General features: G+C 67.6%; 91 protein-coding genes, 1 tRNA gene and 2 other RNA genes. 64 read left to right on the top strand and 30 right to left on the bottom strand.

Annotated elements, in window-relative coordinates; all coding sequences use genetic code 11:
* Nucleotides 1-126: 126 nt before the first annotated feature.
* The 3 genes from pstA to F787_RS0105670 form a co-directional block, all read right to left on the bottom strand.
* Nucleotides 127-1,794: a phosphate ABC transporter permease PstA gene (gene pstA / locus F787_RS0105660; RefSeq protein WP_028491578.1), complete on the bottom strand. Its 1,668-nt coding sequence runs from the start codon at nucleotides 1,792-1,794 to the stop codon at nucleotides 127-129.
* A 9-nt stretch (nucleotides 1,795-1,803) separates the two neighbouring features.
* Nucleotides 1,804-4,074: an ABC transporter permease subunit gene (locus F787_RS0105665; RefSeq protein ID WP_028491579.1), complete on the bottom strand. Its 2,271-nt coding sequence runs from the start codon at nucleotides 4,072-4,074 to the stop codon at nucleotides 1,804-1,806.
* 191 nt (nucleotides 4,075-4,265) lie between these two features.
* On the bottom strand, nucleotides 4,266-5,234 hold the full coding sequence (locus F787_RS0105670; RefSeq protein WP_028491580.1) for a PstS family phosphate ABC transporter substrate-binding protein: 969 nt from the start codon (nucleotides 5,232-5,234) through the stop codon (nucleotides 4,266-4,268).
* A gap of 158 nt (nucleotides 5,235-5,392) precedes the next feature.
* On the opposite strand from F787_RS0105670, the gene F787_RS0105675 reads away from it, so the two are divergent.
* Nucleotides 5,393-6,019, top strand: coding sequence for a YIP1 family protein (locus tag F787_RS0105675; protein ID WP_018869554.1), 627 nt, complete (start codon nucleotides 5,393-5,395; stop codon nucleotides 6,017-6,019).
* A gap of 2 nt (nucleotides 6,020-6,021) precedes the next feature.
* On the opposite strand, the gene phoR is transcribed toward F787_RS0105675, so the two are convergent.
* The 7 genes from phoR to F787_RS0105710 form a co-directional block, all read right to left on the bottom strand.
* Nucleotides 6,022-7,335: a phosphate regulon sensor histidine kinase PhoR gene (gene phoR, locus F787_RS0105680; RefSeq protein ID WP_019590043.1), complete on the bottom strand. Its 1,314-nt coding sequence runs from the start codon at nucleotides 7,333-7,335 to the stop codon at nucleotides 6,022-6,024.
* Between the two features lie 13 nt (nucleotides 7,336-7,348).
* Nucleotides 7,349-8,038, bottom strand: a complete 690-nt coding sequence (gene phoB, locus F787_RS0105685) for a phosphate regulon transcriptional regulator PhoB (RefSeq protein WP_028491581.1) — start codon at nucleotides 8,036-8,038, stop codon at nucleotides 7,349-7,351.
* Between the two features lie 92 nt (nucleotides 8,039-8,130).
* Entirely contained in the window at nucleotides 8,131-9,462 is a 1,332-nt protein-coding gene (locus tag F787_RS0105690) for a DUF3422 family protein (protein WP_018869551.1), read from the bottom strand.
* Nucleotides 9,463-9,512: 50 nt separating this feature from the next.
* Complete coding sequence (gene hpnC / locus F787_RS0105695; RefSeq protein WP_028491582.1) at nucleotides 9,513-10,385, bottom strand: squalene synthase HpnC; 873 nt, start codon at nucleotides 10,383-10,385, stop codon at nucleotides 9,513-9,515.
* Between the two features lie 131 nt (nucleotides 10,386-10,516).
* Nucleotides 10,517-11,194 (bottom strand): phosphoglycolate phosphatase, encoded by a 678-nt coding sequence (gene gph, locus F787_RS0105700; RefSeq protein WP_028491583.1) that lies wholly within the window; start codon nucleotides 11,192-11,194, stop codon nucleotides 10,517-10,519.
* On the bottom strand, nucleotides 11,191-11,895 hold the full coding sequence (gene ubiG, locus F787_RS0105705) for a bifunctional 2-polyprenyl-6-hydroxyphenol methylase/3-demethylubiquinol 3-O-methyltransferase UbiG (RefSeq protein WP_019591446.1): 705 nt from the start codon (nucleotides 11,893-11,895) through the stop codon (nucleotides 11,191-11,193). Before ubiG ends, gph begins: the two co-directional genes overlap by 4 nt.
* 7 nt (nucleotides 11,896-11,902) lie before the next feature.
* Nucleotides 11,903-13,240 (bottom strand): TRZ/ATZ family hydrolase, encoded by a 1,338-nt coding sequence (locus F787_RS0105710; RefSeq protein WP_028491584.1) that lies wholly within the window; start codon nucleotides 13,238-13,240, stop codon nucleotides 11,903-11,905.
* A gap of 202 nt (nucleotides 13,241-13,442) precedes the next feature.
* Between F787_RS0105710 and F787_RS0105715 the strand changes: the two genes are divergently transcribed.
* From F787_RS0105715 to F787_RS0105725, 3 genes are read left to right on the top strand one after another with little or no spacing between them, the layout of a single operon-like run.
* A complete protein-coding gene (locus tag F787_RS0105715; RefSeq protein ID WP_024328925.1) occupies nucleotides 13,443-14,573 on the top strand; it encodes a polysaccharide export protein in 1,131 nt (376 codons plus the stop codon).
* A gap of 18 nt (nucleotides 14,574-14,591) precedes the next feature.
* Nucleotides 14,592-15,032: a low molecular weight protein-tyrosine-phosphatase gene (locus tag F787_RS0105720; protein WP_028491585.1), complete on the top strand. Its 441-nt coding sequence runs from the start codon at nucleotides 14,592-14,594 to the stop codon at nucleotides 15,030-15,032.
* 35 nt (nucleotides 15,033-15,067) lie between these two features.
* Nucleotides 15,068-17,296 carry a polysaccharide biosynthesis tyrosine autokinase gene (locus F787_RS0105725; protein WP_028491586.1) on the top strand — a complete coding sequence of 743 codons (2,229 nt, stop codon included), beginning with the start codon at nucleotides 15,068-15,070 and terminating at the stop codon, nucleotides 17,294-17,296.
* Between the two features lie 28 nt (nucleotides 17,297-17,324).
* Here F787_RS0105725 and F787_RS0105730 read toward each other — a convergent pair whose 3' ends face one another.
* From F787_RS0105730 to F787_RS0105735, 3 genes are all read right to left on the bottom strand, one after another.
* Nucleotides 17,325-19,232, bottom strand: coding sequence for a nucleoside-diphosphate sugar epimerase/dehydratase (locus F787_RS0105730; protein ID WP_028491587.1), 1,908 nt, complete (start codon nucleotides 19,230-19,232; stop codon nucleotides 17,325-17,327).
* A 126-nt stretch (nucleotides 19,233-19,358) separates the two neighbouring features.
* Nucleotides 19,359-19,505, bottom strand: a non-coding RNA gene (locus F787_RS16355) — RtT sRNA.
* 40 nt (nucleotides 19,506-19,545) lie between these two features.
* A tRNA-Ser gene (locus tag F787_RS0105735) sits at nucleotides 19,546-19,636 on the bottom strand.
* A gap of 436 nt (nucleotides 19,637-20,072) precedes the next feature.
* On the opposite strand from F787_RS0105735, the gene soxB reads away from it, so the two are divergent.
* Together soxB and rlmM are read left to right on the top strand one after the other, a co-directional pair.
* The gene (gene soxB / locus F787_RS0105740) at nucleotides 20,073-21,806 is read left to right on the top strand and encodes a thiosulfohydrolase SoxB (RefSeq protein WP_018869542.1); all 1,734 of its coding nucleotides are present in this window, start codon (nucleotides 20,073-20,075) and stop codon (nucleotides 21,804-21,806) included.
* A gap of 261 nt (nucleotides 21,807-22,067) precedes the next feature.
* Entirely contained in the window at nucleotides 22,068-23,138 is a 1,071-nt protein-coding gene (rlmM, locus tag F787_RS0105745; RefSeq protein ID WP_028491588.1) for a 23S rRNA (cytidine(2498)-2'-O)-methyltransferase RlmM, read from the top strand.
* An 11-nt stretch (nucleotides 23,139-23,149) separates the two neighbouring features.
* Here the strand turns inward: rlmM and F787_RS0105750 are convergent, their stop codons facing one another.
* Nucleotides 23,150-23,569 carry a secondary thiamine-phosphate synthase enzyme YjbQ gene (locus tag F787_RS0105750; RefSeq protein ID WP_019591440.1) on the bottom strand — a complete coding sequence of 140 codons (420 nt, stop codon included), beginning with the start codon at nucleotides 23,567-23,569 and terminating at the stop codon, nucleotides 23,150-23,152.
* 47 nt (nucleotides 23,570-23,616) lie between these two features.
* Nucleotides 23,617-23,978: a transfer-messenger RNA gene (ssrA, locus tag F787_RS16360) on the bottom strand.
* A gap of 131 nt (nucleotides 23,979-24,109) precedes the next feature.
* Between ssrA and purL the strand changes: the two genes are divergently transcribed.
* The 34 genes from purL to F787_RS0105920 all read left to right on the top strand — a co-directional run bounded on the left by purL (nucleotide 24,110) and on the right by F787_RS0105920 (nucleotide 58,573).
* Entirely contained in the window at nucleotides 24,110-27,982 is a 3,873-nt protein-coding gene (gene purL, locus F787_RS0105755; protein WP_028491589.1) for a phosphoribosylformylglycinamidine synthase, read from the top strand.
* Nucleotides 27,983-28,006: 24 nt separating this feature from the next.
* The gene (locus tag F787_RS0105760; protein WP_018869495.1) at nucleotides 28,007-28,546 is read left to right on the top strand and encodes a PilZ domain-containing protein; all 540 of its coding nucleotides are present in this window, start codon (nucleotides 28,007-28,009) and stop codon (nucleotides 28,544-28,546) included.
* A gap of 66 nt (nucleotides 28,547-28,612) precedes the next feature.
* Nucleotides 28,613-30,013, top strand: coding sequence for a sigma-54-dependent Fis family transcriptional regulator (locus F787_RS0105765; protein ID WP_019591429.1), 1,401 nt, complete (start codon nucleotides 28,613-28,615; stop codon nucleotides 30,011-30,013).
* A gap of 144 nt (nucleotides 30,014-30,157) precedes the next feature.
* On the top strand, nucleotides 30,158-31,531 hold the full coding sequence (locus F787_RS0105770; RefSeq protein ID WP_028491590.1) for a sigma-54-dependent Fis family transcriptional regulator: 1,374 nt from the start codon (nucleotides 30,158-30,160) through the stop codon (nucleotides 31,529-31,531).
* An 81-nt stretch (nucleotides 31,532-31,612) separates the two neighbouring features.
* Nucleotides 31,613-31,942: a flagellar hook-basal body complex protein FliE gene (fliE, locus tag F787_RS0105775; protein WP_018869492.1), complete on the top strand. Its 330-nt coding sequence runs from the start codon at nucleotides 31,613-31,615 to the stop codon at nucleotides 31,940-31,942.
* A gap of 29 nt (nucleotides 31,943-31,971) precedes the next feature.
* Nucleotides 31,972-33,666, top strand: coding sequence for a flagellar basal-body MS-ring/collar protein FliF (fliF, locus tag F787_RS0105780; protein WP_028491591.1), 1,695 nt, complete (start codon nucleotides 31,972-31,974; stop codon nucleotides 33,664-33,666).
* Nucleotides 33,656-34,669 carry a flagellar motor switch protein FliG gene (gene fliG / locus F787_RS0105785; RefSeq protein WP_019022113.1) on the top strand — a complete coding sequence of 338 codons (1,014 nt, stop codon included), beginning with the start codon at nucleotides 33,656-33,658 and terminating at the stop codon, nucleotides 34,667-34,669. Before fliF ends, fliG begins: the two co-directional genes overlap by 11 nt.
* A complete protein-coding gene (locus tag F787_RS0105790; RefSeq protein WP_028491592.1) occupies nucleotides 34,666-35,430 on the top strand; it encodes a FliH/SctL family protein in 765 nt (254 codons plus the stop codon). Before fliG ends, F787_RS0105790 begins: the two co-directional genes overlap by 4 nt.
* Nucleotides 35,427-36,806 (top strand): FliI/YscN family ATPase, encoded by a 1,380-nt coding sequence (locus F787_RS0105795; protein WP_028491593.1) that lies wholly within the window; start codon nucleotides 35,427-35,429, stop codon nucleotides 36,804-36,806. Before F787_RS0105790 ends, F787_RS0105795 begins: the two co-directional genes overlap by 4 nt.
* Nucleotides 36,803-37,264 (top strand): flagellar export protein FliJ, encoded by a 462-nt coding sequence (gene fliJ / locus F787_RS0105800; protein ID WP_018869487.1) that lies wholly within the window; start codon nucleotides 36,803-36,805, stop codon nucleotides 37,262-37,264. The genes F787_RS0105795 and fliJ overlap by 4 nt, the downstream gene beginning before the upstream one ends.
* A 67-nt stretch (nucleotides 37,265-37,331) precedes the next feature.
* Nucleotides 37,332-38,417, top strand: coding sequence for a flagellar hook-length control protein FliK (locus tag F787_RS0105805; RefSeq protein WP_028491594.1), 1,086 nt, complete (start codon nucleotides 37,332-37,334; stop codon nucleotides 38,415-38,417).
* Nucleotides 38,418-38,626: 209 nt separating this feature from the next.
* Complete coding sequence (gene fliL / locus F787_RS0105810; RefSeq protein WP_019590022.1) at nucleotides 38,627-39,106, top strand: flagellar basal body-associated protein FliL; 480 nt, start codon at nucleotides 38,627-38,629, stop codon at nucleotides 39,104-39,106.
* A 9-nt stretch (nucleotides 39,107-39,115) separates the two neighbouring features.
* On the top strand, nucleotides 39,116-40,093 hold the full coding sequence (gene fliM, locus F787_RS0105815) for a flagellar motor switch protein FliM (protein ID WP_028491595.1): 978 nt from the start codon (nucleotides 39,116-39,118) through the stop codon (nucleotides 40,091-40,093).
* Nucleotides 40,094-40,109: 16 nt separating this feature from the next.
* Nucleotides 40,110-40,703 carry a flagellar motor switch protein FliN gene (fliN, locus tag F787_RS0105820; protein ID WP_019570011.1) on the top strand — a complete coding sequence of 198 codons (594 nt, stop codon included), beginning with the start codon at nucleotides 40,110-40,112 and terminating at the stop codon, nucleotides 40,701-40,703.
* Nucleotides 40,704-40,705: 2 nt separating this feature from the next.
* Nucleotides 40,706-41,140 (top strand): flagellar biosynthetic protein FliO, encoded by a 435-nt coding sequence (gene fliO, locus F787_RS0105825; RefSeq protein ID WP_028491596.1) that lies wholly within the window; start codon nucleotides 40,706-40,708, stop codon nucleotides 41,138-41,140.
* Nucleotides 41,137-41,892, top strand: a complete 756-nt coding sequence (fliP, locus tag F787_RS0105830; protein WP_028491597.1) for a flagellar type III secretion system pore protein FliP — start codon at nucleotides 41,137-41,139, stop codon at nucleotides 41,890-41,892. The genes fliO and fliP overlap by 4 nt, the downstream gene beginning before the upstream one ends.
* Nucleotides 41,893-41,901: 9 nt before the next feature.
* Nucleotides 41,902-42,171 (top strand): flagellar biosynthesis protein FliQ, encoded by a 270-nt coding sequence (fliQ, locus tag F787_RS0105835; RefSeq protein ID WP_018869480.1) that lies wholly within the window; start codon nucleotides 41,902-41,904, stop codon nucleotides 42,169-42,171.
* A 29-nt stretch (nucleotides 42,172-42,200) separates the two neighbouring features.
* Nucleotides 42,201-42,953 carry a flagellar biosynthetic protein FliR gene (fliR, locus tag F787_RS0105840; RefSeq protein WP_038081646.1) on the top strand — a complete coding sequence of 251 codons (753 nt, stop codon included), beginning with the start codon at nucleotides 42,201-42,203 and terminating at the stop codon, nucleotides 42,951-42,953.
* 1 nt (nucleotide 42,954) lies between these two features.
* Nucleotides 42,955-44,115, top strand: coding sequence for a flagellar biosynthesis protein FlhB (flhB, locus tag F787_RS0105845; protein WP_018945944.1), 1,161 nt, complete (start codon nucleotides 42,955-42,957; stop codon nucleotides 44,113-44,115).
* Nucleotides 44,112-46,211: a flagellar biosynthesis protein FlhA gene (flhA, locus tag F787_RS0105850; protein WP_018869477.1), complete on the top strand. Its 2,100-nt coding sequence runs from the start codon at nucleotides 44,112-44,114 to the stop codon at nucleotides 46,209-46,211. The genes flhB and flhA overlap by 4 nt, the downstream gene beginning before the upstream one ends.
* Before the next feature lie 55 nt (nucleotides 46,212-46,266).
* Nucleotides 46,267-47,673, top strand: coding sequence for a flagellar biosynthesis protein FlhF (gene flhF, locus F787_RS0105855; protein ID WP_081617408.1), 1,407 nt, complete (start codon nucleotides 46,267-46,269; stop codon nucleotides 47,671-47,673).
* The gene (locus F787_RS0105860) at nucleotides 47,657-48,481 is read left to right on the top strand and encodes a MinD/ParA family protein (protein ID WP_019570004.1); all 825 of its coding nucleotides are present in this window, start codon (nucleotides 47,657-47,659) and stop codon (nucleotides 48,479-48,481) included. The genes flhF and F787_RS0105860 overlap by 17 nt, the downstream gene beginning before the upstream one ends.
* Entirely contained in the window at nucleotides 48,478-49,239 is a 762-nt protein-coding gene (locus F787_RS0105865) for an RNA polymerase sigma factor FliA (RefSeq protein WP_028491598.1), read from the top strand. Before F787_RS0105860 ends, F787_RS0105865 begins: the two co-directional genes overlap by 4 nt.
* A 39-nt stretch (nucleotides 49,240-49,278) precedes the next feature.
* Entirely contained in the window at nucleotides 49,279-49,659 is a 381-nt protein-coding gene (locus F787_RS0105870; RefSeq protein ID WP_028491599.1) for a chemotaxis response regulator CheY, read from the top strand.
* A 35-nt stretch (nucleotides 49,660-49,694) separates the two neighbouring features.
* Nucleotides 49,695-50,477, top strand: a complete 783-nt coding sequence (locus F787_RS0105875; protein WP_019570003.1) for a protein phosphatase CheZ — start codon at nucleotides 49,695-49,697, stop codon at nucleotides 50,475-50,477.
* A gap of 72 nt (nucleotides 50,478-50,549) precedes the next feature.
* Complete coding sequence (locus F787_RS0105880) at nucleotides 50,550-52,862, top strand: chemotaxis protein CheA (RefSeq protein ID WP_028491600.1); 2,313 nt, start codon at nucleotides 50,550-50,552, stop codon at nucleotides 52,860-52,862.
* 2 nt (nucleotides 52,863-52,864) lie between these two features.
* Nucleotides 52,865-53,977, top strand: coding sequence for a chemotaxis response regulator protein-glutamate methylesterase (locus F787_RS0105885; RefSeq protein ID WP_018869470.1), 1,113 nt, complete (start codon nucleotides 52,865-52,867; stop codon nucleotides 53,975-53,977).
* Between the two features lies 1 nt (nucleotide 53,978).
* On the top strand, nucleotides 53,979-54,722 hold the full coding sequence (locus F787_RS0105890) for a flagellar motor protein (protein ID WP_018869469.1): 744 nt from the start codon (nucleotides 53,979-53,981) through the stop codon (nucleotides 54,720-54,722).
* Nucleotides 54,723-54,729: 7 nt separating this feature from the next.
* Nucleotides 54,730-55,602 (top strand): flagellar motor protein MotD, encoded by an 873-nt coding sequence (gene motD / locus F787_RS0105895; RefSeq protein WP_028491601.1) that lies wholly within the window; start codon nucleotides 54,730-54,732, stop codon nucleotides 55,600-55,602.
* Between the two features lie 17 nt (nucleotides 55,603-55,619).
* Entirely contained in the window at nucleotides 55,620-56,423 is an 804-nt protein-coding gene (locus F787_RS0105900) for a ParA family protein (protein ID WP_028491602.1), read from the top strand.
* Nucleotides 56,420-57,169: a chemotaxis protein CheW gene (locus F787_RS0105905; protein WP_028491603.1), complete on the top strand. Its 750-nt coding sequence runs from the start codon at nucleotides 56,420-56,422 to the stop codon at nucleotides 57,167-57,169. Before F787_RS0105900 ends, F787_RS0105905 begins: the two co-directional genes overlap by 4 nt.
* A gap of 138 nt (nucleotides 57,170-57,307) precedes the next feature.
* On the top strand, nucleotides 57,308-57,766 hold the full coding sequence (locus F787_RS0105910) for a chemotaxis protein CheW (protein WP_018869465.1): 459 nt from the start codon (nucleotides 57,308-57,310) through the stop codon (nucleotides 57,764-57,766).
* Nucleotides 57,767-57,839: 73 nt separating this feature from the next.
* Nucleotides 57,840-58,067, top strand: a complete 228-nt coding sequence (locus tag F787_RS0105915) for a hypothetical protein (protein WP_018869464.1) — start codon at nucleotides 57,840-57,842, stop codon at nucleotides 58,065-58,067.
* Between the two features lie 83 nt (nucleotides 58,068-58,150).
* Nucleotides 58,151-58,573 (top strand): DUF2802 domain-containing protein, encoded by a 423-nt coding sequence (locus F787_RS0105920; RefSeq protein ID WP_018869463.1) that lies wholly within the window; start codon nucleotides 58,151-58,153, stop codon nucleotides 58,571-58,573.
* A gap of 23 nt (nucleotides 58,574-58,596) precedes the next feature.
* Here F787_RS0105920 and F787_RS0105925 read toward each other — a convergent pair whose 3' ends face one another.
* On the bottom strand, nucleotides 58,597-58,914 hold the full coding sequence (locus F787_RS0105925; RefSeq protein ID WP_028491604.1) for an EscU/YscU/HrcU family type III secretion system export apparatus switch protein: 318 nt from the start codon (nucleotides 58,912-58,914) through the stop codon (nucleotides 58,597-58,599).
* Complete coding sequence (locus F787_RS0105930; RefSeq protein WP_028491605.1) at nucleotides 58,911-60,104, bottom strand: flagellar hook-length control protein FliK; 1,194 nt, start codon at nucleotides 60,102-60,104, stop codon at nucleotides 58,911-58,913. Before F787_RS0105930 ends, F787_RS0105925 begins: the two co-directional genes overlap by 4 nt.
* A 154-nt stretch (nucleotides 60,105-60,258) precedes the next feature.
* On the opposite strand from F787_RS0105930, the gene F787_RS0105935 reads away from it, so the two are divergent.
* Nucleotides 60,259-60,765 carry a low molecular weight protein-tyrosine-phosphatase gene (locus F787_RS0105935; protein ID WP_028491606.1) on the top strand — a complete coding sequence of 169 codons (507 nt, stop codon included), beginning with the start codon at nucleotides 60,259-60,261 and terminating at the stop codon, nucleotides 60,763-60,765.
* 59 nt (nucleotides 60,766-60,824) lie between these two features.
* On the opposite strand, the gene F787_RS0105940 is transcribed toward F787_RS0105935, so the two are convergent.
* Nucleotides 60,825-63,866, bottom strand: coding sequence for an Rne/Rng family ribonuclease (locus F787_RS0105940; protein WP_028491607.1), 3,042 nt, complete (start codon nucleotides 63,864-63,866; stop codon nucleotides 60,825-60,827).
* Between the two features lie 478 nt (nucleotides 63,867-64,344).
* On the opposite strand from F787_RS0105940, the gene F787_RS0105945 reads away from it, so the two are divergent.
* From F787_RS0105945 to F787_RS0105955, 3 genes are read left to right on the top strand one after another with little or no spacing between them, the layout of a single operon-like run.
* Entirely contained in the window at nucleotides 64,345-65,328 is a 984-nt protein-coding gene (locus F787_RS0105945; RefSeq protein ID WP_028491608.1) for an RluA family pseudouridine synthase, read from the top strand.
* Entirely contained in the window at nucleotides 65,325-66,029 is a 705-nt protein-coding gene (locus F787_RS0105950) for an HAD family hydrolase (RefSeq protein ID WP_019022094.1), read from the top strand. Before F787_RS0105945 ends, F787_RS0105950 begins: the two co-directional genes overlap by 4 nt.
* A 41-nt stretch (nucleotides 66,030-66,070) precedes the next feature.
* Nucleotides 66,071-67,030 carry a S49 family peptidase gene (locus F787_RS0105955; RefSeq protein WP_028491609.1) on the top strand — a complete coding sequence of 320 codons (960 nt, stop codon included), beginning with the start codon at nucleotides 66,071-66,073 and terminating at the stop codon, nucleotides 67,028-67,030.
* 66 nt (nucleotides 67,031-67,096) lie between these two features.
* Here the strand turns inward: F787_RS0105955 and F787_RS0105960 are convergent, their stop codons facing one another.
* The 5 genes from F787_RS0105960 to F787_RS0105980 are packed head-to-tail and all read right to left on the bottom strand — an operon-like array spanning nucleotide 67,097 to nucleotide 73,600.
* On the bottom strand, nucleotides 67,097-67,792 hold the full coding sequence (locus tag F787_RS0105960; protein WP_028491610.1) for a CsiV family protein: 696 nt from the start codon (nucleotides 67,790-67,792) through the stop codon (nucleotides 67,097-67,099).
* Nucleotides 67,793-71,263: a transcription-repair coupling factor gene (gene mfd / locus F787_RS0105965; protein ID WP_028491611.1), complete on the bottom strand. Its 3,471-nt coding sequence runs from the start codon at nucleotides 71,261-71,263 to the stop codon at nucleotides 67,793-67,795.
* Nucleotides 71,264-71,314: 51 nt separating this feature from the next.
* On the bottom strand, nucleotides 71,315-72,235 hold the full coding sequence (locus F787_RS0105970; protein WP_028491612.1) for a carbon-nitrogen hydrolase: 921 nt from the start codon (nucleotides 72,233-72,235) through the stop codon (nucleotides 71,315-71,317).
* Nucleotides 72,232-73,311 carry an agmatine/peptidylarginine deiminase gene (locus F787_RS0105975; RefSeq protein ID WP_028491613.1) on the bottom strand — a complete coding sequence of 360 codons (1,080 nt, stop codon included), beginning with the start codon at nucleotides 73,309-73,311 and terminating at the stop codon, nucleotides 72,232-72,234. The genes F787_RS0105970 and F787_RS0105975 overlap by 4 nt, the downstream gene beginning before the upstream one ends.
* 7 nt (nucleotides 73,312-73,318) lie before the next feature.
* The gene (locus F787_RS0105980; RefSeq protein WP_028491614.1) at nucleotides 73,319-73,600 is read right to left on the bottom strand and encodes a hypothetical protein; all 282 of its coding nucleotides are present in this window, start codon (nucleotides 73,598-73,600) and stop codon (nucleotides 73,319-73,321) included.
* Between the two features lie 242 nt (nucleotides 73,601-73,842).
* Here F787_RS0105980 and F787_RS0105985 point away from each other — a divergent pair, with 242 nt between their 5' ends.
* Entirely contained in the window at nucleotides 73,843-75,093 is a 1,251-nt protein-coding gene (locus F787_RS0105985) for a lipoprotein-releasing ABC transporter permease subunit (RefSeq protein WP_024328888.1), read from the top strand.
* On the top strand, nucleotides 75,086-75,787 hold the full coding sequence (locus F787_RS0105990; RefSeq protein WP_028491615.1) for an ABC transporter ATP-binding protein: 702 nt from the start codon (nucleotides 75,086-75,088) through the stop codon (nucleotides 75,785-75,787). Before F787_RS0105985 ends, F787_RS0105990 begins: the two co-directional genes overlap by 8 nt.
* A gap of 12 nt (nucleotides 75,788-75,799) precedes the next feature.
* Here F787_RS0105990 and F787_RS0105995 read toward each other — a convergent pair whose 3' ends face one another.
* Nucleotides 75,800-76,477, bottom strand: a complete 678-nt coding sequence (locus F787_RS0105995) for a DUF2062 domain-containing protein (protein ID WP_028491616.1) — start codon at nucleotides 76,475-76,477, stop codon at nucleotides 75,800-75,802.
* 95 nt (nucleotides 76,478-76,572) lie between these two features.
* Here F787_RS0105995 and F787_RS0106000 point away from each other — a divergent pair, with 95 nt between their 5' ends.
* From F787_RS0106000 to galU, 17 genes are all read left to right on the top strand, one after another.
* Nucleotides 76,573-78,831: a ComEC/Rec2 family competence protein gene (locus F787_RS0106000; protein WP_028491617.1), complete on the top strand. Its 2,259-nt coding sequence runs from the start codon at nucleotides 76,573-76,575 to the stop codon at nucleotides 78,829-78,831.
* Between the two features lie 312 nt (nucleotides 78,832-79,143).
* A complete protein-coding gene (gene mtnA / locus F787_RS0106005) occupies nucleotides 79,144-80,232 on the top strand; it encodes an S-methyl-5-thioribose-1-phosphate isomerase (RefSeq protein ID WP_019569988.1) in 1,089 nt (362 codons plus the stop codon).
* A gap of 77 nt (nucleotides 80,233-80,309) precedes the next feature.
* Nucleotides 80,310-82,958 carry a DNA gyrase subunit A gene (gene gyrA / locus F787_RS0106010; RefSeq protein WP_028491618.1) on the top strand — a complete coding sequence of 883 codons (2,649 nt, stop codon included), beginning with the start codon at nucleotides 80,310-80,312 and terminating at the stop codon, nucleotides 82,956-82,958.
* On the top strand, nucleotides 82,955-84,037 hold the full coding sequence (serC, locus tag F787_RS0106015; protein ID WP_028491619.1) for a 3-phosphoserine/phosphohydroxythreonine transaminase: 1,083 nt from the start codon (nucleotides 82,955-82,957) through the stop codon (nucleotides 84,035-84,037). The genes gyrA and serC overlap by 4 nt, the downstream gene beginning before the upstream one ends.
* Nucleotides 84,038-84,050: 13 nt before the next feature.
* Nucleotides 84,051-85,214 carry a phosphoglycerate dehydrogenase gene (locus F787_RS0106020; protein ID WP_028491620.1) on the top strand — a complete coding sequence of 388 codons (1,164 nt, stop codon included), beginning with the start codon at nucleotides 84,051-84,053 and terminating at the stop codon, nucleotides 85,212-85,214.
* Between the two features lie 3 nt (nucleotides 85,215-85,217).
* A complete protein-coding gene (pheA, locus tag F787_RS0106025; RefSeq protein WP_028491621.1) occupies nucleotides 85,218-86,303 on the top strand; it encodes a prephenate dehydratase in 1,086 nt (361 codons plus the stop codon).
* A gap of 9 nt (nucleotides 86,304-86,312) precedes the next feature.
* Nucleotides 86,313-87,464 carry a histidinol-phosphate transaminase gene (gene hisC / locus F787_RS0106030; protein WP_028491622.1) on the top strand — a complete coding sequence of 384 codons (1,152 nt, stop codon included), beginning with the start codon at nucleotides 86,313-86,315 and terminating at the stop codon, nucleotides 87,462-87,464.
* Nucleotides 87,461-88,342 carry a prephenate dehydrogenase/arogenate dehydrogenase family protein gene (locus F787_RS0106035; protein ID WP_019589994.1) on the top strand — a complete coding sequence of 294 codons (882 nt, stop codon included), beginning with the start codon at nucleotides 87,461-87,463 and terminating at the stop codon, nucleotides 88,340-88,342. Before hisC ends, F787_RS0106035 begins: the two co-directional genes overlap by 4 nt.
* A 4-nt stretch (nucleotides 88,343-88,346) precedes the next feature.
* Nucleotides 88,347-89,651 carry a 3-phosphoshikimate 1-carboxyvinyltransferase gene (aroA, locus tag F787_RS0106040; protein WP_028491623.1) on the top strand — a complete coding sequence of 435 codons (1,305 nt, stop codon included), beginning with the start codon at nucleotides 88,347-88,349 and terminating at the stop codon, nucleotides 89,649-89,651.
* Nucleotides 89,648-90,373, top strand: a complete 726-nt coding sequence (cmk, locus tag F787_RS0106045; protein ID WP_018869438.1) for a (d)CMP kinase — start codon at nucleotides 89,648-89,650, stop codon at nucleotides 90,371-90,373. The genes aroA and cmk overlap by 4 nt, the downstream gene beginning before the upstream one ends.
* A 55-nt stretch (nucleotides 90,374-90,428) precedes the next feature.
* Nucleotides 90,429-92,099, top strand: coding sequence for a 30S ribosomal protein S1 (rpsA, locus tag F787_RS0106050; protein ID WP_018869437.1), 1,671 nt, complete (start codon nucleotides 90,429-90,431; stop codon nucleotides 92,097-92,099).
* 85 nt (nucleotides 92,100-92,184) lie between these two features.
* Nucleotides 92,185-92,481 (top strand): integration host factor subunit beta, encoded by a 297-nt coding sequence (locus F787_RS0106055; RefSeq protein ID WP_019022077.1) that lies wholly within the window; start codon nucleotides 92,185-92,187, stop codon nucleotides 92,479-92,481.
* 13 nt (nucleotides 92,482-92,494) lie between these two features.
* On the top strand, nucleotides 92,495-92,812 hold the full coding sequence (locus F787_RS0106060) for a lipopolysaccharide assembly LapA domain-containing protein (protein WP_028491624.1): 318 nt from the start codon (nucleotides 92,495-92,497) through the stop codon (nucleotides 92,810-92,812).
* Nucleotides 92,813-92,818: 6 nt separating this feature from the next.
* Entirely contained in the window at nucleotides 92,819-94,045 is a 1,227-nt protein-coding gene (locus F787_RS0106065) for a tetratricopeptide repeat protein (protein WP_018869434.1), read from the top strand.
* Entirely contained in the window at nucleotides 94,046-94,786 is a 741-nt protein-coding gene (gene pyrF / locus F787_RS0106070) for an orotidine-5'-phosphate decarboxylase (RefSeq protein WP_018869433.1), read from the top strand.
* Nucleotides 94,787-94,908: 122 nt separating this feature from the next.
* The gene (locus F787_RS0106075; RefSeq protein WP_051246034.1) at nucleotides 94,909-95,151 is read left to right on the top strand and encodes a helix-hairpin-helix domain-containing protein; all 243 of its coding nucleotides are present in this window, start codon (nucleotides 94,909-94,911) and stop codon (nucleotides 95,149-95,151) included.
* A gap of 59 nt (nucleotides 95,152-95,210) precedes the next feature.
* Nucleotides 95,211-96,098, top strand: coding sequence for a UTP--glucose-1-phosphate uridylyltransferase GalU (gene galU, locus F787_RS0106080; protein ID WP_028491626.1), 888 nt, complete (start codon nucleotides 95,211-95,213; stop codon nucleotides 96,096-96,098).
* A gap of 18 nt (nucleotides 96,099-96,116) precedes the next feature.
* Here galU and F787_RS0106085 read toward each other — a convergent pair whose 3' ends face one another.
* From F787_RS0106085 to F787_RS0106110, 6 genes are all read right to left on the bottom strand, one after another.
* On the bottom strand, nucleotides 96,117-96,803 hold the full coding sequence (locus tag F787_RS0106085; protein WP_028491627.1) for a rhomboid family intramembrane serine protease: 687 nt from the start codon (nucleotides 96,801-96,803) through the stop codon (nucleotides 96,117-96,119).
* A 22-nt stretch (nucleotides 96,804-96,825) separates the two neighbouring features.
* A complete protein-coding gene (ilvD, locus tag F787_RS0106090) occupies nucleotides 96,826-98,511 on the bottom strand; it encodes a dihydroxy-acid dehydratase (RefSeq protein ID WP_018869429.1) in 1,686 nt (561 codons plus the stop codon).
* Between the two features lie 7 nt (nucleotides 98,512-98,518).
* A complete protein-coding gene (gene hspQ, locus F787_RS0106095) occupies nucleotides 98,519-98,839 on the bottom strand; it encodes a heat shock protein HspQ (RefSeq protein WP_018869428.1) in 321 nt (106 codons plus the stop codon).
* Between the two features lie 73 nt (nucleotides 98,840-98,912).
* Nucleotides 98,913-99,593: a class II aldolase/adducin family protein gene (locus F787_RS0106100; RefSeq protein ID WP_028491628.1), complete on the bottom strand. Its 681-nt coding sequence runs from the start codon at nucleotides 99,591-99,593 to the stop codon at nucleotides 98,913-98,915.
* Nucleotides 99,590-101,476, bottom strand: coding sequence for a complex I subunit 5 family protein (locus tag F787_RS0106105; RefSeq protein ID WP_028491629.1), 1,887 nt, complete (start codon nucleotides 101,474-101,476; stop codon nucleotides 99,590-99,592). The genes F787_RS0106100 and F787_RS0106105 overlap by 4 nt, the downstream gene beginning before the upstream one ends.
* Complete coding sequence (locus tag F787_RS0106110; RefSeq protein WP_231373404.1) at nucleotides 101,473-102,858, bottom strand: complex I subunit 5 family protein; 1,386 nt, start codon at nucleotides 102,856-102,858, stop codon at nucleotides 101,473-101,475. Before F787_RS0106110 ends, F787_RS0106105 begins: the two co-directional genes overlap by 4 nt.
* Nucleotides 102,859-102,942: 84 nt before the next feature.
* On the opposite strand from F787_RS0106110, the gene F787_RS0106115 reads away from it, so the two are divergent.
* The coding region (locus F787_RS0106115; RefSeq protein ID WP_028491631.1) for a transposase at nucleotides 102,943-103,232 on the top strand (290 nt) is incomplete at its 3' end.

Here is a 103,232-nt window from a genome sequence, read left to right on the forward strand (position 1 = left end):
GGCGATCTCCGGGGCGGACGCCGCAGGCGACTGGAGCGAACGTCGGGGTTGCGTCACGAGGTTGCCGCGGCCCCTGCGGGGCCTCGCAATGACGGTGCCTGAGAGAGACGTTGAACATGGCCCGTCTCAGTCGCTTTCCGCGCGGTATTTCTCGCGCAGATGGTTGCGGATGGAGATGGCGGTCAGGTTAAGGACGACGATCAGCAGCACCAGGATCAGGGCCGTGGCGTACACCAGCGGCCGGCCGGCCTCGACGTTCGGGCTTTTGAAGCCCACGTCGTAGATGTGGTAGCCGAGGTGCATGAAGGCACGGTCCAGGTGCAGATAGGGGAAGGTGCCGTCCACCGGCAGGTTGGGCGCGAGCTTGACCACGCCCACCAGCATCAGCGGTGCGACCTCGCCGGCGGCCCGCGCCACCGCGAGGATCAGGCCGGTCATCATGGCCGGCGCGGACAGCGGCACGATCAGCCGCCACAGGGTCTCGGCCTTGGTGGCGCCCAACGACAGGGAACCGTGGCGTACGCTGCTGCCGATCCGCGTCAGGCCCTCCTCGGTGGAGACGATCACTACCGGCAGGGTCAGCAGGGCGAGGGTCAGCGATGCCCAGATGATCGCCGGGGAGCCGAAGGTGGGCGAGGGCAGGGCATCCTGGAAGAAGAGCTGGTCGATGTTGCCGCCGACCAGATACACGAAGAAGCCCAGGCCGAACACTCCGAACACGATCGACGGTACCCCGGCCAGGTTGTTCACCGAGATGCGGATGATGCGTACCAGCGGGCCCTGTTTCGCGTATTCGCGCAGGTAGATCGCGGCGAGCACGCCGAACGGGGTCACCACGATCGACATCAGGATCACCATCAGCACGGTGCCGAAGATCGCCGGCAGGATGCCGCCCTCGGTATTCGCCTCGCGCGGGTAGCCGGTCATGAAGTCCCAGAAGCTGCCGACGTAGTGGCTCAGCTTCGCGGCCGTGCTCATGTCGTTCGGCCACCAGGCATTCACGATTTGCGACAGCGCGATGGTGGTACGCTGGCCATCGGCAGTCTCCAGCACGATGGCGTAACGGGCTACTTCTTCGCGCAGGGCGTTGCGTTCGGATTCCAGCTCGGCGTATTGGGCGTCCAGGGCTGCCTGTTCCTCGTCGAGTTCCTGGTGGCGCTGCGCGCGCTGTTCCTCCGTCAGCGAGGTGTCCCGTTCGAGGCCGCGACGGTCGAGCCGCACCCGTTCCATCTGATGATTGACCTGACCGATCTCGACCCGCTCGATGCGTTCGAGCTGCTGCACCAGATCGCGGGTCTCCCGGATGCGTTGTTCGAAGGCGGTGCGTGCCGCTTCGCCTTCGGCCACGGTCTCGCCGTCCTCGCGGTATTCCCGGATGAAGCCGAAGAAGTCACCCCATTGCAGGCGTTCCAGCACCACGGCGTCGCGCGGGGTGCGGCGTTCGGACATCGCGTCTTCGAGATACCAGCGGAAGTCGCGTGAATCCAGGTCGCGGTTGCCGCGCTTGATCAGGTGGCGCACGACGATTTCCTGACCCTCCGGCACCTGAAAGCCGGCTTCCCGCGCGGCCTGGGCGGTCATGGTCTCCGAGCGTGCGAGCTCGCCCATCACCCCCCGGGGCTCGCTGTCATCCGCGGGCTGGTATTCGAACTCGATGACCTCGGACGGCCAGAAGAACGACAGGCCATTCACCGCGATCATGGTGATCAGCCCGAAGACCATCACCAGGGAGGCGGCGATTGCCCCGGCATTCAGCCAGATCCACGGGGTGCCGGACTGGAACCAGTGTTTCATCGTTGTTCCTTACAGGGTGCTGTATTTGTTCCGCAGGCGCTGGCGCACGATCTCGGCGATGGTGTTCACCGTGAAGGTGAGGGCGAACAGGACCAGCGCGGCCAGGAACAGGATGCGGTAATGGGTGCCGCCCACCGCGGTCTCGGGCATCTCCACCGCGATGTTCGCGGAGAGCGTGCGCATGCCCTCGAAGATGTTGAAGTTGACCACCGGCGAGTTGCCGGTCGCCATCAGCACGATCATGGTCTCGCCGACGGCGCGGCCGAAGCCGATCATCACCGCCGAGAAGATCCCCGGGCTGGCGGTCAGCAGCACCACGCGCACCACCGTCTGCCAGGGGGTGGCGCCCAGTGCGAGCGAGCCCTGGGTCAGGTGCCTGGGCACGTTGAATACCGCATCCTCGGAGATCGAGTAGATGGTCGGGATTACCGCGAAACCCATCGCGATGCCGATCACCAGGGCGTTACGCTGGTCGTAGGTGTAGCCGGCGTCGGTCAGCCACTGGCGGGCATCCCCGTTGAACATCCAGATTTCCAGATGCGGGCTGATGAACACCGCGAACCAGCCCACCAGCAGGATCACCGGGATCAGGATCGCGGCTTCCCAGCCTGCGGGGATCGCACGGCGTACGCCCTCCGGCAGGACCCGCGTCCAGATATAGGCCATCACCAGCATGGCCAGCGGGAGCAGGATCAGGATGCTGGCTACCGCGGGCAGGTTGGCCTCGATGAACGGGGCCAGCCACAGGCCCGCCAGAAAGCCCAGGATGACGGTCGGCAGGGCCTCCATCAGTTCGATGCTGGGCTTGGTCAGGCTGCGCATGCGGCTCGACATGAAATATGCGCTGTAGATCGCCCCCATGATGGCCAGCGGGGTGGCGAACAGCATGGCGTAGAAGGCGGCCTTGACCGTGCCGAGGGTCAGCGGCACCAGCGAGAACTTGGGCTCGAATTCGTCGGTGGCGGACGACGACTGCCACACGTAGTCGCCGCCGGAACGGCCCTCGTACCAGACCTTTTGCCACAGCACGTGGAAGGAGACTTCCGGGTGCGGGTTGGACAGGTCGTTCACGAACCAGGTCTCGGCATCGTCGATCGCGATCAGCATCCGATTGCGCGGGTCGATGTACGCGCGGTAGAGGGGACGGTCGCTGATCGTCTGCTGGAGCAGGGTGCGCTGCGAGGTCGGGTAATGGACCGCCAGGGCGCCGGAGGCGTCGGTGGTGGCGAACCCCTTGCGGATGTATTCCGGCTGGGTGTTGGTGACCGCATCGGCATGTTGCGGGAAGTCGCGGACGCGGGTGATGCGGTTCACGTTGTCTTCGTCGCGCACCAGCATGTACTGGGCGACCGAGCCATCCGAGCCCCCGACCACGACGGATACCGTCCCCAGGATGTATTCCAGCGAGGTCACCTCGGCGTCGTCGCCGCGCACCACGCGCTGGCTGTCGACGAGCCGGGCGTTGCGCGGGGTGCTGATGTCGAAGAAATGCAGCCGGCCCCGGTCGTCGCCCACCATCAGGTTGCGCCCGGTGATGTCGACCAGGATGCGGGTTGGCGTCGCGCCCTCGGGCAGGGAGGGCAGGTCGTGGGCCGAACGGGTGACCTCGGTCTCGCCGGTCATCATCGAGGTGCGTTCCTCGAAGTTGACCAGCCGCAGCTCGCCGTCCTCGGTGGCTGCGGCCACCCGCACGCCGCTGGAACCTCGCTGGATGCCGACCACGTCGATGGCCCGGCCCTCGGAATCCACGTCCAGCAGCGCCGAATCCTCGTCTCCCAGGGGGTACACCAGGCCCGGATCGTATTCGCGACCCTGCGGCGTGAAGCGTTCGTTGTATTCGTATTCGATGGCCAGCACCTGGCCGTTGTCCAGGCCGGCCGCAACCAGGCGCGTGCGCGGTTCGGCCATGCTGAAACTGGTGACTTGTACGTCATCCGGTATCGGCAGCGGCTGTTCGCTTACCACCTCGCCGCTGTACGGGCGGAAGAAGACCGCCCGACGGTCTTCGGTCAGACGCACGGCCATTTCGCGATGCCGATTGACCGCCAGGTGGATGGTCCCGGTGTCGGCCCCGCCGGGCGCATCGTAGGCCGCGCGTTCCTCCAGCGAGGCGCCCTGGAACATCGGGAGGGTTTCGCTCAGGAGGTAGACGAACATCAGGGTCAGGGCGCCGATCACGGCCAGACCGAAGAATCCGATCAGGTAGCGGGCCGAGGTGTCCTTGGCGCGGCGCCAGCGCTGGAAGCGGTCGAGAGTGGTGTTCGCGATGGTGCCGGGCATTCGGTTCCCCTGAAATATCGACGGGCGCGTGACGGTCATTGGCAGGGATCCTAAGGGCGGGTTGTGACAGTCCGATGACACTGCGGTGACAGGCATTTGAACGCGCAGCGGCTCGTGCTCAGGGGCATAAACGAAAAAGGCCCGGACATTGTCCGGGCCCTGATACCTCCCCATTGCGGGAGGTGCACCGGTTATTCGAGGCCGAGGGCCTCGCGCTGGCGCTTGGCGACCGTCTCGGGCAGCGGGACGAAGCCGTCACGCACGACCACCTCCTGGCCTTCCTGCGACAGCACCATCTTCAGGAACTCGGCCTGGCGCGGGGCGAGGCCGTCTTCCGGGTGGTTGTTGACCGCGACGTAGAGGAAGCGCGACAGGGGGTAGTCGCCGGAAGCGGCGTTCTCGGCAGTCGGCTCGTACAGGGCATCCTCGCTCTCGCCGAGGGCGATGGCGCGGACACCGGAGGTGTTGTAGCCGATGCCGGAATAGCCGATGCCGTTGAGGGACTCGGCGACACCCTGGACGACCGAGGCGGAACCCGGCTGTTCGTTCACGGCATTCTTGAAGTCACCGTCGCACAGGGCGTGCTGGCGGAAGTACCCGTAGGTGCCGGAGACCGCGTTACGCCCGTAGATGGTGATGTCACGGTTGGCCCAGGAGCCTTCCAGGCCGAGCTGGCCCCAGCGGTTGATGTCCTCGGCACCGCCGCAGCGGCGGGTGGACGAGAACGCCGCGTCCACCTGTTCGATCGACATCCCCTCGATCGGATTGTCGCGGTTCACGAACACGGCGATGGAGTCGATGGCCACCGGCACCAGGGTCATCTCGTAGCCGTGGCGCTCTTCAAACGAGGCCTGCTCGCTGTCACGCGGCTGGCGGGACATCGGGCCGAAGTCGGCGGTGCCCTCGGTCAGGGCGGGCGGGGCGGTGGAGGTGCCGGCACCCTGGATCTGGATGTTCACGTTGGGGTAGAAGTCCTGGAACTCCTCGGCCCACAGCGCCATCAGGTTGTTCAGGGTGTCCGAGCCTTCGCTGGACAGATTGCCGGAGATGCCGCTGACGGTCTGGTAGGCCGGCAGGTCGGGGTCAACATCGGCCATCGCCGGTGTGACGGCAAAGGCGGCGGCCGCGGCGGCGGCCAGAACGGTACGCTTGAACAGCATGGGTCACTCCCTCGTGCTTGCTTGACGGTGCGTCGGACCGGTGGGTCCTTGATGCCGGATTATCGGGAGCCATGCTTGCAGTTTGGTGACGGCGACGTGACAGAAGCATGACAGGGCGCTGTAACGGGATTGTCATCGACGCTTCATACAGTGCATCCATGAAAGCTGATCGTCCCCTTCGCGTCTGGCCCCTGGCCGCCCGTGTCCTGGTGCGTCCGGGACCGGTGCTGCGCTCGCTCGCCGCTCACGGTCCGCTGCCTTCGTGGCAGGCCGTGTTCCTGCGTTTCTCTCTGCCCCTGGTGCTGACCAGCGTCATCCTCAGTCAATGGCTTTACGGGCTGATGCCACCCGCGCTGCCCCCGGAGTCCGTTCCGGATCCGGTGGGGTTCGGCGTCTACAGCGTGCTGGCCATGACGGTGGGGGTCGCGGGGCTGACCCTGTCGGCTCACTATCTGGTGGAGCTGTTCCAGGGGCCGGCGGGTCCCGAGCGGGCCGCCATGGCCGTGACCCTGGGGCTGGTCCCGGCATGGCTGGGCAACGTGGTCGCGGCGTTCCCCTGGCCCTGGGGCAACGGCCTCGCGCTGGCCCTGATCCTGTACAGCCTTGCGCTGCTGTATGTGGCTCTGCGTGAACTGCTGGGACTGAAACGCGGCAACCGGATCGGCCTGTGGGCGGCCACGCTGTTCTCCGGTGCGTTCATCACGCTGGTCTTTGGCTGGGCGTTGATGGACCTGATCCCCGGGGCCGCCCCGGAACTGCGTCTCGGCACGACCTGGTTGATCTGAATTCAATTTTCGCAGCGCCGCACCGTATGCGGCGGGAAATGGCAACTGAAGCGGCTGCCGACGCCGAGTTCGCTGTCGATCTGCAGCTGTCCCTGGTGGCGCAGCAGCACATGCTTGACGATGGCCAGACCCAGGCCGGTGCCGCCGCGATCCTGGCTGCGGGCATCGTCCACGCGGTAAAAACGCTCGGTCAGCCTCTCCAGATGGTGGCTGGCGATGCCGGGACCGTTGTCGTCCACGGCGAGGGTGGCGCCGCCGTCGTCGGTTGCGGACCAGCTCAGGGTGACCCGGGTGCCTGCCGGGGTGTACTTGATCGCATTGAACAGCAGGTTGGCGAAGGCCGATCGCAACTCGGTCTCGGTGCCGAGGATCTCCAGATCGGGCTCGGCATCCAGTGCCAGGTGGTGGCCGCGGTCGCCGGACAGCAGTTCGGCCTCGTCGATCAGGCTGCGCAGCATCTTGGTCGGGTTGAACCAGGTCTGCTCGCCCTGTTCCGAGCCGGTCTCCAGGCGCGAGAGCATCAGCAGGTCGTCCACCAGCAGTTTCATGCGCTCCGACTGTTCGCGCAGCAGGCGTACCGAGTCCATCAGTTCCGGCTGGTCGACCAGTTCGTCCTCGAGGGTTTCGGCCACGCCGTAGAGCACGGTCAGCGGGGTGCGCAGTTCATGGGACACGTTGGCGATGAAATCCCGGCGCATCACCTCCAGACGGTGCAGGTGCGTGGTGTCGCGCGCCAGCAGCAGGTACTGGTGCTCGCCGTAGGGCACCAGACGAATCTCCAGCCGCCGGTTCGCATCCAGCGGCGACGGCATGTTGAGGCTCTCCTGCGGCGGACTGGCGGGGTCCATGAAACGCAGGAAATCCGGATGGCGCACCAGGTGGGTAATGCGGCGGCCCTCGTCGGCCGGCCATTCCAGATCCAGCAGGCGCGCGGCGGTGGGGTTCGCCCATTCGATCCGGTGCTCGGGGTTGAGGACCACCACCGCGTCGGGAAGGGCGCTGGCCGAGTCGCGGTAGCGTTCCAGCGTGCGCCGCAGGCCGGCCACCCGGCGCAGTCGCCGCTGGCGGCGCTGGTGCAGGTTGGTGAAGATCTCGCCCCATATGCCGCGGGCATCCGGGGGCTCGCTGCGGCCGCCGCGACGGGCCCAGTTTTCCAGCCGGTAGAGCTGCAGGAGGTTCCAGCCCAGCGCGGCGGTCAGCAGGCCCGTCGCGGTGATCCACGGGTAGCCGAGGGCCCACCCGGTGCCGAGAATGATCAGGCCGGCGAGCAGGTTGCGGGCAATAACCCGTGGCCAGGGGTTGAAGGGGGGCTGCAAGGGGCGGGTCCGGTCAGGGCTGGTCGGAGAAACGGTAACCGGAGCCCCGCACTGTCTGCACCAGGTCGTCGTGTCCGGTTTCGGCCAGGGCCTTGCGCAGGCGACGGATATGCACATCCACGGTGCGTTCCTCCACGTAGACGTTGGTGCCCCAGACCTTGTCCAGCAGCTGCTCGCGGGTGAAGACCCGGTCGGGGTGGGTCATGAAGAAATGCAGCAGATTGTATTCGGTGGGGCCCAGACTGACCGGTTGCCCGTTGCCGCTGACCCGGTGCGAGACCGGATCGAGCGCCAGACCGCGGACCTCCACCGGCTCCTCCGAGCTGGTGGGCGTGGTGCGCCGGAGCACGGCCTTGATCCGCGCCGCCAGCTCGCGCGGCGAAAACGGTTTGACGATGTAGTCATCGGCGCCGACGTCCAGCCCGCGGACGCGGTCTTCCTCCTCGCCGCGCGCGGTCAGCATGATCACCGGAATGTCCTTGGTGACGGGGCTGGCCTTGAGTTCCCGGGCCCAGTCGAGCCCGCTGATGTCCGGCAGCATCCAGTCCAGCAGGACCAGATCGGGCGGGTCCTGGAGCAGGTCGGTGCGCGCGCTGCGGACGTCGCCTGCCTCGCGCAGATCGTAGCCGGCCCGGTTGAGGGGCAGGCGGAGCATCTCGCGAATGGCGAGGTCATCCTCCACAAGCAGGATCGAAACAGCCATGTCGGCCTCCGGTTGCGTGATGACCGCATTGCATAACAGGCGTGTTACAGACGTGTGAACACGGCATCATGCGACGGGAATCCTGCTCGCCGTCATTGGCGCCCGTCCTCGCCGTGAGTGGCGGTGATGCGCGCGCGCATGCGGCGCAGGGCATACCACACCCCGCCGACCACCACCGGGACGGTGGCACCGATGGCGATGTTGACCGGGATCGGGAGCGTGCCGGCTTCGTCCATCCCGCGCAGGAAATAGGCCAGCAGGCTGGTCAGATAATAGGAGATCACCACCACCGACAGTCCTTCGACGGTCTCCTGCAGGCGCAGCTGCAGATGGGCGCGCCGGTTCATGGAGCGCAGCAGGTCGCGGTTCTGGTTTTCCACGGCGACGTCCACCCGGGTGCGCAGCATGGAGGTGGTCCGGTGAATCCGGGTCGCGAGGTTGTTGAGCCGTTCGTCCTGCGAGCGGCAGGTGCGCATGGCCGGGTCCAGACGGCGGCCGAGGTATTCGCACAGGGTCTGCAGACCCGGGATACGCACCGGGCGCAGTTCCTCGGCGCGCTTGTCCACCATGGAGGCATAGGCGCGTGCGGCGTGGAAGCGGGTCGCCGTGTGGCTGCCCATGCGCTCGACATCGGCGGCCAGATCGGACAGCGCGGCCAGCAGCCGCTGTTCGCGGTCGGTGCCGCCGAAGCGATCGGAGATGCCGGCCATCTCGTCGTTGATGTCGTTGAGGCGGCCCTCCAGTTCGTTGAGCTCGGGCATCAGCTCGCGGGCCAGCGGCAGGGCGAGCAGGGCCATGAGGCGATAGGTCTCCAGCTCGAGTACGCGCTGCACCAGGCGCCCGGCCTGACGGGGTGACAGATCCACGTCGCGGACCAGGAAACGCTCGAAGCCGTCCTCGCGTACCCGGAAATCGGTGAACACCCGGCCATCGCCTCCGGAGACCCCGTTGCCGGCGAACGAATAGGGCGCGAACAGCTCCCCCAGATCCCGCATGCTGCGCACCGGGGCCTCGCGCGGTTCCAGCTCCAGGTGGATGGCGGCAATGGTCTCCCCCGGCAGGCCGGTCAGCCAGTCGATGGGCACCCGATGAATGGCGGGATGGGTAAACGGTTCCTGCCGGGGTTCGTTCACAACGAAGAACGCCCAGGTGGAGAATTCGTTGTGGCGTTCCCAGCGCAGGCGGAACTCGCCCAGGTCCACGGCCACGAAGTTCTCGCCGTTCAGCGGGGGCTCGATTCCGTACCGCCGGCACAGGTCGGCCACACATTCGCGTTCCCGGTCGATGGCTTCGCGCGGGCTCAGCAGGGTCAGCCAGGAGACTCGTGCCGGCGGATCCAGGGGCTCGTAGAAACGGGTATGGACCTCTTCCTGGATGGACTCGCGCAGGGGGTGGTTGCCGGGCAGCAGCGGGTTGGTTTGCATGTCAGTAGCCGGGTGATGGTTCGGAGTCGGGATCGGGTCGGGGGGGACGTTCAGCTACCGCGTCCCCGTCGGCGCGGCCGCAGGCTGTGCCACAGGATCACCGCCATGTCGCGGGTGCGCAGGCGGGGGCGCGCGAACACGTCGTCCTGCTGGCGCAGGCGCCACAACACGCGCGCACCCCCGTTGACGATGGCACGGATCTCGAGACCGAGCCGCCCGCGCAGGGTTCCGCCCAGGGGAGCGCCGGCGCGCAGCAGGCGGTCGGCGCGGGCGTACTGGAACTGCATCAGGTTCTGCAGGGGCAGGGTGTTGAGCCGCTCGCGAAGCATGACCTCGGTCACCCCGTAGCGGGCCATCTCGTCCTGCGGCAGATAGATGCGGTCGTTCTCGCGGATGTCCTGGTGCAGGTCCTGGTAGAAGTTGATGAGTTGCAGGGCGGTGCAGATGGCATCCGACTGGCCCAGCATTGCGTCGTCGGGGTCGCCCTGCAGGTGCAGGATCAGCCGGCCGACGGGGTTGGCCGAACGCCGGCAGTATTCCATCACCTCGCCGATGTCCGCATAGCGGGTCTTTTCCAGGTCCTGGATGAACGCGTCCGCGAGGTCGACAAAGGGTTCAACGGGCAGGTCGAAGCGCCTCTTCGCGTCGGCCAGCGCGATCCATTCGGCGGCGGTCTCCGCGGCCGGGTCGTCCAGCGCGCGGACGTGTTCCTGCATCGCCTGCAGCTCGGTCCGGCGGGCCTCGACCGGACGCGCATCCTCGTCGGCGAGGTCGTCGGCGGCGCGCGCATAGCAGTAGATCGCGGCCACCGGGTCGCGCATCTTGCGTGGCAACAGGCGCGAGGCGACGGGGAAGTTCTCGTAGTGCGACCGGGCACGCTGGCGGCAATGCCGATAGGCAGCGGCGATGTCGGGGCGGGCCATGTCAGCTCCAGTCGGGGGTCTTGGTGCACCCATTATGCCGGTTTTGTCCTTGTGGGAGGCCGGCCCTCCGGCCGATCCCACGGGCGGCGGGCGCTCGCCGGGGCTCGGCCCCTGCAAGGGGGGCTGTTTGCTCAGCCGGCAGCGCGGGTGAACGTCTCGCGCCAGCCCCAGAAGTCGCCGGGATGGTCCAGGACACCGTCGGCGCCCCAGCCGTCGGGATCCTGACCGGCATCAATGTAGCCCCAGGCGGCGATCAGCGTGCTCATGCCGGCGGCACGGCCAGCGGCGATGTCGCGCTCGGCATCGCCCCAGTAGCAGTGGCGCGCGGGTTCGAGCCCGGTCTGGCGGGCGGCCAGCCACATGGGGTCGGGGTCCGGCTTGCGCCGTGCGAGGCTGTCGCCGGAGACGATCGCGCTCATGCGCGGGGCGAGGCCCAGGGCCTCCAGCAGCGGTTCGGTCAGCCACGCCGGCTTGTTGGTGACCACGCCCCAGTGCCAGCCGCGCGCCTCGATCTCGTTCAGCAGGACATCCATGCCGGGGAACAGCCCGGTCGCGATGCACAGGTCGCGCGCATAGATCTCCAGATAGCGCTTCTTCAGAGCCTCGGTCCGGGCCTCCGGCGCGTCGGGGAAGGCCAGGGTGACCAGGGCATGCGAGCCGTGCGATACATGGTTGCGCACGGCATCGAAGGGCAGGGGCGCGCGGTCGTTCTCGGCCAACAGCCGGTTGAGTGCGGCGTGCATGTCGGGTGCGGTGTCGAGGAGGGTCCCGTCCAGATCGAACAGGACCGCGCCCGGTTCGTGGCTCATGCGCGTGCGGCCATCAGGTAGTTGACGTCGGTGTTCGGGGTCAGGCGGTAGCGTCCGGACAGCGGCGACCACGTGAGCCCGGTCAGGTGGGCCACCTCCACGTGATGCCGGCGCAGTTGCGCGGCCAGTTCCGACGGACGAATGAAACGGCCGTACTCGTGGGTACCGGCCGGCAGCAGGCGCATCACGTATTCGGCGCCCACGATGGCCTCGGCAAACGCGCGCGGCGTGCGGTTGATGGTGGAGAGGAAGATCCAGCCGCCGGGACGGACCAGCCGGCACAGGGCGTCGATCACGTTCTCCGGGTCCGGCACGTGTTCCAGCATTTCCATGCAGGTCACCACGTCGTATTCGCCCGGGTGTTTTTCCGCGTGCTCCTCGGCCGTTACGTGCAGATAACGCACGGAAACACCGCTGTCGTGGGCGTGCTCGCGAGCGACTTCCAGGTGTTCGGCACCGGCGTCCAGCCCGGTGACCTCGGCCCCGCGCACGGCCATTGCCTCGGACAGGATCCCGGCGCCGCAGCCGACATCCAGCACCTTCTTGCCGGCCAGGTCGGCGTGTCCGTCGATCCATTCCAGGCGCAGCGGGTTGATCGCGTGCAGGGTGGCGAAGGCCCCGTTGGGGTCCCACCATTCGTGCGCGCGATCCGTGAATTTGTGGATCTCGGCCGGATCGACGTTGGAGTGCGTCTGGGTCATGGGCGGTTCAGCTCTCGCAGGCTTGCAGGGTCTCGGCCACGCGGCCCTGCCACCGAACGGCGCTGGCGTGGATGGCCTCAAGGTCCAGCGTAAGCAGTTCGCGGTCGGCGAGCAACGCCCGGCCGTCCACCCATACGTCGCGCACGGCCTCGCGGGTGGCGGCATAGACGATGCGTGCGTGCGGATCGTGTTCGGGCTGCAGCTCCGGGGAGGTCAGGTCGAGGCTGATCAGGTCGGCGCGCTTGCCCGTTTCCAGCGAGCCGATCTCGTGGTCCAGCCCCAGGGCGCGCGCGCTGCCCAGGGTCGCCATCTCCAGCACGCGCTCGGCCGGCAGCGCGGCCGCATCGCCGCTCACGCCCTTGGCCAGCAGGGCCGCGGTGCGCATCTCGCCGATCATGTCGAGGTCGTTGTTGGAGGCGGTCCCGTCGGTGCCCAGCGCGAGGTTGATCCCGGCCCGGTCCAGGCGTGCCACCGGGCAGAAGCCGGACGCCAGCTTGAGATTGGATTCCGGACAGTGCGTGATCGACACCGGCCGGTTCTCCAGCAGGGCCAGGTCTTCGTCGCTGACCTGGGTCATGTGCACCGCCATGAACGGCTGGTCCAGCAGGCCCAGGCGAGCGAGGCGGGCCAGCGGGCGTTCACCGCCGTTGCTCACCGCCTCCTCCACCTCGCCGGCGGTTTCGTGCACGTGGGTGTGCACCGGCACGCCCAGCTCCCGCGCGCGCTCGCCCACCCGCTGCATGCTCTCGTCACCGACGGTGTAGGGCGCGTGAGGAGCGACGGTGAAACGAATGCGGGGGTGATCGCCCCAGGTCTCCACCACCTCGCGGCCACGCTGGAAGTATTCGTCCGGGGTCTGCGCCCAGGGGGTGGGGAAGTCGAACACCGTCAGGCCCATCACCCCGCGGATGCCGCTGGCATCGACCGCGGCGGCGGCGTCCCCCACGAACAGATACATGTCGGAGAAGCAGGTGGTGCCGCCACGCAGCATCTCCGCGGCAGCCAGCCGGGTGCCGTCGTTGACGAATTCCGGCGAAAGCAGCCGGCCCTCCACCGGCCATACGTAGCGCTTCAGCCACTCCATCAGCGGCTGGTCGCTGCCGATGCCGCGCAACAGAGTCATCCCGGCGTGGGTGTGGGCGTTCACCAGCCCCGGCATCAGGGCGTGCCCCTCGCGATGTTCGTGGCGGGCCTCGGGATGCTCGGCGAGGGCCTGCTCGCGGGGCCTTACGGCCAGGATCGCACCGTCGCGAACGACTACCGCATGGTCTTCCAGGACGGCCCCCCGTGGAACCACGGGCAGCACCCAGGAGGCGCTCAGGATCAGCGTGGCTGCTTCGGACATCGGTACTCCGAGATGACGGTTTGAAGATCGGGTTTCGGAATCCGCGCATGGTAAGGAAACGTGGATCAATGTACACGTTCGCGGTCCGGCTGAGGGACCGCTCCGATACTCGGAAAGGATGGGGCCGGAACTGTGGAACATGCCCGCGCCGAGCTGTATCCTTGCGGCCTTCAGAGATCGCCAAACCCGGGTGCAGTTGCCAATGATCGCAGCAGGAAGCTGGAAAACCGCGGTGCCTCTCGTGGTCGCCGTCGCCCTGTCGGGCTGCGGGTTTGCGCCGGGTGGTTTCATTCAGGAGCGCGCCGAGAGCGAACCGCTCCACGACATGGTGGAAGTGAAGCCGATCACCCGCGGTCTGGTTCGTCAGGAGGCCGAGGATCCCGTCCAGCCGGATCTGGAACAGGCACGCGAGGAGCTCGAGGCGGATGACACGCGGTACGACTACCGGATCGGTCGCGGCGACGTGCTCAGCATCATCGTTTATGACCATCCCGAACTGACGATCCCGGCCGGTTCGGAACGCTCGGCGGCCGAATCCGGCAATACGGTGCATTCCGACGGGACCATCTTCTATCCGTTCGTCGGCCGTGTGGAGGTCGAGGGTCGAACGGTAGCCGAAGTGCGGGACATCCTCGCGGAAGAACTCGCCGCGGTCATCAATGATCCGCAGGTCGAAGTGCTGGTGGCGGATTACCGCTCGCAGCAGGTACACGTGACCGGCGAGGTGCGCGAACCGGGGCGCCAGCCGGTGACCAACGTTCCGCTGACGGTGCTGGACGCGATCAATGATGCCGGTGGACTGACCGAGGAGGCGAACTGGCACAACGTACGTCTGACACGCGATGGTGAAGAAGTGCCGCTGTCGATGTACGCGATGCTGAGCGAGGGCGATCTGTCCGAGAACCGCGTGCTCCGGGATGGCGACGTGCTGCACGTGCCGGACACCACAGACCAGAAGGCGTATGTGCTGGGCGAGGTGGGCGAACCGCGCAGTATCCCGATGGGACGCGGACGGATCTCGCTGACCGACGCACTTACCGATTCCGGTGGCTTCAACGAGGCGACGGCGGATGCCAGCGGCATCTTTGTGGTCCGTCAGGCGCCGCCGGACAGTGACCTGCTGGCGACGGTTTACCAGCTGGACGCCCGGGATGCCACGGCCCTGGTGCTGGGGACGGAGTTCGAGCTCGAACCCATGGATATCGTCTATGTGACGACGACACCCCTGGGGCGCTGGAACCGTGTGATCAATCAGTTGCTGCCGACTGTTAACGCTGTTTATCGTGCCTCCCAGGCGACGCGCGACGTGCGCGAGCTGCGCGACGACTTCTGACCGGGCAGGGTGGAACGGATGTTTGAACGGATCCTGGTGGTATGTACGGGCAACATCTGTCGCAGTCCGGTGGCCGAGGCGATGCTGCGTCGGCATGCCCCGGAGCGCAGCATTGGCTCGGCCGGTCTGGGCGCGCTGGTCGGCGAGGGTGTCGCGCCGCAGGCCCGGGCACTGGCGGAGGCCGATGGCCTGGACGTGTCCGGTCACCAGGCCCGGCAACTGACCACCGGCATGCTCGAGCAATCCGATCTGGTGCTGGTGATGAGCGACGGGCAGCGCCAGGCGATCGGCCGCAACCACCCCCGTGCCCTGGGCAAGACGATGCGTTTCGGCCACTGGCTGGATGACGGCCACGGTCGCGATATCCCCGATCCGTATGGCAAGAGCGACGAGGCATTTCGGGAAGTGCACGCGCTGCTGACCGAGGCCGCACAGAGCTGGGCGGAGCGACTGGGCTGATCTCCCGGCCGCGCCACGACAGGAACAGGTAACCCATGACGCAGACCCCCGCTTCCCCGCCGCCGGCGGATGACGAGATCGACCTTGGCCGGCTGCTCGGACTGCTGCTCGATCACAAGTGGTGGATCGTCGGCATTACGTTCCTGTTCATGCTGGGCGGTGGGGCGTATGCGACCCTGTCGACGCCGGTCTATCAGGCGGATGCGCTGGTCCAGGTGGAGGATACCGGCGGTGTCAGTGCGCCACTGAACGACATGCGCGAGATGCTCGGACGCGAGCCGCGTGCGTCGGCGGAGCTGGAGATCCTGCGTTCGCGCATGGTGCTGGGTCAGGCGGTGGATCGTGAGCGCCTGGACCTGATCGTGCGTCCGGTGCGCCTGCCGGTGATCGGAGATTTTCTGGTCCGCCAGGACTGGGACCGGAGCCGGGCCGCCATGTTGGGCGGCGTCGCCGAGCGCTATGCGTGGTCCGGAGAATCGCTGACGGTGGGCGATCTGCGGGTCACGCCCGCGATGGAAGGGGAAACCCTGACACTGCAGGTCACCGGCGAGGATCAGTTCCGCCTGTCCCACGACGATCGGGTCCTGGGAGAAGGCCGAACCGGGGAGGAGGCGAGCTTCCTCGACGGGCAGATCATCCTGTTTGTGGAGGACATCTCGGCCGGGGCCGGGGCCCGCTTCGAACTCCAGCGCCGCGCTCGGCTGGCCGCGATACGCGATCTGCGCAACCGTTTCCAGGCCACGGAACAGGGCAATGAGAGTGGCGTCTTCAGCCTGACGTTCACCCACACCGATTCGGAACAGGCTCGCGGCGCCCTGAACGCGATCAGTGACATCTATCGCCGACAGAACGTCGAACGTCAGGCCGCGGAGGCGGAACAGAGCCTGGAGTTCCTGGAAGAGCAGGTGCCCCAGGTACGGGCACGGCTGCGGGAAGCGGAAGACGCCCTGAACGAGTATCAGGTGGAGCAGGAAAGCGTCGACATGTCGATGGAGACGCAGGCGGTCCTCGACCGGCTGGTGGACCTGGAGCGCCAGATCACCGAGCTGGAATTCGAGGAGGCGGAGATCTCCCGTCGGTACACGCAGAACCATCCGACCTACGTCACCCTGCTGGAAAAGCGCGAGCAACTGGAGAACGAGCGCCGGGAACTGCAGCAGGAGATCGGTGGGCTGCCGGAAACCCAGCAGCAGGTGCTCCGCCTGCAGCGCGATGTCGAAGTGAACCAGGAAGTCTATGTCCAGCTGCTCAACCGCATGCAGGAGATGGACATCACGCGAGCCAGCACGGTGGGGAATGTCCGCATCCTGGACGATGCCGCAGTTCTGCCGTCACCGGTGGAGCCACAGCGCGGGCTGATCGTGGCGCTGGCCACGGTCCTCGGCGGCATGCTTTCGGTGGCGCTGGTGCTGCTGCGCGGGATGCTCAACCGGGGCGTTGAATCACAGGAGCAGATCGAGGAACTGGATCTACCGGTCTATGCGACCGTACCGCTGTCGGACGTGCAGCAGAAACTCGTCAAGCGGCTGCGGCGGCGGCGTGATCTGAAAAGCGGGCGTCGACGCGGGGCCACCGGGGAAGAAGGGGTCGTAACGGGGGTGCTGGCCTCGTATTCCCCGACGGACGGGGCCATTGAGGCGCTGCGTGGTCTGCGCAGCAGCCTGCATTTCGCGATGCTCGAGGCGGCGGACAATCGGCTGGTGATCACCGGTCCCAGCCCGGGTGTTGGCAAGAGTTTCATCTCGGTGAACCTGGCGGCGGTGTGTGCCCAGGCGGGCCAGAAGGTCCTGGTGGTCGACGCCGACATGCGCAAGGGCCACGTCCACCATGCATTCGGCGAGGGCAGCGCGGGCGGGCTGTCCGATCTGTTGTCGGAGAAGCTGACGCCGGGAGAAGCCATCCGTCAGACCGATATCGAGGGCCTGGACTACATGGCCCGGGGGTCGGCGCCCCCGAATCCCGCCGAGCTGCTGATGAACGAGCGTTTTACCCGGTTCCTCGACCAGGCGAGCGGGCAGTACGACCTGGTGCTGATCGATACGCCGCCGATCCTCGCGGTGACGGATGCCTCCGTGGTGGCGCGCCACTGCTCGACCACCCTGATGGTGGTGCGCTTCCAGCTCAATCCGCCGCGCGAGATCGAGGCGGCGCGGCGTCGTCTGGAGAGTGCGGGGGTGGATACGCGGGGCGCGATCCTGAACTCCATGGAAGCCACCGCCAGTGCCAGTTACGGCTACGGCTACTACCACTACTCGTACAAGTAGTACTCGTACAAGTAGCGGAACTCCCGGTTCACCCGGCGGGACGGTATTCGGGAACGATCTCCCGCAGACGTGCGCGGGTCGCCGCGGCATCCATCGCCTGGTCGGCGCGTTCCAGAGCCTCCAGTGCCTCGCTCAGGGCATCCGCCGATGCCCGGCCTTCGCGGGCCTGCATGATGCGGGGGTGTCGCGTGCTCTCCACGTTGTCGCCAATGAGCAGTTCTTCGTAGAGCTTTTCGCCCGGGCGCAGCCCGGTGAACTGGATGGCAATGCCGTCGGGCGGGTTGCCGTTGTCATCCCGGACCTGGCGGCCGTGCAGGCGGATCATGCGTCGGGCGAGATCCTGGATTCGTACGGGCTCGCCCATGTCCAGAACAAAGACCTCACCGCCGCCGGCCATGGTGCCGGCCTGGATCACCAGCTCGGCGGCCTCCGGGATGGACATGAAGTAGCGCGTGATCTCGGGGTGGGTCACCGTGACGGGGCCGCCCTCCCGGATCTGGCGATGGAACAGGGGCACGACGGAACCGGACGATCCGAGGACGTTGCCAAAGCGCACCATGGAGAACAGGGTAGCCGGGGCGCCGGCTGCCCGGTCCTGCAGGATCATTTCCGCCAGCCGCTTGCTCGCGCCCATGACATTGGTGGGGCGTACGGCCTTGTCGGTACTGATGAGGATGAATCGTTCCACGCCGGCCGCGATCGCGGCGTCGGCCAGCACCCGCGTGCCGAGGACATTGTTGCGCACTCCCTCGACGGCATTCTCCTCGACGATGGGTACGTGCTTGTAGGCGGCCGCATGGTAAAGGGTCTGGATTCGGTGCCGGTCGAGGACGGATTCCACCCGCCGGGGCAGGGTGACCGACCCCAGAACGGCATGGATCGGGCAGTCCACGCGGAGCTCGTCGCGCAGGGCCTGCATCTCCTGTTCGATACGGTAGAGCGCGAATTCGTTGCGTTCGAACAGGACGAGTTCGGCCGGTCCCTGGCGGAGGATGCGCCGGCACAGCTCCGAGCCGATGGAGCCGCCGGCACCGGTGACCATTACGCGGCGATCCACAATGCTGCATTGCAGCAGGTCCGGCTGAGGCGGGACCGGGTCGCGTCCCAGGAGATCCGCCACGTCGATATCCTCGAGCTGGTCCAGGCGTGCCTGGCCGGAGACGACGGCCTCCATGGAGGGTACCGACTGCACGTGCAGTGGATAGGGCTCCAGGCGCTCCAGGATGGCCTTGCGCGCCGAGCGCGAGGCCGAAGGAACGGCCAGCAGGATGCGCCGGATGCCGTACTGGTGCATCAGCGTGCCGATCATCCGCGGGGGGTGGACCCGAATGCCGTTGATCGCCTGCCCCTGCAGGGCCGGGTTGTCGTCGATGAAGGCGACGATGCGGAACTGCCCGGTGGTGCCGAGGCCGGCCGCGAGCTGCATCCCGGCGGCACCGGCGCCATAGACCAGTACGGGTTCCGCGTGGCGGCGCAGTTCGTTCACGTTCTGGTACCAGCTGCGCACGAGAAAACGGCTGCCGCCCACGTAGATGAAGGCCAGGAGGGCGAAGGCCACCGGGACCAGGCGAGGGAAGTCGTCCAGCCGCCCAATCGCCGCGGCCGCCCAGAGGAATCCGGCGAGCAGGACGACCCCGGTGGCCACGGACCATACCGCGCGGGTGCCCATGAAACGAACCACGGCACGGTAGAGGCCCAGCCGGGCGAAGATGAACACACCGACCACCGGCAGCAGTGGAAACAGCCACCAGGCATTGATCAGGGCTTCGGGCAGGGGTTCGGCCAGCCGGAGGGCGAAGGCCGTCCACAGGGCGAGCGGGAGCATGACCACATCGGCCGCGACCATCAGCCAGCGCTTGGTTCGGCGCGGCAGGTTGATGAGGGAGCCCAGCCAGCGGGTGCGGTGGTCGCCCGGTTGATCCTTGGGGTTGCCCATTCTTCCCTGGTCCCGGCGCGGGGTGCGCGCCATACGCGGAGCCGATGTAAAAAAAGGGCCGCGAGGGCCCTTTCTTGCCGAGTTCCGGCGTTGCCCGCTGCGGGCGCCGGAATACCCCCTGAAATCTGGCGGAGAGAGAGGGATTACTCGCCACGCTGTGGCTCGCCCTCCGGGCCATCGCCTGCGGCGATGTTCGGGTGCCGCGGTGCGGCACCCGTCGAACCCGGCTTGTCCGATTCCTCGGGTTCGAATCCCTCATCCGACCGGGATTTACATGGAATCAGGGGCCCGGTTGCCCCCTGATTCTGGAATCTGGCGGAGAGGGAGGGATTCGAACCCTCGATACGGGGTTACCGTATACACACTTTCCAGGCGTGCGCCTTCGACCGCTCGGCCACCTCTCCGTAAGCAGCGAAAGGTTAAACGACATCGGCGCCGTGTGCAATGGACGAGATCGCGCGTTCCCGAGTGGCGGGCCTCGGGGGGTGCCGGCATTACTCGTTGATCTGCATCACGAACTCGCTTTCTCCTGACGCTACACTTGAACTGTCCGCTTTCTGCGGTGGTGGTCGCCGGCAGGGTCTCTGCCCCGGGCCGGGCACCGTTGAGTGGTGTATGTCGCGTGTTGGCCCCTTCAGGACGAAGGGGCCTTTTTTGTGTCCCCTTCCTGTGTGGGCGTTTTGCGACGCAGGCGGCGTTACGCGTCACGCTGTAGCTATGGTCGGTGTCCGGACGGAATAACGGATGTCGGGCCGACGTCTTTTGGTTCACCAGGGCGTCTGTCGGCGCGATCCGGCAGACGGCTTTCTTCATTCAGGTCCTAACACTCAGGAGTGGTATATGAACCTCACGCGGAGGGAATTCCTCGAAGTCATGGTGGCCGCCAGCGCGGCCGGCCTCGCCACCAATGCCTGGGCGGGCGAGAGCATCGACTGGCAGCGCGCGCCGTCGGATTTCTACGACATTTCTCCGTTCGGGAACGTGTCTCTGCTGCACTACACCGACTGCCACGCGCAGCTGCGCCCGGTCTATTTCCGTGAGCCGGACGTGAACATTGGCGTGGGGGACATGCAGGGCAAGCCGCCGGTGCTGGCCGGCGAGGCGCTGCTTGACCACTTCGGGGTCGAAAAGGGCACACCCGAGGCCCATGCGCTGACCTTCCTCGATTTCGCCGAGGCGGCCGAGAAATACGGTCGGGTCGGCGGCTTCTCGCATCTGTCGACGCTGGTGAAGCGCCTGCGTGCGGACCGGCCGAACTCCCTCCTGCTGGACGGTGGCGACACCTGGCAGGGTTCGGCGACCTCGCTGTGGACCGGCGGGCAGGACATGGTCGACGCGCAGAAGCTGCTGGGTGTGGACGTGATGACCGGTCACTGGGAATTCACTTTCGGTGACGAGCGCGTCAAGGAAGTCATCGAGAACGACTTCAAGCCCAACGGCATCGACTTCGTCGCGCAGAACGTCGAGGATCGCGACTGGGGTGACCGGATCTTCGAGCCCTACACCATCCGCGAGATGAACGGCGTCCCGGTGGCCGTGATCGGACAGGCCTTCCCGTACACCTCGGTGGCCAATCCGGATTACATGTTCCCGGAATGGTCGTTCGGCATCCGTGACGACAAGATGCAGCAGATGATCGACGAGGTGCGTCAGAAGGGCGCGAAGGTCGTGGCGATCCTGTCGCACAACGGCATGGTGACGGACATCGAAATGGCCCGCCGGCTGCGTGACGTCGACGTGATCATGGGCGGCCACACTCACGACGCGATCCCGGGTGCGCTGGAGATCGAGAACGCCGCGGGCGAGCGCACGCTGGTGACCAACGCCGGTTCCAACGGCAAGTTCCTGGGTGTGCTGGACCTGGATGTGAACGACAGCGGCATCAAGGACTACCGCTTCAAGATGCTGCCGGTGTTCGCCAACATGCTGGACGCGGATCCGGAGATGGAGGCGCACATCGAAGAGGTGCGCAAGCCGTTCGAGGACCAGCTGCGGGAAGAACTGGCGGTGACCGACGACGTCCTCTACCGCCGCGGCAACTTCAACGGTACCTTCGACGAGGTCATCGTCCAGGCGATGATGGAAGAGATGGACGCCGAAGTCGCGCTGTCGCCGGGTTTCCGCTGGGGCGTGAGCGTGCTGCCGGGCCAGCCGATTACTTTCGAAGAGCTGATGACCCAGACCGCAACGACGTACTCCGAGACCACGCGCAACGAGATGACCGGCGCGGATCTCAAGCACGCGATGGAAGACGTGGCCAACTCGATCTTCAACGAAGATCCGTATCGTCATCGCGGTGGCGACATGGTGCGCACCGGCGGTATCCGCTACACCATTGACCCGCACAAGCCGATGGGCGAGCGCATCACCGACATGGAGATCAATGGCGAACCCATGGATCCGGAACGGCGCTATGTAGTGGCGGGCTGGGCCGACGTGCATCAGCCGCATGACACGCCCCCGGTCTGGGAAGTGGTGGGTAACTGGCTGCGCAACCAGGATACGGTCAACGTGGGCGAGCCCTACCTGCCGAAGCTGAAGAACGTGGAGGGTGATCCCGGCCTGGCTCGCTAAGGCCGCCAGTTGCTCCGGATCCTTGTGATCCGGAGCCGGATTGTGAAGGGCCGTCCCGTGAGGGGCGGCCCTTTTTGTTGCCCCCGAGAGGCCGCGAGTGAAGGAGGGATCCCGGAAAGGCTCCCGGGGTGGTTTCTCGGGGTACCCTTGATGGGAGCGTGCTTGCACGCGAACAACGCGGGGTGTTGATTGGCGCCGCGATTCGCGGCCGGGGCCGCTCCACAGGGCGCCGAAGGGGCGCGTAATTACTTGGGGAGGATCATGGAAGAACTGCTTTTTTATTGCCGGGCAGGATTCGAAAAGGACCTGGCCGGCGAGCTGGCCGCGGAAGCCGCGCGCGAAGGCCTGGCCGTCTATCCACGGTTCGCTGAAGGGGCGGCCTTCGTCCGCTTGTTGCCGGCCGATGGCGATCCGGCACCGCTGCGCGACGCGTTTTCCCTGGATGAGCGGATCTTCGCGCGCCAGCGCCTCCCGGCGCTGCATCCGATGGAGGGCCTGTCACGCGAAGATCGGGTGAGCCCGGTCGTGGAACGGGTCCGGGCGAGCGGCTGGGCGTTTGAGGCCGTCTGGCACGAGACGCCGGATACCAACGAGGGCAAGGAGCTGGGCCGCCTGGGAAAGGCCCTGGAACGCCCGCTGGCCTCGGCCTTGCGCAAGGCCGGCGCGCTGCGCGGGCAGGGCGAGGCGCAGGGTCGTCGGCTGCATTGTTTCTGGACGGCCGGGGACCGTGTGCAACTGGGTCTGGCCGCGCCGGAGAGCAGCAGCGACCGCCCGGGCGGAATCCTGCGCCTGAAGGCCCCGCGCGCAGCGCCCAGCCGTTCCGCACTGAAACTCGAGGAAGCCTGGTTCCACTTCCTGACTCCCGAGGAGCGCGAACAGCGACTGGCGGAGGGCATGACGGCGGTGGACCTGGGGGCGGCGCCGGGGGGCTGGACCTGGCAGCTGGTGCGCCATGGCCTGCATGTCCAGGCCGTGGATAACGGTCCGATGGATGCCGACCTGATGGCCGGGGGCCAGGTGGAGCATATCCGCGAGGATGCGTTCACCTGGATGCCCCCGCGTCCGGTGCACTGGCTGGTGTGCGACATCGTGGACCGGCCCGGACGCGTCGCGGACCGCATAGGCGACTGGCTGGAGGCGGGATGGGCTGAAGAGGCGATCTTTAATCTCAAGCTCCCGATGAAGAAGCGCTACGAGACCGTGCGGGAATGTCTTGATCGGCTGGAGGGCCGGCTGGCCGGGCACGGATTTCGCGTGCACGCCCGCCAGCTGTATCACGATCGCGAGGAAATCACCGTGCATGCCCGTCCGGCCCGTGGTGCGGCCGGCTGAAGAAAACCGGGTTATTCGCCCTGCACGGTCACGGTGATACGCCGGTCGTGTCCGGCGTAACGGTGTTCCCAGAGGAAGACCCCCTGCCAGGTGCCCAGAGCGGGGCGGCCGCGGGTCACCGGTAGAGTCAGGTCATTGTGGGTCAGCATGGCCCGGGCATGGGCGGCCATGTCGTCGTCGCCTTCCATGTCGTGGCGGTAGGCGGGGTCGCCGTCGGGCGCCAGCCGGGCCAGTATCGTCTCCAGATCGCGCCGGACGTCCGGGTCGGCGTTCTCGGTGATCAGCAGCGACGCACTGGTGTGGTGCTGGAAGACGTGGCAGGTGCCGGTGGTGATGCCCGAGCGATGGATGATGTCGCGCACGGCATCGGTGACGGCGATGCTGCCGCGGCCCCGCGTGGTGATCGTCAGATCTTCCTGGTAAACGCTCATAAGCAACAAAAAAAGGCGCCCTCAGGCGCCTGATTTTCTTCAGAATGTGGTGGAGGCGGCGGGAATCGAACCCGCGTCCGCAGGCCCTCCGCCCTCGGCTCTACATGCTTATCCTGTCTTTGCGTTTAACCAGCCGCTACCCGACAGGCAGGGAAGACGTCTGGCGATCCCGGTTGAGTTTTAACGGATCCGCGCCGGGCACGCTTCACCGCGAGCTTGTGAGAGTCGACGCCCGATACTGGACGCACAAGCACGGCTCCAGTCGGACGGCACCCTACCGGGTTTTAAGCGGCGAGTGCGTAGTTGTCGTCGTTGGCAACTATTTTTTTGCAGTGATTTTTACGAGGCTCACTACATCCTCGGCATGCACCTCAGGTTTCGCGACCCGCGTCGAATCCAGGTCGCCCCCTTTGCAACTACTGGGACAGGGTACCGCAGTCGGAGTTCCCGTGCACCTCCGACATTCTCCCGGAGGTGGCGGTGCTCCGGTACAATGCGCGGCTCGAAACAGGTCCAACCACGGCACACCGGGTGAAGATGATGCGGGTTTTTGAAGGCGGCACGGCGGTTTCCTCCTTTCGACTGCGGACGCTGGAAACGGCGCTGGAGGAGCGTACCGGGGTGCCGGTCCGTCTGGCGGCGCGTCATCTGTATTTCGTGCAGTTGCACCGCCGGCTCCATGCGGGCGAGGAGAAGCGTCTGGCCGCCCTGCTGGACGAAGGCGAGGCCTGGTCCGCTCCGGCATTCGAGGCGGTGCGCGAACCCGTGGTGATCCCGCGTCCGGGCACGATCAGCGCCTGGTCATCCAAGGCCACCGAGATTGCCCATCATGCGGGACTGGAATCCGCCGTCGAGCGGATCGAACGGGGTACCCACTGGTATGTGGGTGGTGAGCTGCCGCAGGGGCTGGATCTTGTGGACATGGCTGCGCCGCTGTTCGACCGCATGACCGAGGCGGTCATCGAGGATCCCGCGGACGCGGGCGCCCTGTTCCGCGCGGAGACGCCGCGTTCGCTGCAACGGGTGGGCCTGGAGCCGGATGCCCGGAGCGCGCTGGCGCGCGCCAACGGGGAGCTGGGGCTGGCGCTGTCGGAAGAGGAGATCGATTACCTGGCCGAAGGCTATCGAGCGCTGGGACGGGCCCCGACCGACGCCGAGCTGATGATGTTCGCACAGGCGAACTCCGAACACTGCCGGCACAAGATCTTCAACGCCCGCTGGGTGGTGGATGGCGAGGAGCAGGACCGTACGCTGTTCGGGATGATCCGCGAGACCCATCGGCTCCATCCGGACGGGGTGCTGTCCGCCTACAGCGACAATGCCTCGGTGATCGAAGGCCACCGGGGGGTCCGGCTGATGCCCGGGCCCGATGGCGAGTATCGTCGCGAGGACCTGGATCTTCCGGTGCTGATGAAGGTGGAAACCCACAACCATCCGACCGCGATCTCGCCGTGGCCGGGGGCGGCCACCGGCTCCGGTGGCGAGATCCGGGACGAGGGCGCCACCGGGCGCGGGTCGAAACCCAAGGCCGGGCTGACCGGTTTTACCGTGTCCAACCTGCGCATCCCGGCGCATCCACAGCCCTGGGAGCGGGATTTCGGACGGCCCGATCGGATCGAGAGCGCGCTGAACATCATGCTGGAGGGGCCGATCGGTGCCGCGGCCTTCAACAACGAATTCGGACGACCGGCGCTGTGCGGGTATTTCCGCACGCTGGAGTCCGCGTTGCCGCAGCCGGACGGTGGAGAGGTCCTGTACGGTTACCACAAGCCCGTGATGCTGGCAGGCGGCGTGGGGTCGATACGCGCCGAGCACGTGCACAAGGGCGAGGTGCCCGCACAGACGCCGATCGTGGTGCTGGGCGGTCCCGCCATGCTGATCGGACTGGGCGGTGGGGCCGCGTCGTCGATGGCCAGCGGCTCGAGCAGCGAGGCCCTGGATTATGCCTCGGTGCAGCGTGGCAACCCCGAGATCCAGCGGCGCTGCCAGGAGGTGATCGATCGCTGCACCGCGCTGGGCGAGGACAATCCCATCCGTTCCATCCACGACGTCGGGGCCGGCGGACTGTCCAATGCGATCCCGGAGATCCTGGATGATGCCGGGCGCGGCGGGCACATGGAACTGCGCGAAGTGCCCACCGCCGAGCCGGGCCTGTCGCCGATGGAACTGTGGTGCAACGAGGCGCAGGAGCGCTACGTGCTGGCGGTGGACGCCGCGGCCCTCGAGACCTTCCGCGCGATCTGCGAGCGCGAGCGCGCGCCGTTCGCGGTCGTCGGGCAGGCGACCGATGACGGCCACTTGCGGGTGGATGACCGACTGTTCAACGAGCCGGCGGTGGACATGCCGATGGGCATGCTGCTGGGCGCCACGCCGAAGATGACGCGCGAGGACGCGCGCCGGGCCGCGCCGGTCACGACGCTGGAAACGGCCGGTACGGATCTGGCGGAGGCGCTGGAGCGAGTCCTCAATCTGCCGGCGGTGGCCGCCAAGCACTTCCTGATCAGCATCGGTGACCGTTCGGTGGGCGGCCTGGTGGCGCGGGATCCCATGGTCGGCCCCTGGCAGGTGCCGGTGGCCGACTGCGCCGTGACGCTGACGGACTTCGACGGGTATACCGGCGAGGCCATGGCCATGGGTGAACGTTCGCCGGTGGCGATCCTCTCGGGGCCGGCCTCCGGACGCATGGCGATCGGCGAGGTGGTGACCAACCTGGCCGCCGCGGACATCGAAGGCACCCGGACGATCCGCCTGTCGGCGAACTGGATGGCCGCTGCGGGGGTGTCGGGCGAGGAGGCCGCACTGTTCGATACCGTTCGGGCGGTTGCCGAAGATCTGTGCCCGCAGCTCGGCATCAGCATCCCGGTAGGCAAGGACTCGCTGTCGATGCGCACGGTCTGGCAGGACGCCGACGGTCACGAGCGCCACATGCATGCGCCGGTAACCCTGGTGGTATCGGGCTTCGCGCCGGTGACGGACGCGCGCCGGACCCTGACCCCGGAGCCGGATGCCCGCGAGGGGGGCAGCCTGTGGTTCGTGGATCTGGCGGCCGGCCGGATGCGGCTGGGCGGCTCGGCCCTGGCGCAGACGGCGGGTGGCATCGGTGAAGTGCCCCCGGATGTGGAAGATCCGGCGGCGCTGCGCGCATTCGTGGACGCGGTCGGCCACCTGCGCCGCGAGGGGCTGCTGTGTGCCTACCACGACCGCTCGGACGGAGGCCTGATCACGACCCTGCTGGAGATGGGCTTTGCCGGGCGTCTCGGCCTGGACATCGACGTGCCGGCGGGGATGGACCCGGCTGCCTGGCTGTTCAACGAGGAACTGGGGGCGGTCCTGCAGGTGCGGGCCGGGGCGGAGGAGGCCCTGCGCGAGACGATGCAACAGGCCGGTCTCGGCGCGCATCTGCACGAGGTGGCCCGTCTGCGCAGAGACGAGACGGTCACGGTCGCGCAGGCCGGGCGGAACCTGCTGGAGTCGACGCGCGCAGGGCTCCAGCGCCAGTGGCAGGCGACCACCCGACACATGCAGCGGTTGCGCGACAATCCCGAATGCGCCGACGAGGAATACGCACGCATCGACGCCGATGACGGACTTACCGAACGCCTGCATTTCGATCCGTCGGAAGATATCGCGGCGCCGTTCATCGCCAGCGGGGCGCGGCCACGCGTGGCGATCCTGCGCGAGCAGGGGGTCAACGGTCAGCTCGAGATGGCGGCGGCCTTCGAGCGCGCCGGTTTCCAGCCGGTGGACGTGCACATGACGGACCTGCTCGAGGGCCGGCGGGATCTGGCCGACATGCAGGGCCTGGCGGCCTGCGGCGGGTTTTCCTACGGTGACGTGCTGGGCGCCGGCGGGGGCTGGGCCCGCACGATTCTCAATCACGAAGGGCTGCGCACGCAGTTTGCGTCCTTTTTCGAGCGCAACGATACCTTCAGTCTCGGCGTGTGCAATGGCTGCCAGATGCTGTCGCGGCTGGCGCCGCTGATCCCGGGGGCCGGGCACTGGCCCCGCTTCGTGCGCAATCGTTCGGAACAGTTCGAGGCGCGCCTGTCGCTGGTACGGGTGGAGCCGGGGCCGTCGGTGCTGCTGGACGGGATGGGGGGCTCGGTGCTGCCGGTGGTGGTGTCGCACGGAGAAGGGCGCGTGGAATATCCCGGCGAGGCCCCGGTGTACGATCAGGCGGCGCTGCGCTACGTGGAGGCCGACGACTCCCCGGCCGAGGCCTACCCGGCCAACCCCAACGGTTCGCCGCGCGGGGCGACCGCCTTTACCAGCGAGGATGGCCGCGCGACCATCATGATGCCGCATCCCGAACGGGTGTTCCGCACCGTGCAGCACAGCTGGCACCCCGCGGAGTGGGGCGAGGACGGTCCGTGGATGCGTCTGTTCCGCAACGCCCGGGCATTCGTTGGCTGACCGACGGCCGCACAGGGGGAAATAATGAGCGAACAGGACTGGAGCGACTGGCTGGGGGAGACCCTGACAGTGAACACATCGCTGGCGGTGGGCCCGACCAGCCGTCCGCTCACCCACGGCGAACTGGCCGAGCGTCTGGTGGACGGTATCGAACTGTTCGAGGCCGGCGGTGGACGCAACCACGCCGCCCACGGGGTGGCGGACGAGACCGCCCAGGAACTGCAGCGGCTGGAACGCAAGCTGGACCTGCTGGTGCATCTGCTGGCCGAATCGCTGGAGCCCGAACGCCCGTCGGTCCGGCCGGTCGTCATCAGCCGTGGCGGGATCGTGCTGCCGGAGGGCACGCTGCCCGAAGATGCCGATCGTCTGGCGTTGTATTTGAGCGACTTTCTGCCCCAGCCCCTGGTGCTGGGTGTCGAACCCCCGACACGTCGTAACGAGGCCCAGTTGATCCGCTGGACCCCGCATGATGACCGCATGCACGACGCCCTGGGGCGGTGGATTTTCCGTCTGCATCGACGCGACGTCGCGGAGAAACGACAGAAAGTTGACGGGGGCGGGTGATCGCTATAATACTGTGATCGGCTTCACGTATGAGGCCACTCATACCCCGACCGGAGCCCTCACGGCATGGCGACACCCGAGGAAGACGACACCGGCCTTCACATCGCCCTGGGCGGCGAGCCGGATGCCGCCCGCGACACGCGGGCCGTCCTGGCCTCCATGGGGTGCGAGGCCGAGACACGCATCGACGCGAACGGACTCACCGACGGCCCTCGCGAGCCTGCCGCCATCTGGTTGTGCGGCCCGGCATCCACGGTCGCGGCCCAGGCGGATGCCGCACCCGACAGCCTGCCAGTGGTGGCCCAGCCGACCGACGGTGGCAAGGTGGAGCACCAGGCCGTGGACTGGGTGGTGGAACACCCGGTGTCGGTTTCCCGGGTGACCCAGATCCTGCAGTGGTTGCGGTTCGGCGGTCAGCGCGTGCATGACGACGTGCCCGGACTGGTCGGCCACCATCCGACCATGGTCGGGGTCAAGCGGCTGGTGGCGCAGGTTGCGCGAACCGATGCCACCGCGCTGATCCTGGGCGAGACCGGTTCCGGCAAGGAGGTGGTCGCCCGGGCGATCCATGATGCCTCGGATCGCGCCGACAAGCCGTTCGTCGCGGTCAACTGCGGCGCGATTCCCCCGGATTTGCTGGAAAGCGAGCTTTTCGGTCACGAGAAGGGTGCGTTCACCGGGGCCTTCACCGCGCGCACCGGACGTTTCGAACTGGCGCAGGACGGCACGCTGTTCCTGGACGAAATCGGCGATATGCCCCTGCCCATGCAGGTCAAGCTGCTGCGGGTGTTGCAGGAACGCGTTTTCGAACGGGTCGGGTCGAACAAGTCCATCACCACGCACGCGCGCATCATCGCCGCGACCCATCGCAATCTCGACGAGGCCGTGGCGGAGGGGAATTTCCGTCAGGACCTGTTCTTCCGCCTCAACGTCTTCCCTATTGAACTGCCGCCGTTGCGCGAACGCGCCAGTGACATTCCGCAGCTGATCACGGCGCTGGAGGAGCGGCTGCGCGAACAAGGGGGCAGCCCCGCGCACCTGACGCCGGCGGTGGTGGCTCACCTGGAACGTCTGGACTGGACCGGCAACATCCGCGAACTGGGCAATCTGCTGGAACAGCTGTCCATCATGTACCCCGATCTGCCGGTGGACCTGGGGCAGCTGCCGCCGCGCGTGCGTCCGGAAGGGGTGGAGGATCGCAGCGGTGCGGCGGCCGAACCGGGCGGGGCATCGGCCGGGTCGTCGGCATCGGCCACCGGCCCGAACATGCCGGGACCGGATGGCCTGCCACCGGAAGGCGTCGATCTGCGCGATTATCTCAACGACCTGGAACGCTCGATGATCGAAGCGGCGCTGGCCGATACCGGTCATGTGGTGGCGCGGGCCGCGCGGCGGCTCGGCATGCGGCGGACGACGCTGGTTGAGCGCATGCGCAAGTTCGGGCTGGGACGGGATTCTGACGGCTGAGCCTCCGTGGCAAGGCCTTGCCGCTGTCGAGATCCCGACGAAAACCGGCAACCTTGTTTGCAGGTCCCTGAATAACCGGGGTTTATTCATAGTGGCACACTAACTGCTTGAGGCAGTCCGAATCCCATCGACAGGACTGCACCGATGCCTCGAGCGACCCTTCTTCTGGTCAATGCCGACGCCGCCCTGCGTGAACGCGTGGTGCAGGTGCTGGCCACCATCCCGCGGGTTCGCCTCCAGGACTGCAACGAAGGGGAGCTCGAACGTTCCCTGGAAGCGCAGCGCCCCGAGGTCGTCCTGATCGCGCATCCCGCGACCGCCGCGCTGCGTGAACGGATCCCGGCACGGTTGCCGGTCGCGGTGATCAGTCCGGATGCGACCCATGACAACGAGATCGCCGCCATGCGCGCCGGCGTGGATGCCCATTTCGGCCTCCCGGACATGGCCGCGCCGCTGGCGCAGTGGCTGCGCGATCAGCTCCCCGGCCCCGGCACCCGGGCCCGGATCCCGGAAATGGTGGCGCACAGCGAGCGCATGCGTTCGCTGGATGCCTTTGCCGAACGGATCGCGCAAACCGCTGCGACGGTCTTTATTACTGGCGAGTCGGGGGTCGGCAAGGAGGTGCTGGCGCGGCAGATCCATGCGCGCTCGGCCCGGGCTCAGGGGCCGTTCGAGGCGATCAACTGCGCCGCTCTGCCCGAGGCCATGCTGGAGGCCCTGCTGTTCGGGCACGCGAAGGGGGCCTTTACCGGCGCGATCGAGGCGCGGCCCGGCAAGTTCGTACAGGCGGACGGGGGCACGCTGCTGCTGGATGAGGTGACGGAAATCCCCGTGCATCTGCAGCCCAAGCTGCTGCGTGTGCTGCAGGAACGGGAAGTGGAACCGCTGGGCGGGCGGCGCACCCGTCCGGTCGACGTGCGGGTGATCGCAACCTCCAATCGTGATTTGCGCAAGGCGGTGGCGGAGGGGGTGCTCCGCGAGGACCTGTATTACCGCCTGAGCGTGTTCCCGGTGCGGATCCCGCCGCTGCGCGAGCGGCCGGAGGACATTCCGTCGCTGGCGCGGGCGCTGCTGACCCGCGCAAGCCAGGGCCGGCTGGTGGAACTGGCACCGGAGGCCGAATCGCGGTTGATGGGGCATGACTGGCCCGGGAATGCCCGCGAGCTGGCCAACGTGATGGAACGGGCGGCCACCCTGGCCGGCGAGCGCAGCGACGGGCGGGTCACCGCCGAGTCCATCTGGCTGGATGCCGACATGCTGGAGCATGGCGAAGGTGTCAGTGCGGCTGGCGCTCCTTCCGTTCCGGCGGCTTCGGATGACGACATCCCGTCGGCCCCTCTGCTGGAACAGACCCTGCAGACCCAGGAAAGCCGGGTGATCCTCAACGTGTTGCGAGAAGCGGGAGGGCGACGCAAGGAGGCCGCGGAACGGCTGGGAATCAGCCCGCGCACCCTGCGCTACAAGCTCGCCCGACTGCGCGAATCGGGCATCCATGTCCCCCGCACCGGAGTGGTCTGAGAACCTGGCCCGGCATTTGCTTGGGATTGGGTTGAGCGGGGGCGAGGCACCGTCGTCCCGTGTGGAAGCCGGAGGTAACGCATGAGTGAAATGCAGATCCAGAACGTGTTGCAGCAGATGCGGCAGCTCTCGGAAAGCGGGAGCGTCGAGGCTCCTGCGTCCGGAGGCGGAACCGGTCAGGCCGGCGGCGCCGACTTCCAGAACGTCCTGCGTGACTCGCTGCGCAACGTGAACGAGGTGCAGCAGGAGGCGACCGATCTGCAGACCCGTTTTGAACTGGGTGATGAAAACGTGTCCCTGCCGCAGGTGATGGTGGCGATGAACAAATCCAGCCTGGCGTTCGAGGCCACCAATCAGGTGCGCAACCGCCTGCTGGATGCCTATCAGGAAATCATGCGGATGCAGGTGTAGGCCTGTAATCCCTCCGGAGAGACGTGATCATGGCCGCAGCACAGCAAACTCTGCCCGCCGTCGTCAGCGGCGGCATCAAGGATTTCGGCACCATGCCGGCCGGCCGGCAGCTGGCCCTGATCGGCATGCTGGCCGGTGCGCTGGCCGTGATCGCGGGGATCGTGTTCTGGGCGACGAGTCCCACCTTCGTCCCGCTGTATTCGTCGCTCGAGCAGGACGAGGCCGCGGAGGTGGTGACCGCGCTGGACGGGGCCGGCATCCGCTACCGCATTGATACGGATACCGGTCAGATCAAGGTACCGCGCGGCGATGTGGGTGAAGCCCGCCTGCATCTGGCCGGTGAAGGGCTGCCGCGCTCCGGGGATGTGGGCTTCGAACTCCTGCAGGAGGACACCGGGATCGGCACCAGCCGGATGATGGAAAGCGCGCGCCATCGCCGGGCGATGGAAGGCGAGCTGGGCCGTACCGTCTCCTCGCTGGATGCGGTCGAGCGTGCCCGAGTGCACATTGCCGAAGGACAGGATTCGGTCTTCGTGCGTGAACGCACGCCGGCGACCGCCTCGGTCACCGTGCACCTGCACGGGGGCCGCTCCCTGAGCGAATCGCAGGTCCGGGCCATCGTCCACATGGTGGCCTCCAGTACCTCGGACCTGTCGCCCGAAAACGTGACCGTGGTCGACCAGCAGGGCCGGTTGCTGACCGAGGACGGGATGGAAGAGGGCGGCATGCGCAGCAGTGGCGACCGTCTGTCGTTCCAGGGTCAGGTGGAGCGCCGTTATGCCGAGGCGATCCGGGACCTGCTGTCGCCGCTCGTGGGCGGCGACCGCGTGCGGGTCCAGGTATCGGCGGACATCGATTTTTCGGAAATCGAACGTACCGAAGAACTCTACGACCCCGACACCATCGCGCTGCGCTCGGAGCAGATCTCCGAGGATGTCCGCGGGGACGCGGGCGAAGGACCGATGGGCGTGCCGGGCGCGCTGACCAATCAGCCGCCTGCCGGGGGTGCCGTGGGCGAAGAAGAAGGCGAAGGTGCCGAGAACGCGGAGAACGGGGCGACCGGTGAACGTTCGGGCTCGGCGACGCGCAATTACGAAGTCGACCGCCGCATCGCTCACATCCGCGAAATGCCCGGCGGCGTCGAGCGGTTGTCGACCGCCGTGGTGGTCGATTTCCGCGAGGAAGTGGGCGAGGATGGCGAGGTCCAGCGCGTCGCACGCGACGCCGAGGAGATCGAGCGTCTGGAGAACCTGGTCCGCCAGGCAGTGGGCTTCAGCGAGCAGCGCGGGGATTCGATCAACGTGGTCAGTGCTCCGTTCGAGGCGCCGGTGGAAGAAGAAATCGTCGAGGAAGAACGCCCGTTCTGGACGCAGGCCTGGTTCATGGAGCTGGCCAGGCTCATCGGGGCGCTGCTGCTGGCCCTGATCATCCTGCTGACCGTGATCCGTCCGGCCCTGAAACATCTGATGAGCGGTGCAACCGCGCGCCCGGCACAGCAGCCGCAGGCGGAATCGGACGAGAATCTGGCTCTGACCGACCAGAGCGGGGAATCCGCGGCCGGTGGTGGCGGTCCCAGCGGTGAGGGCTCCGCGGTGGCTTCGCTGACCGGGCCCGAAGAGGATCAGCAGGAGATGGACCTCGAGGCCGTGCGGGGGATGGTGAAGGAAGATCCCAAACGCGTGGCGCAGGTAATGAAGACCTGGTTGAACGAAGATGGCCGATAGCAAGAAGTCCAAACTGGATGGCGCGGAACGGGCGGCCGTGTTCATGATGAGCCTCGGTGAGGATTCCGCCGCCGAGGTCATGCGCCACATGGGGCCCAAGGAGGTCCAGAAGATCGGCGCGGCCATGGCCAACATGGAGCGCATCTCGCGCACCGACGTGAACGCGGTGCTGGAGGACTTCTCCGGGCACGTGCGCGAGCAGACCGCGCTGGGTATTGGCGCCGATGATTATGTACGCAGCGTGCTGCAGAACGCGCTGGGCGAGGACAAGGCCGAGGGCCTGATCGATCGCATCCTGCTGGGGCGCAATTCCAAGGGCATCGACGCGCTGAAGTGGCTGGACCCGCGCGCGATCGCCGACATGCTGCGCAACGAGCACCCGCAGATCGTGGCGATCGTGATGTCGCATCTGGACGCCGACCAGGCCGCCGAGACCCTCAGCTACCTGCCCAAGCGGGTGCAGTCCGACGTGGTGATGCGCATCGCGACCCTGGACGGGGTGCAGCCCTCCGCGCTGCAGGAGCTGGATGACATCCTCGACCGTCAGCTTTCCGGCAACAACACCGCCAAGACCTCGATGGTCGGCGGGGTGAAGACGGCCGCGGACATCATGAACCTGATGGACGGGTCGCGCGAGGCGGAGATCATGGATACGGTCAGCGAGATGGACCAGGACCTGGCCGGGCGTATCGAAGAGCTGATGTTCGTCTTCGACAATCTGATCGACGTCGACGACCGCGGGATCCAGACCCTGCTGCGGGAGGTGTCCACCGAGTCCCTGGTGCTGGCGATGAAGGGTGCCGACGACGACCTGAAAGACAAGATCTTCAGCAACATGTCCAAACGCGCCGCCGAAATGCTGCGCGAGGACCTGGAAGCCAAGGGGCCGGTGCGCGTGTCCGAGGTCGAGGGGGCGCAGAAGGAGATCCTGCAGGTCGCTCGCCGCCTGGCGGAGAACGGTGAGATCGTGCTTGGCGGCAAGGGCGGGGAGCAGATGCTGTGAGCGTGCACGACGCCGGGTCCGCCAGCGCGGCCTCCCTGTGGGAGCCGCCGGAGTTCGACGAGAACGGCAACGAGCCGGAACAGCGGCGCCTGCCCACCGCCGCCGAGATCGAGGCGATCGAGGAAGAGGCGCGCCAGAACGGTTTCGAGCGGGGCTACGCCGAGGGCCATGAACTGGGCAAACAGGAGGCCGAAAAGGCGGCGCGGGCGCGCGAGGAAAAGAAGCTGCGCGAGGCCGTGGCGGCCCTGGAGTCGGTGGGTCAGGGCCTCAGTGATCCGCTCGCCGAAGCTGCTGATGCCCTGGAACCGGAACTGCTGTCGCTGGTGACCGCGCTGGCGCGCCAGGTGATCCGGGTGGAGCTGCAGACCCGACCGGAGATCATCCGCGAGGTGCTGGACGAGGCGATGCGGCAGTTGCCGGGGCGCAACCGCAGCGTGCGGGTGCACCTGCATCCCGAGGATCAGGCCCTGGTGGAGCAATGGGGGTCCGCGCAGGCGGGCGAGATCACCTGGATCCCGGACCCGGAACTGGCGCGGGGTGGCTGTCGGGTCGAGGCGGGTGCGTCCGAAGTGGATGCCAGTCTGGAGCGCCGCCTGCGGCAGGCCGTGGAGGCCATCTGGGACGGCCACGCGAGCGTGCCGGACACGGATCCGGAGCCGCGCGAGCCGGTCACGACGTCGGCGCATGACGGGGCGGGTACGGAGAAGCGAAAGGAACCCGGGGACGATGCGTCGGCCCGTGATGAGGAGGATCCGGCATGACCGCCAGTATTCGCGATGCCCATACACGCCAGCGCGAAGGGCTCACCGCGGGGCTGCGCGAACGGCTGGAGCAGTCGCGCGGGCGGGTCGAACGGGTGGCGGCCCCGCAGTCGCAGGGGATCCTGTCGCGCGTGACCGGTCTGACCCTCGAGGCCGAGGGCCTGCGCCTGCCGCTGGGCGGCCGCGCCCTGATTCATGGCGAACGCGGCGAAACCGTGCCCGCCGAGGTCGTCGGATTCCAGAACGACCGGACGTTCCTGATGCCGGAGGAGGCGGCCGCCGGGCTGGTACCCGGGGCCCGCATCGAGCCGGTGGACACCCAGCGTTCGATCCCGGTGGGCAATGGCCTGCTGGGGCGGGTGATCGACGCCCGTGGCGAGCCACTGGACGGCCTCGGGCCGATCCGAACGCATGATCGTGCCACCCTCAACGGACAGCCGATCAACCCGCTGTCGCGCGCACCGGTGCGCGAGCCTCTGGATACCGGCGTACGCGCGATCAACGCGCTGCTGTCGGTCGGGCGCGGCCAGCGGCTGGGCCTGTTCGCCGGTTCCGGCGTGGGCAAGAGCGTGCTGCTGGGGATGATGACCCGCCACACCAGCGCCGACGTGATCGTGGTCGGGCTGATCGGTGAACGCGGGCGCGAGGTCAACGATTTCATCCACGAGATCCTCGACGAGGAATCCCGCCGGCGTACGGTGGTGGTGGCGGTGCCGGCGGATCAGTCGCCGCTGCTGCGCCAGCACGGGGCCTGGGTGGCGACCACGGTGGCGGAACAGTTCCGCGATCAGGGGCTGAACGTGCTGCTGCTGATGGACTCGCTGACCCGCTTCGCCCAGGGCGCGCGCGAGATCGCGATGGCCATCGGCGAGCCGCCGGCCTCCAAGGGCTATGCGGCCTCGGTGTTCGCGCGCCTGCCGCAGCTGGTGGAGCGTGCCGGCAATGGCGACGTGGGCGGGGGCTCGATCACCGGATTCTATACGGTGCTGGCCGAGGGAGATGATCCGAACGATCCGATCGTGGACGCCGCGCGGGCGATCCTTGACGGGCATGTGGTGCTCTCGCGCGAGATCGCCGAGACCGGTCGCTACCCGGCCATCGACGTCGGTGCATCGATCTCGCGCGTGATGAGTGCCCTGACGACCCCGGAGCACGATAAGGCGGCACGGCGGTTCCGTGATCTGGCCGCCACCTATCAGCGCAACCGTGACCTGATCTCGGTGGGGGCCTACCGCAAGGGTGCCGATCCGCACCTCGACCAGGCCGTGGCGATGCATGACCGGCTGGAGCAGTTCCTGGCGCAGGGCACGACCGAGGGGGTGGATTTTGCCACCGCGCGGGATCAGCTGGTCGCACTCACCGGGGGCGGGGCATGAATCCGCAGCGCATCGAACGGCTGTTGCGTATCCGCCAGATCGGCGAGACCGAGGCGACTCGCGAACTGGGCGAACGCATCGCTCAGCTGAACGCGGCCGAGGCCCAGCGCGAGCAGCTGGAAACCTTCCAGCAGGAATACCTGGCGGCCTCCATGCCTCAGGACCCCAACACCCTCAAATGGCTGGCCGGCATGCGGCAGAAGCTACGCGAGGCGCTGGAACAGCAGGCCCTGCGCATCCAGGCGGCCGAAAGCCAGGTGGAGACGGCTCGCGAGCAATGGCTGGAACACCATCGCGACTGCATGTCGCTGGAAAAGCTGCTGGAACGCACGCGAGCCGAAGGCCAGCGTCATCAGGCCCGGCGGCAGCAGGTGGAGCAGGACATGTGGGCGACCCGCCAGGCCTTCGCACGGGAACCGGAATCCGGCGAACGCACGGTGAACTGGCAGGAATCTTGAAAGGTATGGATACGCAGACCCCGCAGGGGCGGACGCGCGCGGTGCGCGCAACAGGCGAGGACGGGACATGATCGCAGCACAGGCATCGGGACAGGGGCTGGGAGCGCTGGCACAGCTGCTCGACGGCGGCGAGGGCATGGATCGGCTCAAGGAATTGAAAGACAAGGGAAAAGGCGGGGAAGACGGTTTCCTGAAGGCACTCCGCCCGCAGCTGGAAGCGATGCTGGGCGCGCTCGGGGTGGATGATTCCGAGCTGGCCGAGCTGGATCTGGAAGGACTGATCCAGCGGTTCCAGGATCTCCTGCAGGGGCAGGATCTGACCGCTGTGGACGGCATGCAATTGCCGCCCGGCTGGCTGACCGGCGAGGAAGGTGACGGAGAAATCGACGGCCGCGAGCTGCGCAGTCTGCTGGAAGACGGGCCCGAGTCCGGAGCGGCGGGCGACGGCATCCCGGTTTCCCTGATGCGCCTGTTCCTGCAAACCGGTCCGGAAGGGCAGAACCCGGGGTCGCGGCTGCAGGAACTGGCTCCCGGGGCGCTGACCGGCGGTGGCTCGCGTGAAGGGACCACCGAGGTCCTGGCCCAGTGGCTGACGCAGGCCTCGGAATCGGCGCGCAGCGGCCGTGAGAATGCCCAGGCACTGGCCCAGCCGGCAGCCCAGGCCTCCGATGCCGAGGGTGCGCGGGGCGGCGGGATGCGGCTGGATCTGACCCGCCTGCTGCAGACTTCGGGCGATCGCCAGCTTGCGGAGCAGATCCAGATGATGGCGCAGGCCCGCGGCGGGCGCACCGAGATGAAACTGCATCCGCCTCAGCTGGGGGTCCTGGATGTGCGGGTCAGCATGGAGGGGGACCGTGCCAGTGTACAGTTCTTCAGTACCAACCCCGTGACCCGTGAGGTGCTGGAAGCGGCAATGCCGCGCCTGCGTGACAGTCTCGCCGACAGCGGGCTCGAGCTCGCCGATGCCTCGGTGTCGGATGAACCGCCGGACGATTCCGCGGATACCGAGATGGCCGGCGACGGTTACGGAAGCGGGGATGAACCCGGCGTCGCCACGGGTGCGGAGGGCGAAGGGAGCGACGACGATGAAGGTCCCGTCGCTCCCGGCAGCACCCTTTCCTTCCTCAACCGTCGGGTGGACCTGTTTGCCTGAGGCCCGTTCCGGCAGACCGGCCGCCAGAATCTCGACTTCTCGCTCGATGGAGCGTCCGGTTCGTTGACGCATACGCCGGGCGCTCGACCCTCGGGATGACGAACGACACCCCTAAAGTGGGTTCAACTCTCTGTTTATAAAGTAGTAATGATTCATGGCACCGCGCTTGCTTGGGTTCCGTCAGCGAATCCACGCAATGCGGGTGTGTCATGGCGGAGAAGGAAGTCGAACTCGAGAACAAGGGGGGCGGCGGCAGGAAATGGATGATCATCATCCTCCTGGTCGTTGCGGTTCTGCTCGCCGGCGGCGGGGGCGCGGCCGCCTGGTACCTGCTGTCGCAGGACGCTGACGAAACGGCGGAAGATCTGCCGCCCGAGCGCCACTATTCGTCGCTCGATCCCATGACGGTGAACATCGATGCCCCGGGAAGCGTGCAGTTCCTGCGCGTGCAGATCGGTCTGGTGTCCACCGACCCGGCGGTGCTGGAAGCCGTGGAGGATCACCTGCCCGTAGTCCGCAACGACATCCTCGGCATCCTCTCGGATCAGGAATATACCGAGCTGAACACGCGGGAAGGCAAGGAAGCGCTGGCGGAGGAGCTGACGGCCACTGTCCGTGCGATCCTGGAGTCGCGCGAAGCGCCCTCCGATCTGGAGCGCGTGGTGTTCACCGAACTGGTCATGCAGTAAGGCCGCGTCATGGCACAGCAAACCGACATCCTGAGCCAGGACGAGATCGACGCGCTGCTGCACGGCGTCGATTCCGGCGACGTCGAGACCGAGGAGGAAGAGTTTCCCCACGACGGTCAGGCGCGCGAGTTCAATTTCGCCACCCAGGATCGCATCGTGCGCGGGCGCATGCCCACGCTCGAGATGATCAACGAGCGTTTTGCGCGGCATCTGCGCGTGCGGCTGTTCAACATGCTGCGGCGTTCGGCCGAGATCTCGGTCAGCGGCACCCGGCTGACCAAGTTTTCCGAGTACATGCACTCCCTGTTCGTGCCCACCAGCCTGAATCTGGTACGCGCGCATCCGCTGCATGGCACCGGACTGTTCGTGTTCGACCCCAAGCTGGTGTTCATCCTGGTGGACAACTTCTTCGGCGGCGACGGGCGCTTCTATACCCGCATCGAGGGCCGTGACTTCACCCCGATGGAGATGCGGGTGGTGCACAGCATCCTCGAGGGCGCGTTCGAGGACATGACCAAGGCCTGGGAGCCGGTCATGGACATCGACTTCGAGTTTCTCAACTCCGAGGTCAACCCCCAGTTCGCGAACATCGTGAGCCCCACCGAGATCGTTGTGATCAACGAATTCCACATCGAGCTGGATGGGGGCGGCGGCAATCTCCACGTGACCCTGCCCTATTCGATGATCGAACCGATCCGCGAGCAGCTGGATACCGGTATCCAGTCGGATCGCTCCGATGTCGATCAGCGCTGGATGAACGCCCTGCGGGAAGAGGTTCAGGACGCGGACGTGGAGATCTCCTCGGTGCTCACCGAGGCGGAGGTCACCGTGCAGGAGCTGCTGGACATCAAGCCGGGCGACATCATTCCGGTGGACATCCCCGAAGAAGTCACTCTGAAGGTCGAGGACATCCCGCTGCTGCGCGGCAAGTTCGGGGTTTCGAATGGCCAGAACGCGATCAAGATCACCGGTCGCGTACAACGATAGGCAAGAGGACAGGACGATGGCAGACGACGACAAGCGTCCGGATCAGGAAACCGAACAGGGCGACGGCGAGGAGTCGGTGGATCAGGATGCCCTGGCCGATGAATGGGCTGCGGCCCTGGCGGAGCAGGATGACAGCTCCGGGGGCGAGGCGGAGGACCCCGACGCGCTGCTGGCCCAGGCGCAGTCCAATTCGCACGAGAGCGATGCGGCCAACGCCGCCTCCACTGGCACCGGCGGCCGCAGCAAGGCGGCTGCCGGGGGCGAGCGGGAACGCAAGCACAAGCCGGATCCGAATGCGCAGCCGCTGGAACCGGATGAACTCACCGATTCCGGGGGCGGCGAAGAAGAAGACGTGAATCTGGACATGGTGCTGGACGTGCCGGTGACCATCTCCATGGAGATCGGCCGCACCCGCATCCCGATTCGTAATCTGCTCCAGCTCAACCAAGGTTCGGTGGTGGAACTGGAACGCCTGGCCGGGGAGCCGCTGGACGTGCTGGTCAACGGGACCCTGATCGCGCACGGCGAGGTCGTGGTGGTGAACGAGAAATTCGGGATCCGCCTGACCGACGTGATCAGCCCCAGCGAACGCATCCGGAAGCTGAAATAGTCATGTGCTCGCGTGTTCTTCCCGGATCGCTCTGGCTGCTGGCGCTGCTGCCGGCCGGCGCCCTGGCCGACGAGGACGGCGGCGCAATGAACGCTGCGGCCTACCTGACGCAGCTGATTGGCGGGCTGATGATCGTGATCGTGGCGATCGTGGTGCTGGCCTGGGTGCTCCGGCGTACCCAGGGGAGCGTGGGCCACGGTCGGCAGATGATCGATGTTCAGTCGGTCCGCTCGGTGGGTGCCCGTGAACGGCTGATGCTGGTTCGCGTGGGTGATGAACAGGTGCTGATCGGCGTGGCGCCCTCGGGGATCCGGACGCTGCACACCATGGAGACGCCGGTCGAGGTGCCCGCCGGCGGCGAAGGCCCCGATTTTTCCGGCGTGCTCAAACGCGCGGTACGTTCGCGCCGCGCCGGCGGGGGAGGTCAGGAGTCGTGAGTCTGCGGAGCTTTTTGCCCTGGCTGCTGCTGGGGCTGTGGCTGCTGCCCGGCCTGGCCGGCGCGCAGGTGGGGCAGGGCATCGAGGCGGTGACCATCACCACGGACGAGGACGGCGGGGAGACCTGGTCGGTGACCCTGCAGATCCTCGTGCTGATGACGCTGCTGACCCTGCTGCCGGCGGCCCTGATCATGATGACCGCCTTCACCCGGATCCTGATCGTGCTGGCGATCCTGCGCCAGGGCCTGGGCACGTCCCAGACACCGTCCAACCAGATCCTGATCGGGCTGGCGTTCTTTCTCACGCTGTTCGTGATGGCGCCGGTGTTCGAAGAGATCCACGAGGTGGCGGTGGAGCCCTACCTGGCCGAGGAGATCGGCACCGAAGAGGCCCTGGAAACGGGTATCCAGCCGCTGCGGGGTTTCATGCTGGAGCAGACCCGCGAAAGCGATCTGCGCATGTTCGCGGAGATCAACGGCATCGACGGCTTCGAGGATCCGGACGACATCCCGCTGTCGCTGCTGGTGCCGTCGTTCGTGACCAGTGAGCTGAAGACGGCGTTCCAGATCGGCTTCCTGATCCTGATCCCGTTCCTGATCATCGATCTGGTGGTGGCCTCGGTGCTGATGTCGATGGGCATGGTGATGCTGTCGCCGCTGATCATCTCGCTGCCGTTCAAGGTGATGCTGTTCGTGCTGGTGGACGGCTGGGCCCTGCTGATGAACACGCTGGCAACCAGCTTTTTTGTTTAGGAGAGGCGGATGACACCCGAAACGGTCGTGGATATCGGGCGCGAGACGCTGATGGTGGTGGTCCTGCTGGCGGCGCCGCCGCTGCTGACGGCGCTGGCCGTGGGCCTGGCGATCGGCATGCTGCAGGCGGCGACCCAGATCCAGGAAATGACCCTGTCATTCATTCCCAAGCTGCTGGCGATGTTCGCCGCGCTGCTGATCAGTGGACACTGGATGCTGTCGCTGGTGATCGAGTTCACCGAGCGCCTGTACGAGAACGCGCCGGGAATGGTGGGCTAGGGGGCCTCGTGGAGATCACCACCGACCAGATGCTGGTGTGGGTGGCCGCAGTGATGTGGCCGCTGGCCCGGATTGGCGCGATGCTGGTGGTCATGCCGATCTTCGGGGGCGACCAGCTGAACGCGCGCATGCGCATGGGCCTGGCGCTGGTGCTGGCGGTGGTGGTGGCGATGCAGGAGCCCGCCCTGCCCGAGGTGGATCCGATCAGCCTGGAGGGGGCGATCGTGACCCTGCATCAGGTCCTGATCGGCCTGACCATGGGTTTCATCCTGCAGCTGGTGTTCTCCGCACTGACGCAGGCGGGGGAGGTGGTGGCCCTGTCGATGGGGCTGGGCTTCGCCTCGGTCATGGATCCGGCGCAGGGCATTCAGGTACCGGTGATCTCCACGGTGTTCGTGACCATGGCGACGCTGATCTTTCTCGCCCTGAACGGCCACCTGATCCTGTTCGAACTGCTGCTGGCGAGCTTCGAGACCATGCCGGTCGCGCCGTCCGGACTGGATGCGGAGGCCTTCATGCAGGTGGCGCTGTTCGGCCAGACGATGTTTGCCGGGGCGGTGCTGGTGGCGCTGCCCGCAGTCGCCTCGCTGCTGGTGGTGAACATCTCCATGGGGGTCATCACGCGGGCCTCCCCTCAGCTCAACATCTTCGCCGTCGGCTTCCCGATGATGATCCTGATGGGCTTCGTCCTCCTGCTGCTGATCCTGCCCGGGCTGCCCGAGCGCGTGGGCGAGCTGGCCATGGAAGGTTTCGGACTGATGCAGGTCCTGCTGGGGTTCTGACATGGCCGAGAACGAGAACGGACAGGAAAAAACCGAAGAGCCGACCCAGAAACGGCTCCGCGAGGCGCGCGAGAAGGGTCAGGTCCCGCGCTCGCGGGAGCTGTCGACCTTTCTGGTGCTGATCACCGCCGGGATCTTCATGCTGTTCTTCGGCCCGACCCTGGGCGGACAGCTGGCCAACCAGACCCGGGCCCGTCTGGACTTCGAGCCGGAGCTGGCCCATGACCCGGATCTGCTGCTGCCGTACCTGGCCGATCAGATCTTTCAGACGCTGATGGCTCTGCTGCCATTGTTCGGGATCCTGATGGTGGCGGCGGTGATGGCGCCGATCCTGATCGGCGGCGCCAATTTCTCCTGGCAGGCGGCGGCGCCCAAGGCGTCGAAGCTGAACCCGATCAAGGGCCTGCAGCGGATATTTTCCTGGCAGGGGCTGATGGAGTTCGGCAAGACCCTCGCCAAGTTCACGCTGGTTGGCACGGTCGCGATGCTGACCCTGTGGACCTTCTCCGACCGTCTCCTGGGACTGGGCTACGAGCCACTGCACCAGGGCGTGTCGCATGCGGCCCAGATCGCGCTCGGCACCTTCATCGCGGTGTCGGCGGCGCTGATCATCGTCGCGGCGATCGACGCGCCGTTCCAGATGTGGAATCACCAGAAGCAGCTGCGGATGACGCGGCAGGAGCTCAAGGACGAGTACAAGGAGACCGACGGCAAGCCCGAGGTCAAGCAGAAGATCCGCCAGCAACAGCAGGAAATGGCCCAGCGCCGGATGATGGAAGAGGTGCCGAAGGCCGACGTGGTGATCACCAACCCCACGCACTATGCCGTGGCGATCGTCTACGAGGCCTCGAAGATGTCGGCGCCGAAGGTGGTGGCCAAGGGCGTCGACGAGGTCGCGGCGAATATCCGCGAGATCGCCGACGAGCACGACATCATTCGGGTCGAGGCACCGAAGGTGGCGCGCGCACTGTATTTCACCACCGACCTGGACCGCGAGATTCCCGACGGCCTGTTCGTGGCCGTGGCGCGCATCCTCGCCTACGTGTATCAGCTCAAGCGGGCCGACCAGGGCGTGGACATGCCGGACGACCTGCCGGTGCCGGACGAATATCTCGATCCCCACCAGGGACGCCACGGCCGGCGCCGGGAGGATGACGCATGAGCTTCCTCGATCGCCTGAGCGGCATGGGCCGCTGGGGGCTGGGCGCCCCGCTGCTGCTGATCGCGATGCTGTCGATGATGGTGCTGCCGCTGCCGCCGGTGGCGCTGGACGTGCTGTTCACCTTCAACATTGCGCTGTCGCTGGTGGTGATCATGGTCGCGGTGTACACCCCGCGGCCGCTGGAATTCGCGGTGTTTCCCACGGTACTGCTGGTGGCCACGCTCCTGCGTCTGGCGCTGAACATCGCCTCCACCCGGGTGATCCTGCTGGAAGGGCACACCGGGACGGACGCGGCCGGGCAGGTCATCCAGGCCTTCGGCGACTTCGTGGTCGGCGGCAACTACGCGGTCGGCCTGGTGGTGTTCGCGATCCTGATCATCATCAACTTCGTGGTGGTGACCAAGGGCGCGGGGCGCGTGTCCGAGGTCAGCGCCCGCTTCACCCTGGACTCCATGCCGGGCAAGCAGATGGCGATCGACGCCGACCTCAATGCGGGACTTCTGACGCAGGAGGAGGCGCGCCGGCGGCGTGACGAGATCGCCCAGGAGGCCGATTTCTACGGTTCCATGGACGGGGCCTCGAAGTTCGTGCGCGGCGACGCCATCGCCGGGATCCTGATCCTGTTCGTGAACATCATCGGCGGACTGACCATCGGCGCCCTGCAGCACGGGATGTCGATCGGCGATGCCGCCACCAACTATGTGTTGCTGACCATTGGCGACGGGCTGGTCGCGCAGATCCCGTCGCTGGTGCTGTCCTCGGCCACGGCCATCATCGTGACGCGGGTGTCCACCACCCAGGACATGGGCCAGCAGGTGGTCGGGCAGATGTTCTCCAACCCGCGCGTGATGTACGTGGTCGGCGGGGTGATCGCATCGCTGGGCATGGTGCCGGGGATGCCCAATGCGGTGTTCCTCGGCCTGGCCTCGCTGGCCGCCGGGGGTGGCTATCTGATGTCGCGCCAGCGTCGCGAGGAGGCGGCCGAGGTGGAGCGTCTGCCGGAGGCCGAGCAGGAACCCTCGCCGGAGAACCGCGAGCTGTCCTGGGAAGACGTGCCGCCGGTGGACCTGGTGTCGCTGGAGGTCGGCTACCGCCTGATCCCGCTGGTGGACCGGACCCAGGACGGGCAGCTGATGGGGCGGATCAAGGGTGTGCGCCGCAAGCTGTCGCAGGAGCTGGGCTTCCTGCTGCAGCCGGTGCATATCCGCGACAACCTCGAACTGAGTCCGAACACCTACCGCATCGCCCTGCTGGGCGTGACCGTCGCCGAGGCCGAGGTTTTCCCGGACAAGGAGCTGGCGATCAACCCGGGCGAGGTCTTCGGCGAGGTACCGGGGACGCCGACCAAGGATCCGACGTTCAACCTGGATGCCCTGTGGATCGACCCGGAAAACCGCGAACAGGCGCAGGGGGCGGGGTACACCGTGGTGGACGTGTCCACGGTGATCGCGACCCATCTGTCGCAGGTGTTCCGCGAAAACGCGCACCGGCTGATCGGCCACGAGGAGGCCCAGCACCTGCTGGACCAGCTGGCGCAGCGTTCGCCCAAGCTGGTGGAAAACCTGGTGCCGAAGACGCTGTCGCTGAGCGTGATCCTGAAGGTGCTGCAGAACCTGCTGGCCGAACAGGTCTCCATCCGCGATCTGCGCACGATCGCCGAAACCCTGGCAGAGGAGGGTGCCAAGAGTCAGGATCCCGGCACTTTGACCGCCGCAGTGCGGGTCGCCCTGTCGCGCTCCATCGTCCAGGACCTGGTGGGACCGGAGGAGGAACTGCCCCTGATCGCCCTCGACCCCTCGTTGGAACAGCTCTTGCATAAGTCTCTGCAGGGCAGCAATGGCGACACCGTCGGACTGGAGCCGGGCCTGGCCGAACGCCTGCAACGATCGGTGGGCGAGGCCGCCCAGCGTCAGGAGGCGGCGGGACAGCCGGCGGTGCTGGTGGTGGCCCCGGAAATCCGCTCCTGGATCGCCGGGTGGCTGCGGGGCGCGGTGCGCAACCTGACCGTCCTCGCATTCACCGAGATCCCGGACAACCGGCGGATCCGGGTGGTGGCCACGGTGGGACAGGATGAAGCAGACAAGAAGTCGGCGTGATGTGCGAACGGGCATGGCCTGAAGCACCAGTCAACGATCGGCGGGAGAGCGAACGATGAATGTCAGACGATACCGGGCACGGGACATGCGCGACGCGATGCGCCAGGTCCGCGAGGAGCAGGGCGAGGACGCCGTGATCCTGTCCAGCCGCCGGGTCGACGGCTGGCTGGAGGTGGTCGCGGCCCTCGATGGCGGCGAGGAGCCCGCCGGAACGGCAGAGGGTGACGGCCGGGGTGCCCCGCGGCAGGACGACGCCGGCAGCGGGGCACGCTCCGCCCGGGAATCGATGCGCCAGGGTGTGCGCGATGAATCGGCGCCACGTGGTGAGCACTCGCGCGCGCCGGAGCCCGCGGCGGCTTCCGCCGGCGGGGGATCGGCTGCCGGGTCCCGGCAGCGGCCGGCCCCGCAATGGCCCACCGACCCCGAGGTGTCCGCGATGCGTCAGGAACTGCGGGATCTGCGCAGTCTGCTGACGCGGCAGTACGAAGAGAACGAGCAGGCCCGCTGGGCGGCGCGGCATCCACTGGCGGCCGAATGCAAGGCGCGGCTGATGGATCTGGGCTTCCGCGAGCCGCTGGCGCGCAGCCTGGCCGGCAGCATCCTCGACGATCACAGCTCGGAGGAGGCATGGGAGCGCCTGCGGGCACGCCTGTCGGGTGCCATCGTCACCGCGCGCGCCTCGATCCTCGACGAGGGCGGGGTGCTCGCGCTGGAGGGACCGACCGGGGTCGGCAAGACCACCACCATTGCCCGGATTGCACTGCGCCAGATCCGCCGCATGGGGCCGGATTCGGTCACCCTGGTCACCATGGACGCGCAGCGCATCGGCGCGACGCGGCAGTTGCAGGCCTTCGGCCAGATGGCGGGAACCGCGGTGCGTGTGGTGGAGACGGAGGCCGAGCTGCGCGAGATGGCGCGGCGCTCGGCGGGCAGCGGGCACCTGATCCTGGTGGATACCGCCGGACAGTCGCCGCGTACCGCCCCGCGCGAACCCCTGCTGACGGACATGCCCGCCGACGTGCGCGCGGAGACCTGGCTGGTGATCGCGGCCACCACCCAGGGGATGGCCCTGCGGCGGGTGCTGGAGGCATTTGCCCCCACGGAACCCTCGGCCCTGGTACTGACCAAGCTGGACGAGGCGGAACAGCTGGGCGAGGTGCTTTCGGTACTGCTGGACCAGCCGCTGGGTGTTGCGTTCATGAGCGACGGCCAGCGCATCGCCGAGGACTTCCATCGCGTGGATACCGGACATCTGACCCGCCTGGCGCTACAGGAGGAACCCGAGCACGGGGCGGCCGATGCCTGGGTCGACGAGGCGATGCAGGCCTGGCGGCGGCGCCAGGCGACGGAACGCGAGGCGCGGCGACCGCGATCCGCGGACGAGCCGGCCGCGGGCGAGGAGCCCGCCCCGCTGGAAATGATTCAACCGGTGCTGAAGGGACGTCATGTCACACAACACTAAGCCCCTGAAGGTGGTCGCGGTGGCCTCGGGCAAGGGCGGGGTCGGCAAGACCAATGTCTCGGTCAACCTGTCGGTCGGACTGGCCCGTCTGGGACGCGAGGTCATGCTGTTCGATGCGGATCTGGGGCTCGCGAATGTCGATGTACTGCTGGGCCTGCGTCCGCAGCGGACGCTGCACGACCTGGTGACCGGGGACGTCGAGGATCTGGAAGACGTGATCATCGAGGGCCCGGAGGGAATCCGCGTGGTGCCTTCCGCGTCCGGGATCGCGACCATGGCCAACCTGAGCCGGCCGGAACATCACGGTCTGATCCAGGCCTTCAGCATGTATACGCGACCGCTGGACGTACTGGTGGTGGATACCGCGGCCGGGTTGCAGGAGTCGGTGACCAGTTTCTGTCAGGCCGTGCAGGAGACCCTGGTGGTGGTCACCGACGAGCCGGCATCGATGACCGACGCCTATGCGCTGATCAAGGTCCTGCATCGGGATCATGGCGTGAACCGGTTCCGCGTGGTCGCGAACATGGTGCAGGGCCGAGCCGGGGCGGAACGGGTGATGCAGAAGCTGCAGGCGGTTTGTTCCACCTATCTGCCGGAGGTCATACTGGATCTGGTGGGCGTGATTCCGCTGGATGATGCCCTGCGCCAGGCGGTGCAGAAACGGGCGCCGGTGGTGCAGCAGTCCCCGGGCAGCCCGGCGGGACGGGCGTTCCTCGAGCTGGCGCGCAAGGTCGACGGCTGGCCGGTGGCCCGCGGCGCCAGCGGGGGAGTTGGGTTCTTCGTCGAAAGGATGCTGCAAAGCGCATGAACACGCCAAAGAACAGACTTGCAGGATACGCCCGGGCGGGGACCGGCGGACCGGACCAGCTGGTCGCGGACCACGTCGAGCTGGTGAATCGGATCGCCCATCACCTGATGGCCCGGCTGCCGGCCTCGGTTCAGGTGGATGACCTGGTGCAGGCGGGCATGGTGGGGCTGATCGAGGCCGCGCGGCAGTTCGAAGGCGGCCAGGGGGCGACCTTCGCCACCTACGCCGGGATCCGCATCCGCGGGGCGATGATCGACGAGCTGCGTCGCAGCGACTGGACGCCGCGCTCGGTGCACCGCAACAGCCGGCGGATCTCCGAGGCGATGCAGACGGTGGAGGCCCGCGAGGGCCGCGCCGCCCGCGCCCCGGAGATCGCCGAGGAGCTGGGCGTCCCGGTGGAAACGTACTACCAGATGCTGGATGATCATGCCGGTGCCCATCTGTTCGCGCTGGACGAGGTGGGCGGCCCGGAGGGCGAGGCGGATCGCGTGCTGGAAGGGCAGGAGCAGTCCCCGTCGCGGCGCATCGAGGCCGGGGAGTTCCGCGAGGAACTGGCCGACGCACTGGGCGATCTGCCCGAGCGCGAACGACTGGTGCTCAACCTGTACTACACCGAAGAACTCAACCTGCGCGAGATCGGTGCCGTGCTGGACGTGACCGAATCGCGCGTCAGCCAGATCCGCAGCCAGGCGGTGCACCGTCTGCGGGCGCGTCTGGGCTCGTGGCTCGAAGACGTCGAGTCCCTGCAGATATTCTAAGGTTCAAACACATTCCCGGAGCGAACTGTGGACAAGGGTATGAAAATCCTGATCGTGGACGACTTCTCCACGATGCGGCGCATCATCAAGAATCTCCTGCGGGATCTTGGCTTCAACAACACCATGGAGGCCGACGACGGGAGCACCGCCCTGCCGATGCTGCAGAACGGCGACTTCGATTTTCTGATCACCGACTGGAACATGCCCAACATGCCGGGCATCGACCTCCTGCGCGAGGTGCGCAAGGACGAGCGGCTGAAATCGTTGCCGGTGCTGATGGTCACGGCCGAAGCCAAGCGCGATCAGATCGTGGAGGCGGCAGAGGCCGGCGTGAACGGTTACATTGTGAAGCCCTTCACGGCCGAGACACTCAAGGAGAAGATCGAAAAGATCTTCGAACGTATTGAAGCTAAAGGCTGAATACCGCGACCGGCTGACACGGCAAGAGAGACCCGATGACCGAACAAGAGAATGCCTCCGGGGAAGACCGGCTCGCGCTGGCGCGGGAGCTGGTGGGCGCTCTGGAAGGCGGTGACGAGGAGGCTTCGCGCCGCCTGATCCAGGAGCTCGCGCGGCCTTATGAACGCGAACTGTTCGACGAACTGGGCAAGCTGACCCGCGAACTGCACGAGGCACTGGAGAGCTTCCGGGGCGATTCGCGTCTGGTCGAGCTGGCGCAGGACGAGATTCCGGATGCGCGCGAGCGTCTGAGTTACGTGGTGACCCAGACCGAACAGGCCACGCACGAAACCCTGAATGCGGTGGAATCGTCCCTGCCGATTGCCGAGGCGTTCGCCGGGCGTGCCGCGGAACTCACCGAAAAATGGACCCGGTTCCGCAACCGCGAACTGTCGGTGGAGGAATTCCGCGAGTTCGCGCGCGAACTCGATGCATTTTTCGAACAGACCGGCAAGGACACCGAGGAACTGCGCCGGTTGCTGTCACAGGTCCTGATGGCACAGAGCTACCAGGATCTCACCGGGCAGGTGATCCGGCGGGTCATCCGTCTGGTCACGGATCTGGAGGAAAGCCTGGTCTCGCTGATCCGCCTGTCTTCCGGGCGCCTGGAGAAGGATGCCCGGGCGGCGGCCGAACAGGCCCCGGAGGCGGAACAAACCGCGCGCGAGGAGGACCGCCGCGGGCATGGACCCGCGGTGCCCCACACTCAAGATTCCGGCACGGATGTCGTTCAAGGACAGGACGAGGTGGACGATCTGCTGTCGAGCCTGGGGTTCTAGGGTCCGTCCCGGGATCCCCTTGCACCGGCAGCCATCTGCCGACGATTCGAGTCACCGGAACGGAGAGACCGCATGGCCATCGACCCCAACGACGAAATCCTCCAGGACTTCCTGATCGAGGCGGGGGAGCTGCTGGAAGGCCTGAACGAACAGCTGATCGACCTGGAACAGCATCCGGACGATACCGATCTGCTGAATGCGGTCTTCCGCAGTTTCCATACCATCAAGGGCGGGGCCGGTTTTCTCGGGCTCGACCCGCTGGTGACGGTGTGCCACAACGCCGAAGACGTCTTCAACCTGTTGCGCAATCACGAGCGCCAGGTGGACGGCCAGCTCATGGACACCATGCTGCGGGTGCTGGACACCCTCAACGTGATGTTCGGCGAGCTGCGCGACGGCCAGGAGCCGACGCCGGCGCCCGAAGATCTGGTCGACACCCTGCGACGCATGGCCCGCAACGAAACGGTCCCCGTCGGCGGCGGGGACGAAGCCGCCCCGGTCGCGGAAGAAACGCCGGACGCGGCCCCGGCCGGGGAGGCAGCGCCGGCGACGGCCGACGACTGGCCGTCGGAGGCGCTGGAGGAAGCGGCCGAGTCGCCGTCCGCGCCGGAGCCGGCAGCGGATGACGCGCCGGGCGATGACGAAGTCCGCGTGGGTGCCGGGGACGAGATCACCGACGACGAGTTCGAGGCCCTGCTGGACAGCCTGCACGGAGACCAGCCACCGAAGCCGGTGGATCCGGGCACGGCAGCGGAGTCGGCCCCGGAGGTCGCGGCCGCGGATGGCGGTGACGCGGGTGGTGGCGACGACGAGATCACCGACGATGAGTTCGAGAGCCTGCTCGACGAACTGCAGGCGAAAGGAGCCGGCCCACCGACCGCGCCGGCCGAACCGGCCGAGCCGGCCGAGCCGGCCGAGCCGGGCCCGTCCGCCGCTGCGGAACCGTTTCCGGAAGGTTCGGCGTCCGCCGCCGGGGCCGGCGGCACCGAACACGCGGACACCGCGCCTGCCGCAGAACCGGCGGCAGCCTCGCCCGGGGGCGCGGCCGGGAAGGAACAGAAGGCGGAAAGTTCCGGGCCGGCGCCCGCCTCCGGCGGTGGGCGCGGCGGCGCTTCCGGAGGTGGTGCCGCCGGCGGGGGTGCCGGAGGCGGCCAGGGCGGTGGCGGAAATCAGGGCGAGACCTCGGTGCGCGTGGATACCGAGCGGCTCGACGAGATCATGAACCTTGTGGGCGAGCTGGTCCTGGTGCGCAACCGGCTCAGCATGCTGCGCTCCGAGCACGTGGACGATGAACTGGGCAAGGCGATCAGTTCGCTGGCGCTGGTGACCTCGGATCTCCAGGCGTCGGTGATGAAGACCCGCATGCAGCCGGTGAAGAAGGTCTTCAATCGCTTTCCGCGCGTGATTCGTGATCTGTCGCGTAACCTGGGCAAGGAAATCGATCTGGAGATCTTTGGCGAGGAGACCGACCTCGACAAGAACCTGGTCGAGGCCCTGTCGGACCCGATGGTGCATCTGGTGCGCAATGCGGTGGACCACGGCATCGAGATGCCCGACGAGCGCGAGGCGGCCGGCAAGCCGCGGCGCGGCACGGTGGTCCTCGGGGCCGCCCAGGAGGGCGACCATATCGCCCTGATCATCAAGGACGACGGACGTGGCATGGATCCGGATGCGCTACGCCGCAAGGCGGTGGAAAAGGAGCTGATGGAGCCCGCGATGGCCGAGCGCATGACCGACCGCGAGGCCTTCAACGTGATCTTCATGGCCGGCTTTTCGACCAAGGCCGAGATCTCGGATGTCTCCGGCCGGGGCGTGGGCATGGACGTGGTCAAGACCAGCCTGAACCAGCTCAACGGCACCGTGGAGATCGAATCGGAGGTCGGCGTCGGCACGACGTTGCGGGTGAAGCTGCCGCTGACCCTGGCGATCCTGCCGGCGCTGATGGTGATCCTGGGCGAACGCCGTTTCGCGATCCCGCTGGCGGCGGTCTCCGAGATCCTCGATCTGGACCTCACCCAGACCCATTACGTGGACGAGCAGGAAGTCATTGTGGTGCGCAACCAGACCCTGCCGATCCATTATCTGTCGCGCTGGGCGAAGCCCGGCGTGGAACCACAACCCCGCGAGAACGCCCATGTGGTCGTGGTCCATGCGGCCGACCGCAAGGTCGGCCTGGTGGTCGACGGTCTGGTGGGGCAGGAAGAAGTTGTCATCAAGCCTCTGGGCCAGAATCTTCAGGGGGTCAAGGGCCTGGCGGGGGCCACCATTACCGGCGATGGTGGCATTGCACTCATTCTGGATGTCTCGGACCTGGTCACCCTGCTGGTGAATCAGGTACCGGGCAGCGGGCGAGCGCGCCGGGCCGCCCGACGAGCTGAGGGCTGAGGATGCCGGTCAAGGTTCTGGTGGTGGATGATTCCGGGTTTTTCCGACGCCGGATTGCGGAGATCCTGAACGCGGATATCGGGATCGAGGTCGTGGGTACGGCCGAGGATGGCCAGAAGGCGGTCGACGCCGTGAAGGAACTGGACCCGGATGTCGTGACCATGGACATCGAGATGCCGGTGATGGACGGCATCACGGCGGTCCGCAAGATCATGGCCGACCATCCGCGACCGATCCTGATGTTCTCCAGCCTGACCACCGAGGGTGCCCAGGCGACCCTGGACGCGCTGGAGGCCGGGGCGGTTGACTTTCTGCCCAAACGCTTCTCCGACATGGCCGGGGACGAAGACAGTGCGCGTGCCCTGCTGCGCCGGCGGGTCCGCAGTCTGGCGCGCAGCCGCGCGCGTTCCTCCAGTGCGCCGGGAGGGGACCGGCCGAAAACCGAGGCACCCGTGTCGGAACGCCGGCAGGCTGCGGACCGCAAGGCGAGCGAAACCGCGCGCGAGACGCCCAAGCCGCCGGTGGCCCGTCCGCCGGCACCGCTCAGTTCCCTGCGCGCGGTGCTGATCGGGACCTCCACCGGGGGACCGGTGGCGTTGCAGGAGGTGCTCAAGCACCTGCCGGCGAACTTCCCGCTCCCGGTGGTGCTGGTCCAGCACATGCCGGCAAGCTTCACCCCGGCGTTTGCCGAGCGGCTGGACGCGATCTGCCCGATCCGCATCAAGCAGGCGGTGGACGGCGACTTCCTGCGCCCGGGCACGGCTCTGCTGGCCCCCGGTGGCCAGCAGCTGACGCTGGAACGCGGTTCCCAGACCCGCGTGCGGGTGACCGAGAGTCCGGCGGGCACCATCTACAAGCCGAGCGTGGACGCGGCCTTCGAATCGGCCGTCGATGCGCTGCGCGGCCAGGTCCTGGCCATCATCCTGACCGGCATGGGGGCGGACGGCCGCGAGGGCGTGCGCGCGCTGAAGGGTTGCGGGGCCCAGGTGTGGTCGCAGGATGCGGCGACCTCGGTGGTGTACGGCATGCCGGCGGCGGTCGCCGAGGCCGGATTGACGGACCACGTGTATCCGTTGCCGGAGATTGGACCGGCCCTGGTCAAGGGGTTCTGCTGACATGGATATCCTGAGCCTCATCGGGATTCTCCTGGGGCTCGTTGCGGTGCTGGGCGGAAGCATCGCCAAGGGAAGCGGGATCGGCGCGCTGTGGAATGCCGCGGCGTTCATCATCGTGGTGCTGGGCACCCTCGGCGCGACCCTGGTGCAGGCGCGTCTGGGGGTCTTCATGCACGGCATGAAGATGCTGCCGTGGGTCTTTCGTCCGCCGGCGATCGACAACGCCGCGATGATTCGCCGCGTGGTGGAATGGTCGAACATCGCGCGCAAGGAAGGACTTCTCGGACTGGAGAGCGTAGCCGAAGAGGAACGCGACCCGTTCGCCCGCAAGGGGCTGCAGCTGCTGGTGGACGGAACCGAGCCGCAGGTGATCCGGCAGATCCTGGAATCCGACGTGGACAACCGCGAGGCCTTCGATCTGCAGGGCGCCAAGGTCTTCGAGAGCATGGGGGTGTATGCGCCCACGCTCGGCATCGTGGGCGCGGTCATGGGGCTGATGGCGGTGATGCAGAACCTGACCGATCCGGATCGTCTGGGCGCCGGGATCGCGGCCGCGTTCGTGGCCACGGTCTACGGGATCGCTTCGGCGAATCTGCTGTTCCTGCCGGTGGCCAACAAGCTGAAGGCACTGGTGCAGGAGCGCTCCCGTCACCAGGAGATGCTGATGGAGGGTCTGATCGCGATCGCGGAGGGGGAGAACCCCCGCAATATCGAGAGCAAGCTCGGCGGCTACGTGCACGGGTAGGACGAACATGGCCCGGCGCAAACATCAGGAGGAGGAAGCCAACCACGAAGCCTGGGCGATCCCCTACGGCGACCTCGTGACGCTGCTGCTCGCATTTTTCGTGGTGATGTATGCGATCTCCTCGGTCGACGAAGGCAAGTACCGGGTGCTGTCCGACTCGCTGGTGGAAGCCTTCGGGACCCCGGGGCAGCTGGAGCCGATCCAGGTCGGCGATCCCGGTGTGGTCGCGCCACCGTCGGACGCGGACGTACCGCGTTCGCTGGCGCCCATCGACATCCGGCCGGGGCTGCTGGACGAGGGCCCGCAAGCTCTGGACCGGGCGGCCTCGGGTCTGTTCGAGGAGCGCGGTGACGAAGATCTGCAGGGCCTGCTGGACGAGATCGCCGAGGTCGCCGCCGAGATCGAATCGGCGATGGCACCGATGATCGAGGACGGACAGGTGGACGTGACGCGGGACACCTACTGGCTGGAGATCGAGATCACCAGCCAGTTGCTGTTCCCCAGCGGCGAGGCCACTTTGAACCCGGACGCGGAGCCCGTGCTGGAAGATATCGCGGGGGTGCTGGCGCCGCGCGCGGCGCGCATTCACGTCGAGGGGCATACCGACAATGTGCCGATTACCACCGCGGTCTATCCTTCCAACTGGGAACTGTCCGCCGCGCGGGCGGCCACAGTGGTCAGGATGTTCGAACAACAGGGCATGGACCCGGCCGACATGGTGGCGCTGGGGCACGGGGAATATCGACCGGTGGCGGACAACGAGACCGCGGCCGGGCGGGCGGAAAACCGCCGGGTGGCGATCGTGGTGCTGCCCGGGGCTCCCCCGCGCGAAGACGGACAACGGGAACCGGAACAGCTGCGTGCGGTGCCGTCGCCGTAGCCACGAGAGGACGTCGCATGAAGATCTGGGCAGTGGCCAACCAGAAGGGCGGGGTGGGCAAGACCACCACGACGGTGACCCTGGGCGGACTGCTGTCCGGTCCGGACCAGCGTGTGCTGCTGGTGGACATGGACCCTCACGGCTCGCTCACCGCGTATTTCGGACACGACCCCGAGACCGCGACGCGCGGCGTGTACGAACTGTTCAATCAGGCGGTGGAAGGGGAGCGTCCGGACCCGGCCGGGCTGATACGCGAGACTCCCTTCCCGGGACTGGATCTGCTGACCGCGAGTACCGCGCTGGCGACGCTGGACCGTCAGCTCGGTACGCGGGGCGGCATGGGGCTGGTGCTGCGCCATGCCCTGGAGGGCGTGCAGGACGACTACGACTATGTCCTGATGGATTGCCCGCCGATGCTGGGCGTGCTGATGGTGAACGCCCTGGCGGCCTGCGACGAACTGCTGGTCCCGGTACAGACGGAATTCCTCGCCCTGAAGGGGCTGGAACGCATGATTAACACCCTGACGATGGTCCAGAAATCGCGCAAGGCACAACTGAACTACCGCATCATCCCGACCCTGTTCGACCGGCGAACCCGCGCGGCGCACGAGGCGCTGGCCGAGTTGCGGCGGCAGTACGGCGACGAGGTCTGGTCCGGGGTGATTCCGGTGGATACCAAGTTCCGTGATGCCTCCAGCGCAGGACAGCCGCTTTGCTTCATGATCCCGGATGCCCGCGGCGTGCTGGCCTATGCCGACCTGCTGGAAACCATCGGCGGACGGCTGCCCCGGACCCACGGGGAGAGGAGAAAGGCGAAATGAGCCGTCACCGGCAACAGAACGGACCGCTGCTCGCCGAGCCGCAGGCCCTCGAGGACTACTTCGGTGACCTGCTGGATGCGCCAGAGCCGGCCCCCGCCGAGCAGAAGGAGGAACGGTCCGCGCAGGATTCGCGTACACCGGTGGCCGAGGCACCGGCCGGCCCGCGCAGCCTGATGCGCGACGATATCCTGGAGCCGGTGGACACCCCGGTGGAGGTTCCGGCGAGCGAACCGGCGCCGGTTTCCGGCCCCGCCGCGCCGCCGCCGGAAGCTCCCGCGGGTCCGACGTATCCCCGGCCGGAAAAGCCGTTTTCGGCCCTGGTTATCGAAGCCGGGCCACTGACCCTGCTGGCTCCCCTGGTGGACCTCGGAGGCGTGACGCCGCTGGATCAGCTGAACATCCGCCCGACGCCGGCGCATTCACCCTGGTATCTGGGCATCGCGGACAGCAACCAGGGGCGGGTGCAGTTGATCGACCTGGCCGCCATCGTGACGCCGTCGGACCGGGAGTACGAACCGGATACCGCGCGTCAGGTGGTCTTCCTCGCGAACTCGCGCTTCGCGCTGGCCTGCCGGGCGATCCACGGGACCCGCACGATCGATCCCGAGCAGTTGCGCTGGCGCAGCGAACGGCGCCGGCTGCCGTGGCTGGCGGGCGTGGATCGCGAGAAGATGGCGACCCTGCTGGACCTGACGGCGTTGCACGGCAGTCTCGAGGCCGGGGACTGGGAGTCCGGTCAGCAGTGAACCACCGGCCGGACCAGGTGGCATTCAAGCCGCCAGGACGTCGGCCGTTACATTGAAAAAGAATCCATGTTGCGTGTCCGTCCCGGCGGACACGACCGCTCCAAGAGGATGAGCATGAGCGCACAAGACGTTGAATCCATGGCCAAGGCCGATACCGCTCCGTACGTGACCTTCAGCCTGGCCGACGAGACCTACGCCATCGACGTGCTCCAGGTCCAGGAGGTGCTGAAGGTGTCGGACATCGCGCCGGTACCCGGCGTACCGGATTACATCCTCGGCATCATCAACCTGCGCGGCAACGTGGTCACGGTGATTGATGCGCGTCGGCGCATGGGGCTGGAAGACCGCGAGCCGGACGATGCCTCGCGCATCGTGATCATCGACGTGGACGACCAGAACGTGGGCATCCTGGTGGATTCGGTGTCCGAGGTGGTGCGAATTTCGCCCGACAGCGTGGAGGCGGCGCCGGAGGTCGGCAACGACGAAAGCAGCCGTTTCATCCAGGGCGTCACCAGTACCGAAGCGGGTCTGACCATTCTGGTCGACCTGAACAAGCTCCTCTCCGACGAGGAGTGGGCGCAGCTGCGGGAGCTGTAGCCCGGCGCCGGATTCGCCCGGTCGGGCGGGACGGCGCACCGATGCACGGGCAGACCGTGCGGGAGGTAAAAAAATGGTGGACGAGCTCCAGCACGACCGTTCCGTACGGCCGCTTTACCCGGTCCTCAGGCCACCTCGCGACGTGCGTCCGGTGCACACCAGTGTGGCCGGCCACGCCCTGAGCGACGACCATGATCGCGACCCGATCCTGCGCCCCGGGATCCCCCCGGCCCAGCAAAAACCGCCACGCCTGGCCGAACGCGAACGGCGCCGGGGCGGGCGGATCGACGAATACGCCTGATTGCCGTCGCATCGCATCTCCGGACTGGCCTCGGACCGTGACTTCACGCGACAATCGGGCCAGCCAACGGGGAGCACGGGTTGATGGGAGAGAATCTACTGGTCTGGCTTGCGGCGGGGATCGCGCTGCTGGCCACCATCGTGGCGGGATTCGCCGTTGCGCTGGTGCTGCTGCTGCGGCGGCAGCTCACGGCTCTGCGGCAGGACTACCAGCGCCAGGCGACCTCCCTGATGGCCCTGCAGGGGGCGATGAAGGTCCTGTCCGAGGGGGTGATCAATCACGGTCAGGCGCAGGCTTCGGTACAGCGGGCGCTGGAACGCCTGCACGACCAGCACACCGAGCTGCGCGCGCGTGACCCGGATCAGGGCTCGTACGAGAAGGCCATCCAGCTGGTCCGCGAGGGTTATCCGCGCGAGGAAGTCCGCCGGCTCTGCAGCCTGACCGCCGCGGAACTGGACCTGATCTACAGCCTGCACGGTGCCGGTAGCGCGCGTGACGACGACTGACGGGGGCTGATGACGGGGGCTGATCAGGATCGTCCGAGGTCCTCCGGCGTGATCCCCGCCAGCAGGAACACGAAGGCCAGTACCTCCGCCACGGCCACGTAAAGCTCCTCGGGGATCTCCTCGCCCAGCGGCACCTGGGCCAGGGCCTCGGTCAGGGCGGCGTCCTGATGCAGCGGGATATCGTGTTCCTCGGCGATCCGGAGGATCTCCCCCGCGGTCACCCCGGTGCCCGACGCGGTGATGCGCGGTGCCTGCCGGCGATCCCACTCCAGGGCGACGGCCCGGTCATGCCCCGGTGCCCCCGTGGCCCCGCCCGTTCGCCTGTCGCGGCCACGGGTCATGCGCGTTCGTCCAGCATGCCGTGCGCCCGGTCCGGCCGGGCCTGCGGATCGGTATCCACGTCGCCCTGACGCACCGCAAGACTCGCCGGTTCCAGGTCGCGCGCGGCCAGGTTGTCGCGCAGGGACCCCTGGCCGGCCTGCAGGCGTTCCACGGTCTCCGCGCGTTCGGCGGTAAAATGTACGTGCAGTTGTCCGGCCCGTGAATGCAGCACGATGAGGGTCGGGCCCAGGGCCGGCAGGTCGAGGGTCAGGCGACAGCGCCAGTCGCCTTCGGCGGCCCCGTCGTGCTCGCCGGCGTGTTGTTCGATCTCGCCATGCAGGCCCTGCACCCCCTGCGGGGTGCGAAACGGCAGTTCGAACAGCCAGCGCTGAGGATCCGCTCCGTCGCCGGCGGCCTGCAGCTGGAGACTGGCGAGGCGGGCCAGCATGCCCTCCAGCAGCGGGCCCGTCCCGCCCGCGGGGGCCGAGCCGGCACCGCCGCCCGGGCCGGTACCGGGCATCTGCCGCAGGGCGTCGGCCGCCCGCAGCAGCCGGGCCTTGAGGTCGCCCGACACGTTCGGGCCCGCGCTGCCCAGTGTACCGGACTGGGCCAGCATGGACTCCAGCCACACCCCGGAGGCACGCGTCGCCTGCTGCAGCCCTTCGGGGCGGGTCAGGGCGGAGGCGTCGGGGAGACCGCGCACCAGGGCGTCGATGCGCGTCGAGGCCGTGTCGGCGCGGGTGTCCGGAGGCGTTGCCGCGGCGGAGAGGGCCTGCAGCGTTGGCGCCAGGGCGCGCGCCGCGGGCAGGGTCCGGCGCAGCAAGGCCGCCAGGCGATCCGTCTCCGCCGGCGACCCGGTCCCGATGCCCGGTGAACCCGCGGCCGGCAGGAGCCGCACTTCCAGCGAGGGCGAGCTGCGCGTGACCTCGGCCATCAGGCGCTGGCCGCTTTCGGCACGGGCAGCCAGCGCCTCGGACATCGCGCCGGCCAGCCGAGCGACCATCACGCCGGGGCGATCGCCGCTACTAGCGCTACCACCGCCGGTAGCGGGCAGTTGCAGCCGGACGTTGCCGTCCGCCAGGCGCTCGATCATGCGGACCTCCATCCGCTGTCCAACGGCGGCCAGCGGATCGCGGACCCCGCCGGCACGCGCACCGTCCGCGGAGGCGGGGAGGGGTAGCAGAGGACGCGAGCCGGTGAAATCGCCCATGGGAACGCTCTTCTCGCTGGAATGCCGGATCAGCATGGCACAAAGCCCGGCTCGGGCGGAATCTCGGGTACGAGCATGCCTGCTTGTCACAAGGGCCGCGGCCGGGCAGGCTCCCGCCGCGTCGAGTCATTTATTCATCAACAGAGGAAACAACATGTCCAAGCTGCGTGTACTCATGGTCTGCATGGGTAACATCTGTCGTTCGCCGATGGCCCATGGCGTATTCGAACAGCGCCTGCGCGAGCGCGGGCTGGAGAACGTGATCGAAGTCGATTCTGCCGGGACCCATGGCTATCACATCGGCTCCGGGCCGGATCCCCGGGCGCGCGATGAAGCCCGGGGCCGAGGCTACGACATCAGCCACCTGCGCGCGCGCCAGCTGGAACGCGAAGACTTCGATGAATTCGACTACATCCTGGTAATGGACGAGGCGAACGAGCGGATTGCTCGCCAGTTGCAGGGCAAGGATACGCGCGCGCGCCTGCAACGCTTCCCCGAGTACGCCGTGAACCGGCCGGAAACCGAGGTCCCGGACCCGTATTACGGTGGAGGGGAGGGTTTCGTCCATGTCATGGACCTGGTCGAGGCGGCCGCGGACGGCCTGCTCGAGCACTTCGAACGCGAGCACGGCATCCGGCCGCGGAAGGGATCCACTGGCTGACCGGGAAACCCGCCTCCACAGGTACATGCCTGCGGGGACGGGATTCATGGAACCGGGCCTCAGTCCTTCTTCGACCCGGAACCGTCTGCGTCCGTCTCGCCGCCGGTATCCGCGGGCTCACTGTCCGCGGGCTTGCTGTCCCCGGCGTCCGCCGCCGGGCCGGCGTCGGAGGCTTCGCTCGCGGGTGCGCTCTTGCGGGACCGGGTCGAGCTCGTGCGGCGACGGCGGCTGGACGGGGCCGTGCCGGCATCCGGGGATTCGTCGGATGATCCGGCTTCGGGCGCGGATGCGGAAGCCGCGTCGCTGGCGGGCTCCGTCACCGGCTCCGCGCTGCCCTCGTCACTCGTATCGCCTTCCGCCTTTTGCGCGGCCCGCGAACGTCCGCGGCTGCCGGAGGAACGCCGCCGACGGCTGCTGCTTCCACCCGCGTCTTCGCCGGTGTCATCGCTGGCCGCCTCCGGAGCCTGCTCCGCCTGTGCCTCGGCAGGGGCCTGGTTGTCCGCGTCCCCTTCGCTGGCGGCGGATTCCTTCTTTTTCGCCGGCTTGCGGGTGCGGGGCTTCCGCCCGCCGGATGCCGATGCCGCCTCGCTGTCTTCCTGCGAGGGGCTCGGCTCCGGCGCTTCGGCGTCGGAGCGGACCGGGGTGGTGGCCTGCGATCCGGATTCGCTGCTGTCGGCCGTGGGCTCGCCGGAGTCGGTGCCGCTGGAGTCGGTGGCGTTGGCGTCCTGGTCGTCACGGGGCTCCTGGCTGTCCGCTGCCGCGTCGCTGCTGCGGGCACGGCCGCCGCGACGCCGGCCACCACGGCGGGAACGCCGGCTGCGGGTCCGCCCCTTGCCGTCATCCCCGCTGTCCTCGCCGCTACCGGAGGTCTCCGGCGCACGATCCGCGGCTTCCTGTGTGGTGGCCTCTACGGGCGTATCCGCGCTGGTTTCGGCCGTCTTCGGGCCTTCATTCGCGCCTTCAGGGGCGGTCTTGTCGTCGCTTTTGTCTTCACCCTTGCGGGACTTGTCGGCGCCGCCGGCCTTGCCGGAACGCCCGCCGCCGGCGGACTTGCCCTTGCCTTCGCCGGGTTCGCCGGTCCTCTCCTTGCGCGGCTTGTCATCACCTTCGGGCTTGCCGCCGTTCCGGCCGCCACCCTTGCCGGTGCGCGTTTCCTCCCCGGACTTGTCGGGTTTGTCGGACTTGCGGGACTTGTCACCCTTGCCGCCGCGGGAACGGCGGCTGCCATTGCCACCGCTGTCGCCGCTCCTGTCGCCGGACTTGCGGTTGCGATCCGGCCCGCGCTCGCCACCCTTGCCACGGCGCCGGCCACGCGCTTCGCCCTCTGCCGGCGTGTCCGATTCGGCCGGCGTGCCGGCAGTGCTGGCCGGGGGACGGCTGTTGGGGAACAGCGCGGACCAGATGCGTCCGAAGAATCCGGGCTGGGCCACCGGTTCCGGCGGCGGCCCGGCCGGAGCGGAGGAACCCGCACCGGTCGGCGGCGCGGCTGGGGACTCCGGCGGTGGTGCGGATACCCTGACGCCCTGAACCAGCGGTTTTTCCGGCTTCTGCCGGCGCTCCTGATGCGGGTCCGGGTCTTCCTCCACGATTTCCACCAGCTGGTGGCTGCTGCGATCGCTGACCACTTCCTCGCGTTCGTCGCCGCGCACGCGCTGCACGGTGAAATGCGGGGTAAAGAACTGCGGGTTGGGGATGATGCTGATCTCGACCCCGTGACGCTCTTCGATCTCGCCGATGGCCTGGCGCTTCTCGTTGAGCAGGAAGGTGCCCACGTCCACCGGGACCTGGGCCAGGACCAGGCCCGTACGGTCCTTCATGCCTTCCTCCTCCATCAGGCGAAGGATGGACAGCGCCATGGATTCCACGCTGCGGATCTGGCCGTGGCCGTGGCAGCGCGGGCAGGTGATCTGGCTGGATTCGCCCAGCGAGGAGCGCAGCCGCTGGCGCGACATTTCCAGCAGCCCGAAGCGGCTGATGCGGCCGACCTGAACGCGCGCGCGATCCATTTCCAGCGCCTCGCGCAGGCGGTTCTCGACCTCGCGCTGATGCTTGTTGGCGCTCATGTCGATGAAGTCGATGACGATCAGGCCGCCAAGGTCGCGGATCCGCAGCTGCCGCGCGACTTCCTCGGCCGCTTCCAGGTTGGTATGGAAGGCCGTCTCCTCGATGTCGCCGCCCTTGGTCGAGCGCGCCGAGTTGACGTCGATGGAGATCAGCGCCTCGGTGTGGTCGATCACCAGGGCGCCGCCGGAGGGCAGCTGCACCTCGCGGTCAAACGCACTCTCGATCTGGCTTTCAATCTGGTAGCGGTTGAACAGCGGGACCGGGTCAGTGTAGTGCTTCAGCTTGCGCAGGCTGTTGGGCATGACCATGCGCACGAACTCGTCGGCCTGTTCGTAGATGGTGTCATCGTCGATGATCACCTCGCCGACATCGGTGCGCATGTGATCGCGCAGGGCACGGATGATGACGTTGCTTTCCTGGTGGATCAGGGCAGGGGCCCGGGCCTTTTTCGAGGCCTCGGTCACCGCCGACCACAGCGCGGTCATGTAATCGAGGTCCCACTGGAGCTCTTCGGTGCTGCGGCCGACACCGGCGGTGCGGGCAATCAGGCCCATCTCTTCGGGGATGTTCAGGCCCGACAGGGCCTCGCGCAGTTCGGCCCGGTCCTCGCCCTCGATCCGGCGCGACACGCCGCCGGCCTTCGGGTTGTTGGGCATCAGGACCAGGTAGCGCCCGGCCAGGCTGATGAAGGTCGTGAGCGCTGCACCCTTGGTGCCACGCTCTTCCTTTTCGACCTGGACCAGGATTTCCAGGCCTTCCTTCAGGAACTCGCGGACGGGCTTGTCGCTGTCGGCTGGTGCTCCCACCGCCGAGTGGGCGATTTCCTTGAACGGCAGGAAGCCGTGGCGGTCAGCCCCGAAGTTGACGAAGGCTGCTTCGAGGCTGGGCTCGACGCGGGTGATCTTCGCCTTGTAGATGTTGGCTTTCTTGCGCTCGCGCGAGGGAAGTTCGATGTCGAGGTCGTACAGCCGCTGGCCGTCGACCATGGCGACGCGCAGCTCTTCCGGCTGCGTTGCGTTGATCAGGATGCGTTTCATGCGATGGACTCGTTGGGGCGTCCCGCTGCTCCCCGACAGGGCCGGTCGGGCGGGCGGTGACCGTGCGGCACGGATGCTGTGCTGAAAGAGTGCGCGCAGGGGCGGCGCGTAGCGTGAGCCAGCGCGCCAGCCAGGTATTCACCAGCAGCCACGGGATCAGCCGTCCTTCTGGACAGCGACCGGGGAAGCAGGACTGGGTTAAAAGAAATAGTGTCACGCGTTCGCTCTTGGCGAGGGCCGTCCGGCCCCGGCGCCTGAGGCGCGGGCCGGAGCGGTGGATGATTCGTGGCGGCGTACGCCCGAAACGGGGTACCGCCAGCGGGCAATGTAGGATACAAGGCCCTGCCGCGGCAAGTTTTTTGCTACTTTATGACGACGCACGGCAGGACCCGTTCTGTCCCCCGGGTGACGATCGCCGCGGCGTCGGCAGGCGCGGCGCGCATGGCCGCGGGGAGGGGACTGCGGTAGCATTCCGCGCATGAAATCCCGATCTTCCGACGCCGGCGCTTCCGGCCCCCGCGAGCTGGTGGTGGGCGAGCGCGCCGACGGCCAGCGTCTCGACAATTTCCTGTTGCGCGAACTCAGGGGAGTGCCGCGGAGTCTGCTCTACCGGCTGATCCGCAAGGGGGCCATCCGCGTGGACGGCCGGCGGGCCAGCGCGCGCCAGCGCCTCGCCACGGGCTCGAAGGTCCGCGTGCCGGACCTCGAGCGTCCGCAGGAGACCGGCACCCCGGATGTTCCTCCGAAGGTGCTGGAACGCCTGCGCGGGGCGATCCTGTTCGAGGACGACGACTACCTGGTGCTGGACAAGCCCTCGGGTCTGGCGGTGCACGGGGGCAGCGGTCTGCCCTTCGGGATCATCGAGGCGATGCGGGTGTTGCGGCCGGATGCGTCGCTGGAACTGGGTCACCGCCTGGACCGCGAGACCTCCGGGTGTCTGGTGCTTGCCAAGGGGCGCGAGCCGCTGCAGGCCCTGCACGAAGCCCTGCGTGACGGGCGCGTGGACAAGCGTTACCTGGCGTTGCTGGTCGGCCGCTGGAAAGATGACCAGCCCATCCATTGTGATGCCCCGCTGAGCGCGGATCGCGGCGACGACGGGCGCCGACGCATGTCCGCGGCGGGCGACTCCGGCGGACGCCAGCGCGCAGCGAACAGCGTGTTCATGCCGCTGGAAGCCCATGGCGCCTTTCAGCTGGCCGAGGTCCGCATCGGCACCGGACGGACTCACCAGATCCGGGTGCATGGCCGCGAGATCGGTCATCCGGTCGCGGGCGATCATGAATACGGCCTGCCGGATGCCAATCGCAGGCTGCGTCAGCTGGGCCTCGGACGCCTGTTCCTGCATGCCCGGGCGCTGCGCTTCGAGGACGGAAGGGGCGAGGAGCGGATCTTTTCCGCTCCCTTACCGGACGAACTGCAGCAGGTGCTGGAAAATCTGGACACGGCGGACACGACGACATGACGGCAACGGGCACGGATACGCAGGTGGCATTGCTTCCGCCCGACACCGGGGAACTCCGCCTGGTGGTCTTCGACTGGGACGGGACGCTGATGGACTCGCCGCGGCGCATCATCCATTGCCTGCGCCGTGCGGCCCGCGAGCACGGCCTTCCCGAGCGCGAGGAAAGCGCGCTGCGTGGCATCATCGGGCTGGGGGTGCAGGCGGCGGTACGTCAGCTCCATCCCGAACTGGACGACGCCGGGATACAGGCGTTCGCCGCGAGCTACCGCCAGTGTTACCTGGAGGCCACGGATGCCCCGGACGAGCCGCTTTACCCCGGCGTGGAGGCGCTGCTGGAGGACCTGGACCGGCGCGAGATCCTGCTGGCGGTAGCCACGAGCAAATCCCGCGCCGGGCTCGACCGGACGCTGGCGGCCAGTGGACTGGGCCCCCGCTTCGTGGCCACCGTGACCAGTGACGAGCAGCCGTCCAAGCCCGCCCCCGCGATGCTGGAGGACCTGTTGCGGCGTACGGGGGTCGCCCGCGAGCGGGCGCTGATGGTGGGCGACAGCATCTACGATCTGCAGATGGCGCGGGCGGCCGGGGTACGGGCGGTGGGGATCACCCACGGGGCCCATTCGGATGCGCGCCTCGCTGCCGAGGAACCGGCGGCGCTGGTACCGGACATTCCCGCGCTGCACCGCCGACTGATGGAACCGTGACGGACCGCGGATCAGTGTTTCCCTGGAAGAGGACGAACGAGATGGGATGGTCGAAAGACGACAAGCCGGGCTGGGAACGTGAAACCCTGGAGAACCTGGTCCAGGCGCAGGTCATCGAACAGCGCCGGGCGCGCCGCTGGGGCATCTTTTTCAAGATCCTGCTGTTCGCCTATCTGTTCGCCCTGCTGATCCTGGTGCGGGGCGACGGCTTCGACAGCTGGTTCGAAACCGACAGGAAACCCGGGGAACACGTGGCCGTGGTGGACGTGGACGGCATGATCGCGGCCTCGGCCCGCGCCAATGCGGAGGACCTTACCCGGACGCTCCAACGGGCGTTCGAGGATGACGGCACGCAGGCGGTGATGCTGCGCATCAACTCCGGTGGCGGCAGTCCGGTGCAGGCCGGGATCATCCACGACGAACTGCTGCGCCTGAAGGAGGAACACGAAGACATCCCCCTGTATGCGGTGATCGGGGACATCGGGGCTTCGGGCGCGTATTACATCGCGGTAGCGGCGGACGAGATCTACGCCGACCGCGCCAGCCTGGTGGGCTCCATCGGCGTGCGTCTGGACAGCTTTGGCGTGGTGGACCTGATCGACAACATCGGTGTCGAGCGCCGGCTGTTCACCGCGGGCGAGAACAAGGCCTTCCTCGACCCGTTCCTGCCGCTGGAGCCGGACCATGTGGATCACATGGAAGGCCTGATCACGGATGTCCATCAGCAGTTCATCGATGTGGTCCGTGCCGGACGCGGCGAACGTCTGGCCGAAGACGCCGATATTTTCAACGGCCTCACCTGGACCGGTGAACGGTCCGTGGAGCTCGGGCTGACCGACGGTCTCGGCAATCCGCGCAGCGTGGCTCGCGACGTCATCGGTATCGAGGAGATGGTGGAATTCCGTCCGCGCCGCACGCCCATCCAGCTGTTCCTGGAGGACCTGGGCACGGTGGTGATGCAGCAGGTGCTGAACCTGGAATCCACGCCTCAGTGGCGTTGAGCCGGTGAGCCGGAACCGGCCGGGGGCGGGCCGCCCCGCGGACTCCATGTCCGGCGGGCGCGCGCCTCAGTCGCTGGTGTCGATGCGCGTGACGCGCGCGATCATGCCGACGACCGGGTGATCAAGATAGAACAGGTCGTCGCCCGAGTTCATCCGCTGATGCCCCCGGACGGCGATGGCGGTATCCCCGGCGGTCGCGTCATGGAAGATCAGGTCGGTCTCCAGATGCAGGAAACGACCGACCCAGACCCGCAGGCGGCCTTCCAGTTCGTGACGTTCCTCTGCCGGTTCCTGCAGGATCGGTGAGACCGGACCACGATCGTCGTACAGCGGCGTGCGGCGGTCGAGCGAGCGTCCCTCACTTACCGTCAGCCACGGCGTGGAGGCATGGTCCCGGCCGCGCTGGTCCCACGCGAGGGTGGCAATCAGGCGGCTGTCGCGATCGTCCTCGATGCGCCGGGCCACATGGCCGAGGTCGAAGCCCCGGCGCGAACGCCGGTAGGTCCCTTCGCCGATCGGGCCGGAGCCGGGAGACGGCTGCAACGCGGCCCCCGTCGTTTCCAGCAACCGGCGGCTTTCTTCGGTCAGGTGCTGGAAGATCACCAGCTCGATGCGGTACTCACGCCCGACCTGGGCCAGCGCCGGAGTGGCGGGCACCAGCCAGGGCAGGGCCACCAGCGCGCCCAGCAGCCGGCGCCGACCGGGGCTGTGCGGACCGGACCGGACGTCGGTCGACGGGGACTCGCGATGTTTGCGTGACATTCAGGCCGCCTCCTGGTTGCGGCTGATGGTGTTCAACAGGCGGTGAACCGCCTCGGTTCGGGCTTCCAGCGTCTCCATGCTGCCATGGAAATGGAAGGCCTTCTGTCCGTCCAGACGATACCCCTGCGGGTCCGACTGCACCAGTTCCACCAGGGCCCCGATGTCCAGATCGGGATCCGTTCCAAAGACCAGGCGACCGCCGGCCGGCCCCATCTCCAGCTTGCGGATGCCCAGCGGCGTCAGGCGCAAACGCAGGCGTGCCGCCGCGAACAGGGTGCGCGCCGGATCCGGCAGCAGGCCGAAGCGGTCGACCAGCTCCACTTCCAGATCACGCAGGGCGTCCTCGGAATCGGCGTTGCTGATCCGCTTGTACAGGATCAGCCGGGTATGCACGTCGGGGACGTATTCGTCCGGGAGCAGCGCCGGCATTCCCAGCTCGACCTCGGTCCCGGTTGGCTCGGGGGCCTCCAGCTCGGGCATCTTGCCGGAGCGCAGCGCGCTCACCGCGCGGTTGAGCAGGTCGTTGTACATGTTGAAGCCGACCTCGGTGATCTGCCCGCTCTGCTCGTCACCCAGCAGCTCGCCGGCACCGCGGATCTCCAGGTCGTGTGAAGCGAGGGTAAAGCCGACTCCCAGGTCTTCCAGCGAGGCGATCGCCTCGAGGCGCTTCTTCGCGTCCGCGCTGAGGCTCTTCCACGGCGGGGTCAGGAGATAGGCGTAGGCGCGGTGATGCGAGCGGCCGACGCGCCCGCGCAGCTGGTGCATCTGCGCCAGACCCAGCTTGTCGGCACGGTTCATCACGATGGTGTTGGCGGTGGGCACGTCGATCCCGGTCTCGATGATGGTGGAGCAGACCAGGATGTTGTAGCGACGGTGATAGAAGTCGAGCATCACTTGTTCCAGCTCGCTCTCGCGCATCTGGCCATGCGCCACGCCGACCCGCGCCCCGGGCAGCAGTTCACGCACCTGCGCGGCGGTCTTGTCGATGGTGTTGACCTCGTTGTGAACGAAGTACACCTGTCCGCCGCGCCGGATCTCGCGCAGGCAGGCCTCCTGGATGACCGCGTCGTTCCATTCGTTGACGAAGGTCTTCACCGCCAGACGCTCGCGCGGCGGGGTGGTGATGACCGACAGGTCACGCAGCCCCGCCAGTGCCATGTTGAGCGTGCGCGGTATCGGCGTGGCGGTCATGGTCAGCATGTCCACCTGCGCGCGCAGCTTCTTCAGGGCCTCCTTGTGGCGTACGCCGAAGCGTTGCTCCTCGTCGACGATCACCAGCCCGAGGTTGTCGATCTTCAGATCCTTCTGCAGCAGCTTGTGGGTGCCGATGACGATGTCGACCTTCCCTTCGCGCAGGCCCTCGAGCACCGCTTCCTGCTGTTTGGCCGAGCGGAACCGCGACAGCGATTCGATCTGCACCGGCCAGTCGGCGAAGCGGTCGATGAAGTTCTGGTGGTGCTGCTGCGCGAGCAGGGTGGTGGGCACCAGCACCACCACCTGCTTGTGGTTCTGCACCGCGACGAAGGCGGCACGCATCGCCACTTCGGTCTTGCCGAAGCCCACGTCGCCGCAGATCACCCGGTCCATCGGCTGATCCGCGGCCATGTCGGACAGCACGGCATCGATCGCCTGCTGCTGGTCGAGGGTCTCCTCGAACGGGAAGCCGGCGGCGAAGGCGTGATATTCGGGGGTCTCGACCTCGAACACCGTGCCCTGCGTTGCGGCCCGGCGGGCATGGATATCCAGCAGCTCCGCGGCCACGTCACGGGCCTTCTCCGCGGCCTTGCGCCGGGCCTTGCTCCACTGCTCGCTGCCGAGGCGGTGCAGCGGAGCGTGTTCGGCATCGGCCCCGGCGTAACGGCTGATCAGGTGCAGCGAGGAGACCGGCACGTACAGCCGCGCGCCATCGGCATACTCGAGGGTGAGGAATTCGGAGGGCTGGCCGTTGATCTCCATGGTCTGCAGGCCCAGATAACGGCCCACGCCCTGTTCCTCGTGCACCACCGGGGCGCCAATGGTCAGGTCGGAGAGGTTCTGGATCACCGCGTCCGCGTCGCGGGTCGGGCGCGCCCGCCGCCGGGTCTGGCGTGCGCGCTCGCCCATCAGGGCGGATTCGGGGACCACGATACGGTCATCCGGCAGCCGGAATCCTGCCGCCAGTGTACCGACGGTCACGTGCAGCCCCGGTTCGCTCGCGAGGAAGTCCTCCCAGCCAGCCACCGCATGATGGTCCAGGCCGTGATCCCGCAGCAGGGTCAGCAGGGCCTCGCGGCGTCCGGCGGACTCGGTGGTCACCAGCACACGCGGGCCTCCGGAGAGCACGTCCTGCAGCCGCCGCGCCGGGTCGTCGCGGGCGGGTTCCAGGGCCATGTCGGGGTGATCCTCGCACTGGAATCTCACCTCGCGCCCGCGCCCGGCGGGCAGGGGAGCGGGGTTGGCTCCCAGGGCGAGCCCGGACGTGTCCCCCAGTGCTCCGGCCAGCGCCTCGGGGTTGAGATACAGCTCGTCCGGAGGGAGCAGGGGCCGGTCCACCTGATGACGCAGCTGGTCATAGCGCTGGAAGACCTCGTCGGCGAACTGCGCGGCTGCGGTGGCGATGTCGCCCACCTGCACCACGCGGGCCTGCGGGCAGTAGTCGAACACCGTATCCAGCGCTTCGAAGAACAGCGGCAGATAGGATTCGATGCCCGGCGGCACAAGTCCTTCCGAGATGTCGCGATAGATCGGGTGGCTGCCGGGATCACCTTCGAAACGGGTGCGGTAGCGGCTGCGGAACTCGCGGATCGCCTCTTCATGCAGCGGAAATTCGTGGCTGGGCAGGATCTCGAGGCGCTCGGTGGTCTCGGTGGAGCGCTGGGATTCCGGGTCGAAATGGCGCAGCGAGTCGATCTCGTCGTCGAGGAACTCGATGCGCACGGGCTGTTCCGCGCCCATCGGGAACAGATCCAGGATCTCCCCGCGCACCGCGAATTCGCCGTGGCTGATCACCTGCTGTACCGGGTTGTAGCCCGCCTGAACCAGGTCCTCGCGCAGCTGCATGCGGTCAAGACACTGACCCTTGTGCAGCGCGATGCCCTGTTCCGCCAGCCACTGGCGCGGGGGCAGGCGCTGCATCAGGGTGGCGACCGGCATCAGGATGATCCCGCGTTCGAGTCCGGGCAGGCGGTACAGGGTGCGCAGCCGCTCGGAGATGATGTCCTCGTGGGGCGAGAACACATCGAACGGCAGGGTCTCCCAGTCGGGCAGGCGCAACAGGGGGATGTCCTGCCCGGCGGTGAAGAACGACCACTCCTCCTCCCACTGGTCCGCGGCCTCGTTGGATTCCGTGATCACCAGCAGCGGGTGCGGGAAATCCGCGGCGGCCCGCGCCAGTGCCAGCGTGCTGGCGCTCGCTCCCAGGCCGGTCCAGGTCTCGAACCCGGAGCGGGGAAGGCGGCCGGGATTCAGGGGGTTGCGCAGTTCTTCGGACATGCGGTGTGAAGCTTCCGGAATGGCGGACGCGGCATTATACGGATTCCGCGCTTACGATTCCGGGTCGATGTAGCGCTTCAGGATGGGATCGTAGGCGTCGATCCGCCGGTCCCGCAGGAACGGCCACATCCGCCGGACGGTGTCCACGCGGGCGATGTCCAGGGTAAACGCCAGGACCTCGGGCGCGTGCTCGCCGGCGCGGGCGAGGAATTCGCCCTGCGGGCCGGCCACAAAGCTGCTGCCCCAGAAATGGGCGCCGGCAGACGCGCCCGACGGATCGCGTTCGTGCCCGGTGCGATTGCACGCGACGAGCGGCAGACCGTTGGCCACCGCGTGCCCGCGCTGAACCGTGATCCAGGCTTCGCGCTGGCGTTCGCGTTCGTCCGGGGGGTCCTCCGGATCCCAGCCAATGGCGGTGGGGTAGATCAGTACCTCGGCTCCGGACAGGGCCATGATCCGGGCCGCTTCGGGGTACCACTGGTCCCAGCAGACGAGCACGCCCAGCCGGCCCACGGAAGTATCGATCGGCCTGAAGCCGGTATCGCCGGGGGTGAAGTAGAACTTCTCGTAATAGCCCGGATCGTCGGGGATGTGCATCTTGCGGTACGTGCCCACCAGGCGCCCGTCGCTTTCCAGCACCACCGCGGTGTTGTGGTAGAGGCCGGGTGCGCGGCGCTCGAACAGCGACCCCACCAGCACCACGCCGTGGCGCCGGGCGATCTCGCCGAGGCGGCGGCTGGAGGGGCCGGGGATCGGCTCGGCGCGATCAAAGGTCGCGGCGTCCTCGGTCTGGCAGAAGTAGGGGCCGGTGTGCAGCTCGGCCAGCACGACCAGCCGTGCGCCACCGGCCGCGGCCTCCGCCACCGCGTCCTCGGTGGCCTGCAGGTTGGCGTCGACGCTGCCGGCATCGCGATGCTGGACCAGTGCGGCCGGCAGGGGCGCCGGGCGATCGGGACGGGATGCGGCTGTCATGCGTTGGCGGCTTCGTCTTCCTCCGGGATGCCGAGGGCGCCCCGCGGATAATGCATGGTCAGACAGTGCAGACTGCCACCCTGACGCAGTACCGCACGGGCGTCCAGCAGCAGGATGTCCCGTCCGGGAAAGGCCTCGGCCAGACGCTCGCGGGCCACGGCATCGGCCGGATCATCGTGCGCCGGCACCAGCACCGCACCGTTGAGCAGGACGAAATTGGCGTAGGTGGCCGGCAGGCGCCGGCCGGCATGCTCCAGGGGCCGCGGCCAGGGCAGAGGGATCAGGCGGTAGGGCTCGCCCGAGGCCTGATGCAGTACCTCGAGTTGTCGCTCCATCGCCGCCAGTTCCGCGTAGTGCGGGTCGTCGGGGTCGTCGCAGTGCTGGTAGGCGATGGTGTCCGGGGCGCAGAAGCGCGCCAGGGTGTCGATGTGGCCATCGGTGTCATCGCCTTCCAGGTGGCCGTGTTCCAGCCAGAGGATCCGCCGGGCGCCCAGGTGCTGACGCAACGCGGCCTCGATGGTTGCATCGTCGAGTTCCGGATTGCGGCCGGCGTGGCGCAGGCAGGAGCGGGTCACCAGAAGGGTGTCCTGACCGTCACTCTCGATGCTGCCCCCCTCCAGCACCAGGGGGACGTCCTCCACCGGGGTGGTGCCGAACACCCCCTGCGCGGCGAGGGCGGCGGTGATCGCATCGTCCCGGTCGGCCGGATATTTGCCGCCCCAGCCATTGAAGGTGAAATCCAGCAGATGTGGCCGATCCTGGTGATACACCGTGATCGGGCCGTAATCGCGCGCCCAGGTGTCGTTGGAGTCGGCGAGCGCGAACCACAGACGGTCGCTGCGGATACCGGCTTCCACCAGCAGCCCGGAAAACGACTCGATATGTTCGGGATCGCGGGCCACGATCAGGACCGGTTCGTACTGGCTGATGGTGGCCGCAAGTCGGGCGAACACCGGCTCGACCTCCTCCAGGCTGTCGGCCCAGTCGCTGTCCGCATGCGGCCAGGTCAGCTGAATACCCGCATGCGGCTCCCATTCCGCCGGCAGCCGGCGGATATTTTCGTGTCCGGTTTCCAAGGCGGCGTCAGTCGTCGTTGCCGTGGACGATGGTGTGGATCACCCAGCGGTCCTCGAACACCACCGAAAAACTGTCGTAGTCCCAGCGGGTGATCGGTGGCTCGCCCACGGTCGGATGCCGGGTTGTCGGCTCGCCGTAACGGCCGCGTACCGTTTCCTTGGTCTGCCCGCGAGTTGGCACGCTCTCGCGTTCCTTGATGGTGAATGAACCGTCCTCGAGCCGCAGGATGTCGGCCTGGGCGGTTCCGGCAAGCCCCGCGCCGCCGGCGAGAAGGAGGGCGACAAGCACTCCGGACGCACGGTGGATCGGGGATCGGGAGGCAACGCGTTTCCCTGGCATGGCCATGTCTCCGTCTGGATGTGGGTCCCGGGGTCGGACCGGGCTGGCTCGCACTTATAGTAGGGGAATACGGGATTTTGTGCATCCGCGCCTTGCCCCGGAAAACCCGGGGTGTTCGGCGCGAGCGTGTACATCAATCAGTGTTTGCCCGGGGGATGGGCGGACGTTCGCAGTTCTGGCATGCTTGCGGGATGTTCCGACCTCTGTCCGTTGCGATCGGCCTGCGCTATACGCGCGCCAAGCGTCGCAATCACTTTATTTCGTTCATCTCCGTGGTCTCGATCCTTGGCCTGATCCTGGGCGTGATGGCGCTGATCACGGTGCTGTCGGTGATGAACGGCTTCGAGAAGGAGCTGCGCGAGCGGATCCTCGGCATGGCGTCGCACGCCACGCTGGAGGAGAGCCGACGGGCCCTGGCGGACTGGGAAAGCGTGAAGGAGCGCGTGCTCGCCGCCGACGAACGCGTGCTGGCCGCGGCCCCCTACGTCCAGCGCGAGGCCATGCTGAGTGCACGCAACCGGATTTCCGGCGGCATGATCCGGGGAGTGGATCCGGCACTGGAGCTGGAAGTGGCGCCGATTGGCGAGCACATGGAGGAGGGTGCGCTGGAACAGCTCGAAGGCGGCGCCTACCGCATCATTCTGGGCCGCGAGCTGGCCGCGGAACTGCAGGTGCGGGTGGGTGAATCGCTGATCCTGATGGCCCCGCAGGCGAGCGTGTCTCCCGCCGGGGTGATGCCGCGCATGCGGCGCTTCGAGGTGGTCGGGCTGTTCGAGGTCGGCATGTATGAATACGACCGGGGTACGGCCTTCATCCATCTGGACGACGCCCGCGCGGTGTTCCGCACCGGCGAGGACGTCTCCGGGCTGCGCCTGCGCGTGGACGACATGATGCAGGCGGGCCGGATCGCTCAGGACCTGACGCGCGAACTCAACGGCGCCTATTTCATCTCCGACTGGACCCGGCAGCATGCGAATCTGTTCCGGGCGATCCAGATCGAGAAGATGGTGATGTTCATCATCCTGTCGCTGATCGTCGCCGTGGCGGCCTTCAACATCGTGTCCACGTTGATCATGCTGGTCACCGACAAACAGGGCGATATCGCGATCCTGCGCACCCTCGGGATGCCGCCCTCCGGCATCATGGCGGTATTCGTGGTCCAGGGGATGGTGATCGGTCTGTTCGGGATCCTTCTGGGGACGGCGGCGGGTGTTGCGCTGGCGCTCAACATCGACGTGGTGGTGCCGTTCATCGAACAGGTGACCGGGGTCGAATTCCTGTCCGCCGATGTCTATTACATCAGCGATTTGCCATCGGAACTGGATCCGGCGGATGTGCTGCGCGTGGGCGGGGTGGCGTTCCTGCTGACCGTGCTGGCGACCCTGTTCCCGGCCTGGCGCGCGGCACGGACTCAGCCGGCGGAGGCGCTGCGCCATGACTGATCACGACGTGCATGCAACGGTGCTGGAGGCGCGGGGTCTGGAACGCCGCTTTCGCGACGGCAAGCTGGACGTGACCGTGCTCGGCGGGGTGGATTTCACCCTGGAGCCCGGCGCGCTGGTCGCGATCATCGGCGCCTCCGGCAGCGGCAAGAGCACGCTCCTGCATCTGCTCGGCGGCCTGGACCGTCCGACCGCCGGCGAAGTCCGGCTGCTGGGCACGCCCTGGTCCGGGATGAGCGAGGCCCGGCGCGGGCGCCTGCGCAACCGGCATCTGGGCTTTGTGTACCAGTTCCACCATCTCCTGCCCGAGCTGACGGCGGCCGAAAATGTCGCCATGCCGCTGCTGATCCGCCGGATTTCGGGGCCACAGGCTCGGCGCGAGGCGCTGCACTGGCTGGAGCAGGTGGATCTGGGTGATCGTGCGGAGCACAAGCCCGCGGAGCTTTCCGGTGGCGAGCGGCAGCGCGTCGCCATTGCCCGGGCGCTGGTGACACGCCCCTCGGCGATCCTCGCGGACGAGCCCACCGGCAATCTCGACCAGGAACGGGCACAGCACGTCTTCGCTCTGCTGCGGGAGATGAACCGCGCCACGGGCACGGCGCTGGCCCTGGTCACCCACGACACCACGCTGGCCGCGCAGATGGACCGTTCGGTTCACCTGGTCAAGGGCCACCTGCAGGGTAACGGCGACTGAGGGAAACACCGATCAATGCGGGCGCGAACGGTCGTCGTCGCCGGAACGCGTGCCGGAAGCCTGCGAGTCCGCTTGCCGTTCGACGGCCTTCGTCTCACGTGATTCCCGCGGCGCTTCCGGATCGACCGGGGTGCGGGAGAAGACCTCGCGCAGCTCGGCCTCGCGCTCGCGCCGCTGGCGTGCGAGGTAGCGCCGATGGCGCACGCGCTGGATCACGTTCAGGCGCCACAGACCCCGCACCAGCAGATAGCCGGCCAGGCCTGCCGCCACGCCCAGTACCAGTGACCCGGTCATCAACGGCTTCCATACCGTCAGCATCTCGGTGGCGAACCATTCCCAGGTGATCTCGGTGCTGAATTCGCGCCGTTCTTCGCCCAGGAGCTTGCGGCCCACGGTATAGGCCGTATACAACATGGGGGGCATGGTCACCGGGTTGGAAATCCACACCAGGATGACCGAGATGGGCAGGTTGACCCGGGCCAGAATGGCGATCGCACCCGCGATCAGCATCTGCATCGGGAGTGGCAGGAAGGCCACGAACAGCCCCACGGCAAAAGCACCGGCCACGGAGCGGCGGTTGAGATGCCACAGATCCGGCGAGCGCAGGCGGGGCCCCAGCGGGGCCAGCGCACGGTGTCCCCGCAGGCGGTCCATGCCGGGGAACAGCTTCTTGATGATGTGTCGGGCCATGGTCTCGGGTTCGACTCCTGCCGGCCTTGCGCGTCACCGCCTCGGGCAGGCGGACCCTACCCCGTGGATGCCCCGCGGACAATGCCGGGGCAGGCATGATTCCCTTCGCAGCGGGTTTTGTGGCCGCTCTGTGGCTGGTGCACCAGCTGCCGGCCCTGCCGCCACCGTGGATCTTCGCGGCGCTCGCCACCACTTTCGTCGCCTCCATGGTAACGCGCCATCCGGCGGCACTGCCCGCGATCCTGGCGGGGACCCTCGCGGGGCTGCTGCTGGGGACCGTTCATGCCACGACCTGGCTGGACCGGGTGGTGACGCAGGTCGAACCGGAGTCCACGCTGAGTGGCCGGGTCGTGGACCTGCCGCGCCACGGCGAACGCAGCTCGCGATTCCATCTGGCGACGCACGGCGACCCACCGCGCCGGCTGGAGGTCTCGGTCTATCCCCCGCGGGCGGATGTCGGTGCCGGGGACCTGCTGCGCCTGAAGGGGCGCCTGTATCCACCGCAGGGCCGTGCCAATCGTGCCGGCTTCGACCGTGAGGCGTGGTTCTATCGCGCGGGCCTCCATGGTCGCCTGAACGTCTCGGCCGCTGACCTGCGTCATGCGGTCGATGGCACGGCCCCGGGGGCCCTGCGCGGAGCCCTGCACCGGCAGCGCGCCACGCTCCGGGACCGCCTGCAGGCCGCCGCTCCGGAACTGCGCCACCCGGGACTGGTGCAGGCGCTGGTGATCGGCGAGCGCAGCGGCATGACGGATGCCGAATGGACTGCCTTCCTGCAGACCGGCACCAATCACCTGATGGCGATCTCGGGGTTGCACGTGGGCCTTGTGGCGGGGTTCGCGGCCCTGCTGGCCACGTTGCTCTGGCGTCATGTAGCCGCCGTACGGGAACGCTGGCCCCGCCGCGTGCTGGCGGCCGCCGCGGCGGCCCTGGCCGCGCTGGGATATGCGGCGCTGGCGGGTTTCAGCATCCCCACCCAGCGCGCTCTGCTGATGCTGCTGGCGGTGCTGGCTGCGTTGCTGCTGGGGCGGGGCGGAGCCCCGTGGCGGGCGCTGGTGCTGGCAGCGCTCATCATCCTGATCCGTGACCCGCCCGGCGTACTGGCGCCGGGCTTCTGGTTCTCGTTTGGTGCCGTGGCGGTGATCCTCGGCCTGCTTCAGGGGCGCCGCGCTCGCCCCGGGCTGCGCGAAGCCATGGCGATCCAGGTGCTGCTGGCGCTCGCCATGCTGCCGCTGGCGCTGGCATGGTTCCAGCTGGGATCGTGGATCGCGCCGCTGGCCAACATCGTGGCCGTCCCGTTGATCTCCTTTGTGGTGCTCCCGGCACTGCTGACAGGGGCCGGACTGGCCATGCTGTGGCCGCCCCTGGGCGGCCCGCCGTTGTGGCTCGGCGATGCGGTGCTGGGGCTGCTGGTCACGCTGCTGCAGGCCCTGGCCGACCTGCCGGCCGCGGTGGCCGAACGGGGCGTTCCGCTGGCGGCGGCCCTGCTCGCCGGCCTGGCGGTAATTCTTCTGCTCCTGCCCGGACGTCGCCGGATGGCCCCCTGGGTGCTGCTGGCGGCCCTGCCCCTGGGCTTGCCCCTGCGCCCGGACCTGTCCCACGGCGAGCTGCGGGCGGAACTGCTGGATACCGGGCGCGAGGCAGTGGTGTTGCTGGAGACCCGCAACCACGTGGTGGTCTACGGCCCGGGACGTGCCCGCGACGTGGAATCGGCCTTGCTGCCTGCCCTGCGGGCACGCCAGCGAAACCGGATCGACCGGGTCATCGTGGCCGACGGGCTGCTTGACGACAGCGGGTCGCGCGCCGCCGCACTGCAGGCCATGACCGCGGCCGTGGAGGTCGAGCGGGTGCTGCACCGTGACGAGCGACACCCCCGACGGATCCGCGAGTCCGGTCCGGTCTATCGGGCCTGCCGGGCCGGGCAGCAGTGGCAACGGGACGGGGTAGTGTTTCGCGTCCTGCATCCACCACGCGGCTGGGATGCCTCGCGCGCCGCCAGTTGCGTGCTGCGGATCGAGAGCGCCGGTGGCGCATTGCTGCTGACCGGCGGGCTGCGCGGACTCGGTGCGGCGGTGCTGGGCCACGAAACGCCCGACCAGGACCTGCAGGCACGCCTGCTGGTGACCGCCGAACCCGCGATGGCCATCGACAACGGGGAGGGGCTGGCCGGGGTGCGGGCACCCACCCGCTGGGTAGCGGGCACGATGCCCGACGGTCCCGACAGGCCGGGCCCCGTCGACCTGCGTGCCACGGCCACGGACGGGGCCCTGCGCCTGCGGGCCGGAACCGCCTGGGAGGCGGGCGCGGGCTGGCGGAACGAACGTCGCCGGTTCTGGCAACGCCCGCACCCCTGAATGACCGAGGCAAGCCATGTCACTCCAAGCCAGGGAAACCCTGATCAATGTACACGCTCGCGTTGGCACCCCGGGTTTTCCGAGACAAGGCGTGGCGCGCAGCCGGTAGTGGTTCTACCGGCAAGTGCCGCAACGCAGGATCGGGGAACCCGGGGTGCCAACCCCGAAGGGGCTCGGCCGCTTTTGAGCGCGCACGGCGTTGCGGCTCCCTTGTGCAGAATGACTGCACGGCGGTCACCGCGCCTTGTTCGCACGCAAAAGCGACTCGAGCGCGAGTGTGTACATTGATCAGAGTTTCCCTAGACTGGGCGGATGAATGATTTTGCTTCCGATACGATTCGCCCCGTCCGCTTTGCCGACGACCGTCTTTGGCTGCTGGATCAGCGCCGTCTGCCCGCGGAGGAAACCTTCCTGGCTCTGGATGATGCCCCGGCGGTGGCGGACGCGATCCGCGAGATGGTGGTGCGCGGGGCACCGGCGATCGGCATCACCGCGGCGTTCGGGGTGGTGCTGGCCTGTCATCGGGCGCTGCAGGCCTCGGACTGGCGCGAGCGCGTGGGCGCCGACATCGCGACCCTGCGGGGGGCACGACCCACCGCCGTGAACCTGTTCTGGGCGCTGGACCGGATGCAGGCGGTGGTCGCGGCCGCCGGAAGCGCCCGGGCCGCGCTGACCGCGACGCGCGAGGAAGCCATGGCGATGCTGGAAGCCGACATCGCCGGCAATCGCGAGCTCGGCGCCCATGGCGCCGCGCTGATCGAACCGGGCCGCGCCGTGCTGACCCATTGCAACACCGGCTCCCTGGCGACCGGGGGCTACGGGACCGCGCTGGGAGTGATTCGCGCCGCCTGGGACCAGGGGCGCATCACCGGGGTCTACGCCGACGAGACCCGTCCCTGGATGCAGGGCAGCCGGCTTACGGCCTGGGAGCTGGTGCATGACGGGATTCCGGTGACCCTGCTGTGCGAAGGCGCCGCGGCGCGGCTGCTGCAGAGCGGCGAGGTCGGCTGCGTGGTGGTGGGCGCGGATCGCATTGCGGCCAATGGCGACACCGCCAACAAGATCGGTACGTACGGGCTGGCATTGCTGGCGCGAGCGCACGGCGTGCGTTTCATGGTCGCCGCTCCGGTCGCCACCATCGATTATGCAACCCCCGCCGGCGATGCCATCCCGATCGAACAGCGCGATGCCGGTGAAGTACTGACGCTCGCGGGCCAGCCCCTGGCAGCCGCCGGGGCCGCCGCCTACAACCCGGCATTCGATGTCACTCCCGCCGGGCTGATCGACGCCATCGTGACCGAGCGGGGAGTGGTCGAGAACCCCGACGCCGAACGCCTGGCGGCATGGCGGCCGGACCCCGGAGATACCCCCGAACCGCGAGGCGTTCACGAGGGAACCTGACCGCCCCGGCAGGGCGCCTCCGGCGGGGGAATATGGTATGATCGCGGGCTTGTTCTAACGGACGGCGTGACCCATCAATGGCTGAATTCGCCAAGGAAATCTTCCCGGTCAATCTCGAAGACGAGATGCAGCAGTCCTACCTCGATTACGCGATGAGCGTGATCGTGGGACGCGCGCTCCCCGATGTGCGCGACGGCCTCAAGCCCGTCCATCGTCGTGTGCTCTACGCCATGCGCGAACTGGGCAACGACTGGAACAAGCCGTACAAGAAATCGGCCCGCGTGGTCGGTGACGTGATCGGTAAATACCACCCGCACGGCGACTCGGCCGTCTACGACGCCATCGTCCGCATGGCGCAGTCGTTCTCGATGCGCTACATGCTGGCCGACGGGCAGGGCAACTTCGGCTCGATCGACGGTGATTCGCCGGCCGCGATGCGCTATACCGAAGTGCGGATGGCACGCATCGCCACGGAACTGCTGGCCGACATCGACAAGGAAACGGTCGATTTCGTCGACAACTACGACGGTTCCGAACAGGAACCCTCGGTCCTGCCCGCGAAGTTCCCCAACCTGCTGGTGAACGGCTCCTCCGGGATCGCCGTGGGCATGGCGACCAACATCCCGCCGCACAACCTGCGCGAGGTCATCCATGCCTGCGTGGCGCTGATCGACCACCCCGAGATCGATGTCGACGGCCTGATGCAGTACCTGCCGGGTCCGGATTTCCCCACCGCCGGGATCATCAACGGCGTCGAGGGGATCCGCGAGGCCTACCGCACCGGGCGCGGTCGGGCGGTGATCCGTGCGCGTTCGCACGTGGAGCCGCTGGAAGGCGGGCAGCGCGAGGCCATCGTGGTCACCGAGCTGCCGTACCAGGTGAACAAGGCGCGCCTGACCGAGAAGATCGCCGAGCTGGTCAAGGAAAAGCGCATCGAGGGCATCTCCGAACTGCGCGACGAGTCCGACAAGGACGGCATGCGCCTGGTCATCGAGCTCAAGCGCGGCGAGATGAGCGAGGTGGTGCTCAACCACCTGTACATGCACACCCAGATGCAGAACGTGTTCGGCATCAACCTGGTGGCGCTGGTCGACGGCCAGCCGAAGGTCCTGGACCTGCGCCAGATCCTCGAGGCGTTCCTGCGCCACCGCCGCGAGGTAGTGACCCGCCGGACCATCTTTGATCTGCGCAAGGCACGCGAGCGGGCCCATGTACTGGAAGGGCTGGCGATCGCGCTGGCCAACATCGACCCGGTGATCGAACTGATCCGCAACGCGCCCAATCCGGCCGAAGCGAAAGCCGGCCTGCTGACGCGCAGCTGGCCGCCGGGCATGGTGGAAGGGATGCTCGACCGCGCCGGGGCCGCGGCCTCGCGCCCGGAAGACCTGCAAGCCGAATTCGGCATGGGCGAGGACGGCTACCGCCTGTCCGAGACCCAGGCCCAGGCGATCCTCGACCTGCGCCTGCACCGCCTGACCGGTCTGGAACAGGACAAGATCGTCGACGAATATCGCCAGCTGCTGGATACCATCGAGGACCTGCTGGACATTCTCGGCTCGCCCGAACGCCTGCAGCAGGAGATCCGGGGCGAGCTGCTGGGCGTGGCCGAGCGCTTCGGCGACGACCGCATGAGCGAGATCCGCGAGCAGCAGGCCAACCTGACGCTGGAGGATCTGATCGGCGAGGAGGACGTGGTCGTCACGCTGTCGCACGCCGGTTACGTGAAGTACCAGCCGGTGGCGGACTACCGCGCGCAGCGCCGCGGCGGCCGCGGCAAGGCGGCGGCCAGCTTCAAGGAAGAGGACTTCATCGACCGCCTGCTGGTGGCCAACACCCACGATACGGTGCTGTGTTTCTCCAGCCGCGGCCGGGTGTACTGGCTGAAGGTCTACGAGCTGCCACAGGGCTCGCGCGCATCCAGGGGCAAGCCCATCGTCAATCTGTTGCCTCTCGAATCCGACGAACGCATCAATGCGATCCTCCCGGTGCGGAGCTACGATCCGGATCATTACGTGTTCATGGTCACCGCCCAGGGCACGGTCAAGAAGACCCCGCTGACGGACTTCTCGCGACGGCGCGCCAGCGGCATCATCGCCGTGGATCTGCGCGAGGGCGACCATCTGGTGGACGTATCGCTGACCGACGGCAGCCAGGACGTGATGCTGGTGACCACCGCGGGCAAGGCGGTGCGCTTCTCCGAGACCGACGTGCGCGCCATGGGTCGCACGGCCTGCGGGGTGCGTGGCGTGCGCATGGACGACGACCAGCGGGTGATCGCGCTGCTGAACGTGGACGAAGGAGCGGCGCTGTTTGCCACCGAGAACGGCTACGGGAAGCGCACCCGCTTCGACGAGTTCCCGGTCCACCGGCGCGGCGGCCAGGGCGTGATCGCGATCCAGACCGAAGGGCGCAACGGCGCCCTGGTGGGAGCCGCCCGGGTGCAGGAAGACGACGAGGCGATGCTGATCACCAATGGCGGAACGCTGGTGCGCATGCCGGTGGAAGAGATTCCGCTGATCGGCCGCAACACCCAGGGCGTACGCCTGATCCGTCTGGATTCCGGCGAACAGCTGGTGGAACTGGCACGGGTGGCGCGCTTCGCCGGCGACGAAGACGATACTGACGCGGAAGCCGACGCGGAGAATCAACAGTCGGCCGCCCCGGAAACGCACGAGGACGAGCCGCAGGGCGGCCGCGAACCCAGCGAAAAGGGAGATGAAGAATGAGCCGAATCTGGAACTTCAGCGCCGGCCCCGCGGCCCTGCCGCAGGCGGTGCTGGAACGGGCACGCGACGAGATGCTGGACTTCCACGGTGCCGGGATGTCCGTGATGGAGATGAGTCATCGCGGCAAACCCTTCATGGAAGTCGCTGAAAAGGCGGAAGCCGATCTGCGCAAGCTGATGGGCATCCCCGACGACTACGCGGTGCTGTTCCTGCAGGGCGGGGCGACCGGTCAGTTTTCCGCGATCCCGATGAACCTGCAGCCGGGTGGCCAGCCGATGGACTACATCGACACCGGGGCCTGGTCCGGAAAGGCCATCAAGGAAGCGCAGAAGGTCGGCCCGGTGAACATCGTTGCCAGTTCCCAGGCCGAGGGCTATGCGTCCATCCCCGAGCGTTCGACCTGGAAACTCGATCCGAACGCCGCCTACGTGCACTACACGCCGAACGAGACCATCGGCGGCGTGGAATTCCACGAGGTCCCCGATGTGGGTGACAAGCCGCTGGTCGCGGACATGTCCTCCACCATCCTGTCGCGTCCGATCGATGTCTCGAAGTTCGGCGTGATCTACGCCGGCGCCCAGAAGAACATCGGTCCGGCCGGGGTGACCGTGGTGATCGTGCGCAAGGACCTGCTGGAACGCGAGAAGAGCGCGGTGCCGGCGGTGCTGGACTGGAAGCTGCAGGCCGACAACGACTCGATGTACAACACCCCGCCGACCTTCGGCTGGTACTTCGCCGGCCTGGTCTTCGAATGGCTGCTGGAGCAGGGCGGTCTGGAGAAGATGGCCGAGATCAACCAGCGCAAGGCAGAGAAGCTCTATCGTTTCATCGACAACTCGGCATTCTATCGCAACCCGGTGGAACCGAGTGCGCGTTCGAGGATGAACGTCCCGTTCATCCTCGCGGATGACAGCCTGGATGGTCCGTTCCTGAAGGAGGCCGATGCGGCCGGTCTGTCCTCGCTGAAGGGCCACCGCTCGGTGGGCGGCATGCGCGCGAGCATCTACAACGCGGTGCCGGAAGAGGCCGTCGACGCCCTGATCGAATTCATGGCGGATTTCGAGGAACGCCACGCCTGAAAAGGAGGTCGTGATGTACCGCGTCAAGACCTACAACAACATTGCGCTGCGGGGGCTGGAACGCTTCCCGCGCGAAAGCTACGAAGTCGCCTCCGGTCTGGAAGACCCGGATGCGATCATGCTGCGTTCGCATGACCTGCACGGGGAGACCATCCCGGATTCGGTGCTGGCCGTGGGGCGCGCCGGCAGCGGGGTGAACAACATCCCGGTGCAGGATCTCACCGAGCGCGGGGTTGCGGTTTTCAACGCCCCCGGGGCCAACGCCAACGCGGTCAAGGAGCTGGTGATCGCGGGGCTGCTGCTGGGGGCACGCAACCTGGTCCCCGCGGCGGGTTACGTGCAGTCCCTGGATCCCGATGACTCGAGCTTCACCGAGGCGGTCGAACACGGGAAGAAGCGCTTCAGCGGCTTCGAACTGCCGGGGCGGCGGCTGGCCGTGCTCGGCCTGGGGGCGATCGGGGTCAAGGTGGCGAACGCCGCCCGGTCCATGGGGATGGAGGTCGTGGGCTTCGACCCCAAGATCACCGTGGAGAGCGCCTGGCAGATGGCCTCGGACATCGAGCGCGCGCGGTCGGTGGACGCGGCGCTGGAGGGCGCCGACGCGGTCACGGTGCACGTGCCCCTGACCGAAAACACGCAGAACCTGGTCAATGCCGAGCGCATCCGTTCGATGAACCCCGGTGCGATGGTGCTGAACATGGCCCGTGACGGGATCGTGGACGACGAGGCGGTGGGCGAGGCCCTGAACGAGGGGCATCTGCATGCCTACGTGACCGACTTCCCGGTGCCGGGCCTGCTGGATCACCCGCGGGTGATCACGCTGCCGCACCTGGGCGCGTCGACCACCGAGTCGGAAGAGAACTGCGCGGTGATGATCGCCGATCAGCTGCGTGACTATCTCGAGAACGGCAACGTCGTCAATTCGGTGAACCTGCCGACCCTGGTGCTGGAGCGCAAGGGGCAGGCGCGCATCGCAGTGGTCAACCGCAACCTGCCGGACCGTGTGGCGCAGATCTCGCATGTCATCGGTGAATCCGACATCAATATCCTGCATCTGATGAATGACTCGCGCGGGGACATCGCCTACACCATGCTGGACGTGGACGGACATCCCAGTCCGAGCACGCTGGATGCGCTATATGGCATCGACGGTGTACTGCGGGCGCGGGTGCTCTAGGTCGTGAGCGAAGGGGAGTCTCTCGCGTCGCTGCGCGCGCGGATCGATGCGATCGACGGCGAGTTGCTGGCCCTGCTCAGCGAGCGGGCCCGCTGCGCGGAATCGGTCGCGCGGGTCAAGCGCGACAACGGCGAGGAGCCGGTGTTCTACCGGCCGGAACGCGAAGCCGAGATCCTGCGTCGGGTGCGGGAGGAAAATTCGGGGCCGCTGGCGGATGACGTGATCGTCCGGCTGTTCCGGGAGATCATGTCCGAATGTCTGGCCCTGGAACACCCACTCACGGTGGCTTATCTGGGGCCGGAGGGGACCTTCACCCACCTGGCCGCGCGCAAGCATTTCGGCCATGCGGTCACGACCACGCCGCTGGCGTCCATCGACGCCGTGTTCGGCGCGGTGGAAACCGGGCGGGCGCAGTTCGGCGTGGTTCCGATCGAGAACAGTTCCGAGGGCGTGGTCACGCATACGGTGGACTGCTTCATGGACTCGTCGCTGCAGATCTGCGGCGAGGTCGTGACGCCGATCCACCATCACCTGCTGTCGCAGAGTGCCGATCTCGGCGAGGTCCGCCAGGTACTGGCCCATGCCCAGGCTCTGGCGCAGTGCCGTGAGTGGCTGGATACCTGGCTGCCACACGCCGAGCGTCATGCGGTGGCCAGCAACGCCCGCGCGGCGGAACTGGCGGCCGGGGATGGGTCCGCGGCGGCGATTGCGTCGCGCGTGGCGGCGGAGCACTACGGGGTTCCGGTGCAGGTGGAGCACGTGGAGGACCGCGCCGACAACACCACCCGGTTCCTGATCATCGGCACGGCCACCACCCGTCCCAGCGGCGCGGACCGTACGTCGATCATGCTGAGCACGGCCAACCGGCCGGGCTCGCTGTATGCGTTGCTGAAGCCGATCGCCGAGGCCGGCATCAGCCTCACGCGCATCGAATCCCGTCCCTCGCGCTGTGCGCAGTGGACCTACGTGTTCTTCCTCGACCTGCTGGGACACCAGGAGGACCCGGAAATCGCCGGGTGCCTGGAACAGCTGAGGGAGACCGCCGACACGGTGAAGATCCTGGGCAGCTACCCCCGGGCCGCAACCTGAGAGGCATCCATGGCAACGAATCCTTCCGAATCCGTAGCCCCCGGGCCGGGTCCGGCCGCCCGGGCCGTGTCCGGCGTGCAGGGACTGCAGCCGTATCAGCCGGGCAAGCCGGTGTCCGAGCTGGAACGCGAGCTGGGCATCAGCGAGGCGGTCAAGCTCGCCTCCAACGAAAACCCGCTGGGCCCGTCGCCGCGCGCCGTGGAGGCGGCCCGGGGCGTGCTGGGCGAAGCTCATGTCTACCCCGACGGCAATGCGTTCGAGCTGAAGGCGGCGCTGGCCGCGCGTCATGGGGTGGACCCGGCGCAGATCACCCTGGGCAACGGCTCCAACGAAGTGCTGGAGCTGATCGCGCGGACCTGGCTGGCGCCGGGGCGGGCGTCGGTGTTTTCCGCCCACGCCTTCGCGGTGTACCCGCTGGTGACGCAGGCCACCGGGGCCGAGGCGCGCGTGGTCCCGGCCGTGTCGGCGGACGATGCCCGCCAGCCGTTCGGGCACGATCTGGATGCGATGCGGGCCCGGGTGGATGACGACACCGCGGTGGTGTTCGTGGCGAACCCGAACAACCCGACCGGTACCTGGGTGGATGCGCAGGCGCTGGAGGCCTTCGTGGCGGCGATGCCGCCGCAGACGGTGGTCGTGATCGACGAGGCGTATGCCGAATACGTGGAAGAAGACGGCTATCCGGACGCCACACGCTGGCTGGATCGCTATCCCAACGTGGTCGTCACCCGGACCTTTTCCAAGATCCAGGGGCTGGCGGGGCTGCGCCTGGGCTATGCCGTGAGTTCGGCGCCGGTGGCCGACATGCTCAACCGCGTGCGTCAGCCGTTCAACGTGAACGCGGTCGCTCAGGCGGCCGGTCTGGCCGCGCTCGAGGACAGCGACCACATCCGGCACTCGGTGGCGGTCAACCAGGAAGGCCTGGTGCAGCTGGATCGTGAACTCCGGGCCATGGGCCTGCGGGTCATCCCTTCGGTCGGCAATTTCATTACCTTCGACACCGGCACCGACGTCAACGCGGTGCATGACCGCCTGCAACGGCGTGGGGTCATTGCCCGGCCGGTGGAAAACTACGGGCTGCCCCGGCATCTGCGCGTCACGGTCTCGACCGCGGAGGATAACGAACGATTCCTGGCCGCCCTGCGCGAGGCCCTTGCATGATCGACCGGCTGGTCATTTTCGGAGTCGGCCTGATCGGCGGTTCGCTGGCGCTGGCGCTGCGCGAGGCCGGGGAGGTGGGGACGGTCGTGGGCTGTTCGCGCAATCCGGACAATCTGCGCGAGGCCGAACGCCTGGGTGTGATCGACGAATGGACCACCGATCCGGTCGATGCTGCCCGGGGGGCCGACATGGGCGTGCTGGCCGTACCGCTGGGGGCCATGGAAGGGCTGGCGGCATCGCTCGCCGGGGTCTGGCCGGAGGATGCGCCGCTGACCGACGTGGGCAGCAGCAAACAGGCGGTGCTGGAGGCCCTGGCGCGGGGGTTCGGCGAGGTTCCGCGGCAGTTCGTCCCCGGGCATCCGATCGCCGGCACCGAGCAGAGCGGGGTGGCGGCCGCCTTTCCCGAACTGTTCCGCGAACGGCTGGTGATCCTGACGCCGGCCGACGCCACCAGCGTAATGGCGACCAACCGCGTGACTGCGATGTGGCAGACCGCCGGCGCGCGGGTCGAATTCATGACGCCGGCGCATCACGATCACGTGCTGGCAGCCACCAGCCACCTCCCGCACGTGCTGGCCTTTACCCTGGTGGCGTCGCTGTCGAAGATGAGCGACCGCGACGAGATCTTCCATTATGCGGCGGGCGGTTTCCGCGACTTCACCCGCATTGCCTCCAGCGATCCGGTCGTCTGGCGCGACATCTGTCTTGCCAACGGGCCCTCCATCCTGGAGGTGATCGAACGTTACCAGGCCGATCTCGAATCCCTGCGGCAGGCGATTGAGCAGGGCGACGGGCAGCGCCTGGAGCAGGAATTCACTCACGCCAAGACCACGCGGGATCGTTTCTGTGATCCCGCCCGAGCTCAACTGGATACCTGAACCGATGGATACCCTGACCGTTCAACCCGGCGGCGTCCTCAGCGGGACCCTGCGGGTCGCCGGCGACAAGTCGATTTCGCATCGGTCGATCATGCTGGGGGCGCTGGCCGAAGGCACCACCCACGTGACCGGCTTCCTCGAAGGGGAAGACTGCCTCGCCACCCTGGAAGCATTTCGCGCGATGGGTGTCCCCATCCGCCGCGAAGGGCCGGGCGAGGTCATCATCGAGGGGGTCGGGATGCACGGCCTGCGTGCCCCCGAGGGTCCGCTGGACATGGGCAATTCGGGTACCGCCATGCGACTTTTGTGCGGTGTGCTCGCCGGGCAGGCGTTCGACAGCGAGCTCACCGGCGACACCTCCCTGTCGCGTCGGCCCATGCGCCGGGTCACCGAGCCGCTGGCGCGCATGGGCGCGCAGATCGACACCGCCGAAGGCGGCACCCCGCCGTTGCGGGTGCGGGGCGGACAGCCGCTGCAGGGCACGGAATACGCCCTCGAGGTCGCCTCCGCCCAGGTCAAGTCCGCACTGCTCCTTGCCGGCCTGTGGGCCGAGGGCCGCACCTGCGTGACCGAACCCGCGCCAACCCGCGATCACACCGAACGCATGCTGGAAGGTTTCGGCGTCGAAGTGGAACGTGACGGGGCCACGGCCTGTGTGGCCGGCGGCGGGCACCTGCGCGGTGGCGACGTGGACGTACCCGCGGACATCTCTTCGGCCGCCTTTTTCATGGTCGGGGCGTCGATCGCGCCAGGTTCCCACGTGATCCTGCGCCACGTCGGGGTCAATCCGACCCGGACCGGCGTGATCGAGATCCTCCGCCGCATGGGCGCCGATATTCGTCTGCTGGATCTGCGCGAGGTCAGTGGCGAGCCGGTGGCCGACATCGAGGTGCTGTCGCACGAGCTGCGCGGGATCGAGATCCCGGAGGATCAGGTGCCGCTGGCCATCGACGAATTCCCGGCCATCTTCATCGCCGCCGCCTGCGCCCACGGCGAGACCGTGCTGACCGGCGCCGAGGAATTGCGCGTCAAGGAAAGCGACCGCATCCAGGTGATGGCCGACGGCCTCGCGGCCCTCGGCGTCGACTGCGAGGTTCGGCCGGACGGCATCTGCATTCAGGGGGGCGACGGTTTTCAGGGTGGCGAGATCCAGAGCCACGGAGATCACCGCATCGCCATGGCCTTCGCCATGGCCGCACTCCGCGCCGACACGCCCGTCACCATTCACGATTGCCGCAACGTCGCGACGTCGTTCCCCGACTTCGCCGACCTGGCGCGGCAGACCGGACTGCATCTGGAGGCCCAATGACCCCGGTACTGACCATCGACGGTCCCGGCGGCGCAGGCAAGGGTACCGTCTGCATGCGCATCGCGGCGGCCATGGGCTGGCACCTGCTCGACAGCGGCGCGCTGTACCGCCTGGTGGGCCTGGCCGCACGCCGGCAGGGTGTGGAGCCGGACGACGCGGCGGCCGTCCCCGATCTGGCTCAGGCGCTGGACGTGCGCTTTGAAATCGATCGCGATGCCACACGGGTCACGACCCTGCTGGAAGGCGACCCCGTGGACGAGGAGCTGCGCACCGAGCAGGCAGGCAACGACGCCTCGCGTGCAGCAGCCATTCCCGCCGTGCGCGAGGCACTGCTGCAGCGCCAGCGCGATTTCGCGGTGCCGCCGGGCCTGGTCGCCGACGGGCGCGACATGGGGACCATCGTGTTCCCCGAAGCGGATCTGAAGATCTTTCTCGATGCCAGTGCCGAGGAACGTGCGCGGCGTCGCCAACTGCAGTTGCTGGAACAAGGACTTAGTGCTAGCCTTGAAGAACTTCGGGAAGAGATGGAAGAACGCGACCGTCGCGACCGCGAACGCAGCGTGGCGCCGCTCAAGCCGGCCGAGGATGCCTGGGTCCTGGATACCACGGATCTGGACATCGTCGCCGTGGTCGATCTCATCCTGGAGCGCCTGCGGGACGTACTCCCGGAAGACCGCCCCCCTGCCGACGAAACCCCGGGCAGCGGGATCGACAACACTTGAAACCGGTTTCAGGAAGTTTCTGTAACCGCATTTAATTTAACAGGTTTTTAAATCCATGAGTGAAAGTTTCGCGCAACTGCTCGAAGAGAGCATGGCCTACACCCAGATGCAGCCGGGTGCCATCCTCAGTGCCACCGTCATTGAGGTGAACCCGGAAGTCGTCGTGGTGAACGCGGGCCTGAAGTCCGAGGGAGTCATCCCCACCGAGCAGTTCATGAACGACGAAGGGGAACTCGAAGTCGCCGTGGGCGATGTCGTGGAAGTTGCCCTGGAAACCCCGGAAGACGGCTTCGGCGAGACCCGCATGTCTCGCGAGAAGGCCAAGCGTGCCAAGGCCTGGGATCGCCTCGAACGGGCGATGGAAGACGAGGAATACGTCACCGGCAAGATCTCCGGCAAGGTCAAGGGCGGCTACACCGTCGAACTGGGCGACATCCGTGCATTCCTGCCGGGTTCACTCGTGGATGTCCGTCCGGTGCGCGATACCGCGTATCTGGAAGGCAAGGAGCTGGAGTTCAAGCTCATCAAGCTGGATCGCCGTCGCAACAACGTGGTCGTGTCGCGTCGCGCCGTGGTCGAGCAGGAATACAGCGCCGAGCGCGAGGAACTGCTCAAGAACCTGCAGGAAGGTGCGCAGGTCAAGGGTATCGTCAAGAACCTCACCGACTACGGTGCGTTCCTGGATCTGGGCGGCATCGACGGCCTGCTCCACATCACCGACATGGCCTGGAAGCGCGTCAAGCATCCGTCCGATGTCGTTGAAATCGGCCAGGAAGTCGAAGTCAAGGTGCTCAAGTTCGACCGCGAGCGCATGCGTGTCTCGCTGGGCCTGAAGCAGCTGGGCGAGGATCCGTGGGAGAACATCACCCGGCGTTACCCGACCGGCACCCGCATCTTCGGCAAGGTCACCAACATCACCGACTACGGCTGCTTCGTCGAAATCGAAGACGGCGTGGAAGGCCTGGTGCACGTTTCCGAAATGGACTGGACCAACAAGAACGTGAACCCGGGCAAGGTCGTGGCCATCGGCGACGAGGTCGAGGTGATGATCCTGGACCTGGACGAAGAGCGCCGCCGTATCTCGCTGGGCATGAAGCAGTGCCAGTCCAACCCGTGGGACGACTTCGCCGCCAACCACAACCGTGGCGAGAAGGTCCGTGGCCAGATCAAGTCGATCACCGATTTCGGCGTGTTCGTTGGCCTGGAAGGCGGCATCGACGGCCTGATCCACCTGTCGGATCTCTCCTGGAGCGAGTCGGGCGAAGAGGCCATCCGCAACTTCAAGAAGGGTGACGAGGTCGAGGCCGTGGTCCTGTCCGTGGATCCGGAACGCGAGCGCATCTCCCTGGGCCTGAAGCAGCTGGACCGCGACCCGTTCGCCAACTTCGTGGCGGAACACAGCAAGGGCAGCATCGTGAAGGGTACGGTCAAGGAAGTGGACGCCAAGGCCGCCGTGATCGAACTGGCCGATGGGATCGACGGGATCCTGCGCGCCGCCGACATCTCCCAGGACCGCGTGGAAGACGCGCGAACGGTGCTCAACGTGGGCGACGAGGTCGAGGCCAAGTTCATGGGCGTGGACAAGAAGACCCGTGCGATCAGCCTGTCCATCAAGGCGAAGGATCGTGCCGAGGAGGCCGAAGCCGTGTCCGAATACGGGCAGGGCGGCGGCGCCACCACCTCGCTGGGCGACCTGCTGAAGGAACAGATGGGCAAGAACGACTAAGTCCTGTTCCACCGCCCGCATCCGCGTCGCAACCGCGGGTGCGGGCCTTTTTTTGTCTTTCCTCCCCCTTTGCTGCGAGTGCCAGATGACCAAATCGGAATTGATCGACAATCTTGCCCGCAAATCACCGCACCTTCCGCCACGCGACGTCGAACTGAGCGTCAAGGCCCTCCTGGAGCGGATGAGTCAGGCACTGGCCAGTGGCGAGCGGGTGGAAATTCGCGGATTCGGCAGCTTTGCGCTGCATTTCCGGCCCCCGCGCATGGGGCGGAATCCCAAGACCGGTGAGGGCGTGGCCCTGCCCGGCAAATATGTCCCTCACTTCAAGCCCGGCAAGGAATTGCGGGAACGCGTCAATGCCGGCGCGCAAAAGGACCAGTAGGCGGATACGACGAATGGCCGAGCACGGAAAGTCCCGGCTGCGGCACTGGGTCGCATTCGTGGCCCTGATCCTGATCTCCTCCGGCATCGGGATCCTGGTGGTGTTCAACGAGGGCGCCGCCACCCTCCATCTCCCCGGTCTCACCCTCGAGGCCCCCTTGATCGTACTCCTGGGCCTGAGCGCCCTGGCGGGCGTACTGATTGCGGCACTGATCTTCTGGCTCAGGCTGCGGCGTCTGCAACGCAAGATCGACCGGCTACGGGATGAGAACCGTGCGCTGCGGGTCGAGGTGGAACAGCTGCGGACCGCGCCGATGCGGGATTTCTACTGAACCGGAATGATTGAGGACTGGTTCTGGCTGCTGTTGCCGGTTGCCGCCGCCAGTGGCTGGTGGGCCGCGCGCCGAGGGGTTCCCGAGGAGGAAGAAACCCGCGATCCCGCGCTGGACCGCTATCTCCAGGGCGTACGATACCTGCTGGACGATCGTACCGACGACGCCCTGCAGACCTTCATCGAGATGGTCGAGGTCGACCATGAAACCTTTGAAACCCATGTGATCCTGGGGCGCCTGTTCCGGCGGCGGGGCGAGGTGGACCGCGCGATCCGCATTCACCAGAACCTGGTGGCGCGCCCGGCGCTGACCGATGCCCAGCGGGCACAGGCGCTGTGCGAACTGGGCCAGGACTTCCTGCTGGCGGGGGTGCTCGATCGGGCCGAGGGGGTGTTCCGCGAATTGATGAATTCGCCGAACCAGGCCTCCGAGGCACTGGAAGGCCTGCGGCACGTGTACGAGACGCAGCGCGAGTGGGACAAGGCGATCGAGGTCGGCAACCGGCTGCGCGCCGAGGGCTCGCCACAGGAACCCCTGCGGGTTGCGCATTACCATTGCGAACTGGCGAGCGAGGCGCTGGAACGCAATGACCTGGCCGAGGCCTCCGAGCGGGCAGGCCAGGCCGAAGCCCTGGTACCGGGTCTGTCGCGGGCCCTGCTGCTGAAATCGGAAATCGCCGAACGCGAGGGACGCATTCGCGAGGCCATCGATTACGGCAGTGATGCAGTGGCCCGCACGCCGCGGCTGGCACCGTTGCTGGTCCCGCGGCTGGAGCAGCTGCATCAGGCCCTGCCGGGCGAGCATCGTCTGGCGGCGCTGGAACAAGTACTGACCGACCTCGCCGAGACCCGCGGCGTGACCATGGCGCGTATCGCGCTGATGCGGCTGTATCGACGGACCGGACGCATGGACCGGGCGCTGCATGAGCTGGGGGTCATCCTGGCCCAGCGCCCGGTACCCACCTCGGGGCTGCTGGAGGCGGTGCGCTGGATGAAGGTACTGCCCGCGGTGCAGAGCTACGTAAGCGAATTTACGGCCTTCGAGAAGGCTCTGTCGGACCAGCTGCGCAGTCAGCACCTGTATCAATGCACCAACTGCGGGTACCAGGGCCGCGGCCATGTCTGGCAATGCCCCAGCTGCCGGCGCTGGGACACCCTGCGCGGGCTGGATTTCGATATCGATCAGAACACTGAAGACGCCGAAGCGGCGCTGATTCGCGAGGAGAGCCACTGAATGGACCCGGTAACGGAAACCCCGAACCTCCAGGAGCCGCGGCTGATCGTCGCCCTGGACTTCGCCTCCGGCGACGAGGCGCTGGCCTTCGCCCGCAGTCTGGACCCCCACCAGTGTGCGCTGAAGGTGGGTTTCGAGCTGTTCGTGGTCGCCGGACCGGATCTGGTCGAACGGCTGCACGGGCTCGGCTTCCGGGTGTTCCTGGACCTCAAGTTTCACGACATCCCCAACACGGTTGCGGCCGCCTGTCGCGCGGCGGCCCGCATGGATGTGTGGCTGGTGAACCTGCACGCTTCCGGCGGCCTGGCGATGATGCGGGCAGCCCGTGACGCGGTCCGCGAGGTCAATGAACGGACGGCCCTGCTGGCCGTAACGGTGCTGACCTCCAGTGACCGCGCGACCCTGGAGGAGACCGGCGTGCAGGACACCCCGGATGGCCAGGTCATGCGCCTGGGGCGCCTGGCGGTGGAGCAGGCGGGGCTGGACGGGCTGGTATGTTCCGCGCGCGAAGCGGCGATGCTGCGCGAGGAGCTGGGGGCGGCACCCAGGCTGGTGACGCCCGGGATTCGCCTGGAAACGGCCGGGGACGACGACCAGAAACGGGTGATGACGCCGGAACGGGCGCTGGAGGCCGGCGCCAGTGCCATTGTGGTGGGCCGGCCGATCACCCGTGCGCAGGATCCCGCCGCGGCGATGCGGACGATCGCGGGACGCATGCAGGGGGTTTCCCCGACGCAGTGATCGGGCTAGGATCCATGGTGAGCGCATGGGAGACGGCGCTCGCCACCATTGAAAAGACAAGGAGGTTCACCATGATCCGTACTGTATCCATGTTCCGTTCCGCCCGGGTGTTGCTGCCTGCCATGGCGCTGGGGCTGAGCCTCGGCTCGCCGGTCACTGCCGGCGAACAGGTGCCCGTCAACGTCAATTCGGCACCGCTGGAGGAGCTGGTCACCCTGAGCAATGTCGGTGAGGTCACGGCGCGTGCCATCCTCGAACACCGGGAAGAACACGGGGATTTCGAATCCGAGCAGGCCCTGACCGAGGTGTCCGGCATTGGCGAACGGACGGTGGAAATGAATCTGGATCGGATTGAACTGGAATAGGGAGAGCGGCCGGGGCATGACCGCCATCGCGCGGCCATGCCCCGCGGCCCGGAGGGCACATGACCGAAAAGAGCAAACGAATCCGTACCGCGGTCTTTCCCGTGGCCGGCATGGGGACGCGCTTTCTGCCGGCGACCAAGGCCAACCCCAAGGAAATGCTCCCGGTAGTGGACAAGCCGCTGATCCAGTATGCCGCCGAAGAGGCCGTCGCGGCGGGGATCGATACCCTGGTGTTCGTCACCGGACGCAACAAGCGCGCCATCCCCGATCATTTCGACAAGGCCTACGAGCTGGAGAACGAGCTGGAGGAGCGGGGCAAGACCGAGCTCCTCGAACGCATCCGCAACATCGTTCCATCCAGCGTCACTTGCGTGTACCTGCGCCAGGCCGAAGCCCTGGGGCTGGGGCATGCGGTCGCCTGTGCGCGCCCCGTGGTGCGCGCAGAACCGTTCGCCGTGATCCTGGCGGATGACCTGATCGAGGCCGTGGATGGCGGGGCCACCGCGCAGATGGTGGAGCAGTACAACGGCCATGGCTGCAGCGTGCTGGGCGTGGAGGAGGTGCCCGAAGACCGCACCCATCAGTACGGCATCATCGATCCGGAACGCACCGGTCCCCGCAGCTGGGACGTGAAGGGCATCGTGGAAAAGCCCGATCCGGCCTTTGCACCGTCGAACGTAGCCGTGGTCGGGCGCTATGTGCTGACGCCGCGGATCTTCGATCTGCTGGAACGGCAGGAACCCGGGGCCGGCGGCGAGATCCAGCTGACCGATGCCATCGATCGCCTGCGCGAGGAGGAACGCGTGACGGCCTGGGAGTTCTCCGGGCGGCGTTTCGACTGCGGCAGCAAGCTGGGCTATCTCGAGGCCACGGTCGAGTTCGCCCTCGACCACCCCGAACTCAAGGACGATTTCCGCGAATACCTGCGCACGCGGACGGACAGCTGACGCGTCCGGGCCCGGCGCTCACCACCAAAGCCGCCGATGCCGGGGCCGAACCAGCAACCGCCCGCGCCAGTACTGGATCATCAGCAGCCCCACCACCATGCCGCCCAGATGCGCGAAATGGGCGATCCCCGACATGGTCCCGGATACCCCCAGATAGAGCTCGAGGATGCCGTAACCGATCACGAAGTACTTGGCCTTGATCGGAATCGGCAGGAAGATCAGGAACAGGCGCTGGTTGGGGAACATCATCCCGAATGCCAGCAGCACCCCGAACACCCCGCCGGAGGCCCCCACGGTGGGGTAGATGGCATCACCGTTGCCCCCTGCAGTGACCACCAGCTGCACCAGACCGGCGCCGATCACACAGATCAGAAAATAGGTCGCGAACATGCGCGAACCCCATGAATTCTCGACCTGAACGCCCAGCATCCATACCACGAACATGTTGACGAACAGGTGCAGCGGCCCGCCATGCAGGAAGCCATAGGTCACCAGCTGCCAGAGCTGGAAATCCGGCACGCGCATCATCGAGCCGTCCTGCATGATGGTGGACGGGGTGCCGATCGGCCACAGGGCGAAATGGGCCATCAGCCAGTTGCCCAGCGCGGGCATGGCCAGGAACAGCAGGACGTTGGTGACCAGCAGGAAACCGATCACCGGAGGCATCATGCTGAAGCGCGGCGAGCGCGGATCAGGATGGGTCATGCGGAGGGTGCGCCGGTCCGGCTCAGAAGTCGTCGGTCACGGCGCCGCGGCTGGCCGATCCCACCGTGCGCGCGTATTTGGCAAGCACTCCGCGGGCCACCGGGGGCTCCGGGACCTTCCAGGCCGACCGGCGGCGTTCCAGTTCCTCGGGGTCGATGTCCAGATCCAGCTGGTTCCGGTCGGCGTCGATCACGATCGGGTCGCCTTCCTGCACCAGCGCGATGGGACCACCCGCGGCCGCCTCGGGCGCGACATGACCCACGACCATGCCGTAGGTGCCGCCGGAGAACCGTCCGTCGGTGACCAGGCCTACTGCATCTCCCAGACCGGCACCGATCAGCGCCGCGGTGGGGGCCAGCATCTCGCGCATCCCGGGTCCGCCGCGCGGCCCTTCATAACGAATGACGATCACGTCCCCTTCGCGGATCGAGCCGGCGAGAATCGCGTCCAGGCAGGCCTCCTCGGAGTCGAAGACCCGGGCGGGTCCGCGAATACTGCGTCGCTTGAGGCCGGTCACCTTGGCCACGCCCCCCTCGGGGGCCAGACTGCCCTTGAGGATCGCCAGGTGGCCCTGTGGATAGAGCGGGTCGGCCGGGGTGCGGACCATGTCTGCGGCCTCCGCCGGCGGGGCGGCGGGGGCATTGCGAAGGGTTTCCGCCAGGGTCTCGCCGGTGATCGTCAGGCACTCCCCGTGCAGAAGCCCGGCGTCCAGCAGCAGGCGCATCACCAGCGGGGTGCCGCCGGCCTGATGGAAGGCGGTGGTCACGTACCGCCCGGAGGGCTTGAGATCGCACAGGACCGGGGTGCGACGGCGAATCCGTTCGACATCGTCCAGATCCAGGGGCACCTCGGCGGCGTGCGCGATCGCCAGCAGGTGCAGCACCGCGTTGGTGGAGCCGCCCAGGGCCATGACCACCGCGAGGGCATTCTCGAAGGCCGGCCGGGTGAGGATATCGCGCGGCTTGCGATCGGCATGGATCGCCTCCAGCAGGACCTCGCCGGAGCGCGCCGCGGACTCGCCTTTTTCCGGATCCTCGGCGGCCTGGGTCGAGGATCCCGGCAGGCTCATCCCCAGCGCCTCGAAGGCCGAGGACATGGTATTCGCGGTGTACATGCCCCCGCAGGAACCCGCGCCGGGACAGGCGTTGCGCTCCACCCCCTGCAGGTCCTCGTCGGACAGCCGACCGGCGCCGTGCTGTCCCACGGCCTCGAAGGCACTGACAATGGTCAGTTCCTGGCCCTTGTAATGGCCGGGCTTGATGGTGCCGCCATAGACGAAGATGGCCGGCACGTTGAGGCGGGCGAGGGCGATCATCGCCCCGGGCATGTTCTTGTCACATCCCCCGGTGGCCAGCACCCCGTCCATGCTCTGCCCGTTGACCACGGTTTCGATCGCGTCGGCGATCACCTCGCGCGAGACCAGCGAGTATTTCATCCCCGGGGTGCCCATGGAGATCCCGTCGGAGATGGTGATGGTGCCGAAGGTCTGGGGCATGCCGCCGGCCTGACGCACCGCCCGTTCCGCGCGTTCGGCAAGCGCGCCGATCCCCGTGTTGCAGGGGGTAATCGTACTGTGCGCGTTGGCGATCCCGACGATGGGACGCTGGAAGTCGTCGTCTCCGAACCCGACGGCGCGCAGCATGGCGCGATTGGGTGTGCGGCGTGGCCCTTCGGTGACCACGCGCGAGCGGCGGTTGTCCTGGCTCATGGTTTCCTCAGTGTGTCCGGGTCTGGTTTTCGCGACTGTAACGCCCGTTCATGAAACGGTCGAAGAACTTGCCCAGGTCCGGGTGATCGATCTGTTCGCCCGAGGTGTCGCTTTCCAGATGACGCTCGGCCACATAGGTGCTGTGGGTGTAGCCATCCACCAGCACGTGGTACCACGGCTGGTCCTTGGGCGGCCGGCTCTTCGCGACCGTCTCATACCATTCGTCCGAGCCGTTGTAGACCGGGTCGACATCCACGATGACGCCGCGGTAATCATACTTCAGGTGATGGACGATCTCGCCCACCGAAAAACGGGTGCCGCTGGCCATGGTGCAATCTCTCTGCTCGCAGGGGTGAAAACAAAAGAATAGACCGGGCGAGCCCGGGGCGCGTCACGCCGTCTCAGGGTTCGTCCGGTTCCTGTCCGGATCCGCTCGGGGCCGCCTCCCGCCGCGGGCCGTACTGCTTGAAGGCCTCCCGCACGCGCTGCATCTCCGCGGCATCCAGCAGGGCGGGGCCGCCGATGGACAGGCTCAGCACGTACTGCTGCGCCAGCAGTTCGACCTCCTCGGTGAGCCACAGCGCGCGTGCGAGGTCCGGCCCGGTGGCGATCATCCCGTGGTTCGCCAGCAGACAGGCGTAGCGGTCCTCCAGTGCGGCAAGCGCATGTCGCGAGAGTTCCGGGGTCCCGAAGGTGGCATACGGGGCACAGCGGATGGAGTCGCCGCCGGCGGCTGCGATCATGTAATGCAGCGGCGGGATGTCGCGCTGCTGAATCGCGACCACGCTGGCGTAGACCGAATGCACGTGCACCACTGCATGAACATCGTCGCGTTCCCGCAGGATCGCGCGGTGGAAGTGCCATTCGCTGGAAGGCTTCTGGTGCGCCGGCCAGTATCCGTCGGCATCCATGTACACCAGATCTTCCGGCGTCAGGTCCTCGTACGCCACGCCGGAGGGGGTGATCAGCAGGCCGTGACCGCAGCGTACACTGACGTTACCGGATGTACCCTGGTTGAGGCCGCGCCGGTTGGTTTCCAGCGCCGTGTCGATCACCGCCTCGCGCAACTGTTGCTCATTCATGCGCCTGCCTTCGTCCGGAACCGTCTTGCGCATTCTGCCTGACGGCAGCGCTCGGGGCATCCGGCCGCAAGGGTTCCGGGGAGTTCGCCCCGGACAAGCACCCGTCCGTTCGCGGCCAAGGCCGCTCCCACACCTGCTCCCACACCTGCTCCCGCATCTGCAGGAGCCCTGCCGGCGAACAGAGTGTCTGTAGGAGCCTGCTTGCAGGCGAACAGCGCCGGAGTCGCCGAAAAGGCCAGCGCGAGCGCCAGCAGCAGGATCATGGTGGTGGCCACGCGCCCGATGACCGGCCAGCGATGCAGCTGGCGTTCCGTCAGGGTCCACCAGTGGGCCAGCCGGGCCATGCCGGGCAGGGTGCGCGGGGCGCTTCGGTCGGGTTCGGGGGGCCGCGCCGCGACCCGGCCGATCCCGGGCCATCGGGATCGCTGCCACCATGCCCCGCCTGCCAGTACCCCGGCCAGTAGAAGCGGCCAGAGACCGTTCCCGATGGCCGATGTGGTCAGGACGTATTCGCGCAGGGAAGCATCGGCCACCCACCAGGGCAGCACAAGCCCGGCCGCTAGGGTCGCCCACCAGAGCACCATGCACCCCATCATGCCCCCGTGGCGGTCATTGCCGCCGGTCGACCGCTCCGGTTCTGGCTCCGGGGTGCGGCTGGCCGCGCGGCGCAGGAAATGCAGCATCAGCAGGGCGGTGGCGGTGCCGGTCAGGCCCGCCAGCCAGCCGGGCATGCCGGACGTGAGGGCGGCTTTGGCCAGGGCTCCGCCGGAGAGCGGAGCGGCCGCGAGCGCGGCCCCGGCCAGCGCCAGACCGAGCAGTATCGTCCTCCGGGTGAAGCGATCCGCCGCCGTCGCCAGCAGCCCGGTCCCGAGGAACAGCGCCCCCTTGGCCAGGCCGTGATGAGCGAGCATCACCGCCAGGCCCGCCCAGACCGCCGCCGGTGGCGCTCCCGGCGACGTCCCGGCCGCGCCCATGCCGAGCAGGGCGACCACCAGGCCCATCTGACTGACGCTGGACCAGGCGAGGATGGTCTTGGGTTCGGACTGGCGCAGACCCGCGGCCACGGCATAAAAGGTGCCCGTGAGGCCCAGCGCCGTCAGGATCAGGGCGCCGTGCCCGGGAACCTCAAGACCGCCTTCGAGCAGTCGCCATGCCCCCAGGGCGCCGACCTTGATCATCACGCCGCTCAGTACCGCGCTGGCCGGCACCGGCGCCACCGCGTGGGCCCGGGGCAGCCAGGCATGCAGCCCCGGCGCGCCCAGCTTCAGGCCGAAGCCGATCGCGAACAGCAGGGCGGCGGCCGGTTCCATGCCCGCACCCAGTCCGACGAGATCCGGCGAATTCCCCGGACCGGCGAGCATGGTGGTCCAGGCCACCGCCGTGAACAGCGCGACCTCGCCGATCAGCATCAGGCCGAGGTAGAGCCGTCCGGCCCGCAGGGCCGTCACGCCGCCGGTGTGGGTGACCAGACCGTAGGCCGCGAAGGTCATCAGCGCGAAGCCGGCATAGAAGGTGAGCAGATCCGCCGCCAGCACCAGCAGCAGGTAGCCGGCCAGGGTCAGCAGCCAGAACACGGCAAACCGCAGCGGGTGTGTCAGCGGGTGTCGATGGGCGTACGCCCCGGCGAGCAGCCACAACAGGGCGCCGGGCAACAGAAAGGCGCGGGCCGTGCCATCCAGCGCCAGACGGGCCTGATCCAGCAGCCCGGGCAGCACGATCCCGGCATCGGGGTCGGGGCCTGCCAGGGCCAGCAAGAGCGCCGGCAGGGCCGCCAGCGGCAGCAGGATGGTGGCCCGGCGACGCAGGGCGGGGAGCGCGAGCGCGGTCAGGGCCAGCCATGGCGCCAGCACGGCCAGCAGCAGTGCGAGCTGCGTGGCGTTCATCCGGCCAGCCCCCCGGCCGCAAAGGCCGAGCGCAGCGCCGTGGCGAACAGGCCGCTTGCGATCGCCGCCAGGGCCAGCAGCAGTGCGGCCCGGGGCATGGCGAGCGGAATGGGCAGCGGTGGCCCCTGCGCGGGCGCCGCGGCCGCGTCATCGCTTCCCAACCGCAACGGATCCCGCAGGATGCGCCACAGGTATCCGGCGGTGATGAACGTCCCGAGCACGATCACCGCCGCCCAGGGCCAGGCGCGCGCGGCCAGCGCCGACTCCAGCAGCCACCACTTGGCGACGAAGCCTCCGCTGGGTGGCAGGCCCACCAGACTCGCCGCCGCCAGCGCGATCGCGATCCAGGCCAGCAGGCTGCCACCGGCCATCGGCGGGCCGATGCGGCGCAGATGGTCGCTGCCCCATTGCCACGCCAGGCAGCCCGCCGCCAGGAACAGGCTGCCCTTGGCCAGGCCGTGGGCCAGCAACAGCATCAGCATGCCCGCATGGGCCTGGCCGGGCAGGGCCCCGGCGGCCGCCAGCGGGAACACCAGCAGGCCGAAGCCCAGCTGCGAGACGGTCGAATACGCGATCACCATCTTCAGGTGGCGCTGGAGCATGGCCAGCACACCGCCCCAGATGACCGCCGCCGCCCCCAGCAGGCCCAGCAGCTGTGCCGGCAGCCCCGGAAGCATCCCGCCAAACGGGCCGAACCACAGACGCACCAGCAGATAGAACGCCGCGGTCACCACCACAGCGGAAAGCACCGCACTGACCGCCGCATGGGCCCGGCCATGGGCCGGGGGCAGCCAGAAGTGCAGCGGGAAGATCGCCCCCTTCAGCAACAGACCCAGAGTGATCATCACCGCGGCCGCCAGGGTGACGGGTTCCTCCGCGGCCCGGCCGGTCAGCAGGGCGATGTCCAGTGCGCCGTACTGGCCGTAGAGCAGGGCGACACCCAGAAGATACAGCGTGGAACCCAGCAGCGTTGCGAGGAAGTAGCGCCATGCCGCGGCCAGCGCCGGCCCGCCGGCGGCGGCGATCAGCGCCACCGCGGCGAGGGCCACCATCTCCAGGATCACGTAGAGATTGAACAGATCGGCAGACAGGAACAAGGCATTGAGCCCGCCCCACAGGAACAGCCACAACGGCCAGAAATAACGTCTCTGGCGACTGTCCGGCACCAGACGGCGCTCGGCAAGGCGATAGATCGCCGCGGCCAGCGCGACCATAGTGGTCAGAACAAGCAGGGTCAGGGCGAGGGCATCGATCTGCCAGCCGATTCCCAATGGCGCGGCCCAGCCCCCCAGATCCTGGCGCCAGGGGCCGGTGCGCAGGTTTTCGAGGACCAGAACGGCCAGTACCGGCAACAGCAGCAGTCCGGTACCCAGCGTCGCCATGCGGCCCCGGCGCGGATGCGCGAAGGCGTGAAGTGACCCCCTCGACGGCTGCACAGGTTATTGTGGGGCCAACAGGAGGGCATGATGAGCGAAGAAGCACCGGTGAAGCGGTGGACGGCGAAGCGCAAGACGGCCGTGGTGATGGACATCTTCAAGGGCAAGACCACAGTGGCGGAGGTGGCGCGCCAGCATGATCTGGCGGTGTCCGACGTCGAGAGCTGGATGGACGAGGCGCAGAAGAACATGGAGAACGGCTTCAAGTCCCGTCCGAAGGATCTGCGCGAGCAGTACGAGTCGGAGCTGCGCGAGACGCGGGAGGCGCTGGGTGAGGCCCACCTGCAGATCTATGCGCTAAAAAAGTGGCGGCGCCTGCT

The organism is Thioalkalivibrio sp. ALE19 (genome assembly GCF_000428605.1).
GTDB lineage: Bacteria > Pseudomonadota > Gammaproteobacteria > Ectothiorhodospirales > Ectothiorhodospiraceae > Thioalkalivibrio.

Excerpts from the sequence above, each read along its gene's own strand:
- F787_RS0105950 (WP_019022094.1), top strand. The coding sequence starts at position 65,325 with ATGACGGCAACGGGCACGGATACGCAGGTGGCATTGCTTCCGCCCGAC.
- ubiG (WP_019591446.1), bottom strand. The coding sequence starts at position 11,895 with ATGACCCAGACGCACTCCAACGTCGATCCGGCCGAGATCCACAAATTC.
- mfd (WP_028491611.1), bottom strand. The coding sequence starts at position 71,263 with ATGTCCGAAGAACTGCGCAACCCCCTGAATCCCGGCCGCCTTCCCCGC.
- F787_RS0106075 (WP_051246034.1), top strand. The coding sequence starts at position 94,909 with ATGGCGCTGGGGCTGAGCCTCGGCTCGCCGGTCACTGCCGGCGAACAG.
- F787_RS0105900 (WP_028491602.1), top strand. The coding sequence starts at position 55,620 with ATGAAGATCTGGGCAGTGGCCAACCAGAAGGGCGGGGTGGGCAAGACC.
- flhF (WP_081617408.1), top strand. The coding sequence starts at position 46,267 with ATGAATGTCAGACGATACCGGGCACGGGACATGCGCGACGCGATGCGC.
- purL (WP_028491589.1), top strand. The coding sequence starts at position 24,110 with ATGCGGGTTTTTGAAGGCGGCACGGCGGTTTCCTCCTTTCGACTGCGG.
- F787_RS0105665 (WP_028491579.1), bottom strand. The coding sequence starts at position 4,074 with ATGCCCGGCACCATCGCGAACACCACTCTCGACCGCTTCCAGCGCTGG.
- F787_RS0105730 (WP_028491587.1), bottom strand. The coding sequence starts at position 19,232 with ATGGGCAACCCCAAGGATCAACCGGGCGACCACCGCACCCGCTGGCTG.
- soxB (WP_018869542.1), top strand. The coding sequence starts at position 20,073 with ATGAACCTCACGCGGAGGGAATTCCTCGAAGTCATGGTGGCCGCCAGC.
- fliM (WP_028491595.1), top strand. The coding sequence starts at position 39,116 with ATGGCACAGCAAACCGACATCCTGAGCCAGGACGAGATCGACGCGCTG.
- F787_RS0105910 (WP_018869465.1), top strand. The coding sequence starts at position 57,308 with ATGGCCAAGGCCGATACCGCTCCGTACGTGACCTTCAGCCTGGCCGAC.
- F787_RS0105710 (WP_028491584.1), bottom strand. The coding sequence starts at position 13,240 with ATGTCCGAAGCAGCCACGCTGATCCTGAGCGCCTCCTGGGTGCTGCCC.
- F787_RS0105675 (WP_018869554.1), top strand. The coding sequence starts at position 5,393 with ATGAAAGCTGATCGTCCCCTTCGCGTCTGGCCCCTGGCCGCCCGTGTC.
- F787_RS0106085 (WP_028491627.1), bottom strand. The coding sequence starts at position 96,803 with ATGACCCATCCTGATCCGCGCTCGCCGCGCTTCAGCATGATGCCTCCG.
- motD (WP_028491601.1), top strand. The coding sequence starts at position 54,730 with ATGGCCCGGCGCAAACATCAGGAGGAGGAAGCCAACCACGAAGCCTGG.
- F787_RS0106065 (WP_018869434.1), top strand. The coding sequence starts at position 92,819 with ATGATTGAGGACTGGTTCTGGCTGCTGTTGCCGGTTGCCGCCGCCAGT.
- serC (WP_028491619.1), top strand. The coding sequence starts at position 82,955 with ATGAGCCGAATCTGGAACTTCAGCGCCGGCCCCGCGGCCCTGCCGCAG.
- fliR (WP_038081646.1), top strand. The coding sequence starts at position 42,201 with ATGCTGGTGTGGGTGGCCGCAGTGATGTGGCCGCTGGCCCGGATTGGC.
- F787_RS0105945 (WP_028491608.1), top strand. The coding sequence starts at position 64,345 with ATGAAATCCCGATCTTCCGACGCCGGCGCTTCCGGCCCCCGCGAGCTG.
- hpnC (WP_028491582.1), bottom strand. The coding sequence starts at position 10,385 with ATGGCCCGCCCCGACATCGCCGCTGCCTATCGGCATTGCCGCCAGCGT.
- F787_RS0105720 (WP_028491585.1), top strand. The coding sequence starts at position 14,592 with ATGTTTGAACGGATCCTGGTGGTATGTACGGGCAACATCTGTCGCAGT.
- F787_RS0105765 (WP_019591429.1), top strand. The coding sequence starts at position 28,613 with ATGGCGACACCCGAGGAAGACGACACCGGCCTTCACATCGCCCTGGGC.
- ilvD (WP_018869429.1), bottom strand. The coding sequence starts at position 98,511 with ATGAGCCAGGACAACCGCCGCTCGCGCGTGGTCACCGAAGGGCCACGC.
- F787_RS0106100 (WP_028491628.1), bottom strand. The coding sequence starts at position 99,593 with ATGAATGAGCAACAGTTGCGCGAGGCGGTGATCGACACGGCGCTGGAA.
- F787_RS0105890 (WP_018869469.1), top strand. The coding sequence starts at position 53,979 with ATGGATATCCTGAGCCTCATCGGGATTCTCCTGGGGCTCGTTGCGGTG.
- fliN (WP_019570011.1), top strand. The coding sequence starts at position 40,110 with ATGGCAGACGACGACAAGCGTCCGGATCAGGAAACCGAACAGGGCGAC.
- flhB (WP_018945944.1), top strand. The coding sequence starts at position 42,955 with ATGGCCGAGAACGAGAACGGACAGGAAAAAACCGAAGAGCCGACCCAG.
- F787_RS0105725 (WP_028491586.1), top strand. The coding sequence starts at position 15,068 with ATGACGCAGACCCCCGCTTCCCCGCCGCCGGCGGATGACGAGATCGAC.
- F787_RS0105995 (WP_028491616.1), bottom strand. The coding sequence starts at position 76,477 with ATGGCCCGACACATCATCAAGAAGCTGTTCCCCGGCATGGACCGCCTG.
- fliF (WP_028491591.1), top strand. The coding sequence starts at position 31,972 with ATGGCCGCAGCACAGCAAACTCTGCCCGCCGTCGTCAGCGGCGGCATC.
- F787_RS0105670 (WP_028491580.1), bottom strand. The coding sequence starts at position 5,234 with ATGCTGTTCAAGCGTACCGTTCTGGCCGCCGCCGCGGCCGCCGCCTTT.
- fliO (WP_028491596.1), top strand. The coding sequence starts at position 40,706 with ATGTGCTCGCGTGTTCTTCCCGGATCGCTCTGGCTGCTGGCGCTGCTG.
- F787_RS0106000 (WP_028491617.1), top strand. The coding sequence starts at position 76,573 with ATGATTCCCTTCGCAGCGGGTTTTGTGGCCGCTCTGTGGCTGGTGCAC.
- F787_RS0105860 (WP_019570004.1), top strand. The coding sequence starts at position 47,657 with ATGTCACACAACACTAAGCCCCTGAAGGTGGTCGCGGTGGCCTCGGGC.
- F787_RS0105715 (WP_024328925.1), top strand. The coding sequence starts at position 13,443 with ATGATCGCAGCAGGAAGCTGGAAAACCGCGGTGCCTCTCGTGGTCGCC.
- F787_RS0105865 (WP_028491598.1), top strand. The coding sequence starts at position 48,478 with ATGAACACGCCAAAGAACAGACTTGCAGGATACGCCCGGGCGGGGACC.
- F787_RS0105985 (WP_024328888.1), top strand. The coding sequence starts at position 73,843 with ATGTTCCGACCTCTGTCCGTTGCGATCGGCCTGCGCTATACGCGCGCC.
- F787_RS0105930 (WP_028491605.1), bottom strand. The coding sequence starts at position 60,104 with ATGGGCGATTTCACCGGCTCGCGTCCTCTGCTACCCCTCCCCGCCTCC.
- F787_RS0105905 (WP_028491603.1), top strand. The coding sequence starts at position 56,420 with ATGAGCCGTCACCGGCAACAGAACGGACCGCTGCTCGCCGAGCCGCAG.
- pyrF (WP_018869433.1), top strand. The coding sequence starts at position 94,046 with ATGGACCCGGTAACGGAAACCCCGAACCTCCAGGAGCCGCGGCTGATC.
- fliL (WP_019590022.1), top strand. The coding sequence starts at position 38,627 with ATGGCGGAGAAGGAAGTCGAACTCGAGAACAAGGGGGGCGGCGGCAGG.
- F787_RS0105915 (WP_018869464.1), top strand. The coding sequence starts at position 57,840 with ATGGTGGACGAGCTCCAGCACGACCGTTCCGTACGGCCGCTTTACCCG.
- fliQ (WP_018869480.1), top strand. The coding sequence starts at position 41,902 with ATGACACCCGAAACGGTCGTGGATATCGGGCGCGAGACGCTGATGGTG.
- rlmM (WP_028491588.1), top strand. The coding sequence starts at position 22,068 with ATGGAAGAACTGCTTTTTTATTGCCGGGCAGGATTCGAAAAGGACCTG.
- F787_RS0106110 (WP_231373404.1), bottom strand. The coding sequence starts at position 102,858 with ATGGCGACGCTGGGTACCGGACTGCTGCTGTTGCCGGTACTGGCCGTT.
- F787_RS0105875 (WP_019570003.1), top strand. The coding sequence starts at position 49,695 with ATGACCGAACAAGAGAATGCCTCCGGGGAAGACCGGCTCGCGCTGGCG.
- F787_RS0105970 (WP_028491612.1), bottom strand. The coding sequence starts at position 72,235 with ATGACAGCCGCATCCCGTCCCGATCGCCCGGCGCCCCTGCCGGCCGCA.
- F787_RS0106105 (WP_028491629.1), bottom strand. The coding sequence starts at position 101,476 with ATGAACGCCACGCAGCTCGCACTGCTGCTGGCCGTGCTGGCGCCATGG.
- F787_RS0105870 (WP_028491599.1), top strand. The coding sequence starts at position 49,279 with ATGAAAATCCTGATCGTGGACGACTTCTCCACGATGCGGCGCATCATC.
- F787_RS0106020 (WP_028491620.1), top strand. The coding sequence starts at position 84,051 with ATGTACCGCGTCAAGACCTACAACAACATTGCGCTGCGGGGGCTGGAA.
- fliE (WP_018869492.1), top strand. The coding sequence starts at position 31,613 with ATGAGTGAAATGCAGATCCAGAACGTGTTGCAGCAGATGCGGCAGCTC.
- aroA (WP_028491623.1), top strand. The coding sequence starts at position 88,347 with ATGGATACCCTGACCGTTCAACCCGGCGGCGTCCTCAGCGGGACCCTG.
- F787_RS0105955 (WP_028491609.1), top strand. The coding sequence starts at position 66,071 with ATGGGATGGTCGAAAGACGACAAGCCGGGCTGGGAACGTGAAACCCTG.
- hspQ (WP_018869428.1), bottom strand. The coding sequence starts at position 98,839 with ATGGCCAGCGGCACCCGTTTTTCGGTGGGCGAGATCGTCCATCACCTG.
- F787_RS0105805 (WP_028491594.1), top strand. The coding sequence starts at position 37,332 with ATGATCGCAGCACAGGCATCGGGACAGGGGCTGGGAGCGCTGGCACAG.
- gph (WP_028491583.1), bottom strand. The coding sequence starts at position 11,194 with ATGAGCCACGAACCGGGCGCGGTCCTGTTCGATCTGGACGGGACCCTC.
- F787_RS0105920 (WP_018869463.1), top strand. The coding sequence starts at position 58,151 with ATGGGAGAGAATCTACTGGTCTGGCTTGCGGCGGGGATCGCGCTGCTG.
- F787_RS0105880 (WP_028491600.1), top strand. The coding sequence starts at position 50,550 with ATGGCCATCGACCCCAACGACGAAATCCTCCAGGACTTCCTGATCGAG.
- cmk (WP_018869438.1), top strand. The coding sequence starts at position 89,648 with ATGACCCCGGTACTGACCATCGACGGTCCCGGCGGCGCAGGCAAGGGT.
- F787_RS0105960 (WP_028491610.1), bottom strand. The coding sequence starts at position 67,792 with ATGTCACGCAAACATCGCGAGTCCCCGTCGACCGACGTCCGGTCCGGT.
- F787_RS0105925 (WP_028491604.1), bottom strand. The coding sequence starts at position 58,914 with ATGACCCGTGGCCGCGACAGGCGAACGGGCGGGGCCACGGGGGCACCG.
- pstA (WP_028491578.1), bottom strand. The coding sequence starts at position 1,794 with ATGAAACACTGGTTCCAGTCCGGCACCCCGTGGATCTGGCTGAATGCC.
- F787_RS0106060 (WP_028491624.1), top strand. The coding sequence starts at position 92,495 with ATGGCCGAGCACGGAAAGTCCCGGCTGCGGCACTGGGTCGCATTCGTG.
- phoB (WP_028491581.1), bottom strand. The coding sequence starts at position 8,038 with ATGGCTGTTTCGATCCTGCTTGTGGAGGATGACCTCGCCATTCGCGAG.
- gyrA (WP_028491618.1), top strand. The coding sequence starts at position 80,310 with ATGGCTGAATTCGCCAAGGAAATCTTCCCGGTCAATCTCGAAGACGAG.
- F787_RS0106035 (WP_019589994.1), top strand. The coding sequence starts at position 87,461 with ATGATCGACCGGCTGGTCATTTTCGGAGTCGGCCTGATCGGCGGTTCG.
- F787_RS0105760 (WP_018869495.1), top strand. The coding sequence starts at position 28,007 with ATGAGCGAACAGGACTGGAGCGACTGGCTGGGGGAGACCCTGACAGTG.
- rpsA (WP_018869437.1), top strand. The coding sequence starts at position 90,429 with ATGAGTGAAAGTTTCGCGCAACTGCTCGAAGAGAGCATGGCCTACACC.
- F787_RS0106055 (WP_019022077.1), top strand. The coding sequence starts at position 92,185 with ATGACCAAATCGGAATTGATCGACAATCTTGCCCGCAAATCACCGCAC.
- F787_RS0105770 (WP_028491590.1), top strand. The coding sequence starts at position 30,158 with ATGCCTCGAGCGACCCTTCTTCTGGTCAATGCCGACGCCGCCCTGCGT.
- hisC (WP_028491622.1), top strand. The coding sequence starts at position 86,313 with ATGGCAACGAATCCTTCCGAATCCGTAGCCCCCGGGCCGGGTCCGGCC.
- F787_RS0105990 (WP_028491615.1), top strand. The coding sequence starts at position 75,086 with ATGACTGATCACGACGTGCATGCAACGGTGCTGGAGGCGCGGGGTCTG.
- F787_RS0105750 (WP_019591440.1), bottom strand. The coding sequence starts at position 23,569 with ATGAGCGTTTACCAGGAAGATCTGACGATCACCACGCGGGGCCGCGGC.
- flhA (WP_018869477.1), top strand. The coding sequence starts at position 44,112 with ATGAGCTTCCTCGATCGCCTGAGCGGCATGGGCCGCTGGGGGCTGGGC.
- F787_RS0105885 (WP_018869470.1), top strand. The coding sequence starts at position 52,865 with ATGCCGGTCAAGGTTCTGGTGGTGGATGATTCCGGGTTTTTCCGACGC.
- F787_RS0105935 (WP_028491606.1), top strand. The coding sequence starts at position 60,259 with ATGTCCAAGCTGCGTGTACTCATGGTCTGCATGGGTAACATCTGTCGT.
- F787_RS0105690 (WP_018869551.1), bottom strand. The coding sequence starts at position 9,462 with ATGCAAACCAACCCGCTGCTGCCCGGCAACCACCCCCTGCGCGAGTCC.
- mtnA (WP_019569988.1), top strand. The coding sequence starts at position 79,144 with ATGAATGATTTTGCTTCCGATACGATTCGCCCCGTCCGCTTTGCCGAC.
- F787_RS0105940 (WP_028491607.1), bottom strand. The coding sequence starts at position 63,866 with ATGAAACGCATCCTGATCAACGCAACGCAGCCGGAAGAGCTGCGCGTC.
- galU (WP_028491626.1), top strand. The coding sequence starts at position 95,211 with ATGACCGAAAAGAGCAAACGAATCCGTACCGCGGTCTTTCCCGTGGCC.
- fliJ (WP_018869487.1), top strand. The coding sequence starts at position 36,803 with ATGAATCCGCAGCGCATCGAACGGCTGTTGCGTATCCGCCAGATCGGC.
- fliG (WP_019022113.1), top strand. The coding sequence starts at position 33,656 with ATGGCCGATAGCAAGAAGTCCAAACTGGATGGCGCGGAACGGGCGGCC.
- F787_RS0105795 (WP_028491593.1), top strand. The coding sequence starts at position 35,427 with ATGACCGCCAGTATTCGCGATGCCCATACACGCCAGCGCGAAGGGCTC.